Below are 112,717 nucleotides of genomic sequence, written 5' to 3'. Positions count from 1 at the left end.
GGCCGGGGTACGCCGGTGCGCGGGCAGCATCGCCAGCGAGCGCAGCGCGAGGTGCACGACCGCGCCGAGCGTGGTGTGCGCGAACGCCCCGCCGCGGGACGGCGCCGGCCGGTCCACGTGCAGCATCCGGTAGCGCCGCGGGCACGCGTCCCAGGTGTCGAGACGGGCCGGGGTCACCCGGTGCAGCGCGGTCGCCCCGAAGTCGGGATCCAGCAGGTCCAGGCCGAGCTGGCCGTCAGCGGGCCCGGTGGCGGGAGGGGCCATCAGGCAACGGTACAGCGACCGGGAGCAGGCCCGACCGGCGCCGTGCTGATCAACCCCGGACGACCTGCACGCCGGTCGCCCGGTCGACGATCGCGGCGTACACCTCGGGATCGGTGGTCTCCTCGGCGAGCGGGGTCGGCTTGTTGGTCCCGTGGTAGTCGCTGGAGCCGGTGACGAGCAGAGCGTGCTCGGCGGCGAGTGCACGCAGCAGCGCGCGGTCGTCCGGCTCGTGATTGGGGTGGTCCACCTCGACCCCGCCGAGGCCGCCGGCCGCCAGGTCGGCCAGCACCGACGGTTCGACGACGGTCCCGCGCACCCGGGCGAGCGGATGCGCGAACACCGCGATCCCGCCGGCCGCGGTGATCATCTCGACCGCGGTCTCGACGAGCGTGTCGGCCCGCGGGACGTAGTAGGGGCTGTCGTTGTGCAGCAGCTCGGCGAACGCCTCGCTGACCGAGCCGACCACGCCGGCCGCGACCAGCGCGCGGGCCAGATGCGGACGTCCCGCGCTGGCGCCCTCCGGCAGGTGCGCGAACACGCCGTCGACGTCGACCGGGTACCCGTCGGCCGCCATCCGGCCGATCATCGTGTGCAGCCGCTGCACCCGCTCCGCGCGCAGCCGCTCCTGCTCGGCGACGATCGCCGGGTGCTGCGGGTCGAACAGGTATCCGAGCAGGTGCACCGAGCAGCGCGGCTCGCCGTCCCGGCCGGTGCGGCTCAGACAGGAGAACTCGGCGCCCCGCACCAGGGTCAGCCCGGGGGGCAGCGCCGCGACCGCCTCGTCCCACCCGCTGGTGGTGTCGTGATCGGTGATCGCGACGACGTCGAGTCCCGCGGCACCGGCCGCACGGACCAGCCCTGCGGGGCTGTCCGTCCCGTCGGACGCGGTGGAGTGGGCGTGCAGGTCGATCACGGGCCGGGCCACGGCACGACCCTAACCGGCGGCCGGGCTCAGCGCCGCCAGCGCGGCTTGGCCAGCATCCCGGTGGCGCGGGTCTTGCCCTTCTCGCCGAACACCAGCTCGGAGAGCGCCTCGTAGATCTCCTCGGGGCGGGGCATGTAGTCGATCCGGTTCAGTGCCTGGATCTGACCGGCCGACTCGACGACCATCGTCCCGTAGCCGAGCATCCGCCCGGACAGCGTGCGCTGGAAGGTCAGGTCGGTGACCTTGCCCAGCGGCATCATCCCCACGTTGTGCACGATGATCCCCTGGGCGATCATCACCCGCTTGTCGGTGATGACGATCCGTTCGATCCACCACAAGATCGTCAACGCGGTGAACCGCAGCACCGCCACCAGCACCAGGTAGAACGTCAGGTTGTCGACGACGACCTCGACCGCCGCGCTGTTCCCGGCGCGGTTCATCAGCAGTTCGATGCCGACCACGACGGCGATGAACACCGTCGTCTGCGTCATGTGCCTCGCCATGACCGCCCAGTGCTGGCGCACACGGATGACCCGCCGCTCCGTGGGGAGCAGGTACTCGTCGATCTCCCGGGGCGCGAGCACGGCTCAGAGCAGCGACGTGACGAACGTCGAAACCGACTGGGCGGCGTCATAGAGGATGTTGCCGATATTGGTCACCGAGTTCGCCGCCGCCTGCGGCGCGGTCACGACCAGGAAGATACCCAGCGCCACAGCGACCAAGATGAGAATCTTGCGCACGTTTCCCGTCACCCGTTCCGGCCCGTTGGGACAACCCCGACATTGGTACCCGAGCCCGTCGAGGCAGGGGTACCGACACCCGAGCAGCGTACCGTCATTCCGGATGACCGACAGTAGCCGACACATCGCCTGCGTGGGTGGAATCGTGCACGACCCGAACGGACGATTGCTCCTGGTACGCAGGGCGAACGAGCCCGGACGGGGTCTGTGGTCGGTTCCCGGCGGGCGCGTCGAACCCGGCGAGGACGAGCCGACCGCCGTCGTCCGGGAGCTCGCCGAGGAGACCGGTCTGACGGTCCGCCCCGGAGAGCTCGCCGGCGTCGTCGTGCGCGGGCCGTACCGGATCGCGGACTACCGCTGCGACCTCGCCCCCGGCTCCGCCGTCCACCCGCGGGCGGGCGACGACGCCGCCGACGCCCGGTTCGTCGATCTCGCCGGGTACGCCGAACTGCCGGTGGTGGACGGGCTCACCGAACTCCTGCGCGAGTGGGACGCACTGCCCCGGGTCTGAGACAGCGCTCCCCCGGGCTCGGTCCGGCCGGCCGGGTTCAGACCTGCGGTGTCGGGCGGCCGGGCTGCTCCCCGCCGCGGGCGTCGCCGTAGGACACCTTCGGCACCATGACCTTGCGCCGGAAGGTGCAGACGACGGTGCCGTCCTGCTTGTAGCCGCGGGTCTCGACGTGGACGACGCCGCGGTCGTCCTTCGACTTCGACGGCGTCTTGTCCAGGACCTCGGTCTCGCCGTAGATGGTGTCGCCGTGGAAGGTCGGCTTGGTGTGCTTGAGCGACTCGACCTCGAGGTTGGCGATCGCCTTGCCGGAGACGTCGGGCACCGACATGCCCAGCAGCAACGAGTAGATGTAGTTGCCGACCACCACGTTCTTGCCGAAGTCGGTGGTCTCCTCGGCGTAGTGCGCATCCATGTGCAGCGGATGGTGGTTCATCGTGAGGAGACAGAACAGGTGGTCGTCGTACTCGGTGACCGTCTTGCCGGGCCAGTGCTTGTAGACCGCACCGACCTCGAACTCCTCGTAGTAGCGCCCGAACTGCACCGTTCACGCTCCCATCACACTCTGGATCCGTTGCAGGGGTAATCTATCCGGCGGCCCGCAACGGCAGCGGCGGTCCAACTCACACGCGCGAGGTCGGGCATCTCACATTCCCGACACGTTCGGCGCACGGTGAGCGATGCACAGAGCAACAGTCGGAGCGGGAACAGGAACGGGGAGGTGAGAGCGGTGTCGCCTGAGCAGTCGTCCGAACCCCAGGCACCGGTGAGCAGTACGTGCCGCCTCCCGCTGCCCGTCACCCGGACGGTGTACCCCGGCTGATCCCGGCGGGAGGCGTGTCGCGTGTCCGGCGACCGCCGCGGTGGTCGCACGTCCCCGGCAGTCGTGCTCGCCGACCGAGCCGGCCTCGCCCGCCCCGGAGGTCCCGTGATGCCATCGCTCTCCCAGCTCCGTCCGTCGATCCGGTCCGCGGCAGGCCGGAACCGGCGTGCCGACCGGGCCGCCGCCCGTGCCGAGGCGCAGCGCCCGGCCCGGCTGCGGGTCCCGCTGTCGGCCTACGTCGTGGACTGTGCGGTGTACGACGACGGGGAGCGGCTGCCCGGCCGATGGACGCACGACGAGGCGATCGCCGAGGTCCGCGAGCGCGGCACCGGCTTCGTGTGGATCGGCCTGCACGAGCCGGACGCCGAGCAGATCTCCGGTGTCGCGCAGACCTACGGACTGCACGAGCTGGCCGTCGAGGACGCCGTGCACGCGCACAACCGGCCCAAGCTCGAGCGCTACGACGAGACCCTGTTCATGGTGCTCAAGACGGTCCGGCACGTCGGGAACGCCGACCCGACGACGGCGAACGAGATCGTCGAGACCGGTGAGGTGATGGCGTTCCTGGGCCGGGACTTCGTGGTGACGGTCCGGCACGGCAGGCACACCGGACTGCGCGAGGTACGACGACGCCTCGAGGACGATCCCGAGCAGCTGCGGCTCGGCCCGGCCGCGGTGCTGCACGCCATCGCCGATCACGTCGTGGACTCCTACATCGACGTCGTCCGGCAGATCGAGACCGACCTGGACGCGGTCGAGGCCGAGGTGTTCTCGCCGGGCTCGACGATGAACCCGGAGCAGATCTACGTCATGAAGCGGGAGATCCTCGACCTGCGGCGCTGCGTGATGCCGCTGGTCGGGCCGATGCGCAAGCTCTCCGAGGGCTACAGCGCGCTGGTACCGCACGACGTGCGGTCCTACTTCCGCGACGTCGACGACCACCTCGGCGGTGTCGCCGAGCAGGTCGCCGGGTTCAACGAGCTGCTGACCACGCTGGTCGACGCCGTGCTCGCCAAGATCAGCATGCGGCAGAACAACGACATGCGGAAGATCACCGCCTACGCCGGCCTGATCTCGGTGCCCACGATGATCGCCGGTGTCTACGGGATGAACTTCGACTACATGCCCGAGCTGCACTGGAGCTTCGGCTACCCGATGGTGCTGCTGATCATCGCGACGATCTGCACGCTGCTGCACCGCAACCTCCGCCGCAACGGCTGGCTGTAGCCGGCCGGCGCGGCCGGCTGCAGCCCGGCCGGGGCCGCTGGTCGTGACCGGCTGAGGCAGCTCGCGGCAGCCCGGCCGGGGCCGCTGGTCGTGACCGGCTGAGGCGGCTCGCTGCGGACCGCGGGGCGGCTGGTCGTGGGCCGCCGGGGCTGTTCAGACCCGGGGCCCACCGGCGGGCGGGGTGGGCGGCTCGTCGTCGCGGGAGCTCTCGTCACGGGAATCGGCGTCCCGGGAACCGTTGCCGTGCGGGCCGTTGCCGCGTCCGGCATCCGGCTCCCCCGGCCGACCCCCGGCGCCACCGTCTCCGCCGGGGACCTCGGCACCACCGGGGACGTCGGCACCACCGGGGACGTCGGCGTCGCCCGCGGTGACGTCGGCGTACCCGAGGTCGTCGGCGTCACCGGTGGCCTCGGGCGGCAGCTCGTCGGCGTAGCCCGGGTCCTCCGGGCCGCCCTCCTCCAGCTGGTCCTCCCGGTCCTCCGGGTCGGCCGCGTCCTGCGGCGGCGGGGGCGGCGCGGCCGGTGCGGGCCGCCAGCCCGCCGCCGCCAGTGCGGACGAGCGGGCGATCCGCTCCCCCACCACGTCCGGCTCGTCCGGGCGCCTGCCGAGGAAGGTGTGCACCAGGTGCTGCTGCAGACCGGCCACCGTCTGCACCCGGACGTCGGAGAACCCGGCCCGCTCCATCCGGTGCACCATCTGCTCCGGGCCGCCCGCGCCGCTGATCCGCTTCGCCCGGTAGCGGGCGAGATCCGCGACGCCCCAGCGCATCGCGGCCATCGGGACGAGATAGGTCCAGGCCGCGGTCGTCCAACGCACCCGGCCACGGGTCCCGCCGACCGCGTAGTCGTGCACCGCCAGCGGTGCGCCGGGCGCGAGCAGCGCCAGCAGCCGGCGCAGGCCGTGCTCGGCGTCGGGCAGGTTGGAGACCAGGTAGGAGGCGAGGATGCCGTCGAACGGGCCCTGGATCCCGACCTCGGCGAGGGTCTCCAGCTTGGAGTGCACGAAGCTGACCCGGGGCGACCAGTTCTTCTTCCTGGCCACCGCGAGCATCTCCGCGGACGCGTCGACCGCGACCACCTCGGCGCCCTTCACCGTGGTCAGCAACGCCTCGGTGGACACCCCGGTGCCGCAGCCGATGTCGAGCAGCCGCAGGCCCGGCCCGTCACCCAGCCCCATCCGGGATGCCGAGACCCGCAGATGGGCCTTGTAGCTGGGAATGGAGCCGACGAACCCGTCATATCCGCCAGCGCCGCGCCCGTAGGCGCGGTGCACCGTGGACGGGCGGATCTCGTCGGTCTGCCGCGCCTCACCGTTCACGGGCGTGATCCTGCCCCGGCGGGCACCCTGTCCGGAACCCGACGCGCCCGGGCGATACCGGTACGGGCCCGGTCGGGGTGGGCTCACCACCCACCCGACCGGGCCCGCTCCCCCGTTCGGGACCGCTCACACCACCCGTGCGGCGCAGCGGCTCCCGGGGCCGATCAGCAGCACCGTCCCTGCGGATTGTTCTCCTGGTGCTCGGTCCGGGCCCGCCAGTACTCCCGCTCGGTCATCGGCGGATGGACGTGCCCGGCGCGGCGGTGGTGGTCGAGGTAACGCTCGTAGCGGTCCGCCCCGATCACCCCACGCCACCACCAGGCGAGCCCGCGCAGCCCGTCCAGCACGGTCTCGACCCGTCCGCCGCCCGCCATCAGTGCCCGGCCCGCACGCGGTCGCCGACCGCCTCGGTCCAGCGCTTCTCCAGCTCCTTCTCCGACGGCGACGCGATCAGCCCGGACGGCGCGTAGATCCGCGACGCGATCTCCGGGTCCTCCAGCTCGGGACGCCCGCCGATCGCGATCGACCGCCAGGCCGACAGCACCGCGGCGACGATCACGATGATCGCCAGCGACACGAACAGGATCGACAGCGAGCCCTGGATGAAGGTGTTCCGGACGACGGCGGCCATCGCCTCCGGCGTTGCCGCGTTGCCGAAGCTCGTCTCACCGGCCGCGATCGCCTCCCGGAACGCGAAGTGCTGCGCCCAGTACCCGATCGCCGGCTTCGGCGAGAAGATCTTGAACATCGACGCGGTGATCGTGACGACGGCGGCGAACGCCAGCGGCACCGCGATGATCCACAGATATCTGACCTGCCCGCGCCGGGCCACCAGGGCCAGGCACACGGCCAGCGCGATCGCGGCGAGCAGCTGGTTGGCGATGCCGAACAGCGGGAACAACGTGTTGATCCCGCCGAGTGGATCGGTCACGCCCATCACCAGGATCGCGCCCCACCCGCCGACCATCAAGGCGGTGCAGATCCAGGCACCCACCCGCCAGGACGTGTCCTTGAACTTCGGGACGACGGTGCCGATCGCGTCCTGCAGCATGAAGCGCGCCACCCGGGTGCCGGCGTCCACCGCGGTGAGGATGAACAGCGCCTCGAACATGATCGCGAAGTGGTACCAGAAGCTCATCATGGCCGGGCCACCGATGAACTGCTGCATGATGTTCGCCAGCCCGACCGCCAGGGTCGGCGCGCCACCGGTGCGGGAGACGATCGACTCCTCGCCGACCAGCGCCGCGGTCGACGCGAGCTGGTCCGGCGTCACGTTGACGTTCATCAGGCCCAGCGAGTTCACGAACGCGGCCGCGCCCTCGACGGTGCCCTCGGTGAGCGAGGCCGGGACGTTCATCGCGAAGTACAGCCCGCGGTCGATCGACAGCGCCGCGACCAGCGCCATGATCGCCACGAACGACTCCATGAGCATGCCGCCGTAGCCGATGAAGCGGGTCTGCCGCTCCTTCTCGACCAGCTTCGGGGTGGTGCCCGAGGAGATCAGCGCGTGGAAACCGGAGAGCGCGCCGCAGGCGATCGTCACGAACAGGAACGGGAACAGCGACCCGGCGACGACCGGACCGTCGTCCCGCCCGGCGAACTCGCTGAAGGCCGGTGCCGCCAGCTCCGGGCGGACCACGATGATCGCCACCGCGAGCAGCACGATCGTGCCGATCTTCATGAAGGTCGACAGGTAGTCGCGCGGCGCGAGCAGCAGCCAGACCGGGAGGACCGCGGCGACGAAGCCGTAGATGATGATGCCCCAGGCGATCGTCACCCGGTCCAGGGTGAACAGCGCCTGGCCCCACTCGGTCTCGGCGACCCAGCCGCCGGCGATGATCGCCGCGATCAGCAGCACGAAGCCGATCCAGGAGACCTCGGAGACCTTGCCCGGGCGCAGGAAGCGCAGGTAGACGCCCATGAACAGGGCGATCGGGATGGTCAGCGCCACGGAGAAGACGCCCCACGGGCTCTCGCCGAGCGCGTTCACCACGACCAGCGTGAGCACCGCGATCAGGATGATCATGATCGAGAGGGTCGCGACCAGCGCGGCGGTGCCGCCGACCCGGCCGAGCTCCTCGCGGGCCATCTGGCCCAGCGAGCGGCCGCCGCGGCGCATCGAGAAGAAGAGGACCAGGTAGTCCTGCACCGCGCCGGCCACGATGACGCCGACGATGATCCAGATCGTGCCCGGCAGGTAACCCATCTGGGCGGCGAGGACCGGGCCGACCAGCGGGCCGGCGCCGGCGATCGCGGCGAAGTGGTGCCCGTAGAGCACCCGCCGGTCGGTGGGGACGAAGTCCTGGCCGTTCTCGGCGTACTCGGCGGGGGTGGCCCGCCGGTCGTCCGGCTTGAGGAGCTTCCGCTCGATGTAGGTCGAGTAGAAGCGGTAGGCGATCAGGTAGGTGCTGACGGCCGCGAACACGAACCAGATCGCGTTCACCGTCTCGCCGCGGACCAGGGCCAGCATCACCCACCCGAGGCCACCGAGCAGCGCGATCGTCGCCCAGATCGCGATCTTGAGCGGCGTCCATGTGCGTCGCTCCGCGAGGAACACGTCCTCGTCCACCGCAGCCGGCGGGAGTTCCTGCCCCGCCGCGCCACCGCCTGACACCTGTGTCATAGCGCGTCCCTCCCGATATGTCCGAGGCGCACTATAAGCAGTTCGGCGTGAAATGAAAGAGCCTTGTGAAGATCTTGAGGAACGAGACCGCCGTCACCCGATGGGTGACGGCGGCCGGGATCGCGCTACCAGGTCAGAAACCACCGCCGGGGCTGCCCAGCGCCAGCCGGGCGAGCATCTCGCGGGCCTGCTCGGCGTTGCGCGGCTCGCACAGCACGTCGTACCGGCCGGCCACCATCTGGCTGGCCGACTGGAAGTCCCGCCGGCCGCGGCTGGCGCCGTAGCCGACCGCCGCGAACACCATGCCGAACGCGGCACCGGACGCCAGGCCGACGACGATCGGCCAGAAGCTGCCGTCCGGCGAGAACAGAGACAGCAGCAGACCGACGAACAGACCCAGCCAGGCGCCGGACGCGGCACCCGAGCCCAGTACCCGGCCCCAGGTGAGCCGGCCGATCACCCGCTCCACCAGCATCAGGTCGACGCCGACGATCGTCACGTCGCGGACCGGGAAGTCGGAGTCGGCCAGGTGGTCGACGGCCCGCTGCGCCTCCTCGTAGGTGGCGTAGGAGCCCACCGGCCACCCGGTCGGCGGAGTGGGCAGCTGCGGCAGGCCCGGTGCCGGGCGTGCCTGGCCGCCGAACGGGTTGGTCATGGCGATTCTCCTCGCAGATGGTGTTCGGCTACTGCTACCGGGCAACGGTCGACGGCCGTCCGGTGTGCCCGAGGAGACTAGCGACGTCTCGCACGTCACGTGCGCGCACGACGCGCACGTGACGTGCGGCGCGGGTCAGCGCAGCTTGTAGTCGCGCAGCAGACCGCGGGAGATGATCGTCTTCTGGATCTCGCTCGTGCCCTCGCCGATGAGCAGGAACGGTGCCTCGCGCATGAGGCGCTCGATCTCGTACTCCTTGGAGTAGCCGTAGCCGCCGTGGATCCGGAACGAGTCCTCGGTGACCTCCTTGCAGTACTCCGAGGCGAGCATCTTGGCCATCCCGGCCTCGACGTCGTTGCGCTCGCCGCGGTCCTTGAGGCGCGCGGCGTTGACCATCATCAGGTGCGCGGCCTCGACCTTGGTGGCCATCTCGGCGATCTTGAACGCGATCGCCTGGTGGTTGACGATCGGCTTGCCGAAGGTCGAGCGCTGCTGCGCGTACTCCACACCCAGTTCGAAGGCCCGGATCGCGATGCCGCAGGCACGGGCGGCGACGTTCACCCGGCCGACCTCGACGCCGTCCATCATGTGCGCGAAGCCCTTGCCGCGGGCGCCGCCGAGGATCTGCTCGCCGGAGATCCGGTGCCCGGAGAACACCATCTCGGTGGTGTCGACGCCCTTGTAGCCCATCTTGTCGATCTTGCCGGGGACGATGAGGCCGGGCGCGACCTCGCCGTAGCCGGTGGGCTTCTCGACCAGGAACGTGGTCAGGTTCTGGTGCGCCTTCTCCGAGCCCTCGTCGGTCTTGACGAGCACCGCGGTGAGGTTCGACGTGCCGCCGTTGGTGAGCCACATCTTGGCGCCGTCGATGACGTAGTCACCGGTGCCGTCGCCCGCCTCGACCGCCTTGGTCTTGATCGCCGCGACATCGGAGCCCAGGTCCGGCTCGGACATCGAGAACGAGCCGCGGGTCTCGCCGGTGGCCATCAGCGGCAGGTAGTGCTCCTTCTGCGCCTGGGTGCCGTGCTGGCGGAGCATGTACGCCACGATGAAGTGGGTGTTGATCACGCCGGAGACGCTCATCCAGCCGCGGGCGATCTCCTCGACCACCAGGGCGTAGGTGAGCAGCGACTCGCCGAGGCCGCCGTACTCCTCCGGGATCATGAGGCCGAACAGCCCCATCTCCTTCATCCCGTCGACGATGTCGGCCGGGTAGGTGTCCGCGTGCTCCAGCGCCGTCGCGTGCGGGATGATCTCCTTGTCCACGAAGCTGCGGACGGTGGACAGGATCTCGGTCTGGATGTCGGTCAGACCGGCGGTCTGGGCGAGCCGCGCCATCTGTGTTCCTCCTGAGCGTCTCTGGTCAGTGGCCGGGGTGTTCTCACGCCTCCGGCGGGGTCCACTTGTCGGTGCGGGTCATGCCCGCGGCGCGGCCCTTGCCCGAGATGACCAGCGCCATCTTGCGGCTGGCCTCGTCGATCATCTCGTCGCCGATCATCGCGGCGCCCCGCTTGCCACCCGCCTCCGAGGTGAAGTACTCGTAGGCGTCGAGGATGTTCTCGGCGTGGTCGTAGTCGCTCTGCGCCGGCGAGAAGGTCTCGTTCGCCGCGTCGATCTGGCCGGGGTGCAGCACCCACTTGCCGTCGAAGCCCAGCGCGGCCGAGCGACCGGCCACCCTGCGGAACGCGTCGACGTCCTTGATCTGCAGGAACGGGCCGTCGATGGCCTGCTTGTCGTGCGCGCGGGCGGCCATCAGGATCGACATGAGGATGTGGTGGTAGGCGTCGCCGACGTCGTACCCGGGCGGCTGCTCCCCCACGACCAGGGACTTCATGTTGATCGAGGCCATGAAGTCGGCCGGGCCGAAGATGATCGTCTCGACCCGCGGCGAGGCGGTGGCGATCGCGTTCACGTTGGTCAGGCCGAGCGCGTTCTCGATCTGGGCCTCGATGCCGATCTTCCCGACCTCGTAGCCGATCGTCTTCTCGATCTGGGTGAGCAGCAGGTCGAGCGCGACGACCTGCTCGGGGGTCTGCACCTTCGGCAGCATGATCGCGTCGAGGTTGGCGCCCGCGCCCTCGACGACCTCGGTCACGTCGCGGTAGGTCCACTCGGTGGTCCAGTCGTTGACCCGGACCACCCGGATCTTCTCGCCCCAGCCGCCCTCGTTCAGCGCCTCGACGATGGTCTTCCGGGCGCCCGGCTTGGCCAGCGGGGCGCAGGCATCCTCCAGATCCAGGAACACCTGGTCCGAGTTCAGCGTGCGCGCCTTGTCGATGAACTTCTGGCTCGACCCGGGCACTGCCAGGCAGGACCGGCGGGCGCGGAGGGTGGTGCTCACAGGCTGGCTCCTCGTCGAGTTCGTCCTCGCCCACGCGCACCGGGGACGGTGCGGGCGGGCAGTCGGGCTGCCCGCTGATGCTGGCACGAGCACCCGCCGGACGCCCCGTCCAGGTGATTGGTTTCTCACCCGCAGGTGGTCACAAGGGGTTACCCGCGAGTCAGTCCGACTCGGGAGGCGGTGTCAGGGATCCGCTCGCCACGCCGGCGACGGTGCCGCCCACCCACGTCCCGACGGGTCGTCCGCCCTCCGTGCGCACGCCCGCGTGCAGCGTCGAGGGCCGCCCCATCTCCGCGCCCTGGGAGACGACGAACGCGTGCTCCCCGTCGTCGGGCACCAGTCCGCGATCAGCCAGGAACACCCCGAGCGCGACGGCGGCGGACCCGGTGGCCGGGTCCTCCGGGACCCCGGAGGCCGGCGCGAACATCCGCGCGTGCACCCGCTCGGCGGTCGCGTCCACCGCGGCGACCAGTACGCCGATCACGTCGCCGGGCAGCGCGGCGATCGCGGCGGCGTCCGAGCGGGCCCTGGCGACCGCTCCCGGGTGCACGAGCAGGATCGCGTACTCGACGCCGGCTCCGGCCAGCCCCGGGGCGGCCGCGCCGTCGACGTCGTCGGGGCCCAGGCCGACCGCGGCCGCGAGGAGGGCCGCGTCCATTTCCTCGCCGACCGAGGGCGGTCCGCCCTCGACCCGGGCGCCGCTGCCGTCCACCCGGATCGGGAGCAGCCCGGCACCGCACTCCTGGATCCGCTCACCGTGCCCGATCACCCCGTCACGGGCCAGCACCCAGGCGGTACCGACGCTCGGGTGCCCGGCGAAGGGCAGTTCCCGGCGCGGGGTGAAGATCCGCACCCGGTAGTCGGCGCCCGCGTCGGCGTCGCCGGTCGGGGGCAGCGGGAAGGCGGTCTCGGAGAGGTTGAACTCCGCGGCGATCGCCTGCATCCGGACCGTCGAGAGCGCCTCGGCGCCGTGCACGACGGCGAGCGGATTGCCCGCGTAGGGCCGGTCGGTGAAGACGTCGACGATGTCGTAGCGCAACGGATCCGGCCCGGGCCGGTGGGTGGGTTCGGGATGCGGCTCGCTCACGTCACGCGAGCGTAATCGCCACCGGCGCGAGCGCCGCATCAACACCGGCGCGAGCGCCGCATCAACACCGCCGCGGGCGCCGCCCGGCCCGCCGGGGCGGGCCGCTCTAGTCTCGACGCCATGGCCTCGGCACGGGTGTTCGTCGCACGACTCACCGGGCTGGCCGTGTTCGGCCCCGACGGCGAGCGGATCGGGAAGGTCCGCGACGTCGTCGTGTCATTGCGGGTCGACAGCCATCCACCGCGGGTACTGGGCCTGGTGGTGGATCTCTCGGCGCGGCGCAGCATCTTCGTGCCGATGCTGCGGGTCTCCGACATCGCGGGATCGGCGGTCACGCTGGCCAGCGGCTCGGTCAATCTGCGGGCGTTCGACCAGCGGGCGAACGAGACGCTGGTGCTGGGCGAGCTGCTGAACTCCCCGGTCGTCGTGCGCGACTCCGGCGACGACGGCGTGGTGGTGGACGTCGCGATCGAGCCGACCCGCACCCGGGACTGGGCGATCACCCGGGTCGCGGTGCGGTTCCGCCGGACCCGATTGGCCCGCCGCGCCCGGGTCGACGTGCACGGCTGGGAGAACGTCTCCGGGCTCGACGTCGCGGCGGCGCAGGGAGCGGACCGGCTGCTCGCGGTGTTCGACTCGATGCGCCCGGCCGACGTCGCGGCCGCCCTGTCCCGGCTGCCCGACGAGCGCCAGCACCAGGTCGTCGACGCGCTCGACGACGAGCGGCTGGCCGACGTGTTCGAGGAGCTGTCCGAGTCCGACCAGCGCGAGCTGCTGGCCTATCTCGACGACGACCGGGCCGCCGACGTGCTGGAGGCGATGAGCCCGGACGACGCCGCCGACCTGCTCGGCGAGCTGCCCGACGACGAGGCGGGCAGGCTGCTGGGGCTGATGGAACCCGGTGAGTCCGAACCGGTGCGCAGGCTGATGCGCTACGAGTGGGACACCGCGGGCGGGCTCATGACGCCGGAGCCGATCACGCTCGGGCCGGACGCCACGGTCGCCGAGGCACTCGCCCGGATCCGGCATCCGGAGATACCGCCGGCGCTGGCGTCGATGGTGTTCGTGGTGCGGCCGCCCACCGCCACCCCGACCGGCCGCTACCTGGGCTGCGTGCACACCCAGCAGCTGCTGCGCGCGGCCCCCTTCGAGCTGGTCGCGGGCATGGTGGACACCGAGCTGTCGCAGATCGGTCCGGAGACCGGGCTCGGCGAGGTGACCCGCTGGTTCGCCACCTACAACCTGGTCGCCGGGCCGGTCGTCGACGCACAGAACCACCTGCTCGGCGCCGTCACCGTGGACGACGTGCTGGACCACCTGCTCCCGCAGGGCTGGCGGGACCGCGATCTCGGCCCGGCCGAGGTGGGCCGCGGATCGGTGAACGGACGACCGGAGGCCCGGCATGCCTGAGATCACCACCGGTCGCCGGCTGGACCAGCCCCGGATCGGCCGCAGGCGGTTCGAGGTCGACCCGGACGGCTTCGCCCGGCTCTCCGAGCGGGTCGCCCGGTTCCTCGGGACCGGCCGGTTCCTGGCCATCCAGAGCGTGATCGTCATCGTGTGGATCGCGCTGAACCTGATCGCCTGGCAGATCCGTTGGGACCCGTACCCGTTCATCCTGCTCAACCTGGCGTTCTCCACCCAGGCCGCGTACGCAGCGCCGCTGATCCTGCTGGCCCAGAATCGGCAGGACGACCGGGACCGGATCGCGCTGGACGAGGACCGCCGCCGGGCCGAGCGGACCAAGGCCGACACCGAGTTCCTGGCCCGGGAGCTGGCGGCGCTGCGGCTCGCGGCCGGTGAGACGGTCAGCCGCGACTACCTGCGCGGCGAGCTGGAGAAACTGTCCGGGAAGATCGACGACGCGGTGCAGCGGGCCGCCGCGGGTACCGGTCCGGCCGCCGGGCGGGGCGACCGCAGGCGGGGGAACCGGAAGGACCGGCCGGCCGGAACCGACGAGGACCGGCCGGCACCGGCCGGGGCCGAGCAGAGCCGGCGGCGGCCGGGGCCGGCGGGGGGCTGAGCAGGACCAGCGGAGACCGGGACTGCCTGGGCCTGAGCAGGACCAGCGGAGACCGGAGCCGGCAGAGGCCGCCAGGGCTGAGCAGAACCAGCGGCAGCCGGGGCCGGGGCCGGCGGGGCTGGCAGGACCAGCGGCGACCGGGGCTGGGGCTGACCGGGGTCGGCTGGGGGCCCGCCAGGGCTGGTCCGGCCGGCCGGGGCCGCCGGCTAGGGGATCAGCTTGCGGGCGACCCGCTCCAGGTCGGCGAGGTCGGCGGCGTCCAGCCGGTCGGCGAAGTGCTCGCGGACCCCGCGCATGTGCGTGACGGCGGCGATCCGCAGCCGCCGGTAGCCGATGTCGGTCATCCGGGCGGTGACACCGCGTCCGTCGTCGGCGACCTTGGCCCGCTCGACCAGACCGATCTTCTCCAGCCGGTCCACCAGCCGGGTCACCCCGGATCGGGACAGCAGGACCGCGTCGGCCAGCTCGGTCATCCGCAACCGGTGCTCCGGCGCCTCGGACAGCTGGACCAGCACGTCGTAGGCGGCCAGCGACAGCCGCTGCTCGGCCTCCAGCTCGGTCTCCAGCAGCTTGGTGATCCCGGCGTGCGCACGCAGGAAGCTGCGCCACGACTCGAGTTCGTCGCGGGTCGGGCCCGCCGGGCGCCGCCCGGGGTTCCCGCGCCCCGGGGCGCCGCCGACCGTCTCGTCCACCACAATGATGCTAGGAGACGAGCGGGACGCTCCGGACACCCACGTAGCATGGGTGTGTCGCGAGAGGAAAGAGGTCGTTGAAGCCCATGTCCGTCACCGGCAGCACCAGCACCGTCTCCGAGGCCGTGCACGCCGCCCTCGGAACCGTCGAGGACCCGGAGATCCACAAGCCGATCACCGAGTTGGGGATGGTCAAGAGCGTCGACGTCACCGACGACGGGACCGCCCGAGTCGGCGTCTACCTGACCGTCGCCGGCTGCCCGATGCGGGAGACGATCACCTCGCGGGTCACCGAGGCCGTCACGAAGGTCCCCGGCGTCGAGCGCGTCGAGGTCGAGCTCGACGTGATGAACGACGAACAGCGCACCGAGCTCCGCCGGTCGCTGCGCGGCGACTCCGACGAGCCGGTCATCCCGTTCGCCCAGCCCGGGTCGCTGACCCGCGTCTACTGCGTGGCCTCCGGCAAGGGCGGCGTCGGCAAGTCGTCGGTCACGGTCAACCTGGCGGCGGCGATGGCCCGCCGTGGCCTGAAGGTCGGCGTGGTCGACGCCGACATCTACGGCCACTCGGTGCCGCGCATGATCGGCGCCGCCGACCGGCCGACCAAGGTCGACAACATGATCATGCCGCCGCAGTCGCACGGCGTGAAGGTCATCTCGATCGGCATGTTCACCGACGGGAACACCCCGGTCGTGTGGCGTGGCCCGATGCTGCACCGGGCACTGCAGCAGTTCCTGGCCGACGTGTTCTGGGGCGACCTGGACGTGCTGCTCCTGGACCTCCCGCCGGGCACCGGCGACGTCGCGATCTCGACCGCGCAGCTGATCCCGAACGCCGAGCTCCTGGTCGTCACCACCCCGCAGCAGGCCGCCGCCGAGGTCGCCGAGCGGGCCGGGGCGATCTCCACGCAGACCCGGCAGCGGCTCGCCGGCGTCGTGGAGAACATGTCCTGGATGGAGATGCCCGACGGCTCCCGCGCCGAGATCTTCGGCTCCGGCGGCGGGCAGACCGTCGCCGACTCGCTGAGCCGCATCGTCGGCACCGCGGTGCCGCTGCTCGGCCAGATCCCGCTCGACGTGGCGCTGCGCGAGGGCGGCGACGCCGGCACCCCGATCGTCCTGGGGAAGCCGGAGTCCGCGGCCGCACAGGCCCTCGACGGGGTCGCGAAGCAGCTTGTGGTGAAGTCGCGCGGCCTGGCCGGGATGAGCCTGAACATCACCCCGGCCGGTCGCTGAGCCGGCGCACCGCACACAGCGCACGCGACACGAACGGCCCCGCCCACCGGATCCGGTGAGCGGGGCCGTTCGCGTACCCCCGGGGCCCGCGCTCAGGAGAGCGCGTCGGTCAGTGCCTTGGTCCAGAGCGCCAGTCCCTCGTCGACCTGCTCGGCGGTGACGACCAGCGGCGGGATCATCCGCACCACGTTGCCGTACACCCCGCAGGTCAGCAGCAACAGCCCGTGCTCGGCCGCGGCGGCGTGCACCTTCGCGGCGGTCGCGCCGTCCGGCTTGCCCTGCGCGTCGACGAACTCGATGCCGACCATCAGGCCGCGGCCGCGGACGTCGCCGATCGCGGCGATGCCCTGCGCCGCATCCCGGACACCGGCGACCAGCCGCTCACCCTGCACCCGGGAGTTCTCCACCAGGTTCTCACCGAGCACCACGTCCAGCGTGGCCAGCGCGGCGGCGCAGGCGACCGCGTTGCCGCCGTAGGTGCCGCCCTGCGAGCCGGGCCACGCCTTCTCCATGATCGCCTTCGGCGCGGCGATGGCCGACAGCGGGAAGCCGGACGCCAGGCCCTTGGCGGTGACGATGATGTCCGGGACGACGCCCTCGGCGTGCTGGTGTCCCCAGAACTTGCCGGTGCGGCCGAACCCGGTCTGCACCTCGTCGGCGATCAGCAGGATCCCGTGCCGGTCGGCCCGCTCGCGCAGGCCCTGCAGGAACGCCGCCGGGGTCGGCACGTAGCCACCCTCGCCGAGCACCGGCTCCACGATGAAGGCCGCGACATCCGACACCGGCGCGGTGCTCGCCAGCTGCCGGTCCAGCTCGGTCAGCGCGAACTCGACCGCCTGCTCCTCGGTCCAGCCGTGCCGGTAGGCGTACGGGAACGGCGCGAACGCCACGCCGCCCATCAACGGACCGATCCCGGCGCGGATCTTGGCGCCGGAGGTGGTGAGTGCGGCCGCACCCATCGTGCGGCCGTGGAACCCGCCGTCGAAGGCGAGCACGAGCGGCCGGCCGGTGGCCTGGCGGGCGAGCCGCACCGACGCCTCGACGGCCTCCGAACCGGAGTTGGAGAAGAAGACCGAGTCGATGCCCTCGGGCAGCACCTCGCCGAGCCGCTCGGCCAGCTTCAGCAGCGGCTGGTGCATGACCGTCGTGTACTGGCCGTGGATCAGCGTCGCGACCTGGTCCTGCGCGGCCTTGACGACAGCCGGGTGGCAGTGCCCGGTCGAGGTGACGCCGATGCCTGCGGTGAAGTCCAGGTGGCGTCGCCCGTCGGTGTCGAACAGATAGACGCCCTCACCGCGGGCGGCCTGGACCGGGGTGGCCTGCTTCAGCAGCGGGGACAGCTGTGCCATGGGTTTCGCAACTCCTGATGCGTCGAGAGTCGTGCGTCCGGATCCGGGGTGACCGGAGGAACCGATCGGGTTGTCGAGTTGTCGACAATCTCAGGGAATCATGCGCGGGCGGCTCGGGCAAGGGCCGACCGTTCCTCGCTTTGCTCTGCTCACCCCTCCGGGGAGCGGGTGCGCGGACCGGCCGGGGCGCTCCGTGCGGCCTCGCACCCGAGCTGCGGTGGGCATACGACGCGGCGCCACCCGGCGCGCTGCCCGGCACCGTCGGCCCGGGAGTGAGCAGAGCAGAGCGGGGACGGGGGCAGGCCCCTCCTCCGTGGTGAGCAGAGCAGAGCGGGCCCAGGACACCCTCCGTCCGCCGGGGCGCCCGGGTCCCCGGCCGCGCACCGGCCGAGGCTCAGTCAGGCCAGCAACGCGGCCACCACCAGCAGCACCGGCACCGCGGCGACGGTCGTCGCCAGTGCGGTGTCCCGGGCCAGGGTGACGCCGCGCTCGTAGCGCACCGCATAGCCGAAGACGTTCTGTGCGGTCGGCAGCGCGGCCAGCACCACCGCCGCCAGCAGGGCGGGACCGGTGAGCCCGAGGACGCCCGCGGCGAACACCCAGGCGAGCACCGGATGCACCACGTTCTTGATCAGCACGGCGGTCCACAACGAGGGCCCGGTCTCCCCCGCTCCGGGGCGGCGGGCGCCGTGCAGGGACAACCCGAACGCCAGCAGCATCGCCGGAACCGCGAGCGCGGCGAGCAGCTCCACCGGCGCCATCACCGGCTCCGGCAGCTGCACCCCGGTCGCGGAGGCCACCAGACCCGCGGCGCTGGCGATCGCGATCGGATTGCGCAGCGGCGCGACGGCGACCCGGAGCAGACCCGGCCGGTCCCCTCGGCCGTCCCCCGGCATCACGTCCAGCAGCGTCGTGAACAGCGGCCCCAGCACCGCCAGTTGGAACAGCAGCACCGGTGCGACGGCCGCCGGATCGCCGAGCACGTAGGTCGCGATCGGGATGCCGAGGTTGCCGGCGTTGACGTATCCCGACCCCATCGCCCCGACGACGGTCTCGCCCGCCGGACGGCGCCGCAGCAGGGCCACCGGCACGAAGAGCAGGCAGGCCAGCGAGCTGGTCACCGCCGTCACGAGCAGGCCGGACGAGAAGACCGCGCCGACGTCGGACCGGGCCAGGGTGATGAACAGCAGCGCCGGCGTCCCGACGAAGAACGCGGCGCGGGCCAGCACGCGAGCCCCGTGCTCGCCGAGCAGCTGGTACCGCCCGAGGACGTAGCCGACACCGACGACCACGCCGATGACCAGGAAACCCTCGAGCACACCCGTCACGCGCCATCACCTTACGTATGGCAACGACCTCGTGGCACGCCGAGCGCACGGACTCACACGCCGGGAAGCCCGATCACGCCGCACCGGGCATGGCCGCCAGGATCCGCGCGACGGCGTCGTCCATGTGGGCGGCCAGCCGGTCGAGCAGCAGCTCGGTCCGCCCGTCGCGCAGCGCGTCCCGGAGCAGTTCGTGCTCGGCCAGCAGATCGGGCGCCGGTGGCGCGGTCTGCTGGAACGCGGCGAGACACATCCGGGTCTCCACCAGGAGCCCGTCGGTCATCCGGCGCAGCCGCGGACTGCCGGACGCAGCGACCAGCGCGGCGTGGAAGTCGTGGTCGGCGTCGGCGAGCGCAACCGAGTCCCCCGCCGCGGCGGCCGCTCGCATCGCGCCCAGCGGGATCTCCAGTGCGACCACCGCCGCGGCCCGATCGGCCGCCAGCACCTGTAGCGCGGCCGCCCGCTCGACGGCGGTGCGGGCCAGGTAGACATCGCGGACGTCGTCCGGACCGAGCTCCCGCACGAACAGCCCGCGGTGCCGCTCGCTGCGCAGCAGCCCCTCGGCGACCAGGCGCTGCATCGCCTCCCGCAGCGGCCCGCGGCTCACCCCGAGCCGGCCGGCCAGGTCCACCTCGCCGAGCTGGGCCCCGGGCGCGAACGTGCCGCGCATGATCGCCGTGCGGATCCGGTCCGCGACGATCTCCGCGGTGGACCGTCTGCTGACCGGCTCCAGATCCGAGACCTCAGTACCCACCGTGTCATCCCTTCCGGAACAGCGTCCCCAGACCGGGGCGGACGACGTCGGCGCCGGCCAGCCGCAGGCCCTGCCAGATGCTGACCTGGTTGGCCGTCAGCACCGGCTTCCCGACCCGCGCGTCGAGTGCGTCGAGCAGGTCGACGGTGTGCAGGGCCGTGTCCGGCAGCAGGACCGCGTCGGCCTCGGGGGCGTCCGCGGAGACCGCCGCCGCGAAGTCCAGCACGGTCTGCGAGGTGAGGGTGCCGACCTCGGCGGCGGTGATGATGTCGCGCGCCGAGACCGTCAGCACCGTGATGCCGTGGTGGGCGAGGAACATGATGAACGCCTCCGCCACGTCCGGCGGGTAGGTCGCGCCGAGCGCGACGGTCGAGATCCCGAGCCGATGACAGGCGTCCACGAACGCGAACGACGTGCTCGACGCCGGCACCCCGGCGACCTCCTGCAGCGCCGCGACCTGACGTGCGGCCCCCTCGGGACCGAAGATGAAACTGCCCGAGGTGCAGGCCCAGACGATCGAGTCCAGCGGCCCGGCCTCGGCGGCGACCCGGCGGGCCCCCTCGGCCAGCACGTCGTCGCCGCCGATGTCGAGCAGCGCGTCCGCCCGATGGGCGTCGACCTTCATCTCGGTGTGCACCAGCGGGAGCAGGCTGCCGTCGTGCAGCCGCTTCTCGGCGCGCGGGTAGTCGTCCTCGGCCGAGTAACCGGGGTACAGGATGCCAACCGTGCTCATGTTGTCGACAATCCTACAGAGCCCCCCGCCGACGCAAGGGTCACTCGATCCGCGAGTAGACGAGCCGCTCCCCCACGCTGCCCGAGCGCCACACGTCGTGACAGGCCGTCGCCATCGCGTCCAGCCCGTCCACGATCGAGGCGAAGACATTGCCGGGGACCCAGCCCACGTCGCCGTTGAGCAGCAGGTTGTTCCGGCCGTAGAAGATCGCGAGATCGATCCCGCCGGCCTCGGCGTCGATCCCCTGGTCGTCCTTGAACGACGCGTCGAGCATGCCGCCGTGGAAGTCGAAGTAGCACACGTCACCCGGGATCGGGGTCACCGTCGGGTTCTCCTGCCCGATCCGCGGCCCGAACCGGGGGACGATCGTGTAGACCTCGTTGCGCGCGTACTTGGCGTGCTGCGCGTCCCCGCCCGCCGGGCCTGCGGCGAGCGCCTCCCAGACGGCGGCGGACGTCCGCGGCGCTTCCTTCTCCAGCAGTTCCGCGGTGCATGCGACGCCGCGCTTCGCGAGTTCGATCCTGATCAGCTTGGTCACGGTTCCCCCAGGAACGTTCGTGGGTGCGGGGAGACCTCCGCCGGATAGGCGGATTGTTGACAATCCTAGGTGCACTTCCTAGCGTGTCAACGCCGCTCGACCTCACCACCGACAGGATCTTGCTTTGCCGGTTTCCGCTGGTCAGGACCCCATCACTGTTGCCGTGCTGCACGCCGGCGAGACCCCGCCCGGGCTCGAGTCCCGGGTGGGTGACGCACGTCTCCGGTTCGCCGCGGACGCCGACGAGCTGGCCACCGCACTCCCCGGCAGCGACGTGCTGCTGACCTGGGACTTCACCTCCGACGCCGTGAAGGAGGTGTGGCACGACGACCTGGCTCGGTCGCTGCGCTGGGTGCACACCGCCAGCGCGGGCGTCGACCGGGTCGCGTTCCCCGAACTGCTCGCGACCCCGCTGACGCTCACCAACTCGCGTGGCGTCTTCGACCGGCCGATCGCCGAGTTCGTGCTCGGCGCCGTGCTGGCGTTCGCGAAGGACACCGCCCGGTCGCTCGCCCTGCAGCGGGACCGGACGTGGCGGCACCGGGAGACCGAGACGATCGCCGGCCGGACCGCCACCGTCGTGGGCAGCGGGCCGATCGGGCAGGCGATCGCGCAGCTGCTCGGCGCCGCCGGACTCGACGTGCGACTGGTCGGCAGGCGGGCCGCCGACGGTGTGCACGCCTTCGACGAGCTCCCGGGCCTGCTGCCCGACACCGACTACCTCGTGCTCGCGGCGCCGCTCACCGATGCGACCCGCGGGATGCTGCACAGCGGGACGATCGCGCTGCTCCCGGAGCGGGCCCGGGTGATCAACATCGGGCGGGGCCCGCTCGTCGTGCAGGACGACCTCACCGCCGCACTCGCCTCGGGCCGGCTCGCCGGGGCCGCGCTGGACGTGTTCGAGGTCGAGCCGCTACCCGCCGATTCGCCGCTGTGGACCATGGAGAACGTCCTGATCTCCCCGCACATGTCCGGCGACGTCGTCGGCTGGAAGGACATGCTCGTCGAGCTGTTCGTGGACAACCTGCAGCGCTTCCGGACGGGCCGGGACCTGCGCAACGTGGTGGACAAGGAACGTGGGTACGTGAGCTCCTCCGGGGGAAAGGCGTGACGGCCGTGAGCAGGAACACCGGGACCACCGCAGACCTCAGCGCGACCGAGCTGCTGGCCGGATACCGCACCGGGGAGCTCTCCCCGGTGCAGGCCACCCGGGACGCACTGGACCGGATCGAGGCACATGACGGCGCCGTGAACGCCTTCTGCCTCGTCGACGCCGACTCCGCGCTGGCCTCGGCGAAGGACTCGGAGGCCCGCTGGCAGGCCGGCGAGCCGATCGGCCCGCTCGACGGCGTCCCCACCTCGATCAAGGACATGCTGCTCACGGTCGGCTGGCCCACCCGGCGCGGCTCGACCACCACCTCCGCCGAGGGACCGTTCGAGGTGGACGGCCCGCCGGTGGCCAGGGTGCGGGAGGCCGGGGCGGTGCTGCTCGGCAAGAACACCACCCCCGAGCTGGCCTGGAAGGGCGTCACCGACTCGCCGCTGACCGGTGTCACGACCAACCCGTGGGACCCATCGCTCACCGCGGGCGGCTCGTCCGGGGGCAGCGCCTCCGCTGTCGGGCTCGGCATGGGCCCGCTGTCGCTGGGCACCGACGCCGGGGGCTCCGTCCGCATCCCGGCCGCCTTCACCGGGACCGTCGCGCACAAGCCGACCTACGGCCGGATCGCGCACTACCCCGGTTCGGCGTTCGGCACGCTGGCCAACGTCGGCCCGATGACCCGCACCGTCGCCGACGCGGCACTGCTGTTCGACGTCGTCGCGCGGCCCGACACCCGGGACCCGTGGGTGCTCGACGTGCCCCGGGAGTCCGCCGTCGACCGGCTCGCCGGCGGCGCACAGGGACTGCGGATCGCGTACTCCGCGACGCTCGGGTTCGCCACGGTCGATCCCGAGATCGCCGCGCTGGTCGCCGCCGCGGTCGAGGTCTTCAGCTCACTGGGCGCGACCGTGCAGAATGCCGATCCCGGCTTCGCCGACCCGATCGAGCCCTTCCACACCCTGTGGTTCGCCGCCGCGGCGAAGTCCCTCGAGCCGATCGGTGCCCCGGCCCGCGAGCGGATGGATCCGGCGCTGGTCGAGATCGCCGAGCAGGGCGCGGGAACCACGGCGCTCGACTATCTCGGCGCGATGGCCGTCCGCAACGAGCTCGGCACCCTGATGAGCGCCTTCCACGACGAGTACGACCTGCTGCTCACACCGACGCTGCCGATCACCGCGTTCGAGGGCGGCCGGGAGGTCCCGGAGGGCTGGGCGGACCCGCGCTGGACGACCTGGACGCCGTTCACCTACCCGTTCAACATGACCCAGCAGCCGGCGACCAGCGTGCCGTGCGGGTTCACCTCGGCGGGCCTGCCGGTCGGCCTGCAGGTCGTCGGCCCACGGCACGCGGACGCCACCGTGCTCGCCGCCGCCCACGCCTACCAGCAGGCGACCGACCACCACCTGCGGCGGCCGCCACTGCTGGGCTGAGCGGGCCGGGCCCGGCGCGATCAGGTCGCGTCGGGGTCGACCGGGGGACGCTCGTTCGCCGCGAGCGGCTGCTGCGCGGCCGGCGCAGCGGCCCCGGTCGGCGCAGCCCCGGAGGCCGTAGTGCCCGGGGGCGTGTTACCGGAAGCCGTGTTGCCCGGGGTCGTGTTGCCCGGCGTCGTGTCACCGGACGCCGGTGTGCCGGCAGCCGCGGAGGTGCCGCTCGCGGCGGCCGCTGCCGCACCGCCTGCCGCGGCGGCGCCGAGCCCGCCGCCCGTGTTCGTGGCACGGGCACCGGGGCTGTGCCCGTTGCGCTTCACCGGCTCGTCGTCGGAGAACAGGCTGCGGGTGATCGCGGTACGCGGGTTGAACGAGCGCAGGCTGCGCAGGTCGTTGAGCGGCTGCTGGATCTTGTCGAATTCCGGGCCGAGTTCACGCTTCAGGTGATCCTGCGCGCCGGTCGCGTACTCCTTGACCTGGCGCACGGCGCTGCCCAGCCAGCGGGCAGCCTCGGGGAGCCGCTCCGGGCCGAGGATGAACAACCCCGCGACCACCAGGATGAGGATCTCCCACATGCCGATGTTCTCGAACACACCATCAGCCTACGGACACCGGCCGCACGCCGGGCGTGCAGGCCGGTGAACTGCTCGGAAGCCAGCCCGGAAGTCAGCTCCGGAGTCAGCGCTGCCCGAGGGTCGCCGTCACCGTGAGCGGCCTGCCCTGACGCACCAGCTCGATCGGCACCTGGTCCCCCGGCGCATGCTCCCGCACCGCGACGACGAGCTCGTCGGCTCCGGCGATCGAGCGACCACCCACCCGGACGACGACGTCGCCCTCGAGCAGCCCGGCCGCCGCGGCCGGGCCGCCGGCGGCGACGTTCTGCACCTGGGCGCCGTCGGTCGCCCCGTCGGTGACCGAGCGCGCGTTCACCCCGAGATCGGCGTGCGCGACCCCGCCGGTCCGGATCAGTTCCTCGGCGATCGTCCTGGCCTCGTCGATCGGGACCGCGAAACCCAGCCCGATCGACCCGCCCTGCCCACCCGCCTCGGTCCCGGCGCTGCGGATCGCCGTGTTGATCCCGACGACGGCGCCGGTCGCGTCGACCAGCGGGCCACCCGAGTTGCCCGGGTTGATCGCGGCGTCGGTCTGCACGGCGTCGATCACCGCGTCCCCGGCGCTGCCCTCCGGGTCGAGTCGCAGCGGCCGGTTCACTGCGGACACGATGCCGGTGGTGACGGTGCCCGCCAGCCCGAACGGCGAGCCGATCGCGATCACCGCGTCGCCGACCGCGAGCTCCGCCGAGCGGCCGATCGCCGCGACCGTCGGGTTCGCGACCGGGACCTTCAGCACCGCCAGGTCGGTCATCGGGTCGGTGCCCACGACGGCCGCCGGAACCCGGGACCCGTCGGAGAAGACCGCCTCGATCGAGCCCTGGCCGGGCCCGGTGGCCGGGGCGACGACGTGGTCGTTAGTGAGCACGTAGCCCTCCGCGTCGATGACCACCCCGGAGCCGTTGCCCGCCTGGTTCCCGACCGTCACCTCCAGCGAGACGACCGACGGCAGGACCCGGGCGGCGACGTCCGGGACCGAGCCGGGCGGGCGCTCCTTCGCCTCCTCGGCCGTCGCGAGCACCGCGCCGGGGCTGGTCAGGGCGCTCGCACCGGACGCCGTCCAGTGCCCGGCGAGGCCACCGACCGCGCCGATGGCGAGCGCCAGCACCCCGAGCAGCGCCAGCGCGCGTGGCTGGACCCGGTCGCCGAACAGCACCTCGCGCACGCTCAGCCGGGGGCCGTCCGGGCGGTCCGGGGCCGGCGCCGGATCGGCGTCGCCGTGCGGGGGCGCGGCGACCACCGGCGCGCCGGGGTTGCGCCACGGGTCGTCGGCGGATCCGCCCGGCCAGAATGCCCCGTTGCTCTGCTCACGGTCGCCGTTGCTCTGCTCACCGTCGACCTTGCTCTGCTCACCGGGGGCGGACGGCCCACCCGCCGGCGGTCGCTGCAGACCGGCCCCGCCGTCGTCCGGACGGCCGAACGCGCGGGCGACGGCAGCGGTGGGCGGCGGCGCGACCGGGACCGATCCGTTCGAGCCGGCGTGCGCCGGCGGGGCGAACGACGAGCCGACACCGTCCGGCCGGCCGAAGGCCGCGCGGTCCGCCGGGTCGGTGTCCGGATACTCCAGCGCTCGCGGCCCCAGCCGGGGTGGTGCCGTCCCGTCACCGGCCGGGCGGCCGGGCTCTCCGGACGGACCGGACTCCGGGGTATCGCTCATCGGCGGTCCATCACGGTCGGCACCGGGCCAGCCTGCCGGTCAGCCGGTGAAGTTCCTGTTTCGGGTACCTGCGGTGGCCAGCCCTCAGCGGGACGGAGGCAGGCCCGCGTTCCGCATCGGGACGCCCGGGTCCGGGGCCTGCGCGCCACCGGTCGCCCCGGGCGCGGGGGTCGCCGACGACGAACGCTGCCGCGGCGCCTGCGTGGGAGTGGTCGCGAAACGGGCGACCGCCGCCGAGGCCGGGCCCTGACCGCCGGGGGCGGGGGTCGGCGCCGACGTCGTCGCCGCGGGCATGCCGAACGCCAGCGCGCCGAGCGCGATACCCGACACGGCGGCACCGGTACCGAGCTTCACCCGCCGGGAACGGCTGGACCGGCGCGACTGCCCGGCCAGCGGTGCCGGACGCAGCATCGAGACGAGCTCGCCCTCCGGGGTGAGCGACAACCCGGCCGGCGGCGGAGGCAGCTCGGTGTCCTGTGGGATCGACCGCAGCGCGCTCATCAACGACGGGGGCAGGGTCGGCGCATCCGCGCCACGCAGCGCGGACCGGGCCCGCCGCTGCTCCGCGACCTCGACCGCACAGTCGGGGCACCCCTCGAGATGACGGGTGGCCCGCTCGTGCGGGCCGGAGGCCAGCTCGTCGTCGACAAAGGCGACGACCGCCTCCAGCGTCAGATGGGCCTCCCCCCAATTCGGGGGGACGACCTGGAAACGCCGTCGATCGGTCACGGCACCAACTCTGCCACCGGGCCACGGTCGGGTGCCACCGTCTGCTCCGACTCGGCTGCCCGGCGCCGCTCCAGGGACGCCCGCAGCGCGGTCCGCCCGCGGTGGATCCGGCTGCGCACGGTGCCCAGCTTCACCCCGAGCGTCGCGCCGATCTCCTCGTAGGACAGGCCCTCGACGTCACACAGGACGACCGCCACCCGGAAGTCCGGCGGCAGCTCGTCGAGTGCGGCCTGCAGGTGCGGGTCCAGGTGGTTGATCGCGAACACGGTCTCCGGCTCGGGGCCGCCGCCGGGGAGCCGCTCGGTGTCCTCGGGCAGTCCCTCCATCCGCAGCCGGGCGCGGCGGCGGACCATGTCCAGGAACAGGTTCGTGGTGATGCGGTGCAGCCATCCCTCGAACGTCCCCGGCTTGTAGGAGGCCAGCGACCGGAACACCCGGATGAACGTCTCCTGGGTGAGGTCCTCGGCGTCGTGCTGGTTGCCGGAGAGCCGGTAGGCGAGGCGGTAGACGCGGTCGGCATGCTCCCGGACGACCTCGTCCCAGCTGGGCGGGGTCCAGTCGGCACCCTCGCCGGGGCGGGTGCCGTCGGCGGCGTCCCGGACCGGGGCGTCGTCGTGATCACGAGGAGCGGGCATCGGGGCAGGGCACCTCCGGTGTGGCGTGATCACACATCGACTCGTCCGTTCCTGCGACGTGCTCGTGCGACCAACGCGATGTCGTTCGTTGCAGTACAGAGTGCCCTCGCCTGATGAGGAGGATGTGAAACCCGTCTGAGAGAAGTCTGTGAAATCTCGCCCGCGGCGTCGCACCGATAATCTCTCGCCATGAGCACACCCGCGGGCGCGACCGCGTACGCCGAGGGCTACCTCGCCGAGGACGACGCGCTCGGCGAGGCGCGCTCGCTGGGCACCACCGCCGGGGCGCACCCGATCAGCCCGGCCGGGGGTGCCGCGCTGTCCGTGCTGGCCGCGACGATCGCGGCACGGGCGGTCGTCGAGGTCGGGACCGGGGCCGGGGTCAGCGGCCTGTACCTGCTGCGCGGCATGGCCGTCGACGGCGTGCTGACCACCATCGACGTCGACCCGGAGCTGCAGCGCTCGGCGCGCCGCACGTTCCTGGGGGCCGGCTACGGGCCGGGCAGGCTGCGGTTGATCAACGGGATGGCACTGGACGTGCTCCCCCGGCTCACCGACGGCGGGTACGACCTGGTCGTCGCCGACGCCGTGCCCGGCGAGTACCCGGGCTACCTGGCGGAGGCGATCCGGCTGCTGCGGCCGGGCGGCGTGCTCGTCCTGGAGGGTGTGCTGGACGGCGGCCGGGTCGCGGGCGACGGCACCGCGGACGGTCCCGGCACGGCCGCGCTGCGTGAGACGGCCGGACTGGTCCGCGACGACGAGCGATTGCTCTCGGCCCTGCTGCCGGTGGCCGACGGGATGCTGTGCGCGGTCCGGCGCTGATCCGGACCGCGCCGCCCGCTACTGGGCGGTGACACCCTTGCCGAGCACGACCACGCCGCCGTTGGAGACCGTGTAGCGGCTGCGGTCGAGGTTCAGGTCGACACCGATCAGGGCACCGTCCGGGACGACGACGTTCTTGTCCAGGATCGCCCGGCGCACCACGGCGCCGCGGCCGATCCGGGCCCCGGGCAGCACCACCGAGTCGGAGACCTCGGCACCGCCCTGGACGCTCACGTTCGGACTGATCACCGACCGGCGCACGATCGCGCCCGAGATGATCGTTCCGGCGCCGACCACGGAGTCCTGGGCGATCCCACCCTCGACGAACTTCGCCGGCGGCAGCGCCGGCGTCGCGCTGCGGATCGGCCAGCGCGCGTTGTACAGGTTGAAGATCGGGTGCACCGAGACGAGATCGGTGTGCGCGTCGTAGTAGGCGTCGATCGTCCCGACGTCGCGCCAGTAACCGGCGTCCCGCTCGGTGGCCCCCGGGACGATGTTGTCGGCGAAGTCGTAGACGTTCGCCTCGCCGCGCTCGACCAGCGCCGGGATGATGTCGCCGCCCATGTCGTGGTCGGAGTCCGCGTTGGAGGCGTCGGCACGCAGCGCGTCCAGCAGGGCCTGGGTGGTGAAGACGTAGTTGCCCATCGAGGCGAACGTCACATCCGGGTCGCCCGGCACGTGCGGTGGATCGGACGGCTTCTCGAGGAACTCGGTGATCCGCCCGGTCTCGTCGGAGGCGATGCAGCCGAACGCCTTCGCCTCGGCCCGTGGCACCCGGATCCCGGCGACCGTGACCCCGGCACCGGACGCGGCGTGCTCGGCGATCATCTGCGCCGGGTCCATCCGGTAGACGTGATCCGCGCCGAACACCGCGATGTACTCGGGCTCGTCGTCGTAGACGAGGTTGAGACTCTGGAAGATGGCGTCGGCGCTGCCGGTGTACCACCGGCGGCCGAGCCGCTGCTGGGCCGGGACCGTGGTGATGTACTGGTCGAGGACGCTGGAGAGCCGCCAGGTCGTCGAGATGTGCCGGTCCAGCGAGTGCGACTTGTACTGGGTCAGCACGCACAGCCGGTCCATGCCCGCGTTGACCAGATTCGACAGCACGAAGTCGATGAGCCGGTAGTTCCCGCCGAACGGGACGCCCGGCTTCGCGCGGTCCGCGGTGAGCGGCCACAAACGCTTGCCCTCGCCGCCCGCCAGCACAATTCCCAAAACCCTGCCGGGCAGCCGTCCGGACGACGTCGGTCGCATGGGGTGAACCCTAGTGCCCGCACGGTGCAGGGGCCATACGTCCGCGGCGCGCCGGGCCGCGTCGCCGCTCCGCGTCCGACCGCTTCTCGATCACTGCTCGCGATCCCCGGCCCGGATCCCGTACGGTCAGCCGCCGTGCGCGTCGGCCTCCTCACCCGTGAGTACCCCCCCGCCGTCTACGGCGGCGCCGGGGTCCATGTCGGACATCTCGTCCCTGCCCTGCGGGAGCTCGTCGACGTCGACGTGCACTGCTTCGCCGAGCCGGGCAGCGATGCACCGCCCGACGCCCGCACCCACTCCGCGCCACCGCTGCCGGACGGGGCCAATGCGGCGCTGTCCACGCTCGGCGTGGACCTGTCGATGGCGGCCGAGCTGGAACGCTGCGACATCCTGCACTCGCACACCTGGTACGCGAACATGGCCGGGCACCTCGGTGGTCTGCTGCACGGCCGGCCGCACGTGGTGACCGCCCACTCGCTGGAGCCGCTGCGGCCGTGGAAGGCCGAGCAGCTCGGTGGCGGATACCGGTTGTCGTCCTGGGTCGAGCGGACCGCCTACGAGGCCGCGGACGCGGTGATCGCCGTCTCGCACGGCATGCGCCGGGACGTGCTGGCCGCCTACCCGGCGATCGACCCGGAGTTGGTGCACGTGGTGCACAACGGGATCGACACCGAGTTCTACCGGCCCGACCCGGCCCGCGACGCGCTCGTCGAGAACGGCGTGGACCCGGACCGGCCGTGCGTGGTGTTCGTGGGGCGGATCACCCGGCAGAAGGGGCTCGGGCATCTGATCGCCGCGGCGCACCGCTTCGACCCGGCGGCCCAGGTCGTGCTGTGTGCCGGCGCTCCGGACACCCCGGAGCTCGCGGCCGAGACCGAGCGAGCGGTGGCCGAACTGTCGGCGTCGCGCACCGGGGTGGTGTGGATCCAGCGGATGCTGCGGACCACCGAGGTGCGCCAGCTGCTGTCCGCGGCCACTGTCTTCGTGTGCCCGTCGGTGTACGAGCCGCTGGGCATCGTGAACCTGGAGGCGATGGCCTGCGGGACGGCGGTGGTCGCGTCCGACGTCGGGGGTATCCCGGAGGTCGTCGCGGACGGCGAGACCGGGCTGCTGGCGCACTACGACGCGACCGACACCGCGGCGTTCGAGACCGCGGTCGCGGACCGGGTCAACGAGCTCGTCGCGGATCCGGAGCGGGCGGCGCGGATGGGAGCGCGTGGGCGGGAGCGTGCGGTCGGCGAGTTCGCCTGGGCCGAGATGGCCCGGCGGACGTCGGAGGTCTACGAGAGCGTGGTGTGAGGAAGACGGGTGGCGGCACCGGTCACGGCACCGCCACCCGGGGAGTTCAGCCGACGGTCGCCTTCAGCGCCTCACTGAGGGCGGAGGCCTCGTCGGGGGTCATCTCGACCACCAGGCGGCCACCACCCTCGAGCGGGACGCGCATCACGATGCCCCGGCCCTCCTTGGTCACTTCCAGGGGCCCGTCGCCGGTGCGGGGCTTCATCGCGGCCATTCGTCCGTCCTCCGTCAAGGTCCACACACACTGTCGTCCCGCGTGGACGCGTTCGGGGCACGCGCCGCGGCGGGAACACCATTGTCGCTCATCACCGGTGCCGGGGTGCAACCGAGGCGATCACGGCGCGGCGAGGGCGGTCCCGGGGCTCATCCGGCATCGACGCAGCGCAACGGCCCGGCGACGCTCCGGTCAACTCATCCGGGTCGCCGGGCCGGGCCGGCACCGCCGCCGGACCGCCAGCAATACGCCACGTGATCGTCCACCAGCCCGGTCGCCTGCATGAGTGCGTAACAGGTGGTCGGCCCGACGAACCGGAACCCGCGCTTCTTCAGTGCCCGCGACAGCGCGGTGGACTCGGGGGTGCTCGCCGGCACGTCGGCGAGGGTCGCGGGGCGGGCACGGGTGGCCGGGTCGGGGGCGAACGACGCCAGGAACCCACCCAGGTCCTCGCCGGCACCGGTCAGCTCGAGCACCGCGCGCGCGTTCGACACCGTGGCCTCGATCTTCTGCCGGTTGCGGACGATCCGGGCGTCGGTGAGCAGCCGGGCCACGTCGTCGTCGCCGAAGCGGGCGACCCGCTCCGGGTCGAATCCGTCGAACACCTCGCGGAACGCCGGCCGCTTGCGCAGGATCACGATCCAGGACAGGCCCGACTGGAAGCCCTCCAGCGTCATCCGCTCGAACCAGGCCGCGGTGCCGTGCACCGGCCTGCCCCACTCGTCGTCGTGATAGGCGACGTAGTCGGGTGCGGAGGTCGCCCAGTCGCAACGGCCGCGGCCGTCCGGGGCGGTCACCGGCCCGCCCGGTAGCGGTCCTCGGTGCGCTCGGCCATCGTGCGCAACGACCGGGCGACGCCGGCCCGCAGCGCCGGGCGCACCACCGGCCAGCCGGCCCGGCCGAGCACGCCCAGGGGCAGATCGAGCAGCTCGGTCCAGAGGAAGCGGCTGCGGCGCGGGCCGAGCTCCTCGACGGCGAACACGCCGTCGCCGCGGATCAGCCTGCCGGTGTGGGTGACGACGATCCGCCGGACACCCCGCTCACCGGGTGCCGGCTCCGTCCACTCGCTGACGCGCATCGTGTCGGCGACGCCCAGCGGGCCGTATCCGGTGACCGCGCGCAGCTCGGTGCCGACCGATCGGCCGTCCCCGGCGACGACCTCGACGGTGGTGGCGAGCATCCAGTCGGACTGCCCCTCGAGATCGGAGACGACCTCCCAGAGCAGGTCCACGGGGACGTTCACGTCGACCGTGACGGTCAGCTCCGCGGCTCTGCTCTGCTCACCCCCGCCGGGCTGCTCCCCCGGACCGCTCGGTGCACTCCCGCTGCTCTGCTCACCCCCACCACCGGCGACGGCGCCCTGCCCGTCCATGCTCTGCTCACGGTTCCGGTCGGTACCCGTCATCCGGACCCTCCTCGGCGCGCATCCGCGCGATCGTCGCCTCCAGCCGGACCACCCGCTCCGCCAGCTCGTGCCGGTCGCCCCGGAGCCGGTCCAGCTCCCCGGCAAGCCGGTCCAGCGCCCAGTCGACCTCGGCCATCCGGTACCCGCGAACGACCTGCTGGAACCGCAGCTCGCGGACATCAGCAGCGGACACCTCGCGAGCGGGCAACCTCGTCGGCGTCGCGTCCGGGGCGAGCGGGGCGAGCTCCTCACCTCGGCCGAACACCGCGGCGGCCAGCACGAACACCAACCCCGCCACGACCGCGAGGACGAGCACGTACACCAGCGCGGTCCCCATGGCGCCATCTCATCACGAGCCACCGACACCGATGTCCCGCCCCGCGCAGCCGTTCACCACCGGGCGCCGGACGGGCCCTCCGCGGTCAGTTGACGGGTCGGCCGCAGGCCGCGAGCGCCTCCTCGACCAGGCCGGTCCCGGACACCGCACCGGCTCCGCCACCACGCACGACACGCAGCCGCTGCATCGGCGCCGACGAGGTGAAGCCGCCGTCGGTGAGCCCGGCGACCCAGTCGAGCAGGCCGTCCCAGTGCCCACTCGGATCGAGCAGGACGACCGGCTTCCCGTGCAGCCCGAGCACCGCCGAGGACCACACCTCGAAGAGCTCCTCGCAGGTCCCGATGCCGCCGGGAAGCGCGAGGAAGGCGTCGGACCGTTCCTCCATCAGCTGCTTGCGCTCCCGCATACTGCCGGTGATGACGAGCTCGTCGCTGTCATGGTCGGCCCACTCCCGCTCGACCATCGACTGCGGGATGATCCCGACCGTGCGCGCGCCGCCGGCGCGCGCACCGGCGGCGACCGCACCCATCATCGATTTCCGGCCACCGCCGGAGACCAGCGTCCAGCCCCGCGCCGCGATGCCGCGGCCGACGGCCTCGGCGAGATCGACGTGGTGCGCTCCGACGCCGTCGGAGCTGGCGCAGTAGACGCAGACCGCGAAGCCGCGTTCGGCATCGGTCATCAGTGCGTCTCCTCCCAGGCGTGGTAGGCCTCGTTCACCACGTCGACGGCGTCGTCGATGTCGTCGGTGATGTGCAGCAGGTCGAGGTCCCGCGGCGAGACCTTGCCGTCGCGCATGACGGTCTTGGCGATCCAGTCGTAGAGACCGCCCCAGTACTCGGTGCCCAGCAGGACGACCGGGAACTTGGTGACCTTCTTCGTCTGGACCAGCACCAGTGCCTCGAACAGCTCGTCGAGGGTGCCGAAACCACCGGGCAGGCAGACGAAGGCCTGCGAGTACTTCACGAACATCGTCTTGCGTGCGAAGAAGTACCGGAAGTTGATCCCGAGATCGACCCAGGGATTGAGGCCCTGCTCGAACGGCAGCTCGATCCCCAGACCCACCGACAGCCCGCCGGCCTCCGACGCGCCGCGGTTGGCCGCTTCCATCGCCCCCGGGCCCCCACCGGTGATCACCGCGAACCCGGCTCCCGCGAGCCGGGCACCGAGTTCGCGCCCCAACTCGTACTCGGCGGAATCGGGAGGAGTCCGGGCCGATCCGAACACGGTCGCCGCTCGCGGAAGCTCGGCGAGCATCCCGAAGCCCTCGACGAACTCGGCCTGGATCCGCAGCACCCGCCACGGATCGGTGTGTACCCAGTCCGCCGGGCCCCGCGAGTCGAGCAGCCGCTGGTCGGTGGTCGTGGGCTCGATACTGCGGCTGCGGCGGAGCACCACGGGGCCGCGCTGCTTCTCCGGCAGCCTCTGGGGATCGGCGTTCTCATCGGCCATGTGGAGCACGGTATTCCCGGGCCCGTCCGGCCGAACGGCCGGATGGCTCAGGACCCGAGGTACCGCCGCAGCACCGCCGTGCAGGCCGTGATGGCGTCCTCGGCGACGTGCTCGTCGCGGGTGTGCGCGAGGTTCGGGTCGCCCGGGCCGTAGTTGACGGCGGGGATCCCGAGCGCGGCGAAGCGGGACACATCGGTCCAGCCGTACTTCGCGCGCGGCACGGCGCCGCTGGCCTCGACGAACTCCGCCGCAGCCGGCGCCGACAGTCCCGGCAGTGCACCCGCCGACAGGTCGGTGACGACCAGTGGAATGCCGTCGAAGACCTCGCGTACGTGCTGGACGGCCTGCTCGGTGGACCGGTCGGGCGCGAACCGGAAGTTCACCGTGACGATGCACTCGTCGGGGACGACGTTGCCCGCGACACCACCGGAGATCCGGACGGCCTGCAGACCCTCGCGGTACCGGCAACCGTCGATGTCGACGTCGCGGGCCTCGTACGACGCCAGCCTGGACAGGATTTCCCCGGCCCGGTGGATCGCGTTGTCCCCCAGCCAGGAACGCGCCGAGTGTGCCCGCCGGCCGGCGGTGCGGAGCTCGACCCGCAGCGTGCCCTGGCATCCGGCCTCGAGCGCGCCGTCGGTCGGCTCACCGAGGATCGCGAGATCGGCGTCGAGCCACTCGCGGTGCTCCCGCTCGATCCGGCCGAGCCCGTTGCGCTCGGCCTCGATCTCCTCGCAGTCGTAGAAGACGAACGTGACGTCGTGCCGCGGCTCCGGCAGCGTGGCCGCGAGGTGCGCGAAGACGGCGTCCCCGGACTTCATGTCCGAGGTGCCACAGCCGTGCACGATGCCGTCGGCACGCCGGGACGGCACGTTGTCCGCGATCGGGACCGTGTCGATGTGGCCCGCGAGCAGCACACGGTGTGCCCGGCCCAGCCGGGTACGCGCCAGGACGGCGTCTCCGGAGCGCAGCACCTCCAGGTGCGGTGCCTGTTCCCGCAGGGCGTGCTCCAGCAGGTCGGCGAGCTGCCGTTCCTCACCGGAGACGCTCGCCACGTCGACCATCGCCGCGGTCAGCGCGACCGGATCGGCGGTCAGGTCCAGGGCGGAGATCGTCCTCGTCACCGCGACGACGGTACCGACCCCGCAGCAACGTCCCGCTGCCGACCGCGCTCGGGCCCGCGGACCCGGCACCGTCGCGGCCGCGGCGGTGCGTCCGGCCGGAGGTCCCGGGCCGCTACCCGCTCGGCGATGGGGTCGGGTGTGGGTCACTTTGCTCTGCTCACCTCGGCCCCGACACCGTCCCGGCCTTCGGCCACGGCCCACCGCAGAGGAATCCGGCAGTATCGCCCGACCCCTCCGGTGCGGACACCGCCGCCGGGCCGGCCGATGATCTCCGGCACCGACGCCCGGCACCGACGCCCGGCAGCGTCCTCCGAAGGTGAGCAGAGCAAAGCGACACACACCCCACCCCGGACGGCTCCGCGGCGGGAGTTGCATCGGCAGTTGTCCACAGGACCGCGAACGATCCACAGGTGTGAAGGTCGCAGGTCCGGCTGCCCGGATTCCGCTCACGATCGGAGCATGAAAACCCTGGCGGACGGCGATGGCCTACCCGAGGATCCGCGGCCTCCGAGCGTGACCACGGCGGTTCCCGATGTCTCCGGGCTGGTGCGCTCAGTGCGGCGCCGGGCCGATCTCTCCCAGCGGGAGCTGGCCGAGAGGACGGGATTGTCACCGGCCACGATCGGCCGGATCGAGAGCCGGTCGCTGATCCCCGCCTTCCACACCCTGGTGACGATCCTCGCCGTGGGTGGCGTCCGGCTGGTCGCGGTCGACGGCGAGAACCGGCAGGTCACACCGATGGAGGATCCTCCGGGCGACGACCTGCGGGACGGTGCCGGCCGCCGCTTCCCCTCCCACCTCGACGTCATCCTCGATCCGGCGCCCGGCGAGTGGTGGGGCGACCGGTACGGCCTCGCCCGGCCCCCGGAGACCTTCCTGCGGGACCGCACGATGCGCGACGTGATGCGTCGCCGCAGTGTCTGGGAGGTCCGCGTCAAGCTCTACCAGTGGGTGAGCCCGCCCCCCACGATCGAACGGTGGATCCAGCTGCAGGCACGCTGCGAGCAGTGCGGACGGATACCGCCGCCTGTTCCGCCGCCGTTCACCGTCGAGCGGGTGCACCGCTACCTCGCCGCAGCCGCCCGCATCGCCGGAGATCAGGTGGCGAGTACGAGGGTGGCCCGACCCACCCACTGCGACGCGCCGCGGACGGCACCGGACCGGTAGGTTCGTGGCCCGTGAGTACCGAGTACCGCCGCGAAGGCGCTTCCGCCACCGGCCTGGCCACCGTCACGACCGACGGCACCGTCCTCGACGTGTGGTACCCGGTCCCGGCGCTCGCCGGGACCGAGGTGACCGACCCCGCCGACGATCTCGCCGCGCTCGTCGCGTCCGACGAGCTTCGCGGAGTGCGCACCGAGGTCGTCCGCACCGAGATCGCGTCGCTGGCCGACGCTCCGGCCGACGCCGCCGACGTCTATCTGCGCCTGCACCTGCTCAGCCATCGTCTCGTCCAGCCGCACCAGGTGAACCTGGAGGGCCAGTTCGGCCTGCTGGCCAACGTCGTCTGGACCAACCACGGCCCGTGCCCGGTCGCTGGGTTCGAGCTCACCCGCGCGAAGCTGCGCGCACGCGGGCCGGTCACCGTGACCCACGTCGACAAGTTCCCGCGGATGGTCGACTACGTGGTCCCCTCCGGCGTCCGGATCGGCGACGCCGACCGCGTCCGGCTGGGGGCGCACCTGGCCGAAGGGACGACCGTCATGCACGAGGGTTTCGTCAACTTCAACGCCGGAACTCTCGGCACCTCGATGGTCGAGGGGCGCATCTCGGCCGGCGTCGTCGTCGGTGACGGGTCCGACCTGGGCGGGTCCGCCTCGGTCATGGGCACCCTGTCCGGTGGCGGCAAGGAGGTCATCTCGGTCGGGCGGCGCTGCCTGCTGGGCGCCAACGCGGGCCTGGGTATCTCGCTCGGCGACGACTGCGTGGTCGAGGCCGGCCTCTACGTCACCGCCGGCACGAAGGTGACGCTGCCCGACGGCACGACGGCCGCCGCCCACACCCTGTCCGGGCAGGACGGGGTGCTGTTCCGCCGCAACTCCGTGACCGGCGCGGTCGAGGCGCTGCCGCGGACCGGCGACGGCATCGCCCTGAACGCCGCTCTCCACGCCAACTAGGCCGGTGAGCATGGACGGGGCCCCGCAGCCTCCCTCGAACCTGTACGGCGTGGCCGATCTCGGCGAGCCGCTCGAAGCCGGGCCCGGAGAGCCGGCGGTGAACCACGTCCGCGCGCTGCTGGACAAGCGGCTGCGCGCGATGCTGCACCACGAGCCGGGTGTGCGGGAGGGGTCCGATCCCGAGGAACTGCACCGGATGCGGGTCTCCGTGCGCCGGATGCGCGCCGCGCTGAAGTCGGCTCGGCCGCTGCTCGACGGCGCCTGGGCCGACGAGCTGCGCTCGGAGCTGGGCAGGCTCGGCCGGGCACTGGGTCCCGTCCGCGATCTCGACGTGATGATCGAACGCCTGCGCGGCGCGGTGGCCACCCTGCCACCGGCCGAGCGGGCCGCCGGCGACCGTCTGGTGTCGGTGCTCGAGGCCGACCGGATCGGGGCGCGCGCGGAGATGCTCGACGAGCTCGACTCCGACCGGCACGCCGCACTGCGTCGTCGCCTGGTCGAGGCCGTTTCCGCGCCGCTCCCGGAGCCCGCCGCCGAGGTCGCCCGCCCGGCGCTGATCGACCTGGTCCGCGCCGAGACCCGCAAACTGTCCAAGGCAGTGCACCGCGCCGGGCCGAACCCGCCGGACATGACCCTGCACGACCTGCGGATCCGGACGAAGCGGCTGCGCTACACCGGTGAACTCGTCGAACCGGCGATGCGCACGTCGAAGGGCAGGCGCACCTCGGACGCCAAGCAGGTCCGGAAGATGCTCAAGGCCGCGGAGGAGCTGCAGGAGGTGCTGGGCGACCATCAGGACGCCTGCGTCGCCGAGCACCGCGTCCGTGCTCTGCTCGACGAGCTGGGCGACTCACCGGACGCCCACGAGGTCTTCGTCGGTGGCCGGCTCGTGGAGCGCGAGCGGACACGCGCCGAGGAGCTCCGCGGCCGCTGGTGGCAGGCGTGGGAGTCGCTCTCCGAGCGGGCCGACCAGCTCTGAGCGACGCCGATCGGCGCTGAACTGCCGGTGCGGGGCCGCTGCCCGGGCCGGTGCGGCGCCGCGGACCCTGCTAACTCGGGCGGTTGCCGATCCTGGCGACGGCGAGCCCCTGGACGAGGCCTGCCGCGACGAGCAGGCCGATCGCGGGCCCGAAGCCACCCAGGTCGATGAGCACGCCCATCGTGGGAGGGCCCAGCCCTGCCGCCAGGTAGCCGATCCCCAGCGCGAACCCGCTGACCGCCGCGCTCCGTGCCGGGGTCGACGTCCGCCAGGCGATCACGGTGAGTCCCAGCGGGAGTCCCGAGCCGACGCCGAAACCGATCAGGACCGTCCACACCCAGGGCAGCGCGGTTTCGGGCGCCGGCAGCAGCAGGGCCCCGGCGGTTCCAGCCACGGTGCTCAACACCGACAGCGACGCCCAGAACTGCCAGCGCCGCCGCCGTTCCGCCGCGGCGGGCACCAGCAGCGCGACCGGGATCTGCGAGACGCTCCAGACCGCCAGGAGCAGTCCCGCCGCCTGCGGGGACCAGCCCTGTGACTCGTAGTAGGGCGACAGCCACGTCAACCAGCCGTAGAAGGCGGTCGACGAGCCGACGAGGTAGCAGGCCGTCCAGCGGGCGAACGGGTCCCGCCAGGTCGCCCGCACCGGGACCCCGGCGGTGTGCGGGTCGGGAGCGACGGCCGCGGTGCGGGAGCGTCCGATCCGCGACGCGACAGGGATCCACGCGGCGAGTGCCAGCATGGCCGGTACGGCCCACACCGCCAGCGAGAACGACCACCCGCCCAGCAGCACCGCCAGCGGGACCGCGACCGCGGACGCGATCGTCGCCCCCACCATCATCGCGACGACGTAGGCGCCGGTCACCGCACCGGCCCGGTCGGCGAGATGCTCCTTGACGACCCCGGTCAGCTGGACACCGGCGATACCGATCCCCAGCCCGACCAGCACGCTCCCGCCGACGAGTGCGGGGAGGGCGGCGACCGAACGCAGCAGGCTGCCGACCGCGATCGTCACGACGGCGATCCCCAGCAGCCGCTCCCGCCCGATCCGGGCGGTCAACGCCGCCGCACCGAACGAGCCCGCCGACATCATCAGCACCGCACCGGCCTGGACCAGGCCGGCCGCACCGGAACCGACACCCAGCTCGGCCCGGATCGTCTCCAGCAGCGGTGGGTACCCGGCCAGCGCGGCGCGCAGGTTCACCGCCACCGCCAGCACCCCGAGCAGCACCAACGCCGGCCGGACCGCCCGCTGTGCGGGTGCCGGGCTCGCCGGAGACGACATCAGGCTCCTTCGCCTCGCTGGACCCGGACCCGGCGCACCGGGACGCGACCTCCCCGGAACGGGGACGCCGAGACACCGGTTGCCGCGGTCAGGTACCGCCGAGCCGCTCCACGGCGGCGTCGATCCGCTCGTCCGCCGCGGTCAGCGCGACCCGGACGTGTCGCGCCCCGGCGGGCCCGTAGAACTCGCCCGGCGCGACCAGGATCCCGAGGTCGGCCAGCCGGTCGACGGTCGTCCTGCACTGCTCACCCTCGGAGGCCCACAGGTAGAGCCCCGCCTGGGAGTGCTCGATCCGCAGGCCCGCCTTCTCCAGACCGGCCCGCAGGCGCTCCCGGCGGGCGTCGTAGCGGGCGGCCTGCTCGGCGACGTGCACGTCGTCGGACACGGCGGCCTGCAGCGCCGCCTGCACCGGCCGGGGCACGATCATGCCGGCGTGCTTGCGCACCTCCAGCAGACCCGCGACCAGTGCCGGGTCGCCGGTCACGAACCCGGTCCGGTAGCCGGCGAGGTTCGACACCTTCGACAGGGAGTGCACGGCCAGCAGACCGGTGGGGTCGCCGTCCGAGACATCGGGATGCAGCACCGACCGCGGTGCGGGGTCGGCGTCGCCGGGCAGCCCGAGGTAGCACTCGTCGGAGGCGACGACAGCACCCCGTTCCCGAGCCCAGGCGACCACCTTCCGCAGGTGCTCGACGGGCAGGACCCGTCCGGTCGGGTTGGACGGCGAGTTCAGCCAGACCAGCCCCACCCGGGCCGGACCTGCCGCTGTCAGCCCGTCCGACCGGATGTACGCGGCACCCGCCAGACGTGCCCCGACCTCGTAGGTCGGGTACGCCAGCTCCGGGATGACGACGGTGTCGCCGGATCCGAGGCCGAGCAGCGTCGGCAGCCAGGCCACCAGCTCCTTGGAGCCGATGGTCGGCAGCACGGCGACCGGATCGATCCCGGCCACGCCGAAACGCCGCTGCAACGAGGCGACGATGGCCTCGCGCAGCGGAGCCGGACCGTGCGTCGTCGGGTAGCCCGGTTCCAGAGCGGCCGGCCCGGCGAGTGCGTCGCGCAGCAGCTCGGGGACGGCGTCCACCGGGGTGCCGACGGAGAGATCGACGATGCCGCCGGGATGCGCGGTGGCCCGCTCACGTGCAGGGGCCAGCGAATCCCAGGGGAAGTCGGGAAGGTCCAGCCTGGTCACTCGTCGTGTTCCTGCGGGGGAAGGCTCTTGGCGGGCTCCACGTCGCGGTCGACCTTGCCGACCTTGGAGGCGCCGCCCGGCGAGCCCAGCTCGTCGAAGAAGTCGACGTTCGCCTTGGTGTAGGCGGCCCACTGCTCGGGGACGTCGTCCTCGTAGTAGATGGCCTCCACGGGGCAGACCGGCTCACAGGCACCGCAGTCGACGCACTCGTCGGGGTGGATGTAGAGCATCCGGCCGCCCTCGTAGATGCAGTCCACCGGGCATTCCTCGATACACGCCTTGTCGAGCAGGTCGACGCAGGGCTCGGCGATCACGTAGGTCACTTCGGTGGTCCTCCACTCGGGGCGCGGACCCCCGGAGATCATGTGGTGGCGGGGGGTCCGGTCAAACTGGGACTCCCGCAGGTTAACCCGCGACCCCCGCCGGGGCAGGAGTGAGGTGGTCGGCGCCATGCCGGATGAGTTCATCGGACGTCGGGTGGCGCTGCGCCACCGGATCGCCGACGACGGCGCGACAGGCCCTCGCTTCACCGACGCGGTCGGTGAGCTCACCCCGGACGGGCCGGACGCTGTGATCGTGCACACCCGGACCGGTCCGGTCCGCGTCGAGCGGGACGCCGTCGTCGCGATCCGTGCCGTGCCACCCGCGCCGCCGCGCAGGGCCCCACGGGCGGCCGTGGCCCGCCTGGAACGGCTCCGGGCGGACGCCTGGCCGGCACCGGTGCAGGAGCACCTCGGCGGCTGGCTGCTGCGCGCGGCCGGCGGCTACACCAAGCGCGCGAACTCCGCGCTCGCCCTGGCCGATCCCGGCGTCCCGGTGGAGCGGGCGCTCGAGCGGGTGCGGGAGTTCGCCGAGCGGCACGCCATCGCCCCCGTCGTGCAGGCACCCGCCGGTTCCCCCTGGTCGAACCGGGTACTGGACGCCGGATGGGAGGTGCTGTCCGGATGGGGCGGGGAGTGCCTGGTGCTGGTCGCGTCCGCCGGGGACCCGGACGGTGCGCCGGACTGGCCCCCGGTCCCGTCGGCGTCGTGGTGGGCCGTGTCCGGGGAGGACCCGCCGGTCCCCGGCTCGCCGGCGTGGGCGGTGCTGACCGGCGCGGCCGAGCCGGTGCCCGCAGGTGAGCAGAGCAGAGCGACCGGGCCGGTCACTCCCGTGCGCCCCGGTGAGCAGAGCAAAGGCACCGGGCCGGCCACCCCGCTGCGCGGAGGTGAGCAGAGCAGAGCGACACCACGGGTGGGGTTCGGTGTGCTCGAGTCCGCCGAGGGGGAACCGGCTGCGGCGGTTCGTGCCGCCGTTGTCGACGATCATGTCTACGTCGCTCGCCTGCAGGTCGCGGACGCATTCCGCCGGCGGGGCCTCGCCGCCCGGCTCACGAGGTCCGCGCTGGCCTGGGGCGCGGCGCGGGGCGCCCGGTTCGCGATGCTCGACGTCGCCGTCGACAACCCGGCCGGCCGCGCGCTGTACGCCCGTGAGGGCTGGTCCGAGCACCATCGGTACCACTATCTGGTGCCGGGCGACCGCCCGTCCGCCGGTTGATCCTCAGCCGGTGGCGGCGAGCCCGTGCCGGTCCAGCCAGCTGCGGCCCTGCTTGGCCGCGCGCTTGAGCCCGGACCACTCACCGAGGTACTTCCCGACCGCCCCGACGACCGGCAGCAGCCCGAGCCACTGGTGGTAGAAGCGACCGTGCGGACGCTTGTCGAGCTCGTCCTCGACCGCCCACAGGGCCCGGCCGAGCCGCCAGACGGCGCCACCGACCTTCTTCAGGGTGGCCCGGGTGCCGGTTGCGGTGAGCTCGCCGGTGAGCTCACGGGCGCGGGCGTCCGCGGCGGCGTCCTCCGCGGCGGTGAGCGTCAGATCGGCGACCGCCAGCTCGCGCTGGAACAGCACCGAGGCGAGCAGCTCCACGAGCCGGTCCTCGTCGCGCACGCCGTGTTCACCGGCGATGGCGACCAGCAGCAGCCCCTCCCCCGCCGCGCCGACCGCGTCGGACACCGGCAGCGTCCGGGCCAGCGCGCCGCCGAGGCCGGGGACCGCCGCGATCAGCGTGGTGAACCGGCCGACCCGGTAGATCCACCAGTGCGCACGACCGTCGACGTCCATCCCGGCCCATGCGGCCGTGCCCGGGACCTGGACCGACGCGAGCGTGTCCAGGATCTTCTCCGAGAGCCGCCGCTCGTCCGGCGCCGCGCCGGTGGCGCCGGGCGCCACCCGGGAGCGCAGCCCGAACGGATCGGCCTCCCGCAGGCCGTCGAGCACCGGCCGGGTGGCCCGCACGAACGGGCGCAGCACCGCTACCAGGTCGTTGTCCGGCATCCCGCTCATCGCACGATCCTCCCCCTGCCGGCCGCCGCGAGGTTCTCCAGGGCCCTGCGGAACGCGACCAGGCCGGTCGCCGCCCCGGCCACCAGCAGCAGCAGGGACTGCCACGTCTCCGGGAGCAACACGTCACCGCCGGGCCCGAACATGCCCAGCACCAGGACCGCGGCGAACCACAGCAGCACCGGGGCCGCGGCACCGGCCGTCGTCGGGGAGATCTCGGTCACCGTGACGTGCACCAGCCACGGCAGCGACACCAGCACGATCACGGTGCCGACCGGCACCGGTACCGGCCCGATGTAGAGCATCTGGAACATCAGCTGGAAGGCGACCAGCAGGATCGAGATCAGGAACAGCAGTGCCGCGAGCGGCGCCCTGGCCAGGATCGTCACGGATCCACCCCCTCGAACAGGTCGGACTCCGCGCACCCGGCGGGCGCACCCGCGAGGACGAACTCCTCCACCCCCAGCAACGGCTGCACGATCCCGTTGCTCATCGCGAACGCCGTCCAGCCGGGGCCGGTCCGGACATCGATCTGGGTGGCGTGCGCCCGCATCGCGGCGATCCGCTCGGCGTCGTAGCCGGCGACGTCGACCCGGGTCGTCACGGCGGTCTCGTCGAAGCCCGGGTGCTCGTCGGGTTCCGGCCAGCGCAGGCCGGTACCGCCCGGGTCCCCGCAGGCCGACAGCAGCCGGGCGAGGCCGTCCTCGAGCAGTGCCCCCGACCGGACGGCGAAGTAGAGCTTGGCGACGACGTCCGGCCGTGCCGCCGCGGCGGCCACCGTCAGCTCGTGCGCGCGGACGTGGTCGGGATGCCCGTAGGTCCCGTCCGCGGCGTAGGACACCAGAACCTGCGGCCGGACCTCGTCGACGATCTCCAGCAGCTGCGCCAGCTGGGCGCCGAACGGGTCATCGGCGGCGAACGCCCGCGGGTGCAGGTCCGCCGGCAGCGCGGCCCGGGTGCCGTGCCCGGCCAGCACCATGCCGGTGTCCCGCCAGCGGCCGGGGCCGCCGAGGAATCGGTGGTCCGGCCCGCCGAGCGCGGCGAGCGCCCCCTCGAGCTCGCGGATCCGGTAGCCGCCCAGCTGGTCACCCCGGTCCGGGGCGAGCTCGGCCAGCTCCGGGCCGATCACCTCGCCCTCCTCGCCGAGGGTGCAGGTCACCACGGTGACCCCGGTGTCGGGCTCGGCGGCGTAGCGGGCGATGGTGCCGCCGGTGGTCAGGGTCTCGTCGTCCGGGTGAGCGTGGACGAGCAACAGGCGGCGGGCGGGAGACACCCGTGGAGCTTACGAGGCGGTGATCGACCCCGCCGCCACGGAGGTGGGCAGCGGGTACCGCGCAGCCTCCCCCTCCGCGGCCGGGACCGGCACCGACGCACCGCTCAGCGGCACCGTCGGCACCGCCGTCGTCGCCAGCCCGGCCGGTTCGATCCCGGCCCGCACCAGCAGGTCGCCCAGCGCGGCGATCATCGCGCCGTTGTCGGTACACAGCCGTGGGGCGGGCACCCGCAGCACGATCCCGGCGGCGGTGCAGGCCCGTTCCATCTCCGCGCGCAGCACCCGGTTGGCGGCGACCCCGCCGACCATCAGCAGGGTGTCCGCACCGCGCTCGGCGCACGCGCGCAGCGCCTTGCGCACCAGGACGTCGACCACCGCCATCTGGAACGACGCCGCGACGTCGGGCACCGGCACCGCACGCCCGGCGTCCTGGGCGGCCTCCACGTGCCGGGCCACCGCCGTCTTCAGCCCGGAGAAGGAGAACCCGAACGCGGCGTCGCGGGGCCCGGTCATCGGCCGGGGGAAGGCGATCGCCGCCGGATCGCCGTCGAGCGCGGCCGCGGACACCGACGGCCCGCCCGGGTAGCGCAGCCCGAGCAGCCGGGCGACCTTGTCGAAGGCCTCGCCCGCCGCATCGTCGACGGTGTCGCCGAGGTGCTCGACCGGGTCGCGGGCCAGGTCGCCGAGCGACAGCAGCGAGGTGTGCCCGCCGGAGACGATCAGGCAGACGCAGCGCTCCGGCAGCGGGCCGTGCTCGAGCACGTCGACCGCGGCATGCCCGGCGAGGTGGTGCACGCCGTAGAGCGGGACGTCAAGGGCCGTCGCGTACGCCTTCGCGGCGGCCACACCGACGTGCAGCGCCGGGGACAGGCCGGGGCCCGCGGTGACCGCGACCGCGTCCACGTCGGACAGCGACACCCCGGCTGTGGCGACGGCGGCACGCACCATCGGCACCACCGCGCTCACGTGCGCCCGGGCCGCGACCTCGGGGACGACGCCGCCGAAGCGGACGTGCTCGTCCGCCGACGAGGCCAGTCCCTCACCGAGCAGCACCCCGTCCCGGACGAGACCGGCCCCGGTCTCGTCGCAGGACGTCTCGATCCCCAGCACCAGCGACACGCCGTCCAGTCTCGCACCGGGCAGCGTGTCGCCGCAGAGCCCCCGCCCTACAGCAGCGCGCGCGCCTCGGCGTAGTGGCACGCCACCGGATGCCCGCTGCCGCGGTCGACGAGCGCGGGCTCCTCCTCGACGCACCTGCTCTGCTCACCCGTGGTGAGCGTGGCCGCGAACGTCGGGCAGCGGGTGCGGAACCGGCAGCCCGACGGCGGGTCGGCCGGGCTCGGCAGGTCCCCGACCACGGTGATCCGCTCCCGGGCGCGCTCGCGGCGCGGATCGGGCAGCGGGATCGCCGAGATCAGCGCGTGCGTGTACGGGTGCGCGGGTGCCCCGAACAGCGACGCCGCCGGGCCGGTCTCGACGATCTTGCCCAGGTACATGACGGCGATCCGGCCGGCGATGTGCCGGACCACCGACAGGTCGTGCGAGACGAACAGGTACGACAGCCCGCGTTCGGCCTGCAGCTCCTGCAGCAGGTTGAGCACGCCCGCCTGGATCGAGACGTCCAGCGCGGAGACCGGCTCGTCGAGCACGATCAGCCGGGGTCGCAGCGCCAGCGCGCGGGCGATCCCGATCCGCTGCCGCTGGCCGCCGGAGAACTCGTGCGGATAGCGATTGCCGTGCTCGGGGCGCAGCCCCACCGTGCTCATCAGGTCGCGGACCTGGCGGCGGCCGTCGTCGCCGTAGCTGCCGTGGATCCGCAGCGGCTCGGCGATCAGCTCGCTGACCGGCATCCGCGGGTCCAGCGAGGCGTACGGGTCCTGGAACACCAGCTGCATCTCCCGGCGCAGCGCCCGCATCCGCCCGCCGGACAGTCCGGTGATCTCCCGGTCGTCGAACCGGACCTCGCCGGACGTCGCCGGGATCAGGTTCAGCGCGACCCTGGCCAGCGTCGACTTCCCGCAGCCGGACTCGCCGACCAGCCCGAGCGTCTCCCCCTCGGCGATGTCGAACGACACGTCGCTCACCGCCTGGACCGCGCCGACCTGCCTGCGGAACAGCCCGCCGGAGCGGATCGGGAAGTTCTTCACCAGGTTGCGGGCCGACAGCAGCGCCGGGGCCGACGTCGACGGCGCCGGCGGGGTGGTCGCCGTGTCGCTCATCGGGTTCCCTCCGTCGTGACCGCGGTCTCCGGGTCGATCGCCAGGTCGCCGTCGTCGACCGCGTCCGGATCGAACACGTCCTCCGCGGCCACCCCGGACACCTGTGCCGAATGGTGGCAGGCGGCGTGATGGTCGGACGACCGGTCGCCGACCGTGATCAGCTCCGGCTCGGTCTCCCGGCAGACGTCCGTGGACAGCGGGCAGCGCGGCGAGAACGGGCAGCCGGGCGGCATGTTGACCACCGACGGCGGCGACCCGGGGATGGGGGTCAGCCGCTCGGCGGGCCGGTCGAGGCGGGGCAGGCTGCCGAGCAGGCCGAGCGTGTAGGGCATCCGCGGCTCGTAGAAGATCGACTCGACGTCGCCGACCTCGACGAGCTTGCCCGCGTACATCACCATCACCCGGTCCGCCTGGCCTGCGATCACGCCGAGATCGTGGGTGATCAGCACCATCGCGGCGCCGGTCGCCTTCTGCGCGGCCTGCAGGGCCTGCATCACCTGGGCCTGCACGGTCACGTCGAGGGCGGTGGTCGGCTCGTCGGCGATGATCACGTCCGGGTCGTTCGCCATCGCGATCGCGATCACCACGCGCTGCCGCATCCCGCCGGAGAGCTCGTGCGGGTACGACGAGACGCGCTGCTCCGGGTTCGGGATGCGGACCAGATCGAGCAGCTCGACGGCCCGCTGCCGGGCCGCTGCTCTGCTCACGTCGCGATGCGCGAGCACGGCCTCCTCGACCTGGTAGCCGACCGTGTAGACCGGGTTCAGCGAGGTCATCGGGTCCTGGAAGATCATCGCGATGCGCTCGCCGCGGATCCCGTTCAGCTCGTTCTCCGAGAGCGTGAGCAGATCCCGGCCGTCGAACACGATCGAGCCGGTCACCTGCGCGGTGCGCGGCAGCAGCCCCATCACCGCGAGCGATGTCACGGACTTGCCGGAGCCGGACTCGCCGACGATGCCGAGGACCTCACCGCGCCGCAGCCGGTAGTCGACCCCGCGCACGGCCCGGACGGGGCCGTCCGCGCCGGGGAAGGTGACGGTCAGCCCCGACACGTCCAGCACCGTCGGGTCCGTTGCTCTGCTCACCTGTTCCGGCGGGGCCGGCGAGTTCGGCGGAGCCGGCGGGGTCCCGGGAGTCTGCGGAGACGGCGAATGAGGCGATTTCGGTGGGGTCGGCGGGGTCGGCGGGGTCGCTGGTGTCACTGACGCACCTTCGTCTGTTGCGGGTCGAACGCGTCACGCAGGCCGTCGCCGATGAAGTTGATCGTGAGCGCGATGACGATGATGAACAGTCCCGGGAAGTAGAACAACCACGGCCGGGTGGTCAGCGCCGTCTGCGCCTCGGAGACGAGCAGCCCCAGCGAGGTGTCCGGTGTCTGCACGCCGAACCCCAGGTAGGACAGTGCCGTCTCGAGCAGGATCGCGAGCGCCACCAGGATCGTCAGGTTGACCAGGATCGAGCCGAGCGCGTTCGGCACGAGATGGCGCAGGATGATCCGGGTGTCGGACGCGCCGAGCGCCCGGGCCGCCTCGACGAACTCCTTCTCCCGCAGCGACAGCACCACGCCCCGGGCGACCCGGGACACGTACGCCCAGTAGAGCCCGGCGATCACCATCGCGATGAGGTACCAGGTGCCGCCGAAGTTGTGCGCGAGCATCGCCGCGACGGCGAGCAGCGGCAGCGTGAGGATCAGGTCGGCGATCCGCATCATGAGGGTGTCCACCCAGCCGCCGAAGTAGCCGGCGACCGAGCCCCAAAGGGTGCCGACGAGCGTCGACACGAACGCGACCAGGATCGAGACCTGCAGCGAGATGCGGGTGCCGCCGAGCACCTGCGCGAACTGGTCCTTGCCGACCGAGTCGGTGCCGAACGGGTGTTGCAGCGACGGCGGCTGCGAGTTCGCCGAGGTGATCTCCCCGACGTCGTAGCGCCACAACCACCCGCCGATGTAGGCCAGCAGCACGACCACGCCGAGCACGATCAGGCTGACCATCGCCGCCCGGTGCCGGACGAAGCGGCGCAGCACCAGCTGTGCCTGGCTCCGCTCGGCGACGGTGAACTCGTGGTCGGTACCGCCGGTCACGGCGTCCGGCTTCGTGCCGGTCGCGTCAGGCATAACGGATCCTCGGGTCGAGGACGCCGTAGAGCAGGTCGGCGACCAGGTTGAAGGCGATGACGACGACCGCGGAGACGAGCAACCAGGACGCGACCGCGTAGGTGTCGTAGAGCTTGATCGACTCGAGCAGGAAGTCGCCGAGACCGCGCCACTGGAAGACCCGCTCGGTGACCACGGCGCCACCGAGGATCGCCGCCATGTCCAGCGCGGTGACCGTGGTGAGCGGGATCAGCGCGGTGCGCAGCGCGTGCTTGACCATCACCGTCCGCCGGGACAGTCCCTTGGCGCGGGCCAGCCGCACGTAGTCGGAGTTCAGGGTCTCCAGCATCGACGCCCGGGTGAACCGGCTCCACGAGGCGTAGGAGATCAGTGCCAGCGCGATCGTCGGGAGGACGAGATGGCCCGCGATGTCGACGACCCTCGCGAAGCCCTGCTCGGGCGGGATCGACTCGGCACCGATCGTCGAGATCAGCTGGACACCGAGGATGTTGTTGACGTCGATGCCGCCCTGCTTGAGCAGGATGGCCAGCCAGAACGACGGCATCGCCAGGAACAGGAAGCCCAGGAAGGTCGCCGTGTAGTCGGACTTCGAGTACTGCCGCACCGACGTCCAGACACCGACCACGACGGCCAGCACCAGGGCGATCACCATCGCGAGGATGATCAGCCGCATGGTCACCCAGAACCGGGCGGCGAGCTCGTCGCCGATCACCTGGGTGGAGATCACCGACGGGCCGAAGTCACCGCGCAGCACGCCGCCGAGCCAGGACAGGTACCGCGGCAGGAGTGGCTGGTCCAGGTTCAGCCGCGCGGCCTCGGCGTCGAGCACGTTCTGCGGTGGTGGTGGGTTGCGCAGCAGCAACGGGGTGAGCGGGTTGCCGGACAGCGTGCCGAGCCAGAACACGATGAACGACGAGACGAGCAGGATCGGGATCGAGATCACGACCCTGCGCACTGCGTACATGAGCATGGGGTGGTCTTTCCGCCGTGGTGGGAGCGGTCGCCCGGGGGCCTCGGCCGTGCTCACGTCCCGCGCGGGATGCGGTCACGGCCGGGGCGCCCGGCTCGCGTGCGGGCCCGGGGTGCGGCCGGCTCAGCCCTCGCCGCGCAGCGCCCACTCGGCGACGTTGTACATCGGACCGTCCAGGGTGGCGTTGCCGCGGACGTTCGCGATGTTGTCGCGGGTCGCCAGCAGGGTCGGCTTCTGGTAGATCGGCAGCACGTAGGCGTCCCCGAGGATGATCTTGTCCGCCTCGTTGAGCTGCTGCCCGGCGGCTGCCTTGTCGGTGCTCGTCGCCGCGGCGTTGATCAGCTCGTCGGTCTTCGGGTTCTTGTACTGGCCGAAGTTCGATCCGGATTCCGACAGCCACAGCTGCTGCGCGCCGCCGTACGGGAACGGCGACTGCACCCAGGCGAACACCATGATGTCGTACTCACCGGCGCTCAGCGTGGTGCCGAGGTCGTCGGTCGGATCGACGGTGATCCCGATGCCGAGCTGCTGCATGTACTGCGCGAACAGCTCGGACTGGCTCTGCCGGATGGCGTTGCCGACGGTGTAGCGGATCCGCATGTCCGGGACGGCCGTGCCGTCCGGGGCGACCAGGTCCTCGCCGACGCCGGTGTAGCCGGCCTCGGTGAGGATCTCCCGGGCCCGCTCGACGTTGCCGCTGCCGATGTCGGTGCCCGCGAGGTTGTCGGTGTACTCCTCCTGCTGCGGGAGGAACATCAGGCTGTTCAGCGGGGCGACCTCGGGGTTGAACTGGCCGACCGTCTTGTCGATGATGTCCTGCCGGTTGACGGCGGTGAACATCGCCTGGCGCAGCGCCGTGTCCTGCAGGACCGGGTTGCGCAGGTTGAAGTCGAAGTGCTCCCAGGTCAGGCCGAGCTGCTGGACCTGCGAGACGCCGGGGATCTGCTGGATCTGGTTCACGATGTCCACCTGCGGCTGCGGGTAGAGCACCTGGACCTCGTCGTTCTGCAGCGCGATCGGCTCCTGGGTCGCGTCGGTGATCACCCGCAGGATGAGGGTGTCGACCCGGGGCTGCGTCTCGCCGTACCAACGCTCGTTCGGCACCAGGGTCAGCGCCTGGTTGTTCTCCCAGTTCTGGATCGTGAACGGGCCGCCGGAGTAGGTCGGCGCGTTGGCACCGAGCCACTCGAACGACGACGCCAGACCGGCCGGGGTGTTGATGTCACCCTGCTGCGCCGCGATGTGCGCCGGGTAGAGCGGAGCGTTGGACCCGAAGAACGACTGCCAGTCGGTGTAGGGCTTCTCCAGCGTCAGCGTGATCGTCTTCCCGCCGTCGGAGCCGACCACGTCGGCGATCTGGTCGTACCCGCCGTTGCCGGCGCTCGCACAGTCCGGGCACTCCCGCGGATCCTGGGTCTTCCAGGCGTAGACGAAGTCGGCGACACCGATCGGCGTGCCGTCGTCCCAGGTGGCCTCGGGCTTGACCTTGTAGACGACGGTGGTCGGATCGGTCTGCTCCGCCGAGATCATCAGATCGGTGTTCAACTCGGACTTCAGCTCGGGCGTCGAGTTGAAGGCGTACGGCAGGAACGCCTTGGTGGCCATCCCGGTCTCGAAGACATTGCCCTCGGCCGAGTTGACGTTCCAGTTCGCGATGTTCTTCTCGATCGCGAAGGTGATCGTCCCGCCGTCCTGCAGCTGGTCCGCCGGGACCTCGTTGCAGGTGTTGATGTTCTCCGGGCAGTCGGCGAAGTTGCCGCTGGCGGTGGCGTCGCCACCGCCTCCCCCCACGCCGCACGCACTCAGCAGCAGAGCCCCCACGCCTGCCACCGCGACCGCAGCCGCCGCCTTCATCCGCATCGTCGAATGTGCCTCTCGAGATCAGTGGGGTGCACGCCGGTGTGGGCACCCGGTCCGGTGGCGGGACATCCCGGATGTACCGCCGGGTAACCCACCGGGAGGGACGGTAGGAATCGCATCCCCCACTCGCGATGCCGGGCGGGGATCGTGACCAAAGCGAGACCGCAGAAGCGGACACCGAGGTCATGCGGGGCACGAAGAGGCCATAGCGGGAGATCCTCGCCACTGGGCATCTACCACCCAGCCGGGGTGGTTTGGTACACATGTACCACTCACTGCACGGGCGCTGACCACGGCAGGTCGATCGTCCGGAACGTCCTAATGGGGGCGTACGCGCTGCGCAACCGATTTGTAACCTACTTGACGGTTCGCGGCGGTTACTGTCCCAACCCACAGTCGGCCGAACGGCCGTGCCCCCACCCCCTCCCGGCCCACTGCACAGAAACCGGAATCCGATGCGATCACGCCGAGCTGCAGCGCTCCTCGCACTCTCCCTCTCCACCACGCTGGTACTCAGCGCCTGCGGCGGAGGCGGGGGCACCACCGACGGAGCCCAGGCCGATGCACCGACGATCTCGGTCTTCGGCACCGAGCCCCAGAACCCGCTGCTTCCGGGCAACACCCGCGAGGTGGGCGGCAGCAAGATCCTCGACGCGCTCTGGTCCGGGCTGGTCGGCTACACGGTCGAGGGCGAGACCGAGAATGTCGTCGCCGAGTCGATCGAGACCACGGACTCGCAGAACTACACGATCACCATCGCCGAGGGCTGGACCTTCCACGACGGCACCCCGGTCACCGCGCAGAGCTTCGTCGACGCCTGGAACTACGTGGCCTACGCGCCCAATGGTCAGTCCAGTGCCGGGTTCTTCGCCCCCATCGCAGGATTCGCCGACGTCTCGCCCGCCGAGGGCGAGCCGACCGCCGAGACCATGTCCGGGCTGCAGGTCGTCGACGAGCGCACCTTCACCGTCGCGCTCACCTCGCCGTCGCCGGTCTTCGAGACCACGCTCGGCGACGTCTCCTTCTACCCGATGCCGGAGTCGTTCTTCGCCGATCCGCAGGCGTTCGAGGACAACCCGATCGGCAACGGCCCGTTCCGCTTCGAGTCCCGGGTGCCGGACCAGAACGTGACCCTCGCCCGGTACGACGAGTACGGCGGCGCCGCACCGGCCAACGTGGGCGGGGTCGAGTACCGCTTCTACGCCGACAGCGAGGCCGCCTACCAGGACGTCGTGAGCGGCAACCTCGACTTCCTCGAGACGATCCCCGGCTCGTTCCTGATCGACAACCTCTACCAGCAGGACCTGCCGGACCGGAACGGCAACCAGCCCTACGCCGGGATCAACTCGATGGCGTTCCCGATCTACGAGGAGCGCTACGCCGACCCGCAGCTGCGCCAGGCCATCTCGATGGCGGTGGACCGCGAGGCGATCATCAACAACGTCTACAACGGGCTCGTCGAGCCGGCGACCGGGTTCATCCCCGCCGGCGTCCCGGGCCACGTCGACGACCAGTGCGGCGAGCTGTGCACCTTCCAGCCCGAGCGGGCGAAGCAGCAGTTCGACGCCTCGGGCTTCGAGGGCACGATCGAGCTGATCTCCAACGTCGACTCCGCGATCAACCGGGAGTGGATGCAGGCGGCCTGCATCAGCATCTCCAACACGCTCGGCACGGAGTGCAACTTCGTGCCGGTGCCGACCTTCGCCGAGTTCCTCACCCAGCGCCAGGCCCAGGAGCTGACCGGGATCTGGCGTTCCGGCTGGATCGCCTCGCAGCCGACGATGGAGTACGTCCTGCAGCCGCAGTACGTCACCGGCGCCGAGAACAACGACGGCCTGTACACCAACCCCGAGTTCGACGCGCTGGTCGAGCGGGGCAGCAACGCGGCCAGCATCGAGGAGGCCCAGGCGCTCTGGGCCGAGGCCGAGCGGGTGCTGATCCAGGACATGCCCGCTGTCCCGATCAACGACCAGTCCGCGCAGTTCGGCTGGTCGGACCGGCTGGACAACGTGTCGATGACCTACGACCGCGAGCTCGACGTGCGGTCGGTCACCGTCCGGCAGTAGTCCCCGCCGCGCACACCACCACCACGCACGACACACAGCCGCCGACGGCCGGGCCATCCCCGGCCGTCGGCGCGCGTGTCCGGCGCGATCGCCCCGGCCACGCACCGAACCCGGAGGTGACCCGTGGGGCGCTATGTCCTGCGACGACTCCTGCAGCTGGTGCCGGTCTTCATCGGCACCACCTTCCTCATCTACTTCATGGTCTGGGCGCTGCCCGGTGATCCGCTCGCCGGCAAGTGCGGCGATCAGGCCTGTCCGCCTGCCTTCATCGAGCGGATGCGCCTGGAGTACGGCCTCGACCAGCCGATCCTGGTCCAGTACCTCTCCTATCTCGGCGGGCTGCTGCAGGGCGACTTCGGGCAGAACTTCCGCGGCCAGGACGTCGGCACCCTGATCGCCAACACCTATCCGGTCACGATCAAGCTCGCCCTGGTCGCGCTCGTCATCCAGGCCGTCATCGGCCTGACGGCGGGTGTCCTCACCGGCCTGCGCCCGGGCGGCTACCTGGACAACGTCGTGCTCACCGCGACGCTGTTCCTCGTCGCGGTCCCGGTGTTCGTCACCGGCTACGTGCTGCAGGCCGTGCTCGGCCTGCGGCTGGGGCTCATCCCGCCGACCGTCCCCTCCGATCCCGGCCTGTTCGACCTGATCGTGCCCGGCTACGTGCTCGGCAGCCTGTCACTGGCCTACGTGGCACGGCTGACCCGGACCTCGATCGCCGAGAACTCGCGGGCCGACTACGTGCGGACCGCCACGGCGAAGGGCCTGACCCGCAACCGCGTCGTCGGGGTGCACCTCACCCGGAACTCGGCGATCCCGGTCATCACCTTCCTCGGCGCCGACTTCGGCACCCTGATGGGCGGCGCGATCGTCACCGAGGGGATCTTCAACATCCGCGGGATCGGCGGGCTCATCTTCGAGTCGATCCAGCGGCTGGACGGGGTGGTCGTCACCGGGGTCGTCGTCCTCCTGGTGATGGTGTATCTGCTCGCGAACCTGCTCGTCGACGTCACCTACGCCCTGCTCGACCCGAGGATCCGCCTTGACTGACCCGACCGTCGCCTCCGCGGACAAGCCCGTCGGGACACCCGAGGCCGCCGGCGCGACCGTGACCCGGTCCCGCAGCCTCGGCGCCGACGCCTGGTACGACCTGCGGCGCAGGCCGCTGTTCATCGTCGCCACCACGCTGATCACGGCCCTGATCGTGCTGTCCCTGTTCCCCCAGCTGTTCACCTCGGTCGATCCCACGGTGGGCGACCTGTCCCGGGCGCGGCAGGGCCCGTCGACCGAGGCCTGGTTCGGCTACGACAACCTCGGCCGGGACGTGTACGCCCGCACGATCTACGGCACCCGTGTCTCGATCGTGGTCGGGATCCTGGCGACCACACTGGTGGTGCTCTTCGGCGCCGTGATGGGCCTGATCGCCGGGTTCGTCGGCGGCTGGCTCGACTCGCTGCTCGCCCGGATCGCCGACGTCTTCTTCGGCGTGCCGTTCGTGCTCGGCGCCATCGTGGTGCTGTCGACCTTCCGCCAGTCGGTCGGGCAGAGCGTCGTCGGGATCAGCGGCCTGGTGATCGGCACCATCGGCCTGCTGTCCTGGCCGATCACGATGCGCATCATGCGGTCGGCCGCGATCGCCGCCCGCAACCAGGACTACGTCAAGGCCGCGCGGGCGCTGGGCGCCGGACCGTGGCGGATCATCGTGCGGCACATGCTGCCGAACACGATCGCGCCGGTGATGGTGTACGCGACGATCGCGCTCGGCGCCTTCATCGGGGCCGAGGCGACGCTGTCGTTCCTGGGCGTCGGCCTGCGCGATCCCGTCGTCTCCTGGGGCGTGATGATCAGCGAGGCGCAGAGCTACCTGCGGACATCGCCGCATCTGCTGCTGTTCCCGGGCGGCTTCCTGGTCGTCACCGTGCTCGCCTTCGTGCTGCTCGGCGACGCCGTCCGTGACGCGTTCGACCCGAAGGGCCGGTCATGAGCACCGACACGAGTGCAGCACCGGGACCCGCCGGGCACGCCGGCGCACCGCTGCTGGAGGTCGAGGATCTCCGCGTCGAGTTCCACACCCGCGACGGGGTGGCCTCGGTGCTCAACGGCGTGAGCTACCAGGTCCGCGCCGGCGAGACGCTCGCCGTGCTCGGCGAGTCCGGCTCCGGCAAATCGGTCACCGCGAACACCGTGATGGGCATCCTGCCGGTGCCCCCGGCGCGGGTCACCGGCGGTGCGATCCGCTATCGCGGTGAGGAGCTCCTGACCGCGACCGAGGAACGGCGCCGGGAGCTGCGCGGCGAGCACGTCGCGATGATCTTCCAGGACGCGCTGTCCGCGCTGAACCCGGTGTTCACGGTCGGCTTTCAGATCGGCGAGCAGCTGCGCACCCGACGCGGGATGAGCCGCCGCGACGCCCGGGCCCGTGCGGTGGAGCTGCTCGACCTGGTCGGCATCCCGGGGGCGAAGCAACGCGTGACCAGCTTCCCGCACGAGTTCTCCGGCGGGATGCGGCAGCGCGCGATGATCGCGATGTCGCTGGCGCTCGATCCGGACGTGCTGATCGCCGACGAGCCCACGACCGCGCTGGACGTCACGGTGCAGGCCCAGATCATGGACCTGCTGGCCGGCATCCAGCGGGAGCGGGAGATGGGCCTGATCCTGATCACCCACGACCTGGGCGTGGTCGCCGAGGTCGCGGACCGGATCGCGGTGATGTACGCGGGCCGGATCGTGGAGCAGGGCGACGTGCACCAGCTGTTCGCCAACCCCTGTCACCCCTACACCGAGGCCCTGCTGGCGTCGATCCCGCGTCTGGACAGCAAGGGCACCGAACTGCAGGCCATCCGCGGCCTGCCACCGACCCTGACCCGGATCCCGTCCGGCTGCCCGTTCCACCCGCGCTGCCCGCGGGTGCGCGACGTCTGCCGCGAGACCGACCCGCCGCTGATGACACTGCCCGACGGGCGTGCCTCGGCGTGCCTGTTCGCCGAGGAGCTGGTTCAGCCGTGACCGCACAGGAACCGATCCTCGAGGTCGACGGCCTGGTCAAACACTTCCCGGTCAAGATCGGCGCCGTGATCAAGCGGACGGTCGGTCACGTCCGCGCCGTCGACGGGGTGTCGTTCACCCTGAACAAGGGCGAGACCCTCGGCATCGTGGGCGAGTCGGGCTGCGGCAAGTCGACCCTCGCCCAGGTGCTGATGCGGCTGGAGCCGCCGACCGCCGGTGCCGTGCGCTTCCACGGCGAGGACATCTTCGCCAAGCGCGGCGCCGCGCTGAAGGCGCTGCGCCGCCAGGTCCAGATCGTGCTGCAGGACCCGTACACCTCGCTCAACCCGCGGATGACGGTCGCCGACATCGTCGGGGAGCCGTTCGAGATCCATCCCGAGGTGGCCCCGAAGGGCGACCGGCGGCGCAAGGTCCAGGAGCTGCTCGACGTCGTCGGGCTCAACCCGGACTTCGTGAACCGGTACCCGCACCAGTTCTCCGGCGGGCAGCGGCAGCGGATCGGGATCGCCCGTGCGCTCGCACTGCGGCCGGAGATCATCATCTGTGACGAGCCGGTGTCCGCGCTGGACGTGTCGATCCAGGCGCAGGTGATGAACCTGCTGGGCGAGCTGCAGCGCGAGTTCGGCCTGTCCTACATGTTCATCGCACACGATCTCTCGGTGGTGCGGCACCTGTCGGACCGGGTCGGCGTCATGTACCTGGGCAAGATGGTGGAGCTGGGGACCGAGGAGGAGATCTACACGCGGGCTGCGCACCCCTACACCCAGGCGCTGCTGTCGGCGGTGCCGGTGCCCGATCCGTCGGTGCGGGAGGGCCGGTCACGGATCCGGCTGACCGGCGACGTCCCCAGCCCGGTGAACCCACCGAGCGGCTGCCGGTTCCGGACCCGCTGCTGGAAGGCCACCGAGATCTGCTCGACCACCGAGCCCGAGCTCACGGTCCGTACCGGCGGCCGGCACCTCAGTGCCTGCCACCACGCGCACGAGGAGAACCTGCTGCCCGGCTGATCCGCCCGCGGTGGCCGCGCCTCGCTCGGCGCGGCCACCGCGGTGGGTCAGTTGTCGGCGTCCGGATCCTCGGCGCCCGAGTCGTCCTCCCGCGAGCCTTCCGGCTCGGACCAGGTCTGCGCCCCGGTCATCGGGCCGGTGGCGACCGGTCCCGGGGTGACCCGGGTCGACGCGTCGGTCTCCCGGTTGCTGATGACGAGCCCCTGCGCCTGGTAGAGCGGCAGCGCGGGGAGCTGGCGCCAGAGCACCCGCTCCGCCTCGGCGACCACCCCTGGATCCGCCACGCTGCCGGTCAGCTCGTCCAGCAGCGGCTGCAGGACCGGGAAGCAGGACGTGCCGGGCAGGTCCTCGTCGACGTCGTCCGGCGGACAGCCGTATGCCGAGTTCAGCCGCGGCCCGAGCGCGCCGTACGCCGGCCGGGACGCGACGAGCACGTCCACTGCGACCGGCGATCCGCCACCGGCCGCGGTGGTCGGCGAGGTGCTCGGCGCGGTCGTCGGGGCGGTCGTCGGGGCCGGAGTGGTGGGCTCTGCGGCCTGCGGCGGTTCGGCAGCCCCGTCACCGGGGGCGGGTCCGGCGCCGGGTGCCGGGGTGGTGGTCGGGCTCGGTGTGATCGGCGCGACGCTGGCGCTGGTCAGCAGCTCCGGCGCGGACGGCGCGACGATCGTGGTCTGGATCCCGCCCGCCGTCAGCTGCTCGGCGACCACCCGGGCCACCTCGACGTCCTCGCTCCGTTCGGCACCCGCACCGATCACCACGCTCAGCGGGCGACCGCCGAGGGTCCAGCGTCCGTTCCCGCCGCGGACGTACCCGGCCTCGGTGAAGGCCGCCTCGGCGACGGCCGGGTCCGGCCGCGCGGGCGCCCCGGGCGGCGCGCTCGGCTGGTAGCCGGCGTCGGAGGGGGCCGCACCGAACGCGTCGACGGGGACGGCCTCCGGGCTCACCCGCTCGCGGATCGCGGCCCGGTCCAGCATGGCCGCGATGCCCTCGCGGACCCGCGGATCGGCCAGCGGGCCGTCCTGGGTGCGGAACTCCAGCTGCTGCACCGCCGGGCGCGGCCCGCGCTGCACCGTCGGCGGCTCCGGCGACCCGGCCAGCACCTCGAGCGCCTGACCGATCTCCGGCCGGGCGTCCGGCAGTGCCAGGTCGATGCCCTGGCTCTCCAGCGCGGTCGGCAACGTGTTCGCCGGGATCCGGCGCAGCACGATCTCGTCGATCACCGCCGAGGTGTCCCAGTACGGGTCGTTGCGGACCAGCAGCACCTCGCCACGCAGCCGGTCGACCTGCATCAGCCGGAACGGCCCGCCCGAAGCGGGCACACCGTTCGCGAACGGAGCTGTCCAGCCGCCGGGCGCATCCTTGAGCAGGTGCGCGGGCAGCAGGTTGTCGAACAACTCCTTCCAGTGCGGGTACGGCCGGTCGAACACGACGTCGACGGCCTTGCCGGCGGCCCGCGACCGGACGTCGGAGATCTCCCGGTAGCCCGCGGCGCCGATGGTGTTCGGCTGGGTGCGCATCTGCTGCCAGAGGTAGACGAAGTCCTCAGCCGCGATCGGCGCACCGGTCGACCAGCCTGCCTCGACGTTCAGCTCGTAGCTGACCGTGAACGGCTCCTGCGAGGTGACCTTCGCGTCGGTGGCGACGGTCCGGTCGAGTTGCGGGTTCCCCTCGGCGTCCGGACGGAACACCGAGGGCAGCGCCATCGTCGCGATCGCCGTCGTCACCGGCGACTGGTCCGAGCGCAGGTGCGGGTTGAACCCGGGCCCCAGCTCGTCGACGCCGGCCACCACCCGGGTCGGGGTGGTGACCGGTTCGGTCGGTGCGTCGATGTCCGGCGCCGGTGCGGGCTGAGGATCGGCGCTGCACGCCGTCAGCGCCAGCAGGCAGGCCAGCAGCAGCGCGGGGAGCGCTCGGAACGGTCGCCGTGCTCTCACGTCCGCAGTATCCCCGCCGGCCTCCGCCGACCCACCGGACGGGGTGGGTCGGCGGGGCGCTCTGCTCTGCTCACCGGGTCGCCCCGGGGCCGCTCTGCTCTGCTCACCGCGGTGCGCCGGGCCCTCCACGGGGGCCTCCCGGCTCACTTCGCGGCGTTCGCCGCCGCCTTGGCCCGGGACCGGGCGCGGGCCCGGAGGTTCGGGTCCAGCTCGGCCTTGCGGATCCGGATGTTCTCCGGCGTGACCTCGACGCACTCGTCGGACGCGCAGAACTCGAGCGACTGCTCGAGCGAGAGGATCGTCGGCGGGATCAGCTTGACAAGCACGTCGCTCGTCGAGGAGCGGATGTTGGTCAGCTTCTTCTCCCGGGTGATGTTCACCTCGAGGTCCTCGTTACGGGTGTACTCGCCGACGACCATGCCGCCGTAGACCAGCGTGGTCGGGCCGACGAACAGCGTGCCGCGGTCGGCCAGCTGGTCGATCGCGTACGGCGTGACCGGACCGGAGCGGTCGGAGATCAGCGAGCCCTTGTTCCGGGTGCGGATCTCGCCGACCCAGGGGCCGTAGCCGTCGAAGACGTGGCTGGCGATGCCGGCGCCGCGGGTGATCGTCAGGAACTCGGTGCGGAACCCGATCAGCCCGCGCGAGGGGACCCGGAACTCCATCCGGACCCGGCCCTCGCCGTGCACCATGTCGCCCATCTCGCCCTTGCGGGCCGCGAGCAGCTGGGTGACCGCGCCGAGGGCGTCCTCCGGGACGTCCACCGACAGCTGCTCGAACGGCTCGTGCACCTTGCCGTCGACGACCCGGGTGACGACCTGCGGCTTGCCGACGGTGAGCTCGAAGCCCTCCCGGCGCATGGTCTCGACCAGCACGGCCAGTGCGAGCTCGCCGCGGCCCTGGACCTCCCAGGCGTCCGGGCGCTCGGTCGGGAGCACCCGGATCGAGACGTTGCCGACCAGCTCGGCGTCGAGCCGGTTGCGCACCAGCCGGGCGGTCAGCTTCTTGCCCGGGTGCGGGTCGCGACCGGCCAGCGGCGAGGTGTTGGTGCCGATCGTCATCGAGATCGCGGGCTCGTCGACGTCGATCCGCGGCAGCGCGACCGGGTGCTCCGGGTCGGCGAGGGTGTCGCCGATCGTGACCTCGGCGATCCCGGCGACGGCGACCAGGTCACCGGCGCGGGCCTCGTCGGCGGGGACGCGGGTGAGCGCCTCGGTCATCATCAGCTCGGTGATCTTGACGCGCGGGGTGCTGCCGTCCTCCCGGCACCAGGCGACCTGCTGGCCGCGGCGCACCACGCCGCCGCGGATCCGGCAGAGCGCGATCCGGCCCAGGAAGCTGGACGCGTCGAGGTTGGTGACGTGCATCTGCAGCGGGGCCGACGGGTCGTCGGACGGCGGCGGGACGACGTCGAGCAGGGTCTCGAACAGCGGGGTGAGGTCCTCGGAGTCGGGAAGCTCGCCGTCACCCGGGCGGATCCGGGACGCCTTCCCGGCGCGGCCGGAGGCGTAGACGACCGGCAGGTCGAGCAGGTGCGCGGTGACCGACTCGTCGAGGTCGAGCTCGTCGGCCAGCTCGAGCAGCAGCTCGAGGGACTCGTCGACGACCTCGGAGATGCGGGCGTCTGCGCGGTCGGTCTTGTTCACCACGAGCATCACCGGCAGGCCGGCGCTGAGCGTCTTGCGCAGCACGAACCGGGTCTGCGGCAGCGGCCCCTCGGAGGCGTCGACGAGCAGTACCACCCCGTCGACCATGGACAGGCCGCGCTCGACCTCGCCGCCGAAGTCGGCGTGGCCGGGGGTGTCGACGACGTTGATCGTGTAGTCGTGCCAGCTCACCGCGGTGTGCTTGGCGAGGATCGTGATGCCCTTCTCGCGCTCCAGGTCACCGGAGTCCATCACCCGGTCGACGAGCTCGGCGCGCTCGCCGAAGGCGCCGGACTGGCGGAGCATGGCGTCGACGAGGGTGGTCTTGCCGTGGTCGACGTGCGCCACGATCGCGACGTTGCGCAGCTCGGGACGGCCGGCCTGATCGGGCACGGCGTCGTCCTCGATCGCGGAGCGAGCATCGAGGGCCGAGGCGGAACGCGGAATGGTCACACCTCCACGGTATCGGGGGCAACCCCTGGTACCTGCGCGGGGCGCAGGTTAGCCTGGCCTCCTCATGGGCAAGGTGAAGAAGAAGTGCTGCCGATCCAAGCCGAAGCGTTGCAAGAGCTGCCCGGTCGTCGCGATGCGGCTGACCAAGGCCGGAGCCGACGATCTGAGCGGTAAGGCATTCCAGCGCGCCCTCAAGATCGCGCGTATCTACTGACCCCTTCGACAGGCCACTGACCAGCCGCGACGTCGATCGCGGTGGCCCGCGCGAGCCGCTCGGCGAGCCCGGATCCCGGCTGCGGTCACGCTCGGCCGCGCCGCGCCGGGTACCCGCTCCGGACGACGTCGTCGTGCCGTTGCCCCGGCCCTCCTGCGCGCCCGTGTGGCATGGCCGGAATCACACCGTTGCGCGGGTCACCGGAGTCCCGCAGCCTCACCCGTCCGGTACTCCGACGGGCTCCGTCCGGCCGGCCGCAATGTTCCGTACATCCGGTGCTCATCCCGCGAGGCGCCGGGCCGCGGCCCCGCCGGGACCTCCCGGCCGGTCGCTCAGCGCGAGCCGCAGCGCCGCGAGTGTGGCCGCCGGTCGCAGCCACGGCTCGGCCGGATCGAGGTCGAGTACCCGCCAGCCGTGCCGTCGCAGCACGGCCTTGCGCCAGCCGCGCCCGGCTTCCCCGTCGATCTCCACGGCGAGCCCGGCGCCGGGGAAGGCCAGCGCGAGCACGAGCCCGGCCGTCTCGTGACCACACCGCCAGCCCCGGATCCGGTCGTGCACCAGCAGCACGCGCAGCCGGTGCAGAGCACGCTCGGCCGCCTGCCGCGAGGTCACGGTCAGCAGCCTGCCGATCTCGGCCGAGCCGTGTGCGCCGAGGTTGCGGGCGTGGGCCGCGGTGAGCGCAGCCAGATCCGGCCCCGGCCCGCTGAGTGTGCGTTCCAGCAGCGCGGCACCGGGGATCCCGGGATCGAGGACGGCTTCGAGCACGGCGAGTGCCGGAGCCGCGACGGCCATGCCGGCGTGCGTGCTCACGTCGGCCGGTGCGAGATCGCGCCGGCGGACCCGGATCCCGTCGCGGGGCCGGGGCGCACGGCTGCGTGGCACGGTCACGGTGATGTGTCCGGGGGCGGTCGCGAGCAGGCCCCAGCACCACGCGGCCGCCGCACCGGTCAGCACCGCACCCTCCCCCGCCCACAGCACCGCGGCGCGGATCCGGGCGCGCTCGGAGCCCGGCCGGGCCGGATCCCGGTAGACCCGGGGATGCACGGGCTCCCAGCACCGGGTCGCGAGCCGCCGGTCGACGGCGTCCCGGGAGAGCCCGTGCGCGAGCGCCTGGGCGCGGGTGACCAGGCCGTCCTGCGCGGCGATGAGCCGGTCCAGCGGCGCGGGTGTCCGCCGGCCGGCGGGCGTCGCGGCCGGGGTGGGTGGCCGGTCTCCTGGGGCCGCGGCGGTGGGCCCGGCCGGCGCGGTGATGACGGGGTTCCGGTTCATGTGGCTTGGACGACGCCCGGGCCCGCGCGGTTCCGGCATTCTCCGGATGATCTTCACTTCGGCACCGGCGACCGCGCTGCCGTCCGCAGGATCGGCTGCGATTCAGCCGCGGAGCAGATCGACCAGCTCGCCGAGGACCGCACGATCGGCGTCCAGCCAGCCGAGCGTCGCGATCTCGCGCGCTCCGACCCAGCGCAGCGCCCGGTGTTCCCGCGGCTGCGGTTCCGGTGAGCCGGGGAGTAGGCGTGCGGTGTGGATCCGCAGCACCCGGCGTCCGATCGGCAGGTCGGTGCCGAGCCGCTCCCCGGTCACCACCCGGGCGTCCAGCTCCTCGGCGCACTCCCGGGCCACCGCGTCGGCCTCGGTCTCCCCCGGTTCGACACCACCGCCGGGGAGCTCCCACCGTCCCGCGAGCTCGGCCGGATAGGACCGCTGGGCGGCCAGCAGCCGGCCGTCCCGCACGATCGCCGCACCGACGACGGCCGGTGCCGCACGCAGCTCGCCGACCCGTTCGCCGATGACCTCGCGGCGGGCGGCCAGCAGCCGCCGCCCGTAGTGGCGCAGCACCGGATCGGAGAGCCGGCCGGGACCACCGAGCGGGGGCGTCCAGCTGAGCTCGTCACGCACCAGGGTCCCGGCGCCGTCCGGAACTGCCCGGGTCACGTGCCGCAGCGCCGTCAGCGGACCGGACGCGAGCTCGGACCACAGTCCGTCCCGTCCGGCCCGGATGATCCGGGTCCGGCAGCCGACGAGACCGCCCGGGAGGGTCACCCGGACCTCGTCCCCCGCGACGAGCAGCCGGGCGGGCGCGGTCAGCCGGGCACCGGCGCGGGCGACGGCCACCGCGGCCGACGCCGTCTCCCGCAGTACCCCCGCGACCAGGTCGGGCGGGCCGTCCACGCGATGGTCGAGACTGATCACCGGCACGGCACCGATCCTCGCAGGGCCCCCGCAGGCCCGGCGGATGTCCCGGAAACGCCACGCCCGCGGGCACGGAAGGTCACCCTGTTCCGGTGCAACAGCCCGTCACCGTTCCGCCCGGCCGCCCGCCCGCCATCCGCGCCGTCGGCCTCGGCCGTGGTTTCGGCCGTGGGGCGGGCGCGGTCCGGGCCGTCGACGGTGTCGATCTCGACGTCCCGATGGGCTCGGTGCTCGGCCTGCTCGGTCCCAACGGTGCGGGCAAGACGACGTTGATGCGGATGCTGCTCGGGCTGCTCGCGCCGACCGAGGGCACGGTCGAGCTGCTCGGCAGGCAGTTGCCCGGGCGGGCCTGCGAGGTGCTCCCGCACGTCGGCGCCCTGATCGAGCTGCCCGCCGCGCACCCGCACCGGACGGGCAGGCAGAACCTGCTCCGCTACGCGGCCGCCGAACCGCTGCTGGACACCGCCCGGATCCCGGCCGCGGTCGCCGCGGTGCTGCACCGGGTCGGGCTGTCCGAGGCCGCCGACCGCAGGGTCCGCGAGTACTCGCCGGGGATGCGCCAACGACTCGGCCTGGCGGTCCCGTTGCTCACCCGGCGCCGGCTCGTCGTGCTGGACGAGCCGACCAACGGCCTCGATCCGGCAGGCACCCGGGACGTCCGGCAGCTGATCGGCGAGATGCACGCGGCCGGTGCGACCGTCGTGATCAGCTCGCATCTGCTCGGTGAGATCGAGGCGACCTGCACCCATGTCGCCGTTCTCCGCGCCGGACGACTGCTGACGGCCGGGCCGCTGCGGGACCTGTTGAGCGGGGGGCCGGGCCCGCTGGTGGTCACCACCCCGGACACCGGTCTCGCCGTGCACACCCTGCGGGCACACGGGTTCGACGCCGGCGCGCCCGCCGCTGACCGGGTGCACGTGACCGGCGCAGCGGCGCCGGAGGTCGTCGCGCTGCTGGTGCACGCCGGCGTCGCGGTGCGCGAGGTCACCCGGCCCTCCGCCCGGCTGGAGGACGTGTTCGCCCGGCTCACCGACACCCCCGATGCCGGTGCCCGGGGCCCCGATCCCCGGATGGCGCCGGCGGCGGCGTGGGCCGGGAGCGTCCGGTGAGCGCCCCGGCACGGTCCGCGGACGGCCGGTATCCGCACCCCCGCTCCGGACCTCCGGGGCGCGCCGGGCGGCGGACGGCGGCGCCGCTGGCCCGGCTGCTCCGCTCCGAGATCGAGCTGGCGCTGGCCCGCCCGCGTACCGCGGTGGCCCTGGCGGCGGCCGCACTGGTACCGGTCGCGGCGGCGATCGCGCTGGCCACCGGCTCGGAAGGATACTCCTACACGCTGGGTGTGCTGATGGTCGCGCTGGCCGAGCCGGCCGCGTTCTCGCTGGGTATGCCGGTGGTGCTCGTCGCGGCCGACGCGTTCGCCGCCGAGCGGGCCCGCGGCACCCTCGACGGGCTGCGGTTGTCCCCGGTCGGGCCCGGCCGGCTGGTGCTGCTGAAGGCGTCCGCGGTGGCCGCCGCCGCGGTGCTGGCCACGGTCGTCGTGGTGGGTTCCGCGCTGCTCGCCGGCTCGCTGATGATGGGTACCGGGTGGTTCGGGGTCGGGCCGACGCTCGCCAGGGCCGGGCTGCTCGCGGCCTGGACGGCCGGGCAGCTGATCGGGTTCGGGATCCTGCTGCTCGCGGTGTCGGCGGCGGCGCGGCGGTCGTCGGTGGTCGTCGTGACCGGGCTGGTCGCACTGGTCGTCGCGCCACTGGTGGCGGCGCTGTGGGAGCCGGCGGCGCCCGCGCTGCCGACCGGGCACTGGCACGAGGTGCTCGCGGCCACCCTGGCCGTGCCGGTGGACACCGGTCCGGTCTTGGCGACGACGCTGCGCGCCGCCGGGTTCGCCGTCGCCGGAGCGGGAATCACCGGATACCTGCTGGGCCGCGACTCCTGAGCGCCCCGGCACCGCCGGGATCGCGGGCGGTCCGCGCGGGCCACTGGGCCGGAGCGGGGTGACTGCGCCACGATGGGGCGATGGCCACCCCCTTGCTGACCGACGCCGAGATCACCGCATCGCTGCTGAAGCTCCCGGGCTGGGAGCGGGACGGCAACGCGATCGTCCGCACCGCGAAGCTGCCCGACTTCGCCGCCGCGATCGCGGTGGTGGACCGGGTCGCCGAGGATGCCGAGGCCGCCGACCACCATCCGGACATCGACATCCGCTACAACACCCTGACCTTCCGGCTGTCCACCCACTCCGAGGGCGGGCTGACTGCGAAGGACACCGACCTGGCCGGGCACATCTGCGACCGGATCGCCGCGGCCGGCGGCTGAGCCGAGACCGCGCCGGGGCCGTGCCGGGGCCGTGCCGGGGCTCAGAAGCGGCGGTTGCGCAGCACCGGGATCTGCTCGCGCACCTGCCCGGCCACGGCCGGATCGAGATCCACGACGAGCAGGCCCGGCTCCGCCCCGAGGCTGTCGACGATCTCCCCCCGCGGCCCCGCGACCAGGCTGTAGCCGATGCCGGTCGGGGCCCGGCCGTGCTCGCCACCGACGGTCGTCGGATCGGCCTGGTCGCAGGCGACGACGAACGAGCCGGTGTCCAGTGCGCGGGCCCGGACCAGCAGCTCCCACTGCTCCCGCTTGCCGGCCCCGGCGCCCCAGGACGCCGGGACGACCAGCACGGTGGCGCCGGCATCGGCGAGCCGCTGGTAGAGACCGGGGAACCGGACGTCGTAGCAGGTGGACAGGCCCACCGTGACCGGGCCGGTGCCCGGGCCGTCGGAGTCCGGGAACTCCACGGTCACCGGTTCGGTGCCGGGCGCGACCGTGTCGGACTCGGCGAAGCCGAAGGCGTCGAACATGTGGATCTTGTCGTAGTGCGTGTCGGCACCGGCCCCGGTGACCAGCAGCGTGTTGCGGACCCGGCCGTCGCCGGCGGGGGTGAACATCCCGGCGGCCACCGTGATCCCGTGCTCGGCGGCGAGCGCCCGCACCCGGCTCGCCCACGGGCCGTCCAACGGCTCGGCGACCGGGCCGAGCGGCACCCCGAAGCGGCACATCGTGGCCTCCGGGAACAGCACCAGCCGCGCGCCGGCGGCGGCCGCCTCCCGGGTGAGCCGGTCGACCTCGGCGAGGTTGCCCTCCGGGTCCGGGGTGGACGAGATCTGGGCGAGCGCGATCCGCATGGGTCGGTCGTACCACGCCGGCGGTGCGGGCACGCGCTCGATCACCGGGCGCGACGTGCGGTACGGTCGGGACGTGCGCAGCGCCTACTACTGGTTTCTCCAGCCGGCCCGGGATGGGTCGGCCGGTGTCGTAGCGCGCTGACCCTCCATCCCTCGAGCCGGCATCATGGACCGGCTCGGGCGAGGTGATCCGGGGCGGTCCGCCGGGAAAGGACCGCGGTCCCCGATGAGTACCCCCACCGCTCCGCTGCTGGACACCCCGCTGGACGACCGGCGGATCGAGCGGATCCGCCCGCTGATCTCGCCCGCGCTGCTGCGTCACGACCTGCCCTGCACCCCCGAGGTCGCCGGGACGGTCACCCGTGGCCGGGCAGCGGTCACCGGCATCCTCGACGGCACCGACGACCGGCTGCTGGTCGTCGTCGGGCCGTGCTCGGTGCACGATCCGGATGCCGCGCTGGACTACGCGCGGCGGCTGGCCGCCCGGGCCGAGGAGCTGTCCGGCGAGCTGTGCATCGTGATGCGCACCTACTTCGAGAAGCCGCGCACCACGGTCGGCTGGAAGGGCCTGATCAACGATCCCGGCCTGGACGGCACGTTCGACGTCAACCGCGGCCTGCGCACCGCCCGCAAGCTGCTGCTCGACATCTCCGCGCTGGGGCTGCCGGTGGGCTGCGAGTTCCTCGACCCGATCACGCCGCAGTTCATCGCCGACGTCGTCAGCTGGGGCTCGATCGGCGCCCGCACCGCGGAGAGCCAGGTGCACCGGCAGCTGGTCAGCGGCCTGTCGATGCCGGTCGGGATCAAGAACGCCACCGACGGGAACATCCGGGCCGCGGTCGACGGGATGCGGGCCGCCGCGGCCTCGCACGTGTTCATGGGCGTCAACACCGACGGGCTCGCCGGCCTGGTAACCACCACCGGCAACCCGGACACGCACGTGATCCTGCGCGGCGGCGCGCAGCCCAACTACTCGGCCGACGACGTCGCCGCGGCGGCGGCCGAGCTGCGGAAGGCGGGCCTGCCGGACCGGGTGGTGGTCGACGCCAGCCACGGCAACAGCGGCAAGGACCACGTGCGGCAGGCCGGTGTGGTCGGCGAGCTCGCGGAGCGGATCGCCGCCGGGGAGCGTGCGGTGACCGGCCTGATGATGGAGAGCTTCCTCGTCGAGGGCCGCCAGGAGCTCGGGCAGGACATGGTCCGCGGCCGGTCGGTGACCGACGCGTGCATGTCCTGGGACACCACCGACACGCTGCTCGGGACGCTCGCCGACGCCGTCCGGGACGGACGTCACTGAGGACCGGCACGGCGTGGTGTGTGCCCGTGATGATCCCGGTGGTGCCAGGCTCTGGATCCGGCCGGTCGGTTCCCCGGCCGGATCGACCGGGAGAGGACGGGCATGTTCAAGGGTTTCAAGGACTTCCTGATGCGCGGGAACGTCGTCGACCTCGCGGTGGCGGTGGTCGTCGGCGCCGCCTTCACCGCGGTGGTCACGGCGTTCACCGAGGCGTTCCTGGAGCCGCTGATCCGGCTGGTGTCCGGGGGTGGCGAGCTCGGCGGCACGTTCGTGGTGAACGGCATCGAGTTCAACTGGGCGATGTTCGTGAACGCCCTGATCACCTTCCTGATCACCGCGGCGGTCGTGTACTTCCTGGTGGTGCTGCCGCTGAAGACGGTTCAGGAGCGGCGCAAGCGCGGCGAGGAGGACGGCCCGGCCGATCCGACGGAGGTCGAGCTGCTGATCGAGATCCGCGACCTGCTGCGCGAGGGACGCCGGGAGGAGGCGGCCGGGAAGCACGCGGCGGGCGGGCCCGCCGACTGAGGGCCCCCGGCGCGCCCGGCTCACCGCCCGGCACCGGGGTCGCCGATCCGGGCCAGCACCCGCCGGCGCAGCAGCGCGTACTGGGCGCGGCAGCGCCGGGGCGGCCCCGGTGGCCGGGTCACCACCCGCGGTGGCTGCACCGTCTCGCCGGGGGTGAACTGGTCGCCGGTCAGGTCGATCTCGGTGCCGCCGGGGAGCCGGTTCCACCAGTGGTAGCCCTGCAGCGTGCCGTCGGAGTGCCACACCTCGGCGAGCAGCAGGTCCCCGCCGAACAGGTCGTGCAGCACCAGGGCGGTGGCACCGCACTGCCCGCGCGACGGCACCCGGGCACTCCAGCCTGCGCGATCCGCGTCGTCACAGGTGTCGCGATCCCAGGACGCCCGCACGGCGGCGGCGACCTCGGTCAGGGCGGGCGCCGGGCAGGCAGCGGTGGTCATGGACCGGACGGTAGGGCGGACCACCGACAGTTCCGGTTCCGCGGCAGGTCAGGACCCGTCGGGGACCGGCAGCGGGAGGGGCCGTTCCATCCGGTGCTCGGTGATTCCGTCCGGTCGTTCGATCGCCCCGAGATCGGCGAACCCGTGCCTGCGGTACAGCGCTGCGGCCCGCTCGTTGCCGACCACGACGTGCAGTGCCAGCCGGTGGGCGCCCCAGCTGACGGCCTGCTCGGAGACGGCGGCGATCAGGGCGTCGGCCACCCCGGTGCCGCGGGCGTGCGGAGCGACCCACAGCGCGACGAGATCGGCGACGCCGTCCGGATCCGGTGGCACCGCCACGACGTGTGCGCACGGACGGCCGTCCAGGTCGGCGACGAGGTATCGGCCGGGCGCCCGCAACCGGTCCCGCCACTCGTGCTCACCGGCGCCCACCCAGTCCGCGAGCCGGCTGTGGAACGCGTGCGGCGCCTCGGCCAGAGCAGCCAGTCGCAGGTCGCGCCAGGTCCTCCAGTCGTCGGGGCCCAGCTCCCGCACGGTGATCAACGAGCGCCTCCCGGGTACGGACGGACGCCGAACCTAGCAGCGCTGTGCCCGTCCACGGTCGTGCGACCGCCGGGCCATCGAGCCGGTGACGGCGAGGCTCACGCAGGCGACGACCGCGGTCGTCTGGAGCACCGGATCGCCGCGCACCAGCAGTGTCACGACCAGCGCTGCCACGAGCGCCGCCCCGGTGCATCCCGCGGCGGGTGGCCGTGCGGGCACGGGGAGCGTGGCACGGAACCCGGCCGCGGCCGTACCGAGCGCGGCGGCCAGCAGCAGCGCGACCAGCGCGTCCCACCAGGTCCACCCGGTCGTCACCCGGCCACTCCTGTCCCGGCGCCCGATGGCGCCCCGTCGACCAGCATGCCGGGCCCGGTCGCGCCGGGCCTCGATAATCCTGATGATCCACAGCGGCTCCCGGCGCGGACGGTCGGCGCGGCACGGCGCGAGCTGCGAGGATGCCGCGGTGGATCCCAGGGTGGTGCGGACACGTCGGCGGCTGCAGGACGCTCTGCTCGCCCTCGCCCGTGAGCGCCTGCTGGAGACGATCACCGTCGCGGACGTCGCGGAGCACGCCGGGGTGAACCGCAGCAGCTTCTACCAGCACTACACCGACAAGGAGTCACTGCTCGCGGACGCGTTGAGCGCGCAGGCCACGCTGGCCGGTGCGGACCTGTCCGAGCTGGTCCTGGCCGACATCGGGGAGCAGCCGCCGGAGGCGTTGCTGCGCTGGTTCGCGCATCTGGCCGACCACGCCGTCCTCTACCGGCAGGCGCTCGACGGGGCCGCAGCGCCGGACGCGGCGGCGGTGATGCGGCGCTGGATGCAGGAGTTCGTCGCCGACACCGCCCAGCGGATGGGCTTCACCGAGTCGGAGGCGGGCATCCCGCTGGACGTCTTCGCGGCGGGACTGACCTGGTCGCTGCTCGGCGTCGCGGCGAGCTGGCTGGAGCGCGATCCGCTGCCCGCCCCGGAGGTGGCCGCCGGCTGGGCATGGCGGATGCTGGTGCGCCGGGACATCTGAGCCTGCTCGGGGTTCCGGATCGGCCGTGCCGCCCGGGCCGGGTCCGTCGGCCCGGGCGGCACGTGCCTCCCGCGGATGCGGGCCGAATCAGCCCTGGACGATCCCGGAGTTGCTCTGGTCCACCGTGGTGGTGGACTGCGAGACCGGGCCGCTGGACAGCAGGCCGCCGATGTTGATCGACGGGTTCACCGTGGCGTCGATCCCGATCAGGCTGCCCTTCTGGGACGCGTAGCCGCCGCCCGGGCCGTGACCGGAGCCGGACTGCAGGACACCGCTGTTGGAGCGGTCGACGGTGGTGGTCGACTGCTCCACCGGGCCGGAGTTGAGGATGCCGCCGACGTTGGCGGACGGGCTGATGTCGAGGCCAAGGCCCACCAGGTCGTCGACCTGGACGGCCTGACCGGCGCCGCAGCCGGACTGCACGATGCCCGAGTTGGACTCGTCGACGGCGGTGATGTGCTGCGAGACCGGGCCGCTGTTGGCGATGCCACCGATGTTGAGGGCCGGGTCGACCGCAGCGTCGAGGCCGAGCAGGCCGCCCTCCTGCGAGGCGAACGACGGGGCGCAGTCACGGTTCTTGTCGTGACCCTTGCCGCCGTCGTGGTAGTCGCCGGCCAGCGCCATCCCGGCCGAGCCGAGGGCGAGCGGGACGGTCAGGGCGCCGACGGTGGCGATCCGCCGCGCGGTACGGCGGGAGGAGGACGTCTCGGGGGCGTTCATGGTTCTCCTTCTCATCTGTGTGAACCGACCGTCAGCGTTCACCGTCAATGTTCACGCTGTGTCACGGCCCGGTGTCGCAGAACGTACGGAACCCCTCCACGCAAGAGGACGTCGCCCCTCGGTTGGTGTCCGATTAGTCCTATTTACCCGCCGCACTCGTACCGCTCGCCGTTGATCAACTACACATAGTGCTATCCGGCAGGTGTCGGACAGGCACTCTGCGTGACGAATCGTCACTTCACAGATCGTTACGGTCGACACCCCACAAGAGGCGGAGATCACACCCGTGCAACTCCAGGGCCGCCGGCGCGTCCTACTGCCCGATCACTTTCCGGCCCGCCGCGGCGACACCCCCTCGACTAGGGGACGACATGCCGAAGTGACCCGGTCGGAGCAACGGCCACTGGACCGTTCCGCACCTTTCGGCGCACCGCTCGCCGCATATCGATCGCCGAACGGCCCTCTTGCGAAAGCGCCCCACCACACTCCGCGCCGTCTGCAGCAGTCGTTGATCGAATGACGTCTGACCTGGCACTACGCCATACAGAGTGATCGATTACGCCGGACGGCGGTGCGATCTTCCGGTGCGCTCGGCGGTTCGGACACGGACGCCAATCCGACAGCTGTCGGAGAACCTCCTCTAGGGTCGGCCCGGCACGCCCCGAACGCGCCCCCGTTCCCGGCCCGGCCACGTCCGGGCGACACCCCGAGGAGTCCGTCGATGCCGACTCTCACCCGGCGCACCTTCCTCGCCGGTGCGGCCGCCGCCGGCGGAGCGGCCGCACTGCACCTCGGCACCCGGCCGGCCGTCGCCGCGCCCGCCGCACGTGCGGACCGGCGGCGCGCGGTCGTCATCGGGACCGGGTTCGGCGGCGCCGTCGCCGCGGCCCGGCTGGCACGGGCCGGTGTCCCCGCGCTGGTGCTCGAGCGCGGCGTCCGCTGGCCGGTCCGGCCCGGCGGCGACACCTTCCCGCTGATGTTCTCGCCGGACCGCCGGGCGTCCTGGCTGACGCCGGGACCGGTTCTCACCGGCTCCCCGCCCGCCGTCTGGAAGCCCTGGACCGGCGTCCTCGACCGGGTCCGTGGCATCGGGATGGACGTGCTCTGCGGTGCGGGTGTCGGCGGCGGCTCGCTCGTCTACCACGGGATGACGATGCAGCCCTCCGCCGCGACCTTCGCCGCGTCGATGCCCGCGGAACTCGACTTCGAGCGGTTCGACCGCGACCACTACCGCCGGGTGGAGTCGGTGCTGGCCCCGGCGACCATTCCGGACGACGTGCTCGCACACGCCCGTTACCGCAGCTCACGGCAGTTCCTGCGGCGGGCCGAGGAGGCCGGGACCCCAGGCTTCCGGGTCCCGCTGCCGCTCGACTGGAACGTGGTGCGACGCGAGCTGCGCGGCGAGCTGCCGGCCTCCTACAGCACCGGTGACGTGCTCTACGGCGCGAACAACGGCGGCAAGAACACCGTCGACCGGACCTGGGTCGCCGAGGCGGAGGCGAGCGGCCTGGTCGAGGTCGCGCCGCTGCACCGGGCCACCGACGTCGAGCGGGACCGGTCCGGACGCTGGGTGGTGCACACCGAACGGATCGACACCGACGGCGTCGTGCTGGAGCAGATCCGGATCGTCACCGACGCGCTGTTCCTCGCCGCGGGCTCGGCCGGCACCACCCGGTTGCTGGTGAAGGCCCGGGCGAAGGGGCTGGTCCCGGACCTGCCCGACGGCGTCGGCACCCGCTGGGGCAACAACGGCGACCGGATCTTCACCTGGACCCCGGTCGGCGAGAGCCCCGGCGCGCTGCAGGGCGGACCGGCCTGCGTCGGCGTCCGGGACTGGTCGGACCCGGCGCGGGCACTCACCGTCATCCAGGCGGGCGTGCCGTTCCCCGTCGACCTCGGCACGACCACCGTCATCGGCTACGGGATCGTCGAACCGCGCGGCGAGTTCCGCTACGACCCGGTGCGCGACGACGCCGTCCTGCACTGGAGCCAGGCCCACGACGCGCAGCTGACCCGTGACATCGCCGCACGCATCCGGCGGATCGTCGGCGGTGACCTGGTGACCGGCCTGCTCAACCCGACCCTGGACACCACCGCGTTCGAGACCACGACCTATCACCCGCTGGGCGGGGCGACCATCGGCGACGTGTGCGACGCCGCCGGGCGGGTCCTCGGTCAGCGTGGGCTCTACGTGGTCGACGGTGCGCTGATCCCCGGCTCCACCGGCGCCTGCAACCCGTCGATGACGGTGGCGGCGCTCGCCGAGTACGCCATGGACGGCATTCTCGGGACGGACCTCGGGACGGTGTTCTGATCCGGGCTCGTCCGGATCAGCCGCTGCCGGCACTGCGCAGCAGGGCCGCGAGCGCGCGGGCGGGGCTGCTCAGGTCCGCCCAGCTCCGGCAGGCGACGAGCAGCTCGCGCGCGGCCCATCCGTCGTGCAGCGGCACCCCGACCAGACCGTCGGCGACGTCGCGGGCCGGGAGCACGGCGATGCCCACGCCGGCCGCGACCGCGTGGCAGACGGAGCCGGCGTCGGGGAACCGGGCCCGGTGCCGCGGATGGCCGCCGAGCGGGACGGCGTGCCGGCGCAGGTGTTCCTCCAGCGGGCTGCCCTCGGAGTAGCCGACCAGCGCGTCGTCGTCGAGGACGTCGACGAACGCGACCTCGGCCAGCCCGGCGAACCGATGCCCGGGATGGACCACGACGACCAGCGGATCCGGCCCCAGCGAGATCGACTCCAGCCGGCCGAGCTCGACGTTGTCGGCGAGCACGCCGAGCTCGGCGCTGCCCTCGGCCAGTGCCGCGACGATCCGGTGGCTCGGCTGCTGGACCAGGTCGACGTCGACGTCGGGGTGGTCGTGCAGGAACCCGGTCACCGGGCCCGTGAGCAGTGTCGCGCCGGCCGTGTTGGTCAGGATCGTGACGGTCGCCGCGTGTCCCCCGGCGAGATCGGCCAGCTCCAGCCGCATCCGGTCGTGCCGGCCGACGATCTCCCTGGCGTGCGACGCCAGCAGCTCGCCCTGCCTGGTCGGCGTCACGCCGCGCCGGTGCCGGTCGAACAGCGGCAGGCCCGCCGCGCCCTCCATCGCCGCGATCCGGCTGCTCGCCGAGGCCAGTGACAGGTGCACCAGCTCCGCGCCGCGGGTGATGCTGCCCTGCTCGACGACCCCGAGGAACAGCCGGAGATCGAGTACCTCGAATGCCACGGCCCGACCGTACAGCCTCTGTCACAGACGAAGGCAGGGTCCGGATCCTCGCTCTTCCACAGCGCCCGAAGCCGGGTCAGGCTTCGATGGTGACCCTTTCAGAGCCGTCGGCCACGCAGCGCGCGGCGCAGTTGCGGCAGGTGACGCCGGCCCTCGTCGTCGTGCTGGTGACCGTCGCGCTCTGCGTCGGGCACCTGGCCGGCATCCGCGCCGTGCAACGAGACGTCCCGGACGCCCACAGCACCGTCGCCACGGTGCTGGCCGTCACCGCGGCGCCGCAGGCCGGCGGGCCGTTCCGCAGCACCGTCCGCGCGCACTGGACGGGGCCCGACGGGCGAGCGCACACCGGGCCGCTGGTGCTCGGCGGACGACCGGCTCCCGGCGAGACCCGCACCATCTGGACCGACCGGGAGGGCGCGCCGAGGCCGACGCCCACCGAGGGCAACGGGACCGCGGTGACCGCGGCCGCGCTCGTGCTGCTGAGCGGTGGCGGGTTGCTGCTGCGGGCGCGGCTGATCGCCTCGCGCCGGGCCGGCCGCGAGATCGGCGGCGAGTGGGCGGCACTCGAACCCGGGTGGAGCGGGCGCGGCAGCACGCCCTGACCGTCCGGATCCGGGCGTTGCTCGGGCACTGCAGCACCATGTCGGACGTGGACGCACAGGATCAGGGCCTCCCGGCAGCGGCCCGGGTGACCGCGCTCGCCGCGGCCCGGCGGCACTCCGTCGGGTGCCGCTCCGACGGCACCGTGGTCGCGGTGGGCGACGGCCGGGCCGGTGAGTGCGACGTCGGCACCTGGACCGGCGTGGTCGCCGTCGCGGCGGGCAACGTGCACACCGCCCGCAACACCGGGCGCGCGCACACCGTCGGGCTGCGCGCCGACGGCACCGTGCTCGCCACCGGCCGGAACGACGACGGCCGGTGCGCGACGACGAGCTGGACCGGTGTCACCGCCGTCGCCGCCGGCTGGCGTCGCACCCTGGGGCTCCGCGGCGACGGCACCGTGCTGGCCACCGGCCGGGACGCCGAGGGCCAGTGCTCGGTGGCGGATTGGCGCGAGATCGTCGCCGTCGCCTGCGGGGACTGGCACACCGTCGGGGTGCGGGCCGACGGCAGCGCGCTCGCCACCGGCGTCGGGATCCGCGGCCAGTGCGCCGTCGGGGACTGGCGGAACCTGGTCTCGGTGACTGCGGGACACCTGCACACGGTCGGCTTGCGGTCCGACGGCACCGTGGCGGCCACCGGCGGCACCGGCGCCGGCGAGTGCGGTGTGCAGCACTGGCGTGACGTCGTCGCCGTCGCGGCGGGCAGCCGGCACACGGTCGCGCTGCGCGCGGACGGCCGCGTTCTCGCCGCCGGCGACGGCGCGGACGGCCGGTGCGCCGTCCGCGACTGGAGCGGGATCATCGCGGTCGCCGCCGGATCGGCGCACACCCTCGGCCTCCGGGCGGACGGCGCCGTCGTCGCCACCGGGGACACGGCCGACGGGCGCTGCGACGTCCATCGGTGGTGACCGGTCGAGGCCTGACCGGCCACCGGGCAGCCGAAGCCTTGCCCGATCTATCGAAAAACAATAGATTTCCATCGTAGGACGATGGAGGGATCACCGTGGGACAGCTGACTGTTGCGTCGCTGCGCGCCGTACTGGCGGTCGTGCTCGCCGGCACCGTGTTCGTCCAGGCGGGAATGGTGTGGGCACTGGCCACCGACCCGGAGACCGGGCCGCTCCCACTCACCCTGCTGCGCGTGATCACGATCGTGGGCATGCTCGCGGTCCAGGTCGCCATCGTCTGCGTGTGGAAGCTGGCGACGATGGCGCGCCGCCGGACCGTGTTCTCCCAGCCGGCCTTCCGTTACGTGGACGGCGTGATCGGCGCGATCGTGACGGCCGCTGCGCTCTGGTTCGTCGTCACGATCGTCAACGCGCCCGGCCAGCGCGACGACCCGGGCGTCACCCTCGTCATGGGCGGGATCGGCGTGGGCGTCCTGGGGGTCGCGCTCATCGTGCTGGTGCTGCGGCAGTTGCTCGCCCAGGCCGTCGCGCGTGACGTCGAGGCGTCGCGGATGCAGGCCGAGCTGGACGACGTGATCTGATGCCGATCGTCGTCGACATCGACGTCATGCTGGCCAGGCGGAAGATGTCCGTGGGCGAGCTCGCGGACCGCGTCGGGATCACCCCCGCCAACCTGGCGGTGCTCAAGAACGGCCGGGCCAAGGCGGTGCGCTTCACGACGCTGGCCGCGCTCTGCGCGGTGCTCGACTGCCAGCCGGGCGATCTGCTGCGCTGGGACGCCGAGGGCACCCCGGGCGGATGACCGCCGACGGCGGCGGGTTGCACGTTCGGCACGGGAAGTGGCAGCGAGAACGGCGGAGAGAACGGCGGTGTGATCGAGCCGGGCTGCCGTCGTCGCCGGTGGAACCGGGCGGGCGAGCGGCCGGATCAGGACCGGGCCTTCGTGGCCGAGAGTCGCTCCAGGCGCCGGGTGGTGGGCCAGCGGACGTCGAACGCCCAGCCGAGCTTCTCGAACCCGCGGATGACCACGGCCGAGATGTCGATCTGACCCTTCTTCACACCGTGCCGGGCGCAGGTCGGGTCGGCGTGGTGCAGGTTGTGCCAGGACTCGCCGCAGGACAGCACCGCGAGCCACCAGACGTTCGCGGACTTGTCGCGGGAGGCGAACGGGCGCTCGCCCCAGATGTGGCAGATCGAGTTGATCGACCAGGTGACGTGGTGCAGCACCGCGACCCGGACGAACCCGGCCCAGAACAACGCCGTCAGCGCGCCCCACCACGACATCGTGACCAGACCGCCGATCAACGCCGGACCGAGCAGGCTGACGACGACGATCAACGGGAACGCACGATCCACCCGCTGGATGTCACGATCGGCGAGGAGATCGGGGGCGAACCGCTTCATGTTGGTCAGGTCGCGGTTGAACAGCCACCCCAGATGCGCGTGCCAGAACCCGGTGATCAACGCGGCCGGCCCGGTGCCGTGCAGCCACGGCGAGTGCGGGTCACCCTCCTTGTCGGAGAACGCGTGGTGCCGGCGATGATCGCCCACCCAGTCGAGCACGCTGCCCTGCAGCGAGAGGCTGCCCGCGATCGCCAGCGCGATCCGCAGCGGCCGCTTGGCCTTGAACGCACCGTGGGTGAAGTACCGGTGGAATCCGACGGTCACGCCCAGGCAGCTCACCGCGTAGAACGCGACGGCCAGTGCGACGTCCAGCCAGCCCAGGCCCCATCCCCACGCGAGCGGGACGGCCGCGAACAGGGCCAGTGTCGGCAGCGCGACGAACAGCCCCACCAGGAACATCTCCCCCGGCGGACGCTGCCCGTCGAGAACGGGGGCCGGTCCGGCCCGGGGCGGGGCGGGGGCCGTGTCGAGTGTTGTCATGGCCTCATGACAGCCTTCCCGGGCCCGTCGGCGCAGCCCTGCTGACCCCCCTACCGGCGGGGACGGCGGCACCAGGACGGTGGCCGTCGTCATGCCGGGCGGTGCCGTGCCCGTCGTTCGCCATGGCTGCCCGCCGTCCCGGCGCGTAGCGTTCGTCGTTCCGGCTCCACCTCGGAACCGCCCGGTGAGAAATCGAGATGCGCATGCACGCAGGAACCGTCCAGTGGTTCGACGACCAGTCCGGCGTCGGCGCCATCGAGACCGACGACGGGCCCGTCCTCCCGGTCTCCCGGGCTCGGATCGACGGCGGTGGCGGGCAGAGCCTGGTCGCGGGAGAAGCGGTCCGGTTCGACGTTCACGACGGGCCGGACGGCCCGGAGGTCGAGCGGGTCTACACGCGCTGAGGCGATCGGAGCGGGCGGTCGGAGCGGCCGGTCGGAGCGATCCGGCTACCTGCGCACGGTCGGTGGATCGTCCGGCGTCGGACGGCTCCGACGAGCGTCGTCGTGGCCATCGACGGCTACCCGTCGTGTGCGCGTTCGTCGTCTTCGGAACTGCCCTGACAATGCAGGTGACCTGCGCTCGCGGAATCACTTCGCACCGCAATCGGTACTCCCGTGTGCACATCGTCCACGGCGAGCGGTTGCCCGGCAGCGATGCCGCCAGGTGGCGCCACAACCGGACGAACGGAGCCAGGTCATGGACCTTCTGCGCGGGGACACATCCGCGAGCGTGGCCGCGGCCGGCTCGGCGGCCCCCGCCGATGAACCACCGTCGCGCCTGGCGCTAGAGCCCGGTGGTCGCCCGACCGGTGCCGTGGACGGCGCCTGGTGGCCGCAGTCGCGGGCGCTGGCCGACGAGCTGCCGGCCCTGATGGCGCAGCTCGACGACCGCATCGGCCCGGCCACCAGGGTCGCCTACAGCCTCGTCACCTGGCCGGCGGCGCAACGCCGGATCGTGCTGGGTGGTCGCACCGTGCGGCTCGGCGGATCCTTCAGCGACCCGCAGGACGTCATCGATCTGTTCGGCCCCCGGGGGCGGGTCAGCCTGCTCGTGATTCCCCCGGAGTCCGCCCCGGACGATGCCCGACGAGCTCTTTCTCGATCATCGGATCCTGACAACGAGGACGACCCCGCAACCCTGCTGCGTTCCCTGCCGGGCGACTCGGAAAGTGGACGCGCATCGCCTCCGGGCGCTGGGAAGACGACGGTGGCTCGACCTTCCGGTAGATCGCCCCACCGCTGATCGCCGTCGCACCGTCAGCCGTTGCCGGGTGGCGACCGACGGGCCGACGTCGAACGAACCGGACGCGCAACGCGCTTACCAGCGGAAACGGGAGTCGGTCAGACGTTGAAGCGGAACTCGACCGGGTGCCACTGCCGAACAACATCCATCCCGGGAAGTTCCGACGCATGCGGCCGAGCACCGGCAGAGCTACTCGCCCGGATGACCGGACGACCGGATGCGACGCGGTGGAGCAGGTTTGGGTAAGCTTTGGCTACGGTGACGCACCGTCGGAGGCGCCAAAGGAGCGCCGATGCCGGACCCGGAAGCAGTGGCCGCCGCCTTGGCCGCGATCGCGAAGCGCACACGCTCCGCAGCCAGCCTGGAGAACCAGCAGCTCGACTTCAAGACCGACAAGCCGAGCGAGAAGGAGAGCTACCAGGAGCTCGCCGAGGCAGCCGTGTGCTTCGCCAACGCCTCAGGTGGAACGATCGTCGTCGGTGTAGCCGACTCGCTGGTCGGCGCCGAGGCATTCATGGGCAGCCAGCTCAAGATCGACCGTCTACGGGCGCGCATCCACGCCCTGACCGAGCCGTCGATCGTCGTATCGGTCGACGAGATCGAACACACCGGCGCCCGCCTGCTCGTCCTCACGGTCCCTGAAGGCATCGACGTGCACGCCACACGCAAGGGACTGGTGACGAGGCGGTGGAACGACGAGTGCCTCCCCATGAGGCCGATCGACATCAGTCGCCTGGACGACGAGCGACGAGGGGCGGACTGGACCTCGCAGTCGAGCGGACGCTCGATCGTCGATGTCGACCCGGACGCGATGCTGCGCGTCCGGTCGTTGTTGCGGAGTACCCCGGACGAGTCCCGACGGTCACTCGGACTCGCCGCCGAGTCGGACGTACTCGCCGGCCTGAGGGTCGTCCACACCGACGGGAGCCTGACACGGGCGGGCGAAATTCTCCTGTGCAGGAACGCCGGTGGAGTCGCGGAAGAGGCGCTCGTCTACCAATACCGCCCGACCCCCGGAGCCGAGGCAACCATCGCCCGACGCTGGGGTACACCAATGATCGGCGCGTACGCCGAAGCCATCGAGGTCTTCTCAGCCAGAATTGGAACAACGCCGGTCAACACCACCGGTGGCCAGCAATTGCAGATCGAGGACTACCCACTGGCCGCCATCCGCGAGGCACTGGGGAACGCACTGCTCCACGGTGACTATCGGGAGAGAAGACCGGTTCAGATCGAGCACTCTCCGGACTCCCTGATCATTCGATCTCCAGGTCCTCTCGTCGCCGGTATTACGCCGGACAACATCCTCACGGCGGGCTCGCGTGCACGATTCCCGCTGTTGACCGGGGCTGCCCGGACAGTGGGACTCGCCGAGGAATTGAGTCAGGGCGTCGATCGCATGTTCCGGGAGATGGTCCGGTCCGGCCGTGCGACGCCGACCGTGCGCGTCGAACACGAGAGTATCGACCCCGCGACGGTGGTCACCCTGAAAGGCGGGCCTCCGAACATCAGGATCGCACGGTTCGTCGCCGAACTCCCGGAGGGCGAGCGCAACGACACCGACACTCTTCTCGTCGTCCTGCTTCTCTGCCAAAAACGAAGTGTGACGGCACGGGAGGTCTCACACGTGGTGCAGCGGGATGTTCCCGCAACCGAGGCCGTACTCCGCCGCCTGGCATCCGGCGAGGCTCAACTCATCGAGCCGACGGCAGGAACGATAACGCGCCGGCATCCGAACTATCGACTGAGGAGTGCCTCGCTCGTCGCGCTCGGACCGGCAGTCGCCTACCACCGACAGTCGAACAGCGAGATCGACCGGAAGGTGGTAGATCACGTCCGCGAATACGACACCATCAACAGTGCGACCATCCAGCGGGTCTTCGACGTTGACGTCTATCGGGCGCGAGACATCCTCAAGGACTTTGTGGGCCGGGAAATCCTGGTCCGTATATCCACACAGACCAGGGGCCCGAAGGTCAAGTACGGACCCGGCTCTCAGTTCCCCACTCGCCGGCCACGACGACGGTGAGGCCGTCGATCTATACGTTGAAGCGGAACTCGACCACGTCGCCGTCCTGCATGACGTAGTCCTTCCCCTCCATCCGCACCTTCCCGGCGGACTTGGCGGCGTTCATCGACCCGGCCGCGACGAGATCGTCGAACGACACGACCTCGGCCTTGATGAAGCCCCGCTCGAAGTCGGTGTGGATGACCCCGGCCGCCTGCGGCGCGGTGGCGCCCTGCGGGATCGTCCAGGCGCGGGACTCCTTCGGGCCCGCGGTCAGGTAGGTCTGCAGGCCGAGGGTGGCGAACCCGGCCCGGGCGAGCTGCGCCAGGCCCGGCTCGTCCTGCCCGATCGACTCCAGCAGCTCGGCGGCGGACTCGTCGTCGAGCTCCAGCAGCTCGGCCTCGACCTTGGCGTCGAGGAACACGGCCTGCGCCGGGGCGACGAGCTCGGTGAGCTCCTTGCGGCGGGCGTCGTCGGTGAGGACGGCCTCGTCGGCGTTGAAGACGTAGAGGAACGGCTTGGTGGTGAGCAGCGTGAGCTCGCGCAGGAGGGTGGCGTCGACACCGGCCTGGAACAGGGTCCGTCCGCTGTTCAGCACCTCCGCCGCGGCCTGGGCGGCCTCCAGCGTCGGGCGCCGGTCCTTCTGCGTGCGGGCCTCCTTCTCCAGCCGCGGGAGCGCCCGCTCCAGGGTCTGCAGGTCGGCCAGCACCAGCTCGGTCGCGATCGTCTCGATGTCGCTCGCCGGATCGATCCGGCCGTCGACGTGCACCACGTCGGCGTCGTCGAAGACCCGGACGACCTGGCAGATCGCATCGGACTCGCGGATGTTGGCGAGGAACTTGTTGCCCAGCCCGGCGCCCTCGGACGCTCCCTTGACGATCCCGGCGATGTCGACGAACGACACCGTCGCGGGCAGGAGCTTCTCGGAGGAGAAGATCCGGGCCAGCTCGCCCAGGCGCGGGTCCGGGAGCGGGACCACCCCGACGTTCGGCTCGATCGTCGCGAACGGGTAGTTCGCAGCGAGCACGTCGTTGCGGGTCAGCGCGTTGAACAGGGTCGACTTGCCGACGTTGGGCAGGCCGACGATGCCGAGGGTGAGGGACACGGACGACCAGCGTAGTCGCACGCCATCGGTGCTCCTCAGCCCGGTTCGAGCCGGTACCCGGTCCCGCGGACGGTGGTGATCCGGCCGGCGCCGAGCTTGCGTCGCAGATAGCGCACGTAGACGTCCACGACGTTGGATCCGGAGCCCGGCTCACCGCCCCACACCAGGCGCAGCAGCTGGTCCCGGGACAGCACCTGACCCGGGTGCCGCAGGAACGTCTCGGCCAGCGCGAACTCGCGCGCCGACAGCTCGACCGTCCGCCCGTGCACGGCGACGTGCCGGGTCCGCGGATCCAGCTCCAGCCCGCCGGACGCCAGCACCTCCGGATCCGGCGCCGGGCGGGCCCGCTCCAGCCGCAGCCGGACCCGGGCCAGCAGCTCCTCGAACTGGAACGGCTTGGCCATGTAGTCGTCGGCGCCGCCGGTGAGCCCGGCGACGGTGTCGTGCACGCTGTCGCGCGCCGTCAGGATGATCACGGGCACGGTGCTGCCCGCCGCCCGGATCCGGTGCAGCACGGCGAACCCGTCCAGCCCGGGCAGTCCGATGTCGAGCACCATCAGGTCGAAGCCGCCACCGACGACGTGGTCGTGCACACCCGGCCCGTCCGGCACGACCGTCACCTCGAAGCCGGCGGCGACCAGCCCCTTCTTGAGGAACGACGCGATCCGCGGCTCGTCCTCGGCGACCAGGATCCGGCTGCTCATCGTGTGTCCCCCGGCAGGTCGAGGGTGAAGGTGGCGCCGCGGCCGGGCGTGCTCTCCAGCAGCACCCGGCCGCCGTGCGTGGTCGCGATCGCCTCGACGATGGACAGACCGAGCCCGGCGCCGTCCGAGCGTGGGGCGTTCTCGCCGCGGGCGAACCGGCGGAACACCCGGGTCCGGTCCTCCGGCGCCACGCCGGGGCCGGTGTCGGCCACCCAGATCCGCACCCGTCCGCGGACGATCTCCGAACCGAGCGCGATCCGGTCCCCCGGACCGGTGAACCGGGTCGCGTTGTCGGCCAATGCGACGACCGCCTGGGTGATCCGGTGCGGATCCATCCGCACCCGCACCGGGGCGACCGACTGGAGCAGCCAGTCCCGGTCGGCGAGACCGGTGAGCTTGTCGAACAGGTCGCGGGTCAGCTCGGCCACCTCGACCAGTTCCGGGCGCAGCAGCGACGGCTGCTCGGCGCGGGTGAGCGCGAGCATCTCCGACACCAGCCGGTTCATCCGTTCCAGCTCGTCGTCGACGAGTGCGACGGTGTCGGCGACGTCGTCCGGGTCGCAGGGGTCCAGTACCCCGAGGTGCCCGCGGACGATCGTGATCGGCGTGCGCAACTCGTGCCCGGCGTCGTCGACGAACCGGCGCTGCGCCTCCATCCCGCTCTGCACCCGGTCGAGCATGGCGTTCAGCGTCCCGGCGAGCTCGGCGATCTCGTCGCGGGCGCCGGCATGCTGTGGCACCCGGTGCGACAGGTCGGTGCCGGTGATCGTGCGGGCGGTGGCCGCGACGTCGCGCAGCGGACGCAGGATGCGGCCGGCGACCAGCCAGGCGCCCACCGCGGCGAGCAGCGCCGTCCCGACCCCGACGATCACCATCAGCCGGGCGGCCTCGTTCGCGAACTCGTGCTCCTGGTCGGTGAAGTACCCGATCACGATGACGCCGCCCGCGGGGTCCCCGGCGAGCCCGACCGGCAGCGCCGACCAGCGCACCTCACCGGCGACGCTCTCGTAGGACCCGCGGGTGGGCCGCTGCACGGAGGAGACCAGCGCATTGAACGCCGGGTCCTCGCGCAGCAGCACCCGCGGGCTGGTGCGGCGGGACTCCCAGCGGAACTCACCGTCGAGATAGCCCATGAACTTCTCGTTCGGCCTGGCCACGTTCGCGGCGATCACCGAGCGGAGGATCTCGTCGACCGAGCCGTACGGCTGGCCGGTCGTCGGATTGACGCCGGTCTCGGTGACCCGGGCGAACTCGGCGATCTCCGACGTCAGCGCGGTCTCGATCCGGCGGTCCGTCTCGTCGATCAGCAGCAGCCAGGTGACCAGCGTGACGACCCCGAGCGAGCTGAGCACGAGCAGCAGCACCCACCCGACGATGCGGGTGCGTGCCGCGGTCGCCCGGCCCGCACGTCGGCCGCTGCGGCCGGCGTCGGCGGGTTCGCTCGCGATGGTCGTCTCCTCCTCGTACAGTGCCCGTTCATGATCGCGTACCGACCACTGGACGGGTCGGCGACTCCCCCTTGCGAATAGTCACACAGCGTCGCCGTCATTACTCCGACCGGCGTACGCCATACTGCGCCGAGCACCGAGTCGTGACGTAACGTCCGTCGTCACGGCCGGGGCATCACCCGTAGGGCGCAGTGAAGGTCCCGGCGGGTGGGAAAAGCGGTTCCGAGACCGAGGGGAATCCATGCGCCTGCCGGGGATGCACGCCCTGCTGACGACCGGGGTGGCCGTGCTCGCCACCGCCGGCACCGTGTCCGCCGTGTCGCTCAGCGCGACCGGGCCCGACGAGCCACCGCTTCCGCCACCGGCGCCGGCGTCCTCCGCCCCGCCACCGGCACCGGCGTCCTCACCGCTCACCGTGCCGCCCGCCGATCCCGGCGACCAGGATGCGGGCGGACGGTCCACCGACCGGCCCGGCGGGGACGCGGGCGGCTCGTCCGGCACCGGCACCGGATCCGGCAGTGGCCCCGCCACACCCGGCCGCAGCGGGACCGGTGGCGGCAGCGGTGACGCCGGCGGCGGTACCGGCGGTGGTGGCACCGGCGGCGGTAGCGGCGGTACCGGCGGTGGTGGCGGCGCGATCGCGACGCCCCCGCCGGCCGAGCCCGCCGACCCGCCGGCCACGTCCCCCGACGACGGTCTCCCGCCCCGCGGCGCACCGGACGACGAGAGCGAGCGCAAGAAGCAGGTCGAGTTCGCCTGCGAGCAGGGCTGGGTCCGCGGCGCCGTCTGCGACGGCTGAGCGGACCGCCGACACCGGCGACCGATTCCCGCGAGTCCCGGGGCGTCGGTGGTGGCATGGTCGGTGCCGTGCTGCTCGACCACGACACCTGCTACCGGGCCGTCTCCGCCAAGGACTCCCGGTTCGACGGCCAGTTCGTCACGGCCGTGCGGACCACCCGGATCTACTGCAGGCCGTCCTGCCCGGTACCGCCGCCGAAGGCCCGCAACGTCGAGTTCCTGCGCACCGCGGCGGCCGCCCAGGCGGCCGGCTACCGGGCGTGCCGCCGGTGCCTGCCCGATGCCGTCCCCGGTTCCCCGGAGTGGAACCTGCGGGCGGATGCGGCCGGGCGGGCGATGCGCTTGATCGCCGACGGCGTCGTCGAGCGGGAGGGGGTTCCCGGACTGGCCGACCGGCTCGGGTACTCGTCCCGCCAGCTCGGCCGGATCCTGTCCGCCGAACTCGGCGCCGGCCCGCTCGCCCTGGCCCGCGCGCAACGCGCGCACACCGCCCGGATCCTGATCGAGACGACCCCGCTGGGGCTGGCCGACATCGCGTTCGCCGCCGGGTTCGGCAGCGTCCGCCAGTTCAACGACACGGTCCGAGCCGTCTACGGGGTGCCGCCGTCGCAGCTGCGGAACGAGGCCACCCGGCGACGGCGACCGGCCGGCGCCGGGGACACCTCCGGTCCACCCGGCGCGCTGACGCTGCGGCTGCCCTACCGGGCGCCGTTCGACCCGCACGGCCTGCTCGACCATCTCGCGGCCCGGGCCGTCGACCGGGTCGAGACGGTCGAGGGCGGCCGCTACCGCCGCACGCTGCGGCTCCCGCACGGCCCGGCCACCATCGACCTCGACCTGACCGCACGCCCCGGGGCGGTGCTCGCCACGCTGCGCGCGACCGACCCGCGCGACGTCGGCCCCGCGGTGTCCCGGCTGCGCAGACTGCTCGATCTGGACGCCGACCCGCAGGCCGTGGACGCCGTGCTGGGCGCCGATCCGGTGCTCGCGCCGCTGGTCGCGGCGACGCCGGGGATCCGGCTGCCGGGTACCGCCGATCCGGCCGAGACGGCGGTCCGCACCGTCCTCGGTCAGCAGGTGTCGGTCGCCGCCGCACGCACCGCCGCCGCCCGGCTCGCCGCGTCACTGGGCGACCCGCTCCCGGCCGAGCTGCGCACCGGCGACGGGCCGGACCTGCTGTTCCCGGATCCGGCGACGCTCGCCGACGGGCTCGCCGCGTCGCCGCCGGGCGGGCCCGCCCGGCGCGCGGAGGCGCTGCGCGGGCTGTGCGCGGTGCTGGCGTCCGGGGATCTCGTGCTGGACGCCGGCCGGGACCCGGCGCAGCTGCGGGCCGAGTTGTGCGCGCTGCCCGGGATCGGGCCGTGGAGTGCCGGGTACCTGGCGATGCGGGTGCTGGGCGATCCCGACGAGCTGCTCGCCTCGGACCTCGCGGTCCGTCGCGGCGCCGAGGCACTCGGCCTGCCCGGCGAGGCGTCCGCGCTGACCGGACGCGCCCGCGCCTGGTCCCCATGGCGGTCCTACGCCGCCACCCATCTCTGGCGGGCCGCCGCGTCCGCCGTGCCGTCCGTTCGGAGGAACACATGACCGGAACTGCCGTCTGGGCCACCCGGGACACCCCGGCCGGGCCCTTCACCGCCGTCGTCGACGCCGACGGCCACGTGCTCGCCTCGGGCTGGACCGCATCGGTGGACGAGCTGCTCCCGCTGATCCACTCGTCGCTGACCCCGTCCGGGGTCGCCGAGGGCGATCTCGGACCGATCGGCGAGGCCGTCGACCGCTACCACGACGGCGACCTCTCGGTGATCGACGACGTGCCGGTCCGGCAGCGCTCCGGGCCCTACCGCGAGCACGCCTGGGACGTCCTGCGGACGGTCCCGGCGGGTGCCCCGGTGACCTACACCGGGTACGCGGAGAAGACCGGGCGCCCGGCCGCGGTCCGGGCCGCGGCCGGGGCCTGCGCGTTCAACGCGGCCGCCCTGTTCGTGCCCTGCCACCGGGTGCTGCGCACCGACGGAACGCTCGGCGGGTTCCGCTACGGACTGGCCGTGAAGCGGTGGCTGCTCGATCACGAGTCGGCCGACCTGCGGCTCTCCTGAACCCCGGTACCGGCGCCGGCTCAGCTCGGCTGGTGCTCGGTGACCGGCCCGATCAGGGTTCCGCCGTCGACGGCGAGCGGACCGTGCGCGGTGACCGGTCCGGGGAACGGCGAGTCCGGCGAGTGCGGCGTGACGGTGACCTCGTTCGCCTGGGCGGGCCCGGGACCGTTCGGCACCTGGATGTCGAACTCGACCGGATCGGCGGGGCCGAACACGACCGCTCTGCTCTGCTCACCATGCGGCAGCGCCTCCACCGCACGCGGTGAGCCGTTCAGGCTGAAGACCGCGTTCGACGGCGATCCGGCGATCGTGCACGGTGCGGTCCCCGGGGCGGCGGTCAGCACGACCGAGTAGTGCCGGTGCCCGGCGCTCGACGGCGCGGGCGTGACCGTCGCGTTCACGTGGTTGGGCCGGCAGGAGCTCGGAGCCGGCTCGGCGGGCGTCGCGTGCGCGACGCCGACCGGGGCCAGCACCGCACCGGCGGCGAGGACGGCCGCGGCGGCGGCACGTCCGAGGATGCCGGTGCTCCGGCGGGGGCGGGCGAGTCGGGTGTTCATCTGGCTACCTCTCTCGTTCCTCGCGGTCTCGTGCATCGTGATGCCCGGCCCGGGTGGGCCGGGACCTGCTCACACAAGGGACGACGTGTGCCCCGGCGAACGGTTCGCCCGGGGTGGGATCGGTCGCCCGGAAGCAACCCACTGGGCCGTCCGGCCGTCCCCGATTGCGCCGAACGTCAAACATCGACCCCGGGACACGCCCGTGACCTGCGGGTTCGCCGAAACTGTCAGAGGTCGGGTGCACGCTGCGCGACGTGGATGTCACCAGCCTTCTCGTCGGGTCGCTGTTCGGTGCCGCGATCGCCTGTGCCGTCACCTGGCTGCTCGCCTCCGCCCGGTTCCGGGCCGATGCGTCCGAGGCGGCCCGGGTCGCGGCGAACACCGCCGCGACCACCCGAGCCGATGCGGCCGGCCTGCGCGCCGAGCGGACCGGGCTGCTGGAGCGCATCGAGGAGCTGCACGAGTCGCTCGACGAGGCGACCACCCGCGCCCGGCGGGCGGAGTCCGATGCCGCCGGTGCGTCCGCGGCGCTGCACGCCGAGCGGGAGGCCCGCGGCCAGGCCGAGGCCGGGTTGAAGGACTCGTTCGCCGCACTCTCCCAGGATGCGCTGGCCCGCAACAACGAAGCCTTCGTCGCACTGGCCGAGAGCCGGATCAAGGAGGCGACCGCCGAGCTGTCGGCGAAGGCACAGGGCGACGAGACGGCCCGGGCCAAGGCCGTGCAGCAGCTGCTCGATCCGGTCTCCGCCGCGCTCGGCCGGGTCGAGGGGCAGCTGCGCTCGGTGGAGAAGGAGCGCGAGTCCGCCTACGCGGGGCTGCGTGAGCAGGTCCGGGCGATGGCGGTGAGCTCGGAGAAGCTCGGCACCGAAACGAAGGCGCTGGTCAACGCCCTGCGCGCGCCGCAGGTGCGCGGCCGGTGGGGCGAGATGCAGCTGCAGCGGGTCGCCGAGATGGCCGGGATGGTCGAGCACTGCGACTTCTCCACCCAGGTGAGCGCCGACGGGGAGGGGGGCGGCGTCCGCCCCGACATGATCGTCCGGCTGGCCGGCGGCAAGCAGGTGGTGGTCGACGCGAAGGTGCCGTTCGCCGCGTACCTGGAGGCGGTCGAGACGAGCGACCCGGCCGTGCACGCACAGAAGCTCACCGCCCACGCGCGCCAGCTCCGCACACACGTCGACCAGCTGGCCGGCAAGGCCTACTGGGAGGCCTTCGAGCCGACACCGGAGTTCGTGGTGCTGTTCGTGCCGGGCGACCCGTTCCTGGAGGCCGCGCTGCGCTCGGATCCCGGGCTCCTGGAGCACGCCTTCGGGCGCAACGTCGTGCTTGCGACGCCGACCACGCTGGTCGCGCTGCTCCGCACGGTCGCCTACGGGTGGCGGCAGGAGGCGCTGGCCCGCAACGCCGCCCAGGTGCACCGGCTCGGCCGCGAGCTGCACGGCCGCCTCGCCACGATGGGCACCCACGTCGCCCGGCTGGGCCGCAGCCTCGACTCGGTGGTGGAGAGCTACAACCGCACGGTCTCCTCGCTGGAGGCCCGGGTGCTGGTGAGCGCCCGCAAGTTCACCGAGCTGCAGGTGAGCGACACCGAGCTCGCCGAACCGGGAACGGTGGACCGCACCCCGCGCGCGGTGTCCGCGCCGGAACTGGTGGCCTCCGCGGGCGAGGCGCTGGTGTCGCTGGAGGATCTCGGCCGGGCCGCCGAGCTCGGCGACCGGCCCGACCGCCGGTCGTCCTGGGCGGACGACGCACGAGGCGACGCGTTCGGCGCCGAGCACGGCACGGCGGGCGAGGGGCCCCGGCAGGCCGCTGGACGGGAGTTAGGCTGACCGGGTGAACACGACCCGTTCGAGCTCGGCCCGCCGGCCCGGCGGGTCGTCCCCCCGGCCTCCGGGGCCCGGCCGTGGCGGATGGCCGGTCCGGGAGCGTTCGCTGCTCCGGCCGGTACTCGGGATCCCGCCGTCGGCCGCGATCGGCCTCGCCGTGGCCGCGACCGCGCTCGGTGTCCTGGTCGACTTCCTGCGGATCGGCACCGTGGGCCGGGTCTTCGAGGTCGCGTACCTGCTCGGCTGCCTACTCGCGGTCTGCTGGGTGCGCAGGCGCGGCATCTTCCTTCCCGCGGTGCAGCCGCCGTTGCTGCTCGCCGTGGTCGTCCCGGTGGTCGCGGTCCTGATCGGGGCACCCAGCGGTGGCGGCACCACACAGAGCGTGCTGATGGCAGGCGCCCCGCTGATCAACGCGTTCCCGGCGATGGCCGTGACCACCCTGTCGGTGCTGGCGCTCGCCGCGTTCCGGCTGCTGCGGCAGCGGCTCGGCCCCGACGACTCCGTCGGCCGGCTGCGGGCCCGGCTCGGCCGGGACCCGGGCGGGCACGATCCGGACGGTCCACGGCGCAGCCGGTCCGAGCGGCGCCAGGACCGGGCCGACTCCCGGTCCCGCCGGCCGGACGCCGACCGGCGCGGCGGGCGTCCCGCCGCCGGCGCCGCGCGGGACGCCGCGGCCACCGGTTCCGCACGCGGCACACGACCGGCCGGAGCGGTCCGCGGCGCCGGGAGCTCGGCCCGTGGCACCGGAGGCACCGGGGGCACTCCCCGCAGCACCGGCAGCACCCCGCGCGGCACCGGATCGACCGGGAGCACGGCTCGCGGCACCAGGTCCACCGGAGGCTCGGCTCGCAGCACCGGGTCCACCGGGGGCGCGGGTGGGATCTCCGGCACCGGTGGCTCCCGGGTCCCCGGGCGCGGATCCTCCGGGCCGACATCGGCGACACGCGGTGCCGGCCCGGATGCGACACGCCGTCGCAGTCGCTGAGTAGCGACCGGATCCGGGCCGTCCCCCACACGTTGTCACTGGTGAGCGCCACGGCCGGACCCCGGTGACCGGATCCGGCACGACGGACCGGAAAATCGAGGCAACCCGACGCCCCACCCGGGCGTCACACAACCAGGAGCCGGTGTGACCCCACCGCGCCCTGCACGTCAGCCGGACGACCTGGAGAACGATGTCCACCACCCGGAGCTCTCGCTCCCCCCGGCCCGCGATCGTCGTCGCCCTCGTGACCGCGGCGCTCGCGCTGATCGGTGTCGGCACCGCACTGGCCGGTACCCCGGCCGCGCAGGCGTTCCGTGAGCAGCCGCTGGTGCCGGGCACCCCGTGCACCATCACCGCCAGCGCCTGCGTGGATCTGGACTCGAAGCAGTCCTGGCTGTTCGAGAACGGCGCGATCAGCCACGGTCCGGTGCCGGTCGCGATCGGCGGCCCGGGCAAGGAGACGCCGATCGGCCACTCGCTGCGCGTCTACCGCAAGGAAGAGCTGCACAAGAGCGGCGAGTACACGATGACCAACGGCGAGCCCGCCCCGATGCCCTGGTCGGTCTTCTTCCAGGACGGCGGCATCGCGTTCCACGAGGGCCGCACCGACACCCCGTCGGCCGGCTGCGTCCGGCTCACCCGGGAGAACGCCATCACCTGGTACAACGCCCTGGAGATCGGCGACCAGGTCCAGGTGGTCTCCGCCCAGGCCGTGCACGCCGCCCGCGGCTGACCTCCCGCACGAACGAGAAACGCCCCGGACCGATCAGGTCCGGGGCGTTCGTCGTGTCCGGGGTCAGCGGGCCGCGGCACGCGCCGGGCGCAGCTCCCGCGGCAGCGAGAACACCAGCGTCTCCTCGGCGGTGTCGACCTCCTCGACCGAGCCGAATCCGCGCTCGGCGAGGTGCTCGACGACGCCGCGCACCAGCACCTCGGGTACCGACGCGCCGCTGGTGACGCCGATCGTGCCGACGCCCTCCAGCCAGCTCGCGTCGATCTCCTTCGCGTAGTCGATCAGGTACGACGCGCCGGCGCCCGCACCGAGCGCCACCTCCACCAGCCGGACCGAGTTCGACGAGTTCCGCGACCCGACGACCAGCACCAGGTCGCAGCGCGGGGCCATCGTCTTCACCGCGACCTGACGGTTCTGCGTGGCGTAGCAGATGTCGTCCGACGGCGGGTCCTGCAGCTTGGGGAAACGCTCGCGCAGCGCGCGCACGGTCTCCATCGTCTCGTCGACGCTGAGCGTGGTCTGGGACAGCCAGATGACCTTGTCCGGGTCGCGGACGGTGACCTTGTCCACGTCCGCGGCCGACTCGACGAGCTGGATGTGCTCGGGCGCCTCGCCTGCGGTGCCCTCGACCTCCTCGTGCCCGGCGTGGCCGACCAGCAGGATGTCGTAGTCCTCACGGGCGAACCGCTTCGCCTCGTGGTGCACCTTGGTCACCAGCGGGCAGGTCGCGTCGATCGTCTGCAGCTGCCTGCCCTTCGCCTCCTCCCGCACCGCGGGCGAGACACCGTGCGCGGAGAACACGACGTGCGCGCCCTCCGGAACCTCGGACGCCTCCTCCACGAAGATCGCACCCCGGTCGCGCAGGGTCTCCACGACATGCTTGTTGTGCACGATCTCCTTGCGGACGTACACCGGGGCGCCGTACTTGTCGAGCGCCTGCTCCACCGCCTCGACGGCGCGGTCGACACCCGCGCAGTAGCCGCGGGGCTTGGCGAGCAGGACCTGCTTGGCAGTACCGGACATGGTCTCCAGCGTACGGATCACCTCCGGCGCGGGCAGCGCTACGTGACACGCTCGACCGTCCCCGCGCGACACCGGCGCGCCGATCAGGGGAGAATGGCTCGCATGTCACCGTTGCCGTTCCCCGTGCGGATCGCCGCGGGCCTCGTCGTGACCGCCGTCGAGCAGGCCCGTGAACTGCCCCGGCACGCCGTCGAGCTGCCGGTGACCGCGGTCAGCCAGGCACTGCAGGTGTCGATGCGCGTGCAGCAGAAGGTCACCGAGCTGGCGATCAAGGGTGATCGTGCGCTGGGCGCGCTGCGGCCGGCCGACGAGGCGCCCAGCTGGGCCACGTTCGACGACGACATCCCGGACCTGAGCCTGCCCGAGCCGCAGCCCGTCACCGACCCGCGCAACGGGACCGTGTCCTCGCTGCGCCCGGCCCGCTCCGGGATCCCGATCGCCCGGCCCGAGCGGCCCGCCGGGGCGTCGAACCGTCCGGAGGCCGCCACCGGCGCGCCGTACGCCGTGCCCGAGTACCCGACGATGACGCTGCCGCAGCTGCGCGGCAAGCTCCGCACGCTGAGCATCGACGACCTGTCCGATCTGCTCGCCTGGGAGACGGCCCACGAGAACCGCCCGGCCCACGTCACGATGCTGACGAACCGGATCGCGACGCTGTCCCAGGAGAAGTGAGCACCCCGGCCTCGGAGGAGAACCCCTGGCCGGTCCGGACGGTCGCCCGCAAGATCGCCGAGTGGGTGGACCGCCTCGGAGCGGTGTGGGTGGAGGGCCAGCTCGCGCAGGTGAACGCCCGGTCCTCCACGGCGTTCCTGACCCTGCGGGATCCGGCGGCTGACGTCTCGCTGCAGCTCATCGCCCCCGCCGCGCTGGTCCGTGAGTCCGGCGGCGCGGTGTCCGAGGGCAGCCGGGTGATCGTGCACGGCAAGCCGTCGTTCTACCTCGGCCGGGGAACGCTGAGCCTGCGCGTCGACCGGATCCGCGCGGTCGGCCTCGGCGAGCTGCTCGCCCGGATCGAGCGGCTGCGCCGGCTGCTCGCCGCCGAGGGGTTGTTCGATCCCGCACTCAAGCGCCGTCCGCCGCTGCTGCCGCACACCATCGGCCTGGTGACCGGCCGGGAGTCGGCCGCCGAGCACGACGTCGTCACGAACGCGACGCTGCGCTGGCCCGCGGTGCGGTTCCGGATCGAGAACGTCGCCGTGCAGGGCGGGCTCGCCGTCGAACAGATCGTCGGCGCGCTGCAGATACTCGACCGCGACCCGGACGTGCAGGTCATCGTCCTGGCCCGGGGCGGCGGCAGCGTGGAGGACCTGCTGCCGTTCTCCGACGAGACGCTGTGCCGGGCGGTCGCCGCCTGTCGTACCCCGGTCGTCTCGGCGATCGGGCACGAACCGGACACCCCGCTGGTCGATCACGTCGCCGACGTCCGGTGCTCGACGCCCACCGAGGCCGGCCGCAGCCTGGTACCCGATCTCGCCGAGGAGACGGCCCGGATCTCCGGGCTGCGGGACCGGGCGCGGCGGGCGCTGCACGGCTGGGTGGACCGCGAGCAGCGCAGGCTCGCCGACCTGCGTTCCCGGCCCGTGCTCACCGACCCGCTCCGGCTGATCGAGACCCGGGTGGACGAGATCGCCGATGCCCGTTCGGCGGCCCACCGGGCGATGCTGCGCAGGCTGGACCGCTCCTCGTCGGAGCTGGGACACCTGACCGCGCGGCTCACCGCACTCGGGCCGTCGGCGACCTTGGCCCGCGGCTACGCGATCGTGCAGATCCCCGGCGCCGCCGACGGCGTGCCACCGCTGCTGCGCTCGGTGACCGACGCCCCGGCCGGGACCACACTGCGGATCCGGGTCGCCGACGGCGCCGTCGCCGCGACCGTGACGGCTGCGGACACCGACACCGTGACGGATTCGAACACCGACCCGGAGGAGACCGGATGAGCGAGCGACCCGCCGTCGACACCCTCGGCTACGAGCAGGCCCGCGACGAGCTGGTCGAGGTCGTCCGCGCGCTCGAGGTGGGCGGCCTGGGGTTGGACGAGTCCGTCGCGCTCTGGGAGCGCGGTGAAGCGCTCGCCCGCCGCTGCGATGAGCAGCTCGCCGGTGCCCGCGAACGCATCGAGACCAAGCTGAACGAGGCCGAGTCCGCGGACTCCTGAGCGGATCGGCACGGCGTCACAGCCTCCGCACCGGGGCACATCGCTCGCACCGGATCACACCGTCCGCACGAGCTCACCGCCCCCACTCCCGGTCACACCGTCCGCACAAGCTCACCGCCTCCGCACCCACGCCGCCCGCACCGGGCCACACCGTCCGCACGAGCTCACCGCGGCCGCACTGGGTCACAACATCCGCACGGGATCGGATGACGTGCGAACGCGGAGAGCTCGTGCGAACTCCACAGGGTTTATCCACAGGCGGGTGGAGAGTTGTCCACAGGTGCGCGGATCGTGGGGTCGGACGGTGGCTCGGGGCGGGATGGTTGGGGGCATGTTCCTCGACGCCGTGCCCGGAGCCGGGCCGTTCCGCCGGGCCGATCTGCACGCCGCGGGCCTCGCGGACTCCGGGATCGCGGCGGCGCTGCGTGCGGGGCAGCTGCGCCGGGTCTGCCGGGGAATGTACGTCCCGGGCCCCCGGCCGACCGCGAGCGGCGGCGGGCACGTCGAGCGGGAGCCGGCGCGGCATCTGCTCGCGGTGCGCGGGGTGCTCGCCCGGCTCGGCGTTCCGGCCGTGGTCAGCCACGCCTCGGCGGCCATCGCACACGGCCTGGACGTCTGGGATCTCCCGCTCGATCTCGTCCACCTCACCCGGGACCGGCCCAGCGGTGCCCGGCGGGGGCGGGACCTGCACCTGCACGTAGGCCCGTTGAGCGCCACCGACGTCACGTACGTCGGTGGCCTCGCCGTCACCACCCCTGCCCGGACGGCGATCGACATCGCCCGCGAGCAACCGTTCGCGCAGGCGATCGTCGTCGCGGACGCGGCGTTGCGCGCCGAGCACACGGACCGTGCGGCGCTCACCGAGGCGCTGCGGGCCGCCGCCGGACGCACCGGGGTGGGCCGCGCCGCCCGGGTCGTCGAGTTCGCCGACGGACGCTCCGCCAGCCCCGGGGAGTCGCGCAGCCGGTTGCTGTTCCACCGCTCCGGGCTGCCCGAGCCGGTCTTGCAGCGGGAGATCGCCGGGCGCGACGGCGAGCGGCTGGCGACGGTCGACTTCTGGTGGGGCGGCACCCGGCCGGTGGTCGGCGAGTTCGACGGTGAGATCAAATACGGCCGGTTGCTGCGGCCCGGCCAGACGCCGCGCCAGGCCGTCGTCGAGGAGAAGATCCGCGAGGATCTCCTGCGGGAGCTCGGTCTGGAGGTCGTGCGCTGGACCTGGCGGGACCTCGACGAGCCCCAGCATCTCCTGGCCCGGCTCCGTCGACGCCTGGCCCGGCGGAACTCCTGACCCGCGTCGCGCCTGCTCGCGGCACCCTGATCCGCGTCGGCCCGGAGCGAGCGGCATCCCGCGCGCCATCGCCTGGCCCGCACCGGATTGCATAGGTACCTGACCGGCCGGGCGCGCCCGCCGGGTCGGAGTGCGCGGTGTACGCACGGGACCGCATCGTTCGCACCGGGGCGCATCGTTCGCACCGGATCACGGCGTTCGCACGGGATCGAATCTCATGCGAACGCGATGAACCCGTGCGAACAGCGGACGCAGCAGTGCGTCGAGTAGCGACGCGGGGTGGAGGCGTCCGGTGGAGGCACTGCGAACCCGCCTCGGGCGGCGCGACGTTCAAGACTGGAGCAGCGGTGCACACCGCAGGCCAGGCCCCCCGATCACCTCGTTCGCACTGGCTCGCGTCATCCGCACGAGATCGCAGCGTTCGCACGGGATCGAACCCCGTGCGAACGCGATGAACCCGTGCGAATCAGGAGCGGCGCGTGCAGAGCGCGGCGCGGCCTGGCGCAGCGCGGCCTGGCCCGGCGCGGCGCACGTGGAGCGCGGCGCGGATCAGCCCCCGGCGGTGGGGGCCTCGACCACCGCCTCGGCGAGGGTGCGGAACTGCTCGTCGGAGCCGGATCCGGTGACCAGCAGGCGGACGTCGGGGTCACCGGGGAGCGTCGCGATCCGGAACGGCTCACCGCCCTCGCGCTGGTAGACCTCCCATCCCAGGCCGGCGGCGTCGACCGTCCCGCGCATCAGCGGCGGGCCCTCGCCGCGCCCGGCCGCCCCGGACTCGGTCGCGAGGACGCCCTCGGCCGTCCCGTCGGTCTGCACCAGGCTGAGGAAGTCGGCGTTCGGGGTGACGTAGCCGATCCGCACCGCGGTGCCGCCACCCTCGACCGGGCCGCGGTCGGTGGAGTTCGCGCGGAACGGCACGTCCGGCACCCGCAGCGGGAACTCCGAGCCGACGGCGTACTCCGCCAGCCGGCTCTCGACGTTGACCGTCGGCCCGGAGCCGGGGTCCTCCACCGGCATGCCGGGGGCGAACGAGCAGGAGCTCCCCACCGAGAACAGCAGCAGGCCGACCGGCACGAGGATCAGCAGCGCACCGATCATGTCCCGGATCGAGGTCTCGCCCCGCCCCGGCTTGCGCAGTGCCCGCGGCCCGACGCGCGGTGCGGTCGGCCGGGCGGGCGCACCGTCCGCATCGACACCGTCCGCATCGACACCGTCCGCATCTGCGCCACCTGTGCCGGCTCGGTCCGCACCAGCCCCGTCCGCCCCGGCAACGTCCGCAACAGCACCGTCCGCAACAGCACCGTCCGTACCGACCCGATCCGCGCTGGCCCCGTCCGTGCCGGCCCCGTCCGCGCCGGCACCGTCCGCGCCGGCCCGATCCGCCTCGCCACCACCGGCGCCCGCGCGTCCGGCGACCGCACCGGCCACCGGGCCCTCCGGGACCGCACCGGCGTCGGTTCCACCGGGGGCGGGCCCACCGGGCACCGCACCGGCGTCCCCGGCCCCGGGGGTGACCTCGGTTCCCTCCTCACCGGCGGAGGAGGGGGACGGGGACGTGCTCGGATCCGGTCGCGAACTCACCCCCCCATGGTCTCCCAGGCATGGCGTCGGTCGCTCATCACTCCTCCGCGAAGCGCTCACGTGCGAGGATCGGACGGCCGAGTCCCCCGACCGGGGACCCGCACAGAGCACGCCGCCGTGAAGGAGACGTCCGTTGAGTCAGCCCGCCAGCCAGCCCACCCGCCGCCGTGAGGCGCCCGACCGCAACCTGGCGATGGAGCTGGTCCGGGTCACCGAGGCCGCAGCGATGGCGGCCGGCCGGTGGGTCGGCCGCGGCGACAAGAACGGCGGTGACGGCGCGGCCGTCGACGCGATGCGGCAGCTGATCTCGAGCGTCTCGATGCGTGGGGTCGTCGTCATCGGCGAGGGCGAGAAGGACGAGGCCCCGATGCTGTTCAACGGCGAGGAGGTCGGGAACGGCGAGGGCCCGTTCTGCGACGTCGCCGTGGACCCGATCGACGGCACCACCCTGATGGCCAAGGGTATGCCGAACGCGCTGGCGGTGCTCGCCGTCGCCGAGCGGGACGCGATGTTCGACCCGTCCGCCGTGTTCTACATGGAGAAGATCGCGGTCGGGCCGGAGGCCGCCGACGTCATCGACATCACCGCCCCGGTCGCCGAGAACATCCGCCGGGTCGCGCGGGCCAAGGAGATCGACGTCGCCGACGTCACGGTCTGTGTGCTGGACCGCCCGCGGCACGAGCAGATCGTCCGGGAGATCCGCGAGGCGGGCGCCCGGATCAGCTTCATCTCCGACGGCGACGTCGCCGGCGCGATCGCCGCGGCACGCCCCAGCTCCGGCGTCGACATGCTCTACGGCGTCGGCGGCACCCCGGAGGGCATCATCACCGCGGCCGCGCTGAAGTGCATGGGCGGCGAGATCCAGGGCAGGCTCTGGCCGACCGACGACGCGGAGCGGGAGCGGGCGATCGCCGCCGGTCACGACCTGGGCAAGGTCCTGACCACCGGCGAGCTGGTCCGCGGGGAGAACGTCTTCTTCTGCGCCACCGGCATCACCGACGGCCCGCTGCTGCGCGGCGTGCACTACCGCGGTGGCGGCGCGACCACCCAGTCGATCGTGATGCGGTCGAAGTCCGGCACCGTCCGGCTGATCGACGGCTACCACCGGCTGACCAAGCTGCGTGAGTTCTCGTCCGTCGACTTCGACGGCGTCGAGGGCGAGGCACCGCCGCTCCCCTGATCCGAGATGAGGTAAGCCTCACCTCACACAGCGGCGCCGTCCGCGGTGGAGTAGACCTGCGCGTATGAGCGCCGACTACCGCATCGAGCACGACACCATGGGCGAGGTCCGGGTCCCGGCACACGCGTTGTGGCGGGCCCAGACCCAGCGGGCCGTGGAGAACTTCCCGATCTCCGGGCGCACCCTGGAACGCTCCCAGATCCGGGCACTCGGCCTGGTCAAGGCCGCCGCGGCCCGGGTGAACGGCGAGCTCGGCGTGCTGGACGCCGACCGGGCGGCGGCGATCGCCGCCGCCGCCGACGAGGTGGCGGCGGGCGCGCACGACGAGCACTTCCCGGTCGACGTCTTCCAGACCGGCTCCGGTACCTCGTCGAACATGAACGCCAACGAGGTGATCGCCTCACTGGCCGCCCGCGCCGGGACGGATGTGCACCCGAACGACCACGTCAACGCCTCGCAGTCGTCGAACGACGTCTTCCCGACGACCATCCACGTCGCCGCCACCGAGGCACTGGCGACCGAGGTCGTCCCGGCGCTGGAGCACCTCGAGGCCGCGCTGCGCCGCCGCGCCGCGGACTGGTCGGAGGTCGTCAAGGCCGGCCGCACGCACCTGATGGACGCCGTCCCGATCACCCTCGGGCAGGAGGCGGGCGGCTGGGCCAGCCAGGCCGGCTACGGCGCCGACCGGGTCCGCGACGCGCTCCCCCGGCTCGCCGTCCTGCCGATCGGCGGCACCGCGGTCGGGACCGGGCTGAACGCGCCGGACGGATTCGGTGCCGGCGTCGTCGAGAAGCTGCGTGCGGCGACCGGCCTGGACCAGCTGTCCGAGGCGACCGACCACATCGAGGCGCAGGGCTCGCGGGACGGGCTGGTCGAGGCGTCCGGGGCGCTGCGCACCGTCGCCGTCAGCCTCTACAAGATCGCCAACGATCTGCGCTGGCTGTCGTCCGGGCCGCGCACCGGGCTGGCCGAGATCCACCTGCCGGACCTGCAGCCGGGCAGCTCGATCATGCCGGGCAAGGTCAACCCGGTGATCTGCGAGGCCACGATGATGGTCTGCGCGCAGGTCATGGGCAACGACGCGACGGTCGGCTTCTCCGGCAGCCAGGGCAACCTGGAGCTGAACGTGATGATGCCGGTGATGGCGCGCAACGTGCTGGAGTCGGCGCGACTGCTCGCGAACGCGTCCCGGCTGCTCGCGGACAAGGTCGTCGACGGCATGGAGGCCGACCTGGAGCGCACCCGGGAGTACGCCGAGTCGTCGCCGTCGATCGTGACGCCGCTGAACTCGGTGATCGGCTACGAGGAGGCCGCCTCGATCGCGAAGCAGGCGCTCAAGGAGCGGAAGACGATCCGCGAGGTCGTCCTGGAGCGCGGGCACGTGGAGTCCGGGAAGCTCACCGAGGAGCAGCTGGACCGCGCACTCGACGTGCTGGCGATGACCCGCGGCGAGAAGCGGAGCTGACGCGGCGGGTGCGCACCCGCGGCGCGACGGTCTGCGACGGCCCGACCGCGGCGGGTCAGTCCATCCGCTGTTCATCTGCCGTCCCCCGTCCGGTCCATCATTACGTGACACGGTGTGACCTCTCTCGATCACCGTGACCCGAACGGACCCGACGGATGACCGATCAGCGCTTCGCGTACGAGCCGGTGCACGACCTGCGCAGCGGCCGCCTCGCCGGTGTCGAGGTGGTGCCGCGACGCGCCTACGACGCGGTCGCCGTGCAGGCCAGGGACCGCGGCTGGGGGGCCCGCCAGGTAGCCGAGCTGGACGCGGGCACCGCGGTCTCCGCGGTCCTGTCGGCTCCGGCCGCCCCCGGCACGGCCCTGCAGGTGGACGTGGCCGCGGACACCGTGCTGTACGCGCGGGAGCGGCTGCGTTCGATGCTCGGCGCCGTTGCCCCGCTGCTGGAGATCGGCCCGCCGATCACCGCCGCGGCGCCGGCCGAGCATCTCGTCCCGGCGCTGGCCGAGCTTCGCCGGTGGGGGTTCCGGATCGGGCTGGACGGCGCGGGCCGCACGTTCGGTCCCGAGCTGGTCGCCGCGATCCGGCCGGACGTGCTGAAGCTCGAACCGGATCTCGCCGACGGGGTGCTCGAGACCGGATCCGGCGCCGCGGTGCGGGCCGTGCTGGAGGTGGCCCGCGCGGTCGGCGTCCCGGTCGCCGCGACCGGCGTGCGGGATCCGGAACGGCTGTCCGGGCTGTACGCCAGTGGCGTCGCGCTCGCGCAGGGCCCCTTGCTCGGCGGGGCGCGCGCCACCCCCGAGCCCGATCCGGCGACGCTGCCGGAGCTGCTCGCCCTGCTGCGCTCGGCACCGGCGCAACCGGTCGCCGCGGGGCCGGTCGGTCCACCGGTCCGCGGACTCGCGACGCCCGCGGTCACGCTGGCCGCCGACGTCGTCGCCGACACTGCTCGCGAGGCGATGCGGGAGCGTCCGGAGTCGGCCGGGGTGGTGCTGGTCGACGGCGCCCACCGGCCGGTCGGTTACCTGGACCGCAGCCGGTTCCTGCTCGCGATGACCGGCCGGTTCGGGCACGCGCTGTGGGCGGACAAGCCTGCGAGCTCGCTCGCCGATCCACCGCGCACGGTGGACGAGCGGGCCCCGCTCCCCCTGGCGCTGGAGCTGAGCCTTGCCGGGGATCCGGCCCGGGCCTACGACGACCTGGTCGTCGTGGGCCCCGACGGGGTGTGCCGGGGTGTGGTCACGGTCGCGGAGCTGTGGCGCCGGACGATCCGGCCGTCCGGCACCCCCGCCCGGCCACCGGCCGGATCCGGTGCACCCCGGTCGGTCACCGGTCCCCCCACGCCCCGCTCCGTCTCCGGTGACTCCGCACCACGGCCGGTCGCCGATGCCGCCGTACCTCGGCCGGTGAACGACGCAGCCGTACCTCGGCCGGTGAACGACGCAGCCGCTCCGCGGCCGGTAGCCGGCCCGCCACACCGACGACCGCCGGCGGCGCCGCCGTCGCGCACCGCGGTGTGACGACGGCGCGCGATCGTCGGGGGTCGCTGCTTCACTGATCGCGTGCTGCTCAGCGACGTCGTCACCACATCGGCCGCGGTCGGGGCGACCCGGGCGCGGCGGGAGAAGACCACCGCACTCGCCGATCTGCTGCGGGCCGCCGGCCCGACCGAGATCGTGCCGGTGGTGGCGTGGCTGTCCGGCACCCCCCGGCAGGGCCGGATCGGCACCGGCTGGCGCACCCTCGCCGCGGTCGACGTGCCACCGGCCGACACGCCGTCGTGGACGGTGCAGCAGGTCGACGAGCTGCTCGACGAGCTGGCGGGCACCTCGGGTCAGGGATCCGCCCGGCGCAGGCGCGAGCTGCTCGACCGGCTCTACGGCACCGCCACCGCCGACGAGCAGCGGTTCCTGCACCGGCTGCTCACCGGGGAGCTGCGGCAGGGCGCGCTGGAGGGCCTGATGGTCGACGCGGTGGCCGCCGCGTCCGGCGCCGGGCAGGCCGCGGTCCGGCGCGCCTTCATGCTGTCCGGCCGGTTGCCGGAGACCGCTGCGACCGCGCTCGCCGGCGGAGCCGAGGCGCTCGCCGGGATCGGCCTGCGGGTCGGCCGCCCGATCCGCCCGATGCTCGCCTCCCCCGGCGACTCGCTGGATGCCGCGCTGGCCGCACTCGGCACCGAGGTCACCGTCGAACACAAGCTCGACGGGGCCCGCATCCAGGTGCACCGCACCGGCGACGAGATCCGGGTCTGGACCCGCACGCTGCGCGAGATCACCGCAGCGGTGCCGGAGATCGTCGAGCTGACCCGCGCGCTGCCCTGCTCGGCCGCGGTGCTCGACGGCGAGACCCTCGCCCTCGACGACGACGGCCGCCCCCGCGCGTTCCAGGACACGATGAGCCGCTTCGGCACAGAAGCGGACGGGGACGGGGACGGCGGCAGGGACGAGCGCGGAGTGCTGCTCAGCCCGTTCTTCTTCGACCTGCTGCACCTCGACGGACACGACCTGGTCGACGAGCCGCTGGAGACCCGGCTGGACCTGCTGGCCGGGCTGCTCGAAGGCGACCGGCAGGCCCCGCTGCGGATGCCCGGGGTGCGGCGGCCGTCGCCGGAGGAGGCCGCCGCCGTGCTGGACGGGGCGCTCGACGCCGGGCAGGAGGGCGTCGTCGTGAAGGATCTGGCGGCGCCGTACGCGGCGGGCCGGCGCGGCAAGGCCTGGCAGAAGGTGAAGCCCGTGCACACCCTCGACCTGGTCGTGTTGGGCGCCGAGTGGGGGTACGGGCGGCGCACCGGATCACTGTCGAACATCCATCTCGGCGCCCGCGATCCCGACGGCGGGGAGCCGGTGATGGTCGGCAAGACCTTCAAGGGCATGACCGACGAGCTGCTCGCCTGGCAGACCGAGACCTTCCCTCGGTATGCCCGCGAGGAGGAGCCGGGCGTGCTGTTCCTGCGGCCCGAGCTGGTCGTGGAGATCGCGCTGGATGGTGCGCAGCGCAGCACCCGCTACCCGGGCGGGGTCGCGCTGCGGTTCGCCAGGGTGCTGCGTTATCGCCCGGACAGGACCGCGGCCGATGCCGACTCGCTCGACGCGGTGCGGGCGCTGCTCTCCGGCTGATCCCGGGCCGGGTGCCCGAGTGCACCGGGCCGGGCGCGCAGCACACCGGCCGCGAGCACCCGCCCGTCCGGCCCGCTGAGCGTCCGCTCGACGCCGAGCAGGGGTGTGCCGGCCGGGACACCGAGCAGGGTCGCCGCGTCCGGATCGGCGGGCACCGGGCCGGAGCGTGCCCGGATCACGTCCGGCCGCAGCTGCGCCTCGGCCAGCAGCCGGTCGAACGGCCCGGTGTCCGGCACCGTGAGCAGATCGGCCGCCGCGGGCGCGGCGACGTAGTGGGTCTCGAGGACCACCCCGCCGCCCGCGGTCCGGGCCACGCACTCCACCCGCAGGCACGGGCTGCCGGTGGGGATGCCGAGCCAGTCCGCGAGCACGTCGGGTGCGGCGATCCCGGACCGTTCCAGCGGGCGTGGACGCTCCCCCGGATCCGCGACGACCGACGTCCGGCCCGGGTAGTCCGGCTCGGCCACGATCCGGTGCGCCGCCGGCCCGGGCCGCAGCAGACCCTCCTCGGACAGCAGCGCGAGCGCCGCCCGAACCGAGGAACGCGGCACGCCGTAGCCGATCATCAGCTCGTCCTCGCGGGGCAGCAGGCCGCGGAGCCCGCGGCGCCCGGCGATCGCGATCCGGAGCAGGTCGCGGACCCGGCGCGCGTCGGAGGCGCGTACCTGCGGGATCGGCGACGGCACCGGCATGTACTCCACGGTAGGGGTACTGCGTTGCTCGACGGTTCCCCGCGAATGACAGGCGCGTGACACACCGGTGCCGCCCGCCGGGGCGTAGCATCCCGATACCGTGCGCTTCCTCGACGACCGCCGGCCGGAGCACGACCTCACCTACGACGACGTCTTCCTCGTCCCGCGCAGGTCGTCGGTCGCCTCCCGGTTCGACGTCGACCTCACGACCCCCGACCGCTCCGGCGCCACCGTCCCGGTGGTGGCGGCCAACATGACAGCGGTCGCGGGCCGCCGGATGGCCGAGACGCTGGCCCGGCGCGGCGCGCTGACCGTCCTACCCCAGGACGTCGCCACCGACGCCGTCGCGGGCATCGTGTCCTGGCTGAAGTCCCGGCACCCGGTCTGGGACACCCCGCTGGTCCTGCGCACCGGCGACGCCGTCGCGGACGCGCTGAACCTGCTGCCCAAGCGGGCGCACGACACGGTCGTCGTGGTGGACGAGGGCGATCGTCCGGTCGGCACCGTCAGCGAGGCGGGATGTGCCGGCGTCGACCGGTTCACCCGGCTCGCGGACGTCCTGGCGCCGGACCCGCTGCTGCTGCCGGTGGACACCGCGCCGCGCGAGGTCTTCGAGCGGATCGACGCGCGCCGGGCACCGGTCGCGCTCGGCCTCGACGCCGACGGCAGGCTCGCCGGTCTGCTCACCCCGCTCGGCGCGATCCGGGCCGGGATCTACACGCCGGCCCTCGACGACGCGGGCCGGTTGCGCGCCGCGGCGGCGATCGGCATCAACGGCGACGTCGCGGTGAAGGCGAAGGCCCTGCTCGACGCCGGTGTCGACGTCCTCGTCGTGGACACCGCACACGGCCACCAGGAGAAGATGCTGGACGCCATCGCGGCGGTCCGCCGGGTCGTCGACGACGCCGGGGTCGCGGTGCCGGTGGCGGCCGGGAACGTGGTGACCGCCGACGGCGTCGCGGACCTGGCGCAGGCCGGGGCGGACATCGTCAAGGTCGGTGTCGGCCCGGGCGCGATGTGCACCACCCGGATGATGACCGGCGTCGGGCGGCCGCAGTTCTCCGCGGTCGCCGAGTGCGCCGCGGCCGCCCGCGAGCTCGGTGCGGTGATCTGGGCCGACGGCGGGGTGCGGCACCCCAGGGATGTGGCGCTGGCACTCGCCGCCGGTGCCGCATCGGTGATGATCGGCTCCTGGCTGGCCGGGACCTACGAGTCCCCCGGCGACCTGCTGTGGGACGAGCGCGGTCGGGGATACAAGGAGTCGTTCGGGATGGCGTCCAAGCGCGCCGTCAGCGCCCGGACCCGCGGCGACAACGCGTTCGACCGGGCCCGCAAGTCGCTGTTCGAGGAGGGCATCTCGGCATCCCGGCAGCGGCTGGACCCGGAGCGCCCCGGAGTCGAGGACGTGCTGGACGAGATCTGCTCCGGGGTCCGTTCGGCGTGCACCTACGCCGGCGCCCGCACCCTCGACGAGCTGCACGAGCGTTCGGTGGTCGGGGTGCAGACGACCGCCGGGTTCACCGAGGGCACCCCGCACGGGCTGTAACCCCGGACCGGGGCTCCGATCCGCTGCGGCCCCGCGCACCGGTGGTGCGCGGGGCCGCAGCACGGATCAGGAGGCGGGCCCCTCCAGCATCTCGGTGACCAGCGCGGCGATCGGCGAGCGCTCGCTGCGGGTCAGCGTGACGTGCGCGAACAGCGGATGCCCCTTCAGCTTCTCGATGACCGCGTTGACGCCGTCGTGCCGGCCGACGCGCAGGTTGTCCCGCTGCGCGACGTCGTGTGTGAGCACCACCCGGGACGCGGTCCCGAGCCGGGACAGCACCGTGAGCAGCACGTTGCGCTCCAGCGACTGCGCCTCGTCGACGATCACGAACGTGTCGTGCAGCGACCGGCCGCGGATGTGGGTGAGCGGGAGCACCTCCAGCATGCCGCGGGCGATCACCTCGTCGATCACGTCCTGGCTGACCAGCGCACCGAGGGTGTCGAAGACGGCCTGTGCCCAGGGCTGCATCTTCTCGCTCTCGCTGCCCGGCAGGTAGCCGAGATCCTGCCCGCCGACGGCGTAGAGCGGCCGGAACACCACGATCTTGCGGTGCGCCTGGCGCTCCAGCACTGCCTCCAGTCCGGCGCAGAGCGCGAGCGCCGACTTCCCGGTGCCGGCCCGGCCACCGAGCGAGACGATCCCCACCTCGTTGTCGAGCAGCAGATCGAGCGCGATCCGCTGCTCGGCGGACCTCCCGTGCAGACCGAAGGCGTCCCGGTCACCCCGGACCAGCTTCACCCGCTTGTCCGCCGTGACCCGGCCGAGCGCGTTGGACACGCCCACCAGCCGCAAGCCGGTGTTGCAGGGCAGGTCACGGGCGGCGTCGTGGTCGATGACACCGTCCCGGAACAGGGCGTCGACGTCGTCGGAGCCGACCTCCAGGTCCGTCATCCCGGTCCAGCCCGAGAACAGGACGTCCTGGCCGTGGTACTCGTCGGCGTCCAGTCCGACGGCCGCGGCCTTGACCCGTAGCGGCATGTCCTTGGTGACCAGGGTCACCTCTGCGGTGGAGGTGGGATCGGCCCGCAGGTTCAGCGCGCAGGCCAGGATCCGCGAGTCGTTCGAGTCGGTGCGGAACCCGGCCGGCAACACGGCGGGATCGGAGTGGTTGAGCTCGACGTGCAGGGTTCCGCCGTTGTCGCCGATCGGGATCGGCGCGTCCAGACGGCCGTACCTGACCCGCATCTCGTCGAGCTGACGAAGTGCGGTGCGGGCGAACCAGCCGAGCTCGGGGTGGTGACGCTTGGCTTCGAGCTCGGAGATCACGACCAGCGGCAGAACGACCTGGTGCTCGTCGAAGCGGAGCAACGACCACGGGTCGGACAGCAGGACGGACGTGTCGAGCACGTAGCAGCGGGTGGAACCTGCCGGCGTGTCCCCGACGGTCTCCGTGAGCGGAGCCTGGTCGGTGAGGGCGGGACGACGATCGGTCACGGGTGCTCCCTCGCAGGTGCGGCACCACACCTGCTCTGCGTCGGGCCGGCCGGTCCTGACGCGGAACGTGACGGCGTCGCAGGACCATGGCGGTCCTCCGGCCGGCACGCCCGCAAGGGCCGGGTGCCGGCCCTCTCGGGTGCGTTCAACACCACGTCCAGGGCCTCCCGGACGAGCCGCATCGGATACGGCGCGTCAACACGGACGCTACTAGTGGTCACCCTCGTGCGGTCAATAGCAAGTCCGGAGCGGTGAGCTACAAAGAACCCCGATGGCAGAGTTGTAACCTGCCGTTCATCGTGTGATCGACACCGTCCGACGTCACGCAACCTGCACGAACACGATCGGCTGCCCGCCGTCCGGCGGAGCCGGGAGCGGCTACGGATACGCCGTTCGGGTCATCGCGGGTGCTGCCACACCGGAACCGTTCCCGATCCCCGGGCGGTCAGGTGCGGCGAGATCGGCCGGGAGGACGGGCGTGTCGAGCAGCCTGCGCAGGCCGGCCACCGGGCCGTCGGGCACCCTGGCGAGCCAGCTGCGGACCAGCGGCGCCCCCTCGGCGTAGGTGACCGGGTAGCTGCGCCACTGCGGATGATCGAGAAACGCGAGCACCCGCCGGGCCCTGGCCTCGGGCAGCAGCAACCAGCGCGCCAGGTGATCGACGACCTCGTCCGGTCCGGCGCCGTCGACGTGCCGCAGCAGCGCCGCGTCCTGCCGGACCCGGCCGAGCAGCTCCAGCTCGGTCTCGATCCGCTCGGCGAGGGGGCCGTCGATCCGGACCCCGACGCCGGCCAGCACCCGCTGTGACACCGATCCCCAGCCGGGCCCGGGCAGCACCGACGCCGCCACCTCGGCGGCTCCCTCGGCGATCAGCCCCTGCGGGCTGTGCACCAGCCGGAGTGCCAGCTCCGGGTGTCGCGCCGCAGCGAGCTCCGCCCGGCAGTACTGGGTGTGGTGCCCGGGATAGGTCTCGTGGGCGAGCAGCGGCAGCAGCGATCCGGCCCGCACCCGCGCCCCGGTGCTGATCGACACCCGGCTGCGCAGGCCGCCCCGGTACCGGGTGAACGCGGTCCAGGGACGCTCCCCGACCAGCTCGACCTGTGCGCGTTCGTCCGGGGGCAGGCCGAGCCGGTCGCCGGTCGAGCGGCGCAGCTGCGCCGTCAGCGCGGTGACGGCGGCGCCGAGCAGGCCGGGCGGGACCAGGTCCGCCTCCCGGTAGGCCTGCATCCGCGGGCCGACCGGACCGCGCCCGGGAAGCAGTTCGGCGAGCCCGCGGTGGGCCTCGCGGTAGCGGTCGGGATCGGTCCGGCGCGGGCGCACCCCGAACAGTGCGCGGACCTCGTCGAGATATCCCGGCCGGTCGCCGTTCAGCGTCCGCGCGTGGCAGTGCAGCGCCACCAGCAGGGCATCCCACTGGGCGGCCGACGACGGCGGCAGGCCCGCGGCCGCGACCTCCCGGCGCAGTTCCGAGGCGCGGGCGACGAGCTCGGACGGCACAGCCCGGGCCTGACCGGCGATCTCGCGGGCGAGCTCCGGATCGGGGCCGGGCCCGTCCAGCACGCCGGGTCGGATCCGCTCCACGCGCAACGCGAGCCGCGTGATCGCGCGCAGCAGGCCGTCCGGTGACACCCGCCGAGCCTAGGCGTGCCGGAACCGAACGACGGTCACAGCCGCCGGGTACGCATCCGTTCGGCCGTACGTCGTGACCCCCCGTGACTACTTCGGCGGCCGTGACCGCACCGTGAACCGCGACGTGAATGCCCGATCCAGGGAGTATCCGAACATAAAGTAATAGGTTAACCCGATGGTGTTGAGCGATTTGTTCGGCACGACCCGAAGCTATAGATTGTCACGCAGTCGACACGGGCTCCCCCACTTGTCAACGTGTCGGCAAGCGTGAGGCCGGCTACGGGCGGACTCGAGACTCAACAGGAGAAAACTGTGCTGAAGAAGGCTGGAATCCTGGTTGCGGCCACCACCGCCTCCCTGCTCGCGGTGAGCCCGATCGCCTTCGCCGGTGACAAGGGCGACGACCACGGCCACAAGGGTGGCCACCACCACGGTGCCGAGAACGTCATCGACAAGGACGCCAAGGGCCTCATCGCCGGCCTGAACGGCAACAACGTCAACGTGCCGATCCAGGCCTGCAACAACAACGTCCCGGTCAACGTCCTGGGCGTGCAGGTCCCGGTCGAGGACGCGGCGGCCCTGAACGGCCTCACCGGCGCCCTGGGCATCCTGGGCGACGCCAAGGCCAAGTCGGGCGACTCGGTCACCGACCAGTCCGACGTCTGCGCGCAGGAGGCCGGCGCCGGCGACTCGATCGGCTGATCTCGAACAGATCACCGAAAAAACCCCGGAGCATCTGCTCCGGGGTTTTTTCGTGCCATTTCCGGGCGTCCCCCGACGGATTGACGCAGACGGGTCACAGGCACCCACCGTGCAGTTTCACACGACCCGACCACTCGCCGGGGTGACCGAATGCTCGGTGGTGGTCGAAACTCCACGCCACTTCACTGTGCGTGACAGGTCTTCTGATCCGTCGGACCGGCTCCCGCGCTGAGGGACCGCCCCGTCACGGCTGGACATCCCTCGGCGCGGCTGCCGCGCCGCAGCACCGGACGCGGTCGCCCGCTGCGCCCGCCCATCCGGCCGGGCCTCGGGGAGCATCGACCGGACACTCCCCCGCCCGCGCCCCGCGGCCCGCGCCGCGCGGCCCAGCCGCGCGGCCCGGCCGCACCGCCCGGCCGCACCGCCCAGCCACACCGGCCCGGCCTCGCCACCCGGCCACACCGGCCCGGCCTCGCCACCCGGCCACACCGGCCCGGCCTCGCCACCCGGCCACACCGGCCCGGCCTCGCCACCCGGCCACACCGGCCCGGCCTCGCCACCGGGCCACGCCCACCCCCGGTCACGCCACCCGGCCACACCGCGACCCGGTCGCGCCGTCCGTCCGCACGCCCGGTCACGCCGCCCGGTCGAGGACCGCGATCGAGAGACCTCGGCCGAGATGTCGGCTCGCTGACCTCGCGGCCCGGATGCCGCGACCGGAACGAACCGCCCTCAGGCGAACCGTCCCCGGCGGACCGGCCCCGGCCGAACCGCCCCAGCGGCGAACCACCCCGCCCGGGCCACCCCGCCGAGACCTCACCGGTGGCGGATTCGCCCCCGCGCTCCCGCCACCGGAACCGGCTCCGCACCGGCGGGCCGGATCATGCGCCGATCGGGCGTTTCGCGGTACACCGCCCGGCGCAGCCTCGACACGCCCGTTCGCCACGCCGGGCGACGCGCCAGCGCGATCGACAAATCCCCTGGTACCCGAACGGATCGCAGTTCTCCGGAAAAAAAGTACGGAGGGTCAGATTGTCCGCACCGGAAGCCTCCGTTAGATTGACGCCCAGTCGATGCGGGCTCCCCGGTTCGAGCATCGACAAGTACTGAGAGTGTGTCCGGGTCCCCGGTGCGTGCTCTCCGACTCAAACAGGAGACGGACTGTGCTGAAGAAGGCTGGAATCGTCGTCGCGGCTGGCGCCGCGTCGCTCGTTGCGCTGAGCCCGCTCGCGTTCGCAAGCGACAGCCACGAGGCGACCGACAGCTTCAACAAGACCAAGGACAGCTACAACAAGAGCTACAGCAAGACCGACGTGAAGGACATCGACAAGACCGATGTCCAGTTCGGGCACAACGGCGGCAACGTCGCGGACAAGTCCAGCAGCGGCCTGGTCAACATCTCGGGCAACAACCTGAACGTGTCCCCGCAGGCCTGCGGCACCGCGCTCAACGGCAACAGCCTGATCCAGGGTGCCCTGGGCGGCCTGTTCTCCGAGGCCGAGAACTCCTCGAGCGTCAACTCGGACAACGGTGTCAACTGCACCAACGCCTCCGAGGTCGGCGACGAGTTCGACCAGGACAACGGTGGCAAGCAGCACGGCGACAAGGGCGACAAGGGCTACAAGTAAGTCCTTCGCGCATCGCGCAGCAGAAGGGCCCCGGGGGTGCACCCCGGGGCCCTTCTGCATTGCCGGCACGCTCGCCCGCCGATCTGAAACTGCTATAACGAGCGAGCGCGCCGAAGGTTACGCATGAATTCGGATCAGCCGCCGAAACGTCGGTGCCGTGCGGCGAAGTCGCGCAGTGCCCGGAGAAAATCGACGCGCCGGAACTCGGGCCAGTACGCCTCGCAGAACCAGAACTCCGAATGGGCCGACTGCCAGAGCAGGAAACCCGACAGACGTTGCTCACCGCTGGTCCGGATGACGAGGTCCGGATCCGGCTGACCGGACGTGTAGAGATGCGCCGCGATGTGGTCGACGTCGAGGCTCTCCGCGATCTCCTCGAGCGTGCGTCCGGCCTCCGCCTGGGTCAGCAGCATCTTGCGCACGGCGTCCGCGATCTCCTGCCGGCCGCCGTAGCCGACGGCGACGTTCAGCTGCAGTCCGCCACGGTCACCGGTGCGCGCCACCGCCGCGGCGAGCCGGTCCGCCATCGACTTCGGCAGCAGCTCCATCGCCCCGACCACCCGCAGCCGCCACGGGGTGTCCGGGCCGGACAGGTCGTCCACCACCCCACCGATGATCTCGAGCAGGTCCTTCAGCTCGTCCGGCGAGCGGGTGTCGAGGTTGTCGGTCGAGAGCAGGAAGACCGTCACCACCTCGACCCCGGCCTCGGAACACCAGCCGAGCATCTCGACGATCTTCGCGGCACCGGCGCGGTGCCCCTCGGCCGGATCGTCGAGCCCGGCCTCCCGGGCCCATCGACGGTTGCCGTCGAGGATCAGCGCAACGTGCTTCGGACTCTCGGATCCGGCGATCTGGCGCAGGATCCTGCGCTCGTACACCGTGTAGAGCAGGTCTCGAACGGCCACGAACACGGACCCTAGTCCGACCGCCGGAAGCCGACGCGGGCGCTGGTCACCGACCGCCACAGCCGGTGTGGCGTACGCCCGCCCACCGGGACGCGTGCGGGTGCGACACGTAACGTCGAGCCGTGTCCTCGGTGAGCACCTCCCCCGCGCCGCTGAAGCCCCGGATGCGCGGCTGGCTGCACCTGTGGAGCCTGGTCGCATCCGTCTTCGCCTGCGCCACCCTGATCAGCCTTGCCGGTGCACTGGTCGGCGCGGCGGCAGCCGCCGCGACCGCGGTCTACACCCTGACCACGTTCGGGTTGTTCGGCATCAGCGCGCTGTACCACCGGCGCACCTGGAGCGATCCGGGCCGGCGGCGGCTGATGAAGCGCCTCGACCACTCCATGATCTTCCTGTTCATCGCCGGCACCTACACACCGGTGTCGGTGCTCGCCCTGCCGCCGGACACCGCGACATGGGTACTGACGGTGGTCTGGGGCGGCGCG

Annotated in this window: 112 protein-coding genes and 2 pseudogenes (2 of these 114 cut by a window edge); 51 read left to right on the top strand and 63 right to left on the bottom strand. The window is 72.8% G+C overall.

The window, feature by feature from the left end; genetic code table 11:
• The 4 genes in view from Pdca_RS05845 to Pdca_RS35345 are tightly spaced (at most 49 nt apart) and all read right to left on the bottom strand, a layout consistent with a single transcriptional unit that may run on beyond the window.
• On the bottom strand, positions 1-264 hold the 5' end (the start) of the coding sequence (locus Pdca_RS05845; RefSeq protein WP_085911680.1) for a RecB family exonuclease. It extends 612 nt beyond the left edge of the window; only the first 264 of its 876 coding nucleotides appear in the window; the start codon lies at positions 262-264; its stop codon lies beyond the left edge, outside the window.
• A gap of 49 nt (positions 265-313) precedes the next feature.
• A complete protein-coding gene (locus tag Pdca_RS05840; RefSeq protein ID WP_174824306.1) occupies positions 314-1,189 on the bottom strand; it encodes a PHP domain-containing protein in 876 nt (291 codons plus the stop codon).
• A 26-nt stretch (positions 1,190-1,215) separates the two neighbouring features.
• Positions 1,216-1,773 (bottom strand): PH domain-containing protein, encoded by a 558-nt coding sequence (locus Pdca_RS05835; RefSeq protein ID WP_085911679.1) that lies wholly within the window; start codon positions 1,771-1,773, stop codon positions 1,216-1,218.
• Between the two features lie 3 nt (positions 1,774-1,776).
• Positions 1,777-1,929 (bottom strand): hypothetical protein, encoded by a 153-nt coding sequence (locus tag Pdca_RS35345; RefSeq protein WP_166665828.1) that lies wholly within the window; start codon positions 1,927-1,929, stop codon positions 1,777-1,779.
• A 103-nt stretch (positions 1,930-2,032) separates the two neighbouring features.
• Between Pdca_RS35345 and Pdca_RS05830 the strand changes: the two genes are divergently transcribed.
• A complete protein-coding gene (locus Pdca_RS05830) occupies positions 2,033-2,440 on the top strand; it encodes an NUDIX hydrolase (protein ID WP_085911678.1) in 408 nt (135 codons plus the stop codon).
• A gap of 37 nt (positions 2,441-2,477) precedes the next feature.
• On the opposite strand, the gene Pdca_RS05825 is transcribed toward Pdca_RS05830, so the two are convergent.
• Complete coding sequence (locus tag Pdca_RS05825; protein WP_085911677.1) at positions 2,478-2,981, bottom strand: MaoC family dehydratase; 504 nt, start codon at positions 2,979-2,981, stop codon at positions 2,478-2,480.
• 387 nt (positions 2,982-3,368) lie between these two features.
• Between Pdca_RS05825 and corA the strand changes: the two genes are divergently transcribed.
• Complete coding sequence (corA, locus tag Pdca_RS05820) at positions 3,369-4,487, top strand: magnesium/cobalt transporter CorA (RefSeq protein ID WP_166665903.1); 1,119 nt, start codon at positions 3,369-3,371, stop codon at positions 4,485-4,487.
• 153 nt (positions 4,488-4,640) lie between these two features.
• Here corA and Pdca_RS37450 read toward each other — a convergent pair whose 3' ends face one another.
• The 7 genes from Pdca_RS37450 to Pdca_RS05785 form a co-directional block, all read right to left on the bottom strand.
• Positions 4,641-5,804, bottom strand: coding sequence for a class I SAM-dependent methyltransferase (locus Pdca_RS37450; protein WP_269462839.1), 1,164 nt, complete (start codon positions 5,802-5,804; stop codon positions 4,641-4,643).
• A gap of 164 nt (positions 5,805-5,968) precedes the next feature.
• On the bottom strand, positions 5,969-6,178 hold the full coding sequence (locus Pdca_RS05810; RefSeq protein ID WP_085911676.1) for a YbdD/YjiX family protein: 210 nt from the start codon (positions 6,176-6,178) through the stop codon (positions 5,969-5,971).
• A complete protein-coding gene (locus Pdca_RS05805) occupies positions 6,178-8,427 on the bottom strand; it encodes a carbon starvation CstA family protein (protein WP_085911675.1) in 2,250 nt (749 codons plus the stop codon). Before Pdca_RS05805 ends, Pdca_RS05810 begins: the two co-directional genes overlap by 1 nt.
• Positions 8,428-8,560: 133 nt before the next feature.
• A complete protein-coding gene (locus tag Pdca_RS05800) occupies positions 8,561-9,082 on the bottom strand; it encodes a general stress protein (RefSeq protein ID WP_085911674.1) in 522 nt (173 codons plus the stop codon).
• A 135-nt stretch (positions 9,083-9,217) separates the two neighbouring features.
• Entirely contained in the window at positions 9,218-10,420 is a 1,203-nt protein-coding gene (locus Pdca_RS05795) for an acyl-CoA dehydrogenase family protein (RefSeq protein WP_085911673.1), read from the bottom strand.
• 43 nt (positions 10,421-10,463) lie between these two features.
• Entirely contained in the window at positions 10,464-11,423 is a 960-nt protein-coding gene (locus Pdca_RS05790) for an HpcH/HpaI aldolase/citrate lyase family protein (protein WP_085911672.1), read from the bottom strand.
• Positions 11,424-11,583: 160 nt separating this feature from the next.
• Complete coding sequence (locus tag Pdca_RS05785) at positions 11,584-12,510, bottom strand: PhzF family phenazine biosynthesis protein (RefSeq protein ID WP_232021428.1); 927 nt, start codon at positions 12,508-12,510, stop codon at positions 11,584-11,586.
• Between the two features lie 120 nt (positions 12,511-12,630).
• Here Pdca_RS05785 and Pdca_RS05780 point away from each other — a divergent pair, with 120 nt between their 5' ends.
• Together Pdca_RS05780 and Pdca_RS05775 are read left to right on the top strand one after the other, a co-directional pair.
• Positions 12,631-13,920 carry a magnesium transporter MgtE N-terminal domain-containing protein gene (locus Pdca_RS05780; protein WP_085911671.1) on the top strand — a complete coding sequence of 430 codons (1,290 nt, stop codon included), beginning with the start codon at positions 12,631-12,633 and terminating at the stop codon, positions 13,918-13,920.
• Positions 13,913-14,407: pseudogene (locus tag Pdca_RS05775) on the top strand (DUF1003 domain-containing protein); the annotation flags it as partial. The gene Pdca_RS05780 and the pseudogene Pdca_RS05775, both read left to right, overlap by 8 nt.
• 332 nt (positions 14,408-14,739) lie before the next feature.
• Here Pdca_RS05775 and Pdca_RS05770 read toward each other — a convergent pair.
• The gene (locus Pdca_RS05770; RefSeq protein ID WP_085911669.1) at positions 14,740-15,225 is read right to left on the bottom strand and encodes a MarR family winged helix-turn-helix transcriptional regulator; all 486 of its coding nucleotides are present in this window, start codon (positions 15,223-15,225) and stop codon (positions 14,740-14,742) included.
• An 86-nt stretch (positions 15,226-15,311) separates the two neighbouring features.
• Between Pdca_RS05770 and Pdca_RS05765 the strand changes: the two genes are divergently transcribed.
• Positions 15,312-16,460, top strand: coding sequence for an Mrp/NBP35 family ATP-binding protein (locus Pdca_RS05765; protein WP_085911668.1), 1,149 nt, complete (start codon positions 15,312-15,314; stop codon positions 16,458-16,460).
• 92 nt (positions 16,461-16,552) lie between these two features.
• On the opposite strand, the gene Pdca_RS05760 is transcribed toward Pdca_RS05765, so the two are convergent.
• The 5 genes from Pdca_RS05760 to Pdca_RS05740 form a co-directional block, all read right to left on the bottom strand.
• On the bottom strand, positions 16,553-17,809 hold the full coding sequence (locus Pdca_RS05760; protein ID WP_085911667.1) for an aspartate aminotransferase family protein: 1,257 nt from the start codon (positions 17,807-17,809) through the stop codon (positions 16,553-16,555).
• Between the two features lie 398 nt (positions 17,810-18,207).
• The gene (locus Pdca_RS05755; protein ID WP_085911666.1) at positions 18,208-19,137 is read right to left on the bottom strand and encodes an AEC family transporter; all 930 of its coding nucleotides are present in this window, start codon (positions 19,135-19,137) and stop codon (positions 18,208-18,210) included.
• Positions 19,138-19,210: 73 nt separating this feature from the next.
• A complete protein-coding gene (locus Pdca_RS05750) occupies positions 19,211-19,888 on the bottom strand; it encodes a GntR family transcriptional regulator (protein WP_085911665.1) in 678 nt (225 codons plus the stop codon).
• A 4-nt stretch (positions 19,889-19,892) separates the two neighbouring features.
• Positions 19,893-20,621 (bottom strand): maleate cis-trans isomerase family protein, encoded by a 729-nt coding sequence (locus tag Pdca_RS05745; RefSeq protein WP_085911664.1) that lies wholly within the window; start codon positions 20,619-20,621, stop codon positions 19,893-19,895.
• A 40-nt stretch (positions 20,622-20,661) separates the two neighbouring features.
• Positions 20,662-21,159 carry a DUF3830 family protein gene (locus Pdca_RS05740; protein WP_197719933.1) on the bottom strand — a complete coding sequence of 166 codons (498 nt, stop codon included), beginning with the start codon at positions 21,157-21,159 and terminating at the stop codon, positions 20,662-20,664.
• Positions 21,160-21,322: 163 nt separating this feature from the next.
• On the opposite strand from Pdca_RS05740, the gene Pdca_RS05735 reads away from it, so the two are divergent.
• Positions 21,323-22,270, top strand: coding sequence for a D-2-hydroxyacid dehydrogenase (locus tag Pdca_RS05735; RefSeq protein WP_232021427.1), 948 nt, complete (start codon positions 21,323-21,325; stop codon positions 22,268-22,270).
• Between the two features lie 5 nt (positions 22,271-22,275).
• Positions 22,276-23,691: an amidase gene (locus tag Pdca_RS05730; protein WP_085911781.1), complete on the top strand. Its 1,416-nt coding sequence runs from the start codon at positions 22,276-22,278 to the stop codon at positions 23,689-23,691.
• Between the two features lie 287 nt (positions 23,692-23,978).
• On the opposite strand, the pseudogene tatB reads toward Pdca_RS05730, so the two are convergent.
• The 4 genes and pseudogenes from tatB to sigE all read right to left on the bottom strand — a co-directional run.
• Positions 23,979-24,281, bottom strand: a pseudogene (tatB, locus tag Pdca_RS36685) (Sec-independent protein translocase protein TatB); the annotation flags it as partial.
• 85 nt (positions 24,282-24,366) lie between these two features.
• Positions 24,367-25,956, bottom strand: coding sequence for a S1C family serine protease (locus tag Pdca_RS05720; RefSeq protein ID WP_085911661.1), 1,590 nt, complete (start codon positions 25,954-25,956; stop codon positions 24,367-24,369).
• Positions 25,957-26,040: 84 nt separating this feature from the next.
• Complete coding sequence (locus Pdca_RS05715; RefSeq protein WP_085911660.1) at positions 26,041-26,685, bottom strand: anti-sigma factor family protein; 645 nt, start codon at positions 26,683-26,685, stop codon at positions 26,041-26,043.
• Complete coding sequence (sigE, locus tag Pdca_RS05710) at positions 26,682-27,320, bottom strand: RNA polymerase sigma factor SigE (protein WP_085911659.1); 639 nt, start codon at positions 27,318-27,320, stop codon at positions 26,682-26,684. Before sigE ends, Pdca_RS05715 begins: the two co-directional genes overlap by 4 nt.
• A gap of 189 nt (positions 27,321-27,509) precedes the next feature.
• Here sigE and Pdca_RS05705 point away from each other — a divergent pair, with 189 nt between their 5' ends.
• Positions 27,510-28,142, top strand: coding sequence for an O-methyltransferase (locus tag Pdca_RS05705; RefSeq protein ID WP_085911658.1), 633 nt, complete (start codon positions 27,510-27,512; stop codon positions 28,140-28,142).
• 18 nt (positions 28,143-28,160) lie between these two features.
• Here Pdca_RS05705 and glgC read toward each other — a convergent pair whose 3' ends face one another.
• Positions 28,161-29,396 carry a glucose-1-phosphate adenylyltransferase gene (gene glgC / locus Pdca_RS05700; protein ID WP_085911657.1) on the bottom strand — a complete coding sequence of 412 codons (1,236 nt, stop codon included), beginning with the start codon at positions 29,394-29,396 and terminating at the stop codon, positions 28,161-28,163.
• A gap of 135 nt (positions 29,397-29,531) precedes the next feature.
• On the opposite strand from glgC, the gene glgA reads away from it, so the two are divergent.
• Positions 29,532-30,695 carry a glycogen synthase gene (gene glgA / locus Pdca_RS05695; RefSeq protein ID WP_085911656.1) on the top strand — a complete coding sequence of 388 codons (1,164 nt, stop codon included), beginning with the start codon at positions 29,532-29,534 and terminating at the stop codon, positions 30,693-30,695.
• A gap of 46 nt (positions 30,696-30,741) precedes the next feature.
• Here the strand turns inward: glgA and Pdca_RS05690 are convergent, their stop codons facing one another.
• From Pdca_RS05690 to dapE, 7 genes are all read right to left on the bottom strand, one after another.
• Positions 30,742-30,909: a DUF3117 domain-containing protein gene (locus Pdca_RS05690; RefSeq protein ID WP_085911655.1), complete on the bottom strand. Its 168-nt coding sequence runs from the start codon at positions 30,907-30,909 to the stop codon at positions 30,742-30,744.
• A gap of 197 nt (positions 30,910-31,106) precedes the next feature.
• Positions 31,107-31,706 (bottom strand): DNA-3-methyladenine glycosylase I, encoded by a 600-nt coding sequence (locus Pdca_RS05685; RefSeq protein WP_085911654.1) that lies wholly within the window; start codon positions 31,704-31,706, stop codon positions 31,107-31,109.
• Complete coding sequence (locus Pdca_RS05680) at positions 31,703-32,314, bottom strand: SRPBCC family protein (RefSeq protein WP_232021426.1); 612 nt, start codon at positions 32,312-32,314, stop codon at positions 31,703-31,705. Before Pdca_RS05680 ends, Pdca_RS05685 begins: the two co-directional genes overlap by 4 nt.
• Positions 32,289-32,651: a DivIVA domain-containing protein gene (locus Pdca_RS05675; RefSeq protein WP_085911653.1), complete on the bottom strand. Its 363-nt coding sequence runs from the start codon at positions 32,649-32,651 to the stop codon at positions 32,289-32,291. Before Pdca_RS05675 ends, Pdca_RS05680 begins: the two co-directional genes overlap by 26 nt.
• An 85-nt stretch (positions 32,652-32,736) precedes the next feature.
• Positions 32,737-33,333, bottom strand: coding sequence for an LOG family protein (locus tag Pdca_RS05670; protein ID WP_085911652.1), 597 nt, complete (start codon positions 33,331-33,333; stop codon positions 32,737-32,739).
• Positions 33,333-34,103, bottom strand: coding sequence for an LOG family protein (locus Pdca_RS05665; protein WP_085911651.1), 771 nt, complete (start codon positions 34,101-34,103; stop codon positions 33,333-33,335). Before Pdca_RS05665 ends, Pdca_RS05670 begins: the two co-directional genes overlap by 1 nt.
• Positions 34,104-34,150: 47 nt before the next feature.
• Positions 34,151-35,215: a succinyl-diaminopimelate desuccinylase gene (gene dapE / locus Pdca_RS05660; RefSeq protein WP_166666032.1), complete on the bottom strand. Its 1,065-nt coding sequence runs from the start codon at positions 35,213-35,215 to the stop codon at positions 34,151-34,153.
• Between the two features lie 471 nt (positions 35,216-35,686).
• On the opposite strand from dapE, the gene Pdca_RS05655 reads away from it, so the two are divergent.
• The 3 genes from Pdca_RS05655 to Pdca_RS05645 are packed head-to-tail and all read left to right on the top strand — an operon-like array spanning position 35,687 to position 38,323.
• Positions 35,687-36,394, top strand: coding sequence for a helix-turn-helix domain-containing protein (locus tag Pdca_RS05655; protein ID WP_085911649.1), 708 nt, complete (start codon positions 35,687-35,689; stop codon positions 36,392-36,394).
• 11 nt (positions 36,395-36,405) lie between these two features.
• Entirely contained in the window at positions 36,406-37,344 is a 939-nt protein-coding gene (gene dapD, locus Pdca_RS05650; protein WP_085911648.1) for a 2,3,4,5-tetrahydropyridine-2,6-dicarboxylate N-succinyltransferase, read from the top strand.
• A 10-nt stretch (positions 37,345-37,354) separates the two neighbouring features.
• The gene (locus Pdca_RS05645; protein WP_085911647.1) at positions 37,355-38,323 is read left to right on the top strand and encodes a CHAD domain-containing protein; all 969 of its coding nucleotides are present in this window, start codon (positions 37,355-37,357) and stop codon (positions 38,321-38,323) included.
• Between the two features lie 70 nt (positions 38,324-38,393).
• Here the strand turns inward: Pdca_RS05645 and Pdca_RS05640 are convergent, their stop codons facing one another.
• The 3 genes from Pdca_RS05640 to fdxA form a co-directional block, all read right to left on the bottom strand.
• Positions 38,394-39,608: an MFS transporter gene (locus Pdca_RS05640; RefSeq protein WP_085911646.1), complete on the bottom strand. Its 1,215-nt coding sequence runs from the start codon at positions 39,606-39,608 to the stop codon at positions 38,394-38,396.
• A gap of 88 nt (positions 39,609-39,696) precedes the next feature.
• Positions 39,697-40,800, bottom strand: coding sequence for a succinyldiaminopimelate transaminase (dapC, locus tag Pdca_RS05635; RefSeq protein ID WP_085911645.1), 1,104 nt, complete (start codon positions 40,798-40,800; stop codon positions 39,697-39,699).
• Positions 40,797-41,123 (bottom strand): ferredoxin, encoded by a 327-nt coding sequence (gene fdxA / locus Pdca_RS05630; protein WP_085911644.1) that lies wholly within the window; start codon positions 41,121-41,123, stop codon positions 40,797-40,799. The genes dapC and fdxA overlap by 4 nt, the downstream gene beginning before the upstream one ends.
• A gap of 127 nt (positions 41,124-41,250) precedes the next feature.
• Here fdxA and Pdca_RS05625 point away from each other — a divergent pair, with 127 nt between their 5' ends.
• Complete coding sequence (locus Pdca_RS05625; RefSeq protein ID WP_125911274.1) at positions 41,251-42,336, top strand: GNAT family N-acetyltransferase; 1,086 nt, start codon at positions 41,251-41,253, stop codon at positions 42,334-42,336.
• Between the two features lie 3 nt (positions 42,337-42,339).
• Here the strand turns inward: Pdca_RS05625 and Pdca_RS05620 are convergent, their stop codons facing one another.
• The 9 genes from Pdca_RS05620 to Pdca_RS05575 form a co-directional block, all read right to left on the bottom strand.
• Positions 42,340-43,122 (bottom strand): hypothetical protein, encoded by a 783-nt coding sequence (locus Pdca_RS05620; RefSeq protein WP_085911642.1) that lies wholly within the window; start codon positions 43,120-43,122, stop codon positions 42,340-42,342.
• Positions 43,119-43,508, bottom strand: coding sequence for a hypothetical protein (locus tag Pdca_RS05615; protein ID WP_085911641.1), 390 nt, complete (start codon positions 43,506-43,508; stop codon positions 43,119-43,121). Before Pdca_RS05615 ends, Pdca_RS05620 begins: the two co-directional genes overlap by 4 nt.
• Positions 43,505-44,392: an N-acetyl-1-D-myo-inositol-2-amino-2-deoxy-alpha-D-glucopyranoside deacetylase gene (gene mshB / locus Pdca_RS05610; protein WP_085911640.1), complete on the bottom strand. Its 888-nt coding sequence runs from the start codon at positions 44,390-44,392 to the stop codon at positions 43,505-43,507. Before mshB ends, Pdca_RS05615 begins: the two co-directional genes overlap by 4 nt.
• A gap of 9 nt (positions 44,393-44,401) precedes the next feature.
• Positions 44,402-45,511 carry a tRNA (adenosine(37)-N6)-threonylcarbamoyltransferase complex transferase subunit TsaD gene (gene tsaD / locus Pdca_RS05605; RefSeq protein ID WP_085911639.1) on the bottom strand — a complete coding sequence of 370 codons (1,110 nt, stop codon included), beginning with the start codon at positions 45,509-45,511 and terminating at the stop codon, positions 44,402-44,404.
• Between the two features lie 47 nt (positions 45,512-45,558).
• The gene (locus Pdca_RS05600) at positions 45,559-46,611 is read right to left on the bottom strand and encodes an ABC transporter ATP-binding protein (protein ID WP_085911638.1); all 1,053 of its coding nucleotides are present in this window, start codon (positions 46,609-46,611) and stop codon (positions 45,559-45,561) included.
• Complete coding sequence (locus Pdca_RS05595) at positions 46,608-47,696, bottom strand: ABC transporter ATP-binding protein (protein ID WP_232021425.1); 1,089 nt, start codon at positions 47,694-47,696, stop codon at positions 46,608-46,610. The genes Pdca_RS05600 and Pdca_RS05595 overlap by 4 nt, the downstream gene beginning before the upstream one ends.
• A gap of 113 nt (positions 47,697-47,809) precedes the next feature.
• Positions 47,810-48,727, bottom strand: coding sequence for an ABC transporter permease (locus tag Pdca_RS05585; protein WP_085911637.1), 918 nt, complete (start codon positions 48,725-48,727; stop codon positions 47,810-47,812).
• Entirely contained in the window at positions 48,720-49,697 is a 978-nt protein-coding gene (locus tag Pdca_RS05580) for an ABC transporter permease (protein ID WP_085911636.1), read from the bottom strand. The genes Pdca_RS05585 and Pdca_RS05580 overlap by 8 nt, the downstream gene beginning before the upstream one ends.
• Positions 49,698-49,820: 123 nt before the next feature.
• Positions 49,821-51,518 (bottom strand): ABC transporter family substrate-binding protein, encoded by a 1,698-nt coding sequence (locus tag Pdca_RS05575; protein WP_307724045.1) that lies wholly within the window; start codon positions 51,516-51,518, stop codon positions 49,821-49,823.
• Positions 51,519-52,012: 494 nt separating this feature from the next.
• On the opposite strand from Pdca_RS05575, the gene Pdca_RS05570 reads away from it, so the two are divergent.
• From Pdca_RS05570 to Pdca_RS05550, 5 genes are all read left to right on the top strand, one after another.
• A complete protein-coding gene (locus Pdca_RS05570; RefSeq protein WP_085911634.1) occupies positions 52,013-53,623 on the top strand; it encodes a peptide ABC transporter substrate-binding protein in 1,611 nt (536 codons plus the stop codon).
• A gap of 123 nt (positions 53,624-53,746) precedes the next feature.
• The gene (locus Pdca_RS05565; RefSeq protein WP_085911633.1) at positions 53,747-54,673 is read left to right on the top strand and encodes an ABC transporter permease; all 927 of its coding nucleotides are present in this window, start codon (positions 53,747-53,749) and stop codon (positions 54,671-54,673) included.
• Entirely contained in the window at positions 54,666-55,607 is a 942-nt protein-coding gene (locus Pdca_RS05560) for an ABC transporter permease (RefSeq protein ID WP_085911632.1), read from the top strand. The genes Pdca_RS05565 and Pdca_RS05560 overlap by 8 nt, the downstream gene beginning before the upstream one ends.
• The gene (locus tag Pdca_RS05555; protein WP_085911631.1) at positions 55,604-56,629 is read left to right on the top strand and encodes an ABC transporter ATP-binding protein; all 1,026 of its coding nucleotides are present in this window, start codon (positions 55,604-55,606) and stop codon (positions 56,627-56,629) included. Before Pdca_RS05560 ends, Pdca_RS05555 begins: the two co-directional genes overlap by 4 nt.
• Positions 56,626-57,636 carry an ABC transporter ATP-binding protein gene (locus Pdca_RS05550; protein WP_158092093.1) on the top strand — a complete coding sequence of 337 codons (1,011 nt, stop codon included), beginning with the start codon at positions 56,626-56,628 and terminating at the stop codon, positions 57,634-57,636. The genes Pdca_RS05555 and Pdca_RS05550 overlap by 4 nt, the downstream gene beginning before the upstream one ends.
• Before the next feature lie 47 nt (positions 57,637-57,683).
• Here Pdca_RS05550 and Pdca_RS05545 read toward each other — a convergent pair whose 3' ends face one another.
• Both Pdca_RS05545 and typA read right to left on the bottom strand, forming a co-directional pair.
• A complete protein-coding gene (locus tag Pdca_RS05545) occupies positions 57,684-59,570 on the bottom strand; it encodes an ABC transporter family substrate-binding protein (protein WP_085911629.1) in 1,887 nt (628 codons plus the stop codon).
• Positions 59,571-59,713: 143 nt separating this feature from the next.
• Complete coding sequence (gene typA / locus Pdca_RS05540; protein WP_232021629.1) at positions 59,714-61,609, bottom strand: translational GTPase TypA; 1,896 nt, start codon at positions 61,607-61,609, stop codon at positions 59,714-59,716.
• A gap of 124 nt (positions 61,610-61,733) precedes the next feature.
• Between typA and Pdca_RS35335 the strand changes: the two genes are divergently transcribed.
• Positions 61,734-61,883, top strand: coding sequence for a hypothetical protein (locus tag Pdca_RS35335; RefSeq protein ID WP_166665902.1), 150 nt, complete (start codon positions 61,734-61,736; stop codon positions 61,881-61,883).
• Positions 61,884-62,162: 279 nt separating this feature from the next.
• Here Pdca_RS35335 and Pdca_RS05535 read toward each other — a convergent pair whose 3' ends face one another.
• Positions 62,163-63,152 (bottom strand): hypothetical protein, encoded by a 990-nt coding sequence (locus Pdca_RS05535; protein WP_085911628.1) that lies wholly within the window; start codon positions 63,150-63,152, stop codon positions 62,163-62,165.
• A 102-nt stretch (positions 63,153-63,254) separates the two neighbouring features.
• Positions 63,255-64,079, bottom strand: coding sequence for an NUDIX domain-containing protein (locus tag Pdca_RS37445; protein ID WP_269462838.1), 825 nt, complete (start codon positions 64,077-64,079; stop codon positions 63,255-63,257).
• A gap of 86 nt (positions 64,080-64,165) precedes the next feature.
• On the opposite strand from Pdca_RS37445, the gene Pdca_RS05525 reads away from it, so the two are divergent.
• The 3 genes from Pdca_RS05525 (at position 64,166) to Pdca_RS05515 (ending at position 66,386) form a co-directional block, all read left to right on the top strand.
• Positions 64,166-65,182 carry an ABC transporter ATP-binding protein gene (locus Pdca_RS05525; protein WP_373865546.1) on the top strand — a complete coding sequence of 339 codons (1,017 nt, stop codon included), beginning with the start codon at positions 64,166-64,168 and terminating at the stop codon, positions 65,180-65,182.
• Positions 65,179-66,006, top strand: a complete 828-nt coding sequence (locus Pdca_RS05520) for an ABC transporter permease (protein ID WP_158092092.1) — start codon at positions 65,179-65,181, stop codon at positions 66,004-66,006. The genes Pdca_RS05525 and Pdca_RS05520 overlap by 4 nt, the downstream gene beginning before the upstream one ends.
• Before the next feature lie 80 nt (positions 66,007-66,086).
• Positions 66,087-66,386: a 4a-hydroxytetrahydrobiopterin dehydratase gene (locus Pdca_RS05515; protein ID WP_085911626.1), complete on the top strand. Its 300-nt coding sequence runs from the start codon at positions 66,087-66,089 to the stop codon at positions 66,384-66,386.
• Positions 66,387-66,427: 41 nt separating this feature from the next.
• Here the strand turns inward: Pdca_RS05515 and Pdca_RS05510 are convergent, their stop codons facing one another.
• Positions 66,428-67,240 (bottom strand): carbon-nitrogen hydrolase family protein, encoded by an 813-nt coding sequence (locus Pdca_RS05510; protein ID WP_085911625.1) that lies wholly within the window; start codon positions 67,238-67,240, stop codon positions 66,428-66,430.
• Positions 67,241-67,466: 226 nt separating this feature from the next.
• On the opposite strand from Pdca_RS05510, the gene Pdca_RS05505 reads away from it, so the two are divergent.
• Together Pdca_RS05505 and mscL are read left to right on the top strand one after the other, a co-directional pair.
• Positions 67,467-68,537 carry a 3-deoxy-7-phosphoheptulonate synthase gene (locus Pdca_RS05505; protein ID WP_085911624.1) on the top strand — a complete coding sequence of 357 codons (1,071 nt, stop codon included), beginning with the start codon at positions 67,467-67,469 and terminating at the stop codon, positions 68,535-68,537.
• Positions 68,538-68,639: 102 nt separating this feature from the next.
• Entirely contained in the window at positions 68,640-69,062 is a 423-nt protein-coding gene (mscL, locus tag Pdca_RS05500) for a large conductance mechanosensitive channel protein MscL (RefSeq protein ID WP_085911623.1), read from the top strand.
• A gap of 20 nt (positions 69,063-69,082) precedes the next feature.
• Here mscL and Pdca_RS05495 read toward each other — a convergent pair whose 3' ends face one another.
• Genes Pdca_RS05495 through Pdca_RS05485 form a run of 3 tightly spaced genes read right to left on the bottom strand, consistent with a single transcriptional unit; the run spans position 69,083 to position 70,357 of the window.
• Complete coding sequence (locus Pdca_RS05495; RefSeq protein ID WP_085911622.1) at positions 69,083-69,499, bottom strand: YunG family protein; 417 nt, start codon at positions 69,497-69,499, stop codon at positions 69,083-69,085.
• A gap of 48 nt (positions 69,500-69,547) precedes the next feature.
• Positions 69,548-70,033 carry a GNAT family N-acetyltransferase gene (locus Pdca_RS05490; protein WP_232021628.1) on the bottom strand — a complete coding sequence of 162 codons (486 nt, stop codon included), beginning with the start codon at positions 70,031-70,033 and terminating at the stop codon, positions 69,548-69,550.
• Between the two features lie 42 nt (positions 70,034-70,075).
• Positions 70,076-70,357 (bottom strand): hypothetical protein, encoded by a 282-nt coding sequence (locus Pdca_RS05485; protein ID WP_085911620.1) that lies wholly within the window; start codon positions 70,355-70,357, stop codon positions 70,076-70,078.
• Between the two features lie 148 nt (positions 70,358-70,505).
• Here Pdca_RS05485 and Pdca_RS05480 point away from each other — a divergent pair, with 148 nt between their 5' ends.
• A complete protein-coding gene (locus Pdca_RS05480; protein ID WP_158092091.1) occupies positions 70,506-71,063 on the top strand; it encodes a TetR/AcrR family transcriptional regulator in 558 nt (185 codons plus the stop codon).
• 87 nt (positions 71,064-71,150) lie between these two features.
• Here the strand turns inward: Pdca_RS05480 and Pdca_RS05475 are convergent, their stop codons facing one another.
• Positions 71,151-71,783: a hypothetical protein gene (locus tag Pdca_RS05475; protein WP_085911618.1), complete on the bottom strand. Its 633-nt coding sequence runs from the start codon at positions 71,781-71,783 to the stop codon at positions 71,151-71,153.
• 721 nt (positions 71,784-72,504) lie between these two features.
• On the opposite strand from Pdca_RS05475, the gene Pdca_RS05470 reads away from it, so the two are divergent.
• Complete coding sequence (locus tag Pdca_RS05470; RefSeq protein WP_085911617.1) at positions 72,505-74,097, top strand: GMC oxidoreductase; 1,593 nt, start codon at positions 72,505-72,507, stop codon at positions 74,095-74,097.
• Between the two features lie 16 nt (positions 74,098-74,113).
• Here the strand turns inward: Pdca_RS05470 and Pdca_RS05465 are convergent, their stop codons facing one another.
• Positions 74,114-74,992 (bottom strand): LysR family transcriptional regulator, encoded by an 879-nt coding sequence (locus Pdca_RS05465; RefSeq protein WP_085911616.1) that lies wholly within the window; start codon positions 74,990-74,992, stop codon positions 74,114-74,116.
• 89 nt (positions 74,993-75,081) lie between these two features.
• On the opposite strand from Pdca_RS05465, the gene Pdca_RS05460 reads away from it, so the two are divergent.
• The 4 genes from Pdca_RS05460 (at position 75,082) to Pdca_RS05445 (ending at position 77,304) form a co-directional block, all read left to right on the top strand.
• On the top strand, positions 75,082-75,594 hold the full coding sequence (locus Pdca_RS05460; RefSeq protein ID WP_125911273.1) for a hypothetical protein: 513 nt from the start codon (positions 75,082-75,084) through the stop codon (positions 75,592-75,594).
• A gap of 47 nt (positions 75,595-75,641) precedes the next feature.
• Entirely contained in the window at positions 75,642-76,502 is an 861-nt protein-coding gene (locus Pdca_RS05455; RefSeq protein ID WP_232021424.1) for an RCC1 domain-containing protein, read from the top strand.
• 95 nt (positions 76,503-76,597) lie between these two features.
• Positions 76,598-77,083, top strand: coding sequence for a DUF2975 domain-containing protein (locus Pdca_RS05450; protein ID WP_085911614.1), 486 nt, complete (start codon positions 76,598-76,600; stop codon positions 77,081-77,083).
• On the top strand, positions 77,083-77,304 hold the full coding sequence (locus Pdca_RS05445; protein WP_085911613.1) for a helix-turn-helix domain-containing protein: 222 nt from the start codon (positions 77,083-77,085) through the stop codon (positions 77,302-77,304). Before Pdca_RS05450 ends, Pdca_RS05445 begins: the two co-directional genes overlap by 1 nt.
• Before the next feature lie 125 nt (positions 77,305-77,429).
• Here the strand turns inward: Pdca_RS05445 and Pdca_RS05440 are convergent, their stop codons facing one another.
• Positions 77,430-78,386, bottom strand: coding sequence for an acyl-CoA desaturase (locus Pdca_RS05440; RefSeq protein WP_085911612.1), 957 nt, complete (start codon positions 78,384-78,386; stop codon positions 77,430-77,432).
• A gap of 203 nt (positions 78,387-78,589) precedes the next feature.
• Between Pdca_RS05440 and Pdca_RS05435 the strand changes: the two genes are divergently transcribed.
• The 3 genes from Pdca_RS05435 to Pdca_RS05425 all read left to right on the top strand — a co-directional run bounded on the left by Pdca_RS05435 (position 78,590) and on the right by Pdca_RS05425 (position 81,660).
• A complete protein-coding gene (locus tag Pdca_RS05435; protein ID WP_085911611.1) occupies positions 78,590-78,790 on the top strand; it encodes a cold shock domain-containing protein in 201 nt (66 codons plus the stop codon).
• 295 nt (positions 78,791-79,085) lie between these two features.
• The gene (locus Pdca_RS05430) at positions 79,086-79,631 is read left to right on the top strand and encodes a DUF5994 family protein (RefSeq protein WP_179956592.1); all 546 of its coding nucleotides are present in this window, start codon (positions 79,086-79,088) and stop codon (positions 79,629-79,631) included.
• 292 nt (positions 79,632-79,923) lie between these two features.
• Entirely contained in the window at positions 79,924-81,660 is a 1,737-nt protein-coding gene (locus Pdca_RS05425) for an RNA-binding domain-containing protein (RefSeq protein WP_085911610.1), read from the top strand.
• A gap of 10 nt (positions 81,661-81,670) precedes the next feature.
• On the opposite strand, the gene ychF is transcribed toward Pdca_RS05425, so the two are convergent.
• Genes ychF through Pdca_RS05410 form a run of 3 tightly spaced genes read right to left on the bottom strand, consistent with a single transcriptional unit; the run spans position 81,671 to position 84,812 of the window.
• Positions 81,671-82,744 (bottom strand): redox-regulated ATPase YchF, encoded by a 1,074-nt coding sequence (ychF, locus tag Pdca_RS05420; RefSeq protein ID WP_085911609.1) that lies wholly within the window; start codon positions 82,742-82,744, stop codon positions 81,671-81,673.
• Between the two features lie 35 nt (positions 82,745-82,779).
• On the bottom strand, positions 82,780-83,448 hold the full coding sequence (locus Pdca_RS05415; RefSeq protein WP_085911608.1) for a response regulator transcription factor: 669 nt from the start codon (positions 83,446-83,448) through the stop codon (positions 82,780-82,782).
• Entirely contained in the window at positions 83,445-84,812 is a 1,368-nt protein-coding gene (locus Pdca_RS05410; RefSeq protein WP_232021423.1) for a sensor histidine kinase, read from the bottom strand. Before Pdca_RS05410 ends, Pdca_RS05415 begins: the two co-directional genes overlap by 4 nt.
• 325 nt (positions 84,813-85,137) lie before the next feature.
• Here Pdca_RS05410 and Pdca_RS35330 point away from each other — a divergent pair, with 325 nt between their 5' ends.
• Genes Pdca_RS35330 through Pdca_RS05395 form a run of 3 tightly spaced genes read left to right on the top strand, consistent with a single transcriptional unit; the run spans position 85,138 to position 87,790 of the window.
• Positions 85,138-85,695: a hypothetical protein gene (locus tag Pdca_RS35330; protein WP_125911272.1), complete on the top strand. Its 558-nt coding sequence runs from the start codon at positions 85,138-85,140 to the stop codon at positions 85,693-85,695.
• 56 nt (positions 85,696-85,751) lie between these two features.
• Entirely contained in the window at positions 85,752-87,278 is a 1,527-nt protein-coding gene (locus tag Pdca_RS05400; RefSeq protein WP_085911605.1) for a DNA-3-methyladenine glycosylase 2 family protein, read from the top strand.
• Complete coding sequence (locus tag Pdca_RS05395; protein ID WP_085911604.1) at positions 87,275-87,790, top strand: methylated-DNA--[protein]-cysteine S-methyltransferase; 516 nt, start codon at positions 87,275-87,277, stop codon at positions 87,788-87,790. The genes Pdca_RS05400 and Pdca_RS05395 overlap by 4 nt, the downstream gene beginning before the upstream one ends.
• A 20-nt stretch (positions 87,791-87,810) precedes the next feature.
• Here Pdca_RS05395 and Pdca_RS05390 read toward each other — a convergent pair whose 3' ends face one another.
• Positions 87,811-88,347, bottom strand: coding sequence for a DUF4232 domain-containing protein (locus tag Pdca_RS05390; protein ID WP_158092090.1), 537 nt, complete (start codon positions 88,345-88,347; stop codon positions 87,811-87,813).
• A 254-nt stretch (positions 88,348-88,601) separates the two neighbouring features.
• On the opposite strand from Pdca_RS05390, the gene rmuC reads away from it, so the two are divergent.
• From rmuC to Pdca_RS05375, 3 genes are all read left to right on the top strand, one after another.
• Positions 88,602-90,173 carry a DNA recombination protein RmuC gene (gene rmuC, locus Pdca_RS05385; RefSeq protein ID WP_232021422.1) on the top strand — a complete coding sequence of 524 codons (1,572 nt, stop codon included), beginning with the start codon at positions 88,602-88,604 and terminating at the stop codon, positions 90,171-90,173.
• A gap of 4 nt (positions 90,174-90,177) precedes the next feature.
• The gene (locus Pdca_RS05380) at positions 90,178-91,155 is read left to right on the top strand and encodes a DUF6542 domain-containing protein (RefSeq protein WP_085911601.1); all 978 of its coding nucleotides are present in this window, start codon (positions 90,178-90,180) and stop codon (positions 91,153-91,155) included.
• Between the two features lie 190 nt (positions 91,156-91,345).
• Positions 91,346-91,888, top strand: coding sequence for a L,D-transpeptidase (locus Pdca_RS05375; RefSeq protein WP_085911600.1), 543 nt, complete (start codon positions 91,346-91,348; stop codon positions 91,886-91,888).
• 63 nt (positions 91,889-91,951) lie between these two features.
• On the opposite strand, the gene Pdca_RS05370 is transcribed toward Pdca_RS05375, so the two are convergent.
• The gene (locus tag Pdca_RS05370) at positions 91,952-92,911 is read right to left on the bottom strand and encodes a 4-hydroxy-3-methylbut-2-enyl diphosphate reductase (RefSeq protein ID WP_085911774.1); all 960 of its coding nucleotides are present in this window, start codon (positions 92,909-92,911) and stop codon (positions 91,952-91,954) included.
• 102 nt (positions 92,912-93,013) lie between these two features.
• Between Pdca_RS05370 and Pdca_RS05365 the strand changes: the two genes are divergently transcribed.
• The 4 genes from Pdca_RS05365 (at position 93,014) to Pdca_RS05350 (ending at position 96,354) form a co-directional block, all read left to right on the top strand.
• Entirely contained in the window at positions 93,014-93,583 is a 570-nt protein-coding gene (locus Pdca_RS05365) for a lipid droplet-associated protein (protein WP_085911599.1), read from the top strand.
• A complete protein-coding gene (gene xseA / locus Pdca_RS05360) occupies positions 93,580-94,848 on the top strand; it encodes an exodeoxyribonuclease VII large subunit (protein WP_085911598.1) in 1,269 nt (422 codons plus the stop codon). Before Pdca_RS05365 ends, xseA begins: the two co-directional genes overlap by 4 nt.
• Positions 94,845-95,066 carry an exodeoxyribonuclease VII small subunit gene (locus Pdca_RS05355; protein ID WP_085911597.1) on the top strand — a complete coding sequence of 74 codons (222 nt, stop codon included), beginning with the start codon at positions 94,845-94,847 and terminating at the stop codon, positions 95,064-95,066. Before xseA ends, Pdca_RS05355 begins: the two co-directional genes overlap by 4 nt.
• 331 nt (positions 95,067-95,397) lie before the next feature.
• Positions 95,398-96,354: a type IV toxin-antitoxin system AbiEi family antitoxin domain-containing protein gene (locus Pdca_RS05350; protein WP_085911596.1), complete on the top strand. Its 957-nt coding sequence runs from the start codon at positions 95,398-95,400 to the stop codon at positions 96,352-96,354.
• Positions 96,355-96,903: 549 nt separating this feature from the next.
• Here the strand turns inward: Pdca_RS05350 and Pdca_RS05345 are convergent.
• A complete protein-coding gene (locus Pdca_RS05345) occupies positions 96,904-97,935 on the bottom strand; it encodes a DUF4245 domain-containing protein (RefSeq protein WP_085911595.1) in 1,032 nt (343 codons plus the stop codon).
• Positions 97,936-98,128: 193 nt separating this feature from the next.
• Here Pdca_RS05345 and glpX point away from each other — a divergent pair, with 193 nt between their 5' ends.
• The 4 genes from glpX (at position 98,129) to Pdca_RS05325 (ending at position 103,696) form a co-directional block, all read left to right on the top strand.
• A complete protein-coding gene (gene glpX, locus Pdca_RS05340; protein ID WP_174824388.1) occupies positions 98,129-99,115 on the top strand; it encodes a class II fructose-bisphosphatase in 987 nt (328 codons plus the stop codon).
• 64 nt (positions 99,116-99,179) lie between these two features.
• Positions 99,180-100,580, top strand: a complete 1,401-nt coding sequence (locus tag Pdca_RS05335; RefSeq protein WP_085911593.1) for a class II fumarate hydratase — start codon at positions 99,180-99,182, stop codon at positions 100,578-100,580.
• 155 nt (positions 100,581-100,735) lie between these two features.
• Positions 100,736-102,100, top strand: a complete 1,365-nt coding sequence (locus Pdca_RS05330) for an EAL domain-containing protein (protein ID WP_085911592.1) — start codon at positions 100,736-100,738, stop codon at positions 102,098-102,100.
• 42 nt (positions 102,101-102,142) lie between these two features.
• Positions 102,143-103,696, top strand: coding sequence for an ATP-dependent DNA ligase (locus Pdca_RS05325; RefSeq protein WP_085911591.1), 1,554 nt, complete (start codon positions 102,143-102,145; stop codon positions 103,694-103,696).
• Here Pdca_RS05325 and Pdca_RS05320 read toward each other — a convergent pair.
• Positions 103,627-104,388 carry a GntR family transcriptional regulator gene (locus tag Pdca_RS05320; RefSeq protein ID WP_125911270.1) on the bottom strand — a complete coding sequence of 254 codons (762 nt, stop codon included), beginning with the start codon at positions 104,386-104,388 and terminating at the stop codon, positions 103,627-103,629. The two genes, Pdca_RS05325 and Pdca_RS05320, sit on opposite strands and share 70 nt — an antisense overlap.
• A 100-nt stretch (positions 104,389-104,488) precedes the next feature.
• Between Pdca_RS05320 and Pdca_RS05315 the strand changes: the two genes are divergently transcribed.
• Positions 104,489-105,934 (top strand): GuaB1 family IMP dehydrogenase-related protein, encoded by a 1,446-nt coding sequence (locus Pdca_RS05315; RefSeq protein WP_085911589.1) that lies wholly within the window; start codon positions 104,489-104,491, stop codon positions 105,932-105,934.
• 66 nt (positions 105,935-106,000) lie between these two features.
• On the opposite strand, the gene Pdca_RS05310 is transcribed toward Pdca_RS05315, so the two are convergent.
• Both Pdca_RS05310 and Pdca_RS05305 read right to left on the bottom strand, forming a co-directional pair.
• Positions 106,001-107,281 (bottom strand): RNA 5'-3' helicase PhoH2, encoded by a 1,281-nt coding sequence (locus tag Pdca_RS05310; RefSeq protein ID WP_085911773.1) that lies wholly within the window; start codon positions 107,279-107,281, stop codon positions 106,001-106,003.
• 465 nt (positions 107,282-107,746) lie between these two features.
• Complete coding sequence (locus Pdca_RS05305; protein ID WP_085911588.1) at positions 107,747-108,997, bottom strand: hypothetical protein; 1,251 nt, start codon at positions 108,995-108,997, stop codon at positions 107,747-107,749.
• A gap of 312 nt (positions 108,998-109,309) precedes the next feature.
• Between Pdca_RS05305 and Pdca_RS05300 the strand changes: the two genes are divergently transcribed.
• Entirely contained in the window at positions 109,310-109,699 is a 390-nt protein-coding gene (locus tag Pdca_RS05300; protein ID WP_085911587.1) for a hypothetical protein, read from the top strand.
• A 1,163-nt stretch (positions 109,700-110,862) separates the two neighbouring features.
• Positions 110,863-111,327 (top strand): hypothetical protein, encoded by a 465-nt coding sequence (locus Pdca_RS05295; protein ID WP_085911585.1) that lies wholly within the window; start codon positions 110,863-110,865, stop codon positions 111,325-111,327.
• Positions 111,328-111,461: 134 nt separating this feature from the next.
• On the opposite strand, the gene Pdca_RS05290 is transcribed toward Pdca_RS05295, so the two are convergent.
• A complete protein-coding gene (locus Pdca_RS05290) occupies positions 111,462-112,232 on the bottom strand; it encodes an isoprenyl transferase (protein ID WP_085911772.1) in 771 nt (256 codons plus the stop codon).
• Between the two features lie 164 nt (positions 112,233-112,396).
• Here Pdca_RS05290 and trhA point away from each other — a divergent pair, with 164 nt between their 5' ends.
• On the top strand, positions 112,397-112,717 hold the 5' portion of the coding sequence (gene trhA / locus Pdca_RS05285; protein WP_085911771.1) for a PAQR family membrane homeostasis protein TrhA. The gene runs 306 nt beyond the window's last position; 321 of the gene's 627 nt are visible here — the first part of the coding sequence; its start codon is at positions 112,397-112,399; the stop codon falls past the right edge of the window.

Origin of the sequence: Pseudonocardia autotrophica, assembly GCF_003945385.1 — a bacterium.
GTDB classification, from domain to species: domain Bacteria; phylum Actinomycetota; class Actinomycetes; order Mycobacteriales; family Pseudonocardiaceae; genus Pseudonocardia; species Pseudonocardia autotrophica.
This window is presented reverse-complemented; position numbering and strand designations above follow the sequence as displayed.

Coding starts and splice junctions, on each gene's coding strand:
- Pdca_RS05585 (WP_085911637.1), bottom strand. CDS start 48,727: ATGCCTGACGCGACCGGCACGAAGCCGGACGCCGTGACCGGCGGTACC.
- Pdca_RS05375 (WP_085911600.1), top strand. CDS start 91,346: ATGTCCACCACCCGGAGCTCTCGCTCCCCCCGGCCCGCGATCGTCGTC.
- Pdca_RS05830 (WP_085911678.1), top strand. CDS start 2,033: ATGACCGACAGTAGCCGACACATCGCCTGCGTGGGTGGAATCGTGCAC.
- Pdca_RS35330 (WP_125911272.1), top strand. CDS start 85,138: ATGCGCCTGCCGGGGATGCACGCCCTGCTGACGACCGGGGTGGCCGTG.
- Pdca_RS05745 (WP_085911664.1), bottom strand. CDS start 20,621: ATGAGCACGGTTGGCATCCTGTACCCCGGTTACTCGGCCGAGGACGAC.
- Pdca_RS05640 (WP_085911646.1), bottom strand. CDS start 39,608: ATGTCGTCTCCGGCGAGCCCGGCACCCGCACAGCGGGCGGTCCGGCCG.
- mscL (WP_085911623.1), top strand. CDS start 68,640: ATGTTCAAGGGTTTCAAGGACTTCCTGATGCGCGGGAACGTCGTCGAC.
- sigE (WP_085911659.1), bottom strand. CDS start 27,320: ATGCCCGCTCCTCGTGATCACGACGACGCCCCGGTCCGGGACGCCGCC.
- Pdca_RS05430 (WP_179956592.1), top strand. CDS start 79,086: ATGGACCTTCTGCGCGGGGACACATCCGCGAGCGTGGCCGCGGCCGGC.
- Pdca_RS05680 (WP_232021426.1), bottom strand. CDS start 32,314: ATGACGGGTACCGACCGGAACCGTGAGCAGAGCATGGACGGGCAGGGC.
- Pdca_RS35335 (WP_166665902.1), top strand. CDS start 61,734: ATGGGCAAGGTGAAGAAGAAGTGCTGCCGATCCAAGCCGAAGCGTTGC.
- Pdca_RS05655 (WP_085911649.1), top strand. CDS start 35,687: ATGAAAACCCTGGCGGACGGCGATGGCCTACCCGAGGATCCGCGGCCT.
- Pdca_RS05505 (WP_085911624.1), top strand. CDS start 67,467: ATGAGTACCCCCACCGCTCCGCTGCTGGACACCCCGCTGGACGACCGG.
- corA (WP_166665903.1), top strand. CDS start 3,369: ATGCCATCGCTCTCCCAGCTCCGTCCGTCGATCCGGTCCGCGGCAGGC.
- Pdca_RS05355 (WP_085911597.1), top strand. CDS start 94,845: ATGAGCGAGCGACCCGCCGTCGACACCCTCGGCTACGAGCAGGCCCGC.
- glpX (WP_174824388.1), top strand. CDS start 98,129: ATGGAGCTGGTCCGGGTCACCGAGGCCGCAGCGATGGCGGCCGGCCGG.
- Pdca_RS05810 (WP_085911676.1), bottom strand. CDS start 6,178: ATGGCGGGCGGCGGACGGGTCGAGACCGTGCTGGACGGGCTGCGCGGG.
- Pdca_RS05400 (WP_085911605.1), top strand. CDS start 85,752: ATGGTCGGTGCCGTGCTGCTCGACCACGACACCTGCTACCGGGCCGTC.
- Pdca_RS05330 (WP_085911592.1), top strand. CDS start 100,736: ATGACCGATCAGCGCTTCGCGTACGAGCCGGTGCACGACCTGCGCAGC.
- Pdca_RS05395 (WP_085911604.1), top strand. CDS start 87,275: ATGACCGGAACTGCCGTCTGGGCCACCCGGGACACCCCGGCCGGGCCC.
- Pdca_RS05570 (WP_085911634.1), top strand. CDS start 52,013: ATGCGATCACGCCGAGCTGCAGCGCTCCTCGCACTCTCCCTCTCCACC.
- Pdca_RS05805 (WP_085911675.1), bottom strand. CDS start 8,427: ATGACACAGGTGTCAGGCGGTGGCGCGGCGGGGCAGGAACTCCCGCCG.
- Pdca_RS05495 (WP_085911622.1), bottom strand. CDS start 69,499: ATGACCACCGCTGCCTGCCCGGCGCCCGCCCTGACCGAGGTCGCCGCC.
- glgC (WP_085911657.1), bottom strand. CDS start 29,396: ATGCGACCGACGTCGTCCGGACGGCTGCCCGGCAGGGTTTTGGGAATT.
- Pdca_RS05470 (WP_085911617.1), top strand. CDS start 72,505: ATGCCGACTCTCACCCGGCGCACCTTCCTCGCCGGTGCGGCCGCCGCC.
- Pdca_RS05425 (WP_085911610.1), top strand. CDS start 79,924: ATGCCGGACCCGGAAGCAGTGGCCGCCGCCTTGGCCGCGATCGCGAAG.
- Pdca_RS05620 (WP_085911642.1), bottom strand. CDS start 43,122: ATGAGCGGGATGCCGGACAACGACCTGGTAGCGGTGCTGCGCCCGTTC.
- Pdca_RS05665 (WP_085911651.1), bottom strand. CDS start 34,103: ATGGCCGATGAGAACGCCGATCCCCAGAGGCTGCCGGAGAAGCAGCGC.
- Pdca_RS05415 (WP_085911608.1), bottom strand. CDS start 83,448: ATGAGCAGCCGGATCCTGGTCGCCGAGGACGAGCCGCGGATCGCGTCG.
- Pdca_RS05350 (WP_085911596.1), top strand. CDS start 95,398: ATGTTCCTCGACGCCGTGCCCGGAGCCGGGCCGTTCCGCCGGGCCGAT.
- Pdca_RS05625 (WP_125911274.1), top strand. CDS start 41,251: ATGCCGGATGAGTTCATCGGACGTCGGGTGGCGCTGCGCCACCGGATC.
- Pdca_RS05510 (WP_085911625.1), bottom strand. CDS start 67,240: ATGCGGATCGCGCTCGCCCAGATCTCGTCCACCCCGGACCCGGAGGGC.
- Pdca_RS05600 (WP_085911638.1), bottom strand. CDS start 46,611: ATGAGCGACACGGCGACCACCCCGCCGGCGCCGTCGACGTCGGCCCCG.
- Pdca_RS05795 (WP_085911673.1), bottom strand. CDS start 10,420: ATGGCGCGGCTCGCCCAGACCGCCGGTCTGACCGACATCCAGACCGAG.
- Pdca_RS05390 (WP_158092090.1), bottom strand. CDS start 88,347: ATGAACACCCGACTCGCCCGCCCCCGCCGGAGCACCGGCATCCTCGGA.
- Pdca_RS05580 (WP_085911636.1), bottom strand. CDS start 49,697: ATGCTCATGTACGCAGTGCGCAGGGTCGTGATCTCGATCCCGATCCTG.
- Pdca_RS05365 (WP_085911599.1), top strand. CDS start 93,014: ATGTCACCGTTGCCGTTCCCCGTGCGGATCGCCGCGGGCCTCGTCGTG.
- Pdca_RS05670 (WP_085911652.1), bottom strand. CDS start 33,333: ATGACCGATGCCGAACGCGGCTTCGCGGTCTGCGTCTACTGCGCCAGC.
- Pdca_RS05720 (WP_085911661.1), bottom strand. CDS start 25,956: ATGAGCGATACCCCGGAGTCCGGTCCGTCCGGAGAGCCCGGCCGCCCG.
- Pdca_RS05800 (WP_085911674.1), bottom strand. CDS start 9,082: ATGACCAACCCGTTCGGCGGCCAGGCACGCCCGGCACCGGGCCTGCCG.
- Pdca_RS05780 (WP_085911671.1), top strand. CDS start 12,631: ATGGCCTCGGCACGGGTGTTCGTCGCACGACTCACCGGGCTGGCCGTG.
- Pdca_RS05760 (WP_085911667.1), bottom strand. CDS start 17,809: ATGGCACAGCTGTCCCCGCTGCTGAAGCAGGCCACCCCGGTCCAGGCC.
- Pdca_RS05440 (WP_085911612.1), bottom strand. CDS start 78,386: ATGACAACACTCGACACGGCCCCCGCCCCGCCCCGGGCCGGACCGGCC.
- Pdca_RS05705 (WP_085911658.1), top strand. CDS start 27,510: ATGAGCACACCCGCGGGCGCGACCGCGTACGCCGAGGGCTACCTCGCC.
- Pdca_RS05370 (WP_085911774.1), bottom strand. CDS start 92,911: ATGTCCGGTACTGCCAAGCAGGTCCTGCTCGCCAAGCCCCGCGGCTAC.
- Pdca_RS05765 (WP_085911668.1), top strand. CDS start 15,312: ATGTCCGTCACCGGCAGCACCAGCACCGTCTCCGAGGCCGTGCACGCC.
- Pdca_RS05675 (WP_085911653.1), bottom strand. CDS start 32,651: ATGGGGACCGCGCTGGTGTACGTGCTCGTCCTCGCGGTCGTGGCGGGG.
- Pdca_RS05435 (WP_085911611.1), top strand. CDS start 78,590: ATGCACGCAGGAACCGTCCAGTGGTTCGACGACCAGTCCGGCGTCGGC.
- Pdca_RS05515 (WP_085911626.1), top strand. CDS start 66,087: ATGGCCACCCCCTTGCTGACCGACGCCGAGATCACCGCATCGCTGCTG.
- Pdca_RS05690 (WP_085911655.1), bottom strand. CDS start 30,909: ATGGCCGCGATGAAGCCCCGCACCGGCGACGGGCCCCTGGAAGTGACC.
- Pdca_RS05335 (WP_085911593.1), top strand. CDS start 99,180: ATGAGCGCCGACTACCGCATCGAGCACGACACCATGGGCGAGGTCCGG.
- Pdca_RS05645 (WP_085911647.1), top strand. CDS start 37,355: ATGGACGGGGCCCCGCAGCCTCCCTCGAACCTGTACGGCGTGGCCGAT.
- Pdca_RS05445 (WP_085911613.1), top strand. CDS start 77,083: ATGCCGATCGTCGTCGACATCGACGTCATGCTGGCCAGGCGGAAGATG.
- Pdca_RS05555 (WP_085911631.1), top strand. CDS start 55,604: ATGAGCACCGACACGAGTGCAGCACCGGGACCCGCCGGGCACGCCGGC.
- Pdca_RS05535 (WP_085911628.1), bottom strand. CDS start 63,152: ATGAACCGGAACCCCGTCATCACCGCGCCGGCCGGGCCCACCGCCGCG.
- Pdca_RS05320 (WP_125911270.1), bottom strand. CDS start 104,388: ATGCCGGTGCCGTCGCCGATCCCGCAGGTACGCGCCTCCGACGCGCGC.
- Pdca_RS05475 (WP_085911618.1), bottom strand. CDS start 71,783: ATGAACGCCCCCGAGACGTCCTCCTCCCGCCGTACCGCGCGGCGGATC.